This is a genomic window from Colwellia psychrerythraea, assembly GCF_000764185.1.
GTDB lineage: Bacteria > Pseudomonadota > Gammaproteobacteria > Enterobacterales > Alteromonadaceae > Colwellia > Colwellia psychrerythraea_B.
On sequence record NZ_JQEC01000004.1, the window covers coordinates 230,687 to 321,986 of the forward strand.

Here is a 91,300-nt window from a genome sequence, read left to right on the forward strand (position 1 = left end):
AGTGATGAAATGAGTGAAGATGAATTTGAACGACTACTTGACGAATTACATGGCTCTGGTAGCGTTTCTTCATCTACTAATGTAAGTGAGAAATCAGTTCCTACACCTTCAACTCCAAGTATAGAGGGGTCTAGTGATGAAATTTCAGACGATGAGTTTGAATCATTATTAGATGAATTACATGGTCAAGGTGCTTTCTCTTCTGATCCCGGCGATACAACAACTAGTGCGGTGATTAGCTCAAGTGACGATATCGACGATTTGGAGTTTGAAAAGTTATTAGATGAACTACACGGCAAAGGTAATGCACCGAAAGCTTCAGAACCATCGACCACTAATGAAAGTATAAGTGTACCACCGGTAGTTCCTCATAAAGCAATACCTGTAAGCCCTCCCCAAGTTAAAGCTGCTCCCAAAAAATCAGAGCCTGTAAAAGTAAAAGAAGCACCAACAAAGAAAACGACTAAAAAGGCCGCTGCACCAGCAGCACAAGGCGAAACTACAGTTAGAGTGGATACAAAGCGACTTGATCAAATAATGAATATGGTTGGGGAATTGGTTTTAGTTAGGAATCGTTTAACAAGTTTAGGGTTGGTTTCAGACGACGAGGATTTGAACAAAGCAGTCACTAATTTAGATGCAGTAACCACTGATCTGCAAGGTGCTGTAATGAAAACTCGAATGCAGCCCATTAAGAAAGTTTTTGGCCGTTTTCCTCGTGTAGTACGTGATTTAGCGCGTAGTTTGAATAAAGATATCTCGTTAATCTTAGAAGGTGAAGAGACAGATTTAGATAAAAACTTGGTAGAGGCGCTTGCTGATCCTTTGGTCCATTTAGTCAGGAATTCAGTAGACCATGGTGTAGAAGCGCCAGATGTCAGAGAAGCTATGGGTAAGCCAAGAGAAGGCACCGTGGTATTGTCGGCCTCACAAGAAGGAGATCACATCCTCTTAACCATTAAAGATGATGGTGCGGGTATGGATGCAGAAAAATTAAAAGATATTGCCATTGAACGTGGCGTACTTGATGTAGACTCTGCAGCTCGTATGTCTGATAAAGAAGCATTCAGTCTTATATTTGCTCCTGGTTTTTCCACAAAAACTGAAATTTCAGAAGTATCTGGACGTGGTGTTGGCATGGATGTGGTTAAAACTAAAATCACTCAGCTAAATGGTACGGTAAGTATTGATTCTGAGCTCGGCGTGGGCACAGTACTTGAAATCAAAGTACCATTAACGTTGGCAATACTGCCAACGTTAATGGTTGTAGTAGGTAAACAAACATTTGCTCTACCCTTGGCATCAGTTAATGAGATTTTTCATCTCGATTTATCAAACACCAATAGTGTTGATGGACAATTGACCATTATTGTTAGAGAAAAAGCTATACCATTATTTTATTTAGACCAGTGGTTAGTTCGTAACTTTGTTGAACGTTCCCGTGATAAAGGTCATGTTGTTATTGTTCAATTAGGTAATCAACAAGTTGGCTTTGTCGTTGATAGCTTAATTGGTCAAGAAGAAGTGGTGATTAAACCACTCGATAGGTTACTTCATGGTACACCTGGAATGGCAGGTGCAACGATTACCAGTGATGGTGGTATTGCACTAATCCTAGATATAGCGAATATGCTAAAATTCTATGCAAAAAAATCACCTGTTAATAAAAAAATACGCAGTTAGTGATTCTAATAGATAATATACTTAGGTGTATTATCAGGTGTGATTATATAGCGTGCTATAAAGAGCGTTATCAGAGAGGTTAAATGACCTACAAGGTACTTGTTGTTGATGACTCAAGTTTTTTTAGACGCCGAGTTACTGACATCCTTAATAAAGATCCAAAATTAAACGTTATTGACGTGGCGGTAAATGGCCAAGAAGCGGTTGAAAAAGCGATTTCGCTTAAACCCGACGTTATCACTATGGATATTGAAATGCCTGTGCTTAATGGCATTGACGCTGTAAAGCAGATTATGGCGCAGTCTCCTACGGCAATATTGATGTTTTCTTCTTTAACACATCAAGGTGCTAAGGCTACGTTAGAGGCGCTTGATGCTGGAGCGTTGGACTTTTTACCTAAAAAATTTAGTGAAATTGCCAAAAATACTGATGAAGCTGGGAGCTTACTACGTCAACGTGTTATACAAATAGCAAGGAGACCAGGCTTAATTAAGCCGAGGGCGGCTATTCGTTCAAGGGTCTCAGCCCCAACATTACCAAGAGAGAGGCTAGCAAAAAACCTTACTAAGTCGTCGATATCTTCTCCTTCAATAGCGAAAGAACAAAGAAGCCTTAGTCGTAGTTCAGGAAAAGAATATAAACTCTTAGCTATTGGTACCTCTACCGGAGGCCCTGTCGCATTACAGAAAATTTTGGTTGAACTAGAAAGTAATTTCCCTTTACCCATTATTATAGTTCAGCATATGCCCGCTGCTTTTACAGCTGCATTTGCAAGCCGTTTGAACACTTTGTGCAAAATAACAGTTAAAGAAGCTGCTGATGGTGACCTACTAAAACCGGGGCATGCTTATTTAGCGCCGGGGGGCAGGCAGATGATATTAACGGGTAAGGAAAGCTCGGCTAAAATAAAAATATTAGATGATGACTCCCCAAAAATAACTTTTAAGCCAAGTGTTGATATTAGCTTTGGTTCGGCTGCAAAAACTTTTGCTGGCAAAGTACTCGGAGTAATATTAACGGGTATGGGATCTGATGGTAAAGAAGGTTCGAGATTGTTGAAAGCTAAAAGTTCGACAATTTGGTCGCAAGACGAGCAGTCATGTGTTGTTTATGGTATGCCACAAGCTATTGATAAAGCGGGTTTATCCCAGTTATCATTACCTCTGGATAATATAGCCTCGTCAATTGTTAAGGAAATTGGCCGTGGATAAATTGAGTGTTGCAGGGCTGCTTGTAGCTATTTTAGCTATTTATATCGGCTTTACGCTTGATGGTGGCAATCTATCTGCCTTATTTGAGCTACCTGCTTTTATAATTGTATTTGGCGGTACATTAGGAGCCGTTATGCTGCAATCTTCAATAGCGCAGTTTAGCCATGCCATATTACTACTTAAGTGGGTTTTTTATCCACCTAAATATGATGTGGAACGAGGGATCAATGAGATAGTAACATGGGCAGCAAAAGCAAGAGAATCGGGTTACCTAGCGCTAGAAGATACCGCATTAGAAATTGAAGACAGTTACACGCAAAAAGGTTTAAATTTATTAGTCGATGGCGTTGAATTAGATAATTTTCGAGTCTCTTTAGAGTTAGATTTAGATCTTTATCGAGAGCATAACTTACGCTCTGCCAATGTTTACGAAGCGATGGGTGGTTACAGCCCAACTATTGGTATATTAGGTGCGGTTCTAGGTTTAATTCATGCCATGAGTAACTTAACTGAGCCTGCATTATTAGGTCAGGGCATAGCAACGGCTTTTATTGCTACTATTTACGGTGTTGGTTTTGCAAATTTATTTTATTTACCTATAGCCAATAAAATTCGGGCTATCGTACATCAACAAACAATGTACCGTGAAATGATCTGTGAGGGTCTGGTATCCATTGCACATGGAGAAAACCCCCACGCGATTGAAAATAAATTATCTGCTTTTAGGTTAGATCAATGAATCGACTGCGCAAGAGAAGGCATATAATAGAACATGATAATGTTCACCGTTGGTTAGTCTCCTATGCAGATTATATGACTCTAATGTTTGCTCTTTTTGTTGTTTTATATGCTATGGCAATGGTAAACGAGAAACCATTCGAAAGTATTACAGAATCATTTGGTCGTATATTCCAAGCCTATGAAGATGAGAATAAAAATAGAGGCCATGGTGACAGTGTCTTGATGGTAAATACCACTAAGACAAATAAGAAACTTTACGGTAATGGGATTTTAGAGGTTGCTGGCCCTGAGTTACTTGATAATGAAAAACAACTATCGAATATATCTGATTCGCAAGTAGGTAATAATCTAAGCTCATTAGAAGAAGAGTTACATACGGCTTTATATGAACTGGTTGAATCAGGCTTTGCACAATTACAAATCGATGGTGATTGGTTAGAAATCGAGTTGAACAGCGGCTTGTTATTTCCCAGTGGTTCATCCTCTGCAACCTTATCTGCCGAGGCTATCTTATCGGCGATATATGACGTAATTGGTCAAGCGAGTAATTTCATACGTGTTAGAGGCTATACCGATAACCAATCGATTAATAATGAAATCTATTCTTCAAATTGGGAGTTATCTGTTTTTCGTGCTACAGCTATTTTAAGAGTTTTAGAAAGGTTAGGTTTAGACCCCGCACGTATGGCTATTGAAGGTTATGGTCAATATTATCCTACTTCAGACAATTTAACTGCACAGGGGCGAGCTAAAAATAGAAAAGTTGTTGTCGCTATTTCAAAATATGGTTTGGAAAAGAAAAACTTGATGGAAACACCAACTATTGATCTAACCAACGTAGAAAAAATTAGCCAAATCGATTCTAGTAATAGCCAAGGAATTGAAAATTTAAATAATATCAAAGTTATCCGATTAGATAACGGTGGTATTCGCATCACAACTCGAAATGAGCAAGGTGATAAGGTCAATTCTATTGAGCCTAATGCCTCAAAAGATAAAAAAACTAATGATGATATAGAATGAAATTATCACCATAGTGACAATAATATTGAATAATTGTAAGTGAGTAGTGCCCTTGATAGTGTGGACAGTAGCAAATCAAAAAGGTGGTGTTGGTAAAACCACAACAACTATTGCTCTAGCTGGAATTTTAGCTGAGCAAGGGCATCGTGTTTTATTAGTCGATACTGATCCTCATGCTTCACTAAGTTATTATTTTGGCATTGAGTCAGAAGATTTAGACCTAAGTGTCTATGAGTTATTTACTCAAGTATCATCAAGAGAACAGATTCTACAAACATTATGTCCAACCCTGTACCCTAATATAGATATTTTACCTGCAACTATGGGACTTGCGACATTAGATCGCTCTCTGGGAGCAAAAGGAGGGATGGGTTTAGTATTGAAAAAAGCAGTACAAAAAGTAGCTGATAGCTACGATTATGTTTTGATGGACTGCCCGCCTGTTCTTGGCGTACTTATGGTTAATGCTTTGGCAGCAGCAGATCGTATTGTTATTCCCGTGCAAACAGAATTTCTCGCGTTAAAAGGTCTCGATCGTATGATCAAGACTCTGGATATTATGCAAGGAGAACAGGATGCTCCCTTTAAATATACTATCGTGCCAACTATGTTTGATAAACGCACAAAAGCATCAATTTTAGCCTTTAAAAAGCTACAAGAGGACTATACTAATACAATATGGCCAGGAGTTATTCCAGTTGATACCAATTTGAGGAATGCTAGTATAGCCCAAAAAGTCCCCTCGGATTACGCTGCAAATTCCCGAGGTACATTAGCTTATAAAAGCCTATTGAACTATTTAGTCAAGCAAAACGTGAAAAATAATGAGGTTGAGCGCTAAATGAGTAATTCGTTAACCGCTAGTAAAAAGATAATGAAAAACTATCTGTCAGAATTACTAACGGAGCCTGAAGTGGTACAAGAATTATCACATCAGCGTATTGATAAACAAATAAATAGTAAACCATTAGCGCATAAAGAAACTAAATCGTTAGAGAATCTGTTAAAAACGGTTAGCGAAGAAAAAGAAAATATTGTTAATAAAGAAGTTAAAATAGTTGATTCATTAGGCGTTAATTTATTACCGCTATCTACAGATAAAAGCCGTGCTGAAGTTTTTGAACTAAAAGATAAAAACTACCGACAAGGCGACTTTCAAGCAATGTTTTTTGATGTTGCAGGTTTGACCATTGCTGTGCCTTTAATAGAATTAGGCGGCATACATAAAGTTGATAAAACCACTAGTTTAATGGGGAAACCCGATTGGTTTAAGGGCGTTATGCTCTATCGGAATGAAAAAATTAACGTTGTTGATACTGCATTATGGGTTATGCCTGAAAAGTGTGATGAAGCCTTGAAAAACTCGTTAAACTATCAATATATTATTATGCTAAATGATAGTCCATGGGGACTAATGGCGGAAAATTTAGTTGATACATTGGTGTTGCGTCAAGATGAAGTTAAGTGGTTAGATACAACTAATAAAAGGCCTTGGTTAGCAGGACTAGTAAAAGAAAAAATGTGTGCCTTACTTGATGTAAGTGCTTTGATTCAGTTGCTTGATAAGGGTAATGATATCTATCAAGAGCGGTAATTTATATCTGTCTAGCTAATAGACAGCTTAAAGGTCAGTAATTTTAGAGGCGAGTAATATGTCAGACGAAAGACGAAGTGCTAAAGATAAAGGCGAAGCTAATGATGAAGTGTTGCAGTGGGTAACCTTCAAATTAGAGAACGAAACTTATGGCATCAATGTAATGCAAGTACAAGAGGTTTTACGTTATAGTGAAATTGCTCCAGTACCTGGGGCACCACTTTATGTACTAGGCATCATAAATTTACGTGGTAATGTTGTTACAGTTATTGATACACGCTCACGATTTGGTTTAGAGCCTTGTGATATTACTGATAATACTCGTGTGGTAGTTATTGAATCAGAAAAACAAGTAATTGGTATATTAGTCGATAGTGTAGCTGAGGTTGTCTATTTAAAGTCTTCTGAAATTGACGTGGCGCCAAATGTTGGTAATGAAGAAAGTGCGCAATTTATTCAAGGGGTTTCTAACCGCGATGGCGAATTACTTATTTTAGTCGACTTAGATAAATTACTTTCAGATGATGAGTGGGACGAACTCAAACAATTCTAACTTTATCATTACAATACCCTTTAATTATTTTCTGAAGAAGCCTGTATATGCAGGCTTCTTTATTATTTAATTATGCGATTAGTTTTTACTTGAGGTAAAAGTCATTAATGTCATTATTAGCTGTCCCGATAATTGCTGTGTTAGCATTATTTCTTGTAGTACTCACTAGCACTATAATTTTTATATTTTTAACCAAGTTAAAAAACAAAATTTCAATGCTTAATTCGCAAGTGCAAAGCACATTTTTATTGGTTAATAATTTGCAAGCAATAAACGAAAAATTGCAACAAGAGTTTGATGTTCTAACAACTTGTAATGAACAAGTGGCCATTGAAAATTCCCAAGTATCAAAGCATTTAGAGCTTCGTATAAAAAATCTGCAACAACAAAGTGTTGAACAACAGCAACTATTAACTCAATGGCAAGAAAACCAAGGACAAGATAAATTTTATAATAGAGCTTTCAAATTAGCAGAAAAAGGTGCAGATATTGAAGAAATTATGGCTGAATGTGAATTACCTCGTGCAGAGGTTGAAATGTTACTTTCAGTCTATCAGCAACGTACCCGATCTCAGTAAAAAGTCGTTATCATCTTGCACATTTTAAACTAAATATAGTGAAGCTGTGCTAAAACGTTATTCACTCAATTATTCATTTCATGTTAAACTTCCGTCGTTTTTAATACCTCTTTATGTAACGGCAAGGAACTAGGCCCTGTGAGCTCAGCCATAACTCTATATTTTAGACTATTTATATTTACTTTATTTTTTTCTCTATCTGGTTGTTCAACAACGCCAGGAGATCGAGAGCAAGTTCAAGGAGAAACTCAAGAGTCAGATGATTTTAGTGATTCTAGAGACCCTTTTGAAGCGATTAATAGACCTTTTTGGACTTTTACTTGGGATTATGTTGATGCGTATATAGCTAAACCTGCATCAGAGGTCTACACCACGTATACACCACCATTTTTGCGTACAGGCCTGTATAATATAGCGTTAAATTTGAACGAGCCTGCAAGTATTATAAATAATGTTTTGCAGCTTAAGTTTGAAGCCGCAGCAAAAAACACCGGCAGGTTTGTTCTTAACTCTACCATAGGCCTCTTTGGATTTTATGATCCAGCCAGTGATTTTGATTGGTCAGGAGAACAGGAAGAGTTTGGTGAAGTCCTTGGTAGTTACGGGGTTGGCGATGGCCCCTATATTGTCATTCCGGGTTTAGGGCCAAGCTCAGTTAGAGAAGAAGTTGGCGATTACGTCGACAGCCTTTATTGGCCTATGGTTGTCATCGACTTTTGGCCGAATATTGCTCGCTTAGGCATATTAGCATTAGAAAAAAGAGCCGCCGTTCGAGATCAGGAACAGTTAGTGGTCGAATCAGAAGATCCCTATGAGTTTATTAAAAATGCCTATTTTCAAAATATGAATTATAAACTTTTCGACGGCAATCCGCCCATCATAATTAATGAAACCGAAGAAGATGAGTTAGATGCCTTACTCGATGAGTTTGATGATATGGATTAGTTAATACTACTTTAGATAATAAATAGATTAAATAGAATAAACGAGTACCTATGCTGAGAACAATTTGTTAGAATTGCGGCAATTTTTTAGACACATCATATTGGAATAATTAAATGAATATTATTGAAGGTTCGTTTGAAGCAAAGGGCAAGAAATTTGCTATTGTTGTATCACGCTTTAACCACTTTATTGTTGACAGTTTACTTGAAGGCGCGATTGATGCACTTAAACGCCATGGTAATGTAAATGATGATGATATTACGGTTGTTCGTGTGCCAGGCGCTTATGAATTACCTTTAGCGGCTAAAAAAATTGCTGCAAAAGGTGAGTCAGATGCAATTATTGCTATTGGCGCTGTAATTCGTGGTGGTACACCACATTTTGATTTTGTCGCCGGTGAATGTAATAAAGGTTTAGCACAAGTGTGTTTAGACAGTGGGGTTCCGGTTTCATTTGGTGTTATTACTACCGACTCAATCGAACAAGCTATTGAACGAGCAGGTACTAAAGCAGGTAATAAGGGCGCTGAAGCAGCTTTAGGCGCTTTAGAAATGGTTAATGTATTAGCTAAAATTTAATTTTCTGAACTTTACTCTTTATCTTAAGAAAAATGGAAACATATTGTGAAACCTTCACCTAGAAGAAAAGCCCGTGAGCTGGCCGTACAAGCTATCTATTCATGGCAAGTTAGTCAAAATGTAGTAAATGATATTGAAATCAACTTTATTGCTGATAATAGTAAACGTCGCTTTGATATTGAATATTTTCAATTATTATTGCGTGGTGTAACCTCTAATCTTAGTGATATCGATGCGGCCATATCTCCCTATGTAGATCGTCCTCTTGATGATATTGATCAAGTGGAAAAGGCGATTTTACGTGTGGCAGTGTTTGAATTAAGAGACTGTATTGATGTGCCTTATCGAGTCGTGATTAATGAAGCTATAGAATTAGCTAAATCATTTGCAGCTGATGATAGCCATAAGTTTGTTAACGGTGTTTTAGATAAAACTGTAAAGTTAATTCGCCCTCAAGATTAATCTGTTAGTTACAACTCATTAGTACCAACCTACTAGTAATTTAAGGCTTAGCATGAAAGAGTTCGAGTTAATTAAACATTTTTTCACCAAACAAAAAGTAAAACGTAAAGACGTTGTGCTTGGTATTGGCGATGATTGTGCAGTTTTAGCACCTATTGAGAATCAAAACATAGTGGTAACAACTGACACACTAGTTGCAGGGGTACACTTTCCTTTTGATACTAGCCCTAGGGCAATAGGTCATAAAGCGGTTGCAGTCAATTTATCTGATATTGCTGCAATGGGAGCTAAACCAAGTTGGTTATCTTTAGCGCTGACGCTACCTGACGTAGATGAAGCTTGGTTACTTGAGTTTTGTGAAGGTGTTTTTGAACTTTGTGAGTTTTATAACGTAGAACTCATTGGTGGAGATACGACACAAGGTCCATTAAGTATCACTATCACTGCGCAAGGCTTAACTCCTCAAGGTAGTTACTTATCAAGATCTGGTGCTAAATCAGGTGACTGGCTTTACGTTACCGGAGAACTTGGTGATGCAGCGTTAGCGCTCCAACAAATTACCGGTAAGGTAGATATTGAACCAAAGTTTATCGATGCTATAAAAAAGAAGTTAGATTATCCAAAGCCAAGAATATTAGCAGGGCAAACGCTGCGCGAGTATGCTTCGGCGGCAATAGATCTTTCCGATGGATTGATTGCGGACTTAGGACACATATGTCAAGCGTCTAATGTCGGTGCTAATGTTGTATTGGATGCCTTACCTCTCTCCACAATAATGAGAGATAGCTTACTTGCCGACGACGCAATCACTCTGGCACTATCTGGTGGAGATGATTACGAACTTTTATTTACTGTCTCTGAAGATAACAAGGTAGGTATGGAAACTGCTATGTCTCATGCAGGCACACCGGTTACTTGTATAGGACAGCTAAATGCTTCACAGACTATTACTACAACATTGAACAATAAGCCTATTCCAATTAATACTGCTGGATTCGAGCACTTTACTGAATAGTTTCCTTAGCAATTTCCAAATTAATTAAGCGTTTATAAATATGTCGGGTAAAAATACACAGGTCAACTTTAACTTAGCTAATCCAATTCAGTTTTTAGCGCTAGGTTTTGGCAGTGGTCTAGCACCTAAAGCGCCCGGAACTTTTGGTACACTTGCTGCTGTGCCTTTATTTTTATTGATGAGTGGTTTAACACCATTAATTTACGGACTACTTGTATTAGTTGTTTGTTTAGCGGGTATTTACATCTGTGGTAAAGCCGCTAGTGATGTTGGTGTACATGATCATGGCGCTATTGTCTGGGATGAATTCGCTGGGTTCTTTATAACTATGTTTATGGTACCCATAAGTTGGCAAAGTGTTACCGTTGGCTTTATTTTGTTTCGACTTTTTGACATCGCTAAACCTTGGCCGATATCAATAGCGGATAAAAAACTCACGGGTGGTTTTGGTATTATGTTTGATGATGTACTTGCCGGCTTATTTGCTCTAATTATTATGCATCTTATCTTTTAATTCCATACAATGTATTAGTGAGTTAAAAGTTTGCTCTTTGTTAATTTTTATTCTGCAATTCTTTACTTTAGATCAATAGTATTTTCTCAAGTTTTACGCTATTTTTAAAACGAGGTATGTAAGTGATGTTTAATTATAGGTAACAGTTAATTTATAAATATTTAACGCCTTTACTTGTTTTTAGTAGAACTTGCCCTCAGGTCTAATATTAAGTGACACATTGTTATTCACAAATAATCACTTAGGTAAATGAGTCTTTAAGTAATAGTAAAAAAGGAACACCTATGAAAATAAATCTTTCTGGTCATCACGTTGAAGTTAATGATTCAATAAAAGAGCATATCGAAGAAAAATTCTCTAAAATAGCTAGCCACTTCCCAACACTAATCGCCTTAGATGTAATTATTTCTAAAGAACACCATACACACCAAGTTGAGATAACCACAAATTATGAAGGCGGCCGAATCTCCGCTACGGGTACTAATGACGTAATGTATCCAGCTATTGCTAATGCAGCCAAAAAATTAGATGCTGCGCTTAAGCATAGAAAGGGCCAACTTAAAGCCAATTTACATACAAAACCTGATCCAACCACACCTGAAATAGCCCACGAGAAGGTGCAAGAGATGAACTTAGCTTAAAGTTAAAAATCTCAATCAAAAAAAGCTGATGAACCTTGTTCACGGCTTTTTTTTTGAAGTTTTTTTTACTTTCCCTCAATTTGTACAAATAATTACTGCATTGTAAACTCGCTGTGTAATAATCAAGGAAATTCATAATAAAGCATTAACCCCACAAGGAATACCTTAATGCTCAAGCGCCTATTTAAACCATCTAGTAACTCTCACCTAACGACAAGTAAAGTCATATTTTTTGGACTTTTATCTTTAACACTAACTGCTTGTGGTAAAGAAGCTGTAAAAGTTAAACCACCAGCGCCAGCGGTATCGATATACTCAATTAAAGCACAACCCATCGGCGGCTATCGCGAATTTGTCGCACGAACAGAAGCTTTCAAAGAAGCCGACTTACGCGCTCGTGTTGAAGGCGAGTTAATTGAACGCCATTTTAGAGAAGGCAGTAATGTTGAAAAGGGACAGGTATTATTAAAAATCGACCCCGCAGCGTACCATGCAGCATTATCAGCAGCTAAAGCTGACTTAAGCTCTAGAATCTCAGGCGAAGAAAATGCTAAGCGTAACTTAAAGCGTGCCAATGACCTTATTGATGATGGTTATATTTCTCAATCTGATTATGACCGTTTAACTACTGAAGAATCGCAAGCTAAATCAGCGGTTAAAGCTGCACAAGCGTCACTTGAAAAAGCAGAGCTTGATTTAAGCTATACCACAATCACTGCGCCTTTTTCTGGGCGTATAGGTAAAGTTAATTACAACGTCGGTAATATTGTCGGTCCAACAAGTAGCCCATTGGCAACTTTGACTATTAGCAACCCTATTTTTGTAAGTTTTCAGGTTGAAGAAAGTTTCTATATTTCTTACCTGCAAGAACATCAGGGTGCAAGAACGGCTAAAGAAGCTGAATTCGACCTTTCTTTACGATTACCAAATAATACAGAGTACCCAGAAAAGGGTCAGTTAAACTTTTCTGACACTAAAATTGCTCAAGGTATGGGTACCGTTGAACTTAGAACAGTTTTTCCTAACCCTCATAACATCATTTTACCAGGGCTATTCGTTACCTTGATTGTTGAAACGTTAGATAAAGAAGAAATGGCGTTAATACCACAAGCAGCAGTTCAAGAAAATCAACAAGGGAAATTTGTCTTAGTTGTTGGTAAAGATAACAAGGTAAAACAACGTCACGTAACCTTAGGCCGTAGAATTAATGCCATGTGGGTCGTTGAGCAAGGTGTTGCTATTGGTGAGCAAGTTATAGTCGAAGGTTTGCAAAAAGTGCGCGCTGGTGTTGAAGTAAATGGCGTTATTAAACATGTTGACCCGCTAACGGGCACCATATCAGATATTAATGATAAAGCGACAAATTCTGCAAAAGCTAATGATGCCAATATTAGCCCAAGCGCAGTAGTCGATAAGTAAAAAAGGACGATTTTATGATCAGTAAAACTTTTATCAATCGCCCTAAGTTTGCGTTTGTAATCTCTATTGTTATCACGCTTGCCGGCTTAATTGCCATGAGCGTGTTACCAGTAAATATGTATCCAGAAATAACACCACCTCAAGTTCAAATATCTGCTGTCTACCCGGGAGCAAGTGCTCAAATTGTAGAAGAGTCTGTAATCAGACCCATTGAAGAACAGGTCAATGGTGTAGAAGATATGATGTATATCGAGTCTTCCGCCTCTAATAATGGTAGTGCAGTTATTACGGTATTTTTTAAAGTCGGTACCGATGGTGATATTGCGCAAGTTAATGTGCAGAATAGAGTCGCCTTAGCAACCAGCTCATTACCTTCAGAGGTAACTCGTCAAGGGGTTGATGTTAAGAAAAAGTCTAGCTCTATGTTATTAGGTATTAACTTGTTTTCTGAGCAAGAAGGTATTGACCAACTCTTTTTAAGTAATTATGCCTCTAACTATTTAACTGAGCCGTTAGGTCGTATTAAAGGTGTTGCTTCAGCAGAAATCATGGGTGAAATGACCTACAGCATGCGTGCTTGGTTAAATCCTGAACGTATGGCATCTTTAAGTGTTACTGTTACCGAAGTACAACAAGCATTACAAGAGCAAAATATGATTGTTGCTGCCGGTAAATTCGGCGCTAGTCCATCGTTACCTAATCAGCAATTTGAGTACTCTATTCAAGCCAAAGGTCGTTTACAAACACCTGAAGAGTTTGGTCAAACAATCATTCGTGCTCAGCTTAATGGTAATTTTATTCGTTTAAATGATATTGCTCGTTTGGAGTTAGGTGCAGAAGATTACTCAACACAAGCAAGGTTAAATGGTAAGGAAACTGCATTCCTTGTTATTTACCAACTACCTGATGCCAATGCTACTGAGGTTGCCTCTTTAGTTAAGGCCGAAATGATAAAGCTTGCTGAACGTTTTCCTGATGGTTTAGAGTATGTTATCCCCTACGACACTACTAAATTTATAGATCGCTCCATTGAAGAAGTTATGGTTACCCTCTTTCAAGCGATAGCCTTAGTGGTTTTAGTGGTGTTTTTATTTCTGCAAAATTGGCGTGCTACCATCATTCCAACTTTAGCAATCCCAGTGTCTCTAGTGGGTACTTTTGCTTTTATGATTTTGATGGGTTATTCAATCAACACCATTACTTTATTTGGTTTAGTGCTTGCCATTGGTATTGTGGTCGATGATGCCATTATAGTTATAGAAAATGTTGAGCGAATTTTAAAAGAAGAGCAGTTGCCCATTAAAGAAGCGGTAACAAAGGCGATGGAACAAGTCTCAGGACCTATTATTGCTACAACCTTAGTATTACTTGCTGTTTTTGTTCCCGTGGCGTTTATGCCGGGGATTACCGGAGAATTATATAAACAATTCTCAGTGACTATTTCATTTGCCGTATTAATTTCTTCACTTAATGCCTTAACCTTAAGTCCTGCACTTTGTACCGTGTTATTAAGTGCTGAAAAAATGAAACCAATTTCATGGTTAATACCATTTGAACATCTTATTACTAAGGTAACTGGCAGCTATACCAAAGCTGTAGGTTTCTTGCTTAAGAGACTTGCTAGGGTTGGCCTTTTTGTTGGCTTAATGTTTATTGGCGCAGGTTGGTTGACAACTTCAGTACCAACAGCATTTTTGCCTGGTGAAGATCAAGGTTACCTCTTTGTCGACATACAACTACCTGATGCTGCGTCCAGTAATCGTACGCAAGCGGTAATGGATAAGATCACACCAATGATATTAAACGATGCTGCCGTTGATGATATTATTACCGTGTCAGGCTACTCACTACTCGGTGGCGCTGGTTCAAATAATGGCCTTGCCATAATTCTACTCAAGGATTGGGAAGATCGCACGGCACCTGAATTGGGTCTAAGGCAGTTAATCCCACGGTTAATGGGGCAATTATGGACTATGCCAGATGCGCAAATTATGGTCTTTAACCCGCCGCCTATCCCCGGCCTTGGTAATAGTTCAGGTTTTGAATTTAAATTGCAAGACAGTGAAGGTAGAGATCCAGCTGCGTTAGCGCAAGTGATGAACGGTCTCATCTATGAGGCCAATCAACGACCTGAGTTATCAAGGGTATTTAGTACTTTCCGTGCCAATGTACCGCAGTACTTCTTAGAAGTAGACCGTAATAAAGCCAAGGCACAAGGCGTGGCTTTATCTGATATTTTCTCGACCTTGCAAGCGCAATTAGGCTCTTTATATATTAACGACTTTAGCCAATTTGGACGAACCTATCGCGTCACTATACAAGCTGAAAGTCAGTATCGAAAAGACCCATCAGATTTACGTTATTACTTTGTTCGAAATAAAGACGATGAAATGGTGCCCCTAACGACCTTAGCAACTATTAAACCTATTTTAGGGCCAACAACCATTAGTCATTTTAATTTGTATCGTAGTGCGAGCATCACAGGTAATGCTGCGCCTGGTTATTCTTCAGGACAGTCTATTGATGTTATGGAAGAGCTAGCGAGTAAATTGCCGCAAGGTTATATCTACGAATGGTCTGGACAGTCTAAGCAAGAATTAGAAGCGGGTAACTTAGCGCCAATCTTATTTGGTTTAGCTATTATCTTCGTTTATCTTTTCTTGGTGGCACAATATGAAAGTTGGACTATTCCATTTTCAGTGTTAGCGGCTGTGCCATTAGCACTATTTGGCTCAATGTTAGCGCTGTATACTGTTGGCATGGCAAATAACATCTATGCTCAAGTCGGCTTAGTATTATTGATAGGACTGTCTACTAAAACCGCTATTTTGATTGTCGAGTTCGCCATGGAGCAAAGGGCGGCGGGAGAGACAATTATGAATGCAGCACTTAATGCGGCCAGAATGCGTTTTCGTGCGGTATTGATGACTGCTTTTTCTTTTATTCTCGGTGTATTACCGCTGGTATTTGCAACGGGCGCCGGTGCGGGTAGCCGGGTATCGCTCGGTATCACTGTACTTTCGGGGATGATCGCTGCGACGCTTTTTGGTACTTTACTGGTACCTTACTTCTATTTAGTGATTCAGCGTATGCGAGAAAAATTTAAAGGGCATTCAGATGTTACCTAACAGTTTACCTATTAGTTAACATTAAAAAAGGGCACATACTATATATAAATATTATGTGCCCTTTTTATTTTTTTGCTAAAAAGCTAAGTAACTAGCCAGCGTATTATTAACCACGAAGCTAGAGCTACTCTTTATTCTTGCGCTTGAACTGGCTCTGATGTAGTCTCTGCTTCATCAAGTTTAGCTCTATCCGCTTTTGATACATACTTCGGTTTATTACTAGTATGTAATTTTGAATTCATTTTTTTAACCTTCTTTTTCAAAATATTATTCATTTTCTTTTTTCTATTCATTGTCTTGTCTCAACATATAAACTTAAAATTATTTTGGTTTTTTACTACTACCTAGCTGTTTCTATTATTTTTCTATAATATTTTGCTAGTAATTGCTTAATATTAAAAAATCACTACCACAAGCATCAAAGGCAAATACGGGTATAGCACTGTTGGTTTAAATGAATTACTTACATACTCAAGTATCAGTGCTTTGGTATTAGGGCGGTTGTTTTGCCACTCTTTATACACTAAGTAAGGCGTAGTCGACTCATCTAGTCGTTCAGGCTCATTTAGTGCTAATTTATCTTCTATCGCTATTATCGCATTTGCCGTACGGCACTGAAAGGTTTTCCAAATGCCTTCTTGTAACCAGAGTATTGCCAATAATTGTATGGCAACAAAAGCCGCTAATGAAAAGGCAATGCTAAACAAGGCGATGGTGATGGAAACAAGCTTGATTATTAAGGAATACTGCTCATAATCTTCATGGCTATTATGTAATGTTTGCCATTGCTTTACTAAGAACTGCTTTGAAACTGTTGTCATAGGTTGAGTACCATTGTTTCTAATATACTGGGGTTGTACAAAAATTACTGTTATTATGCGCGCATTATCTATCTCATGAAAGTTTTCTTATCTTTGTATTGATAGCTTTCTTATTTTTTGGCTTAGTTTTTGACTAAGCCGCTTTAAACCAGAGGCGTTTATTTTGAGCACTAATACAACTACTTCATCGTTAGCTTTTACTTCGTTGAGCTTAAAACAGGATTTAGTTAAAAACTTATCGTCGCTTGGCTATGAGAAAATGACACCCATTCAAGCTAAAACCTTACCTGAATTACTTAAGGGAAAAGATGTTATTGGCGAAGCTAAAACAGGCTCAGGCAAAACGGCTGCCTTTGGTTTAGCATTACTTAACAAACTAGAAGTTAAAAAGTTTCGCATTCAATCTATGGTGATTTGTCCAACCCGCGAACTGGCTGACCAAGTTGCGAAAGAGTTAAGAAAACTAGCACGAGGTATTCATAATATTAAAATATTGACACTTTGTGGCGGAACACCATTTGGTCCACAAATTGGTTCGTTAGAGCATGGAGCACATGTTATTGTTGGTACCCCAGGTCGCCTTGAAGAGCATGTTATAAAAGGCACCTTACAATTAGATAACTTAAACTTATTAGTACTCGATGAAGCTGATCGTATGCTAGAAATGGGCTTTCAAGCAGCCCTTGATAATATTGTTGGACGAACACCACTTGATCGTCAAACCTTACTTTTCAGTGCAACTTTTCCAGAGCAAATAAAGTCCATTAGCGAAAGTATCATGACCGATCCAGTGATGGTCAAAATCGCTTCTAGTGAAGACCAATCAACTATCACTCAAAAGTTCTTTAAAGTAAGTGATGATGATAGTCGTCTAGATGCGTTACGTTTATTGTTACTAGAAAAACAAGTTGAATCGACCGCTATTTTTTGTAATACCAAAAAAGAAACCAAACAAGTTGCTGACGCCTTACATTTTGATGGTTTTAGCGTATTAGCCTTACACGGTGATTTAGAGCAACGTGATAGAGATCAAACGTTATTACGGTTTGCCAATAAAAGTGCTTCAATTCTTGTCGCTACAGACGTTGCTGCACGTGGCTTGGATATTGATAGCTTAGATTTAGTCATTAATTATCATATTGCCCGTGATAGCGAAGTACACGTACATAGAATTGGCCGAACCGGTCGAGCAGGCAGCACAGGTATTGCTTATTCATTATTTAGTGACAAAGAAAGTTATAAAGTTGGTTTACTTGAAGATTACCTTGAAGCCGTTATTACCCCTGAACCATTACCATCATTAGCAGTACTTGGTTATGAACGTCCACAAGCTAAAATGGCAACCATTCAAATTGATGGCGGTAAAAAACAAAAAGTTAGAGCTGGAGATATTTTAGGCGCACTTACTGGTGATAATGGTGTACAAGGCTCACAAGTTGGCAAAATATCGGTACTTGATAACAAGGCTTATGTTGCTGTTACAATAGGGGCCTTGAAGTTAGCTTTAAGAAAAATATCGAAAGGGAAAATGAAAGGGCGTACCTTCAATGCACGCCACTTAACTTTTTAATAAGCTAGCGTCTAAATTAAAAAACTCAATGAAACAAGCCTACCAAGAGCTGCTTGACAATAAGCAGCTCGAATTTGATCCTGCTCAAACTCAAGCAGTTGATGCCTTAGTCGTGTTATCTGAGCGATTAGTCGAACAGCAACAGTTGTCTAAGACACTCAAAACGTCTATTCCTGGTTTATATTTTCATGGCCGGGTAGGCCGTGGTAAAACTATGCTGATGGATCTATTCTTTCAGCAACTTGCCATAGAAAATAAAAAACGCATTCATTTCCATCACTTTATGGAAAGTGTACACCAGCAACTAGCCCAGCTAACTGGAAAGTCAGAGCCACTTAGGCATATCGCTAAAGCATGGGCACAAAATATTGATCTATTATGTTTTGATGAATTTTATGTCACAGATATTGGTGATGCTATGTTACTTAGTGGCTTGTTTTCCACACTTTTTTCCCAAGGCATAACACTTGTTGCTACTTCTAATTGCGAGCCAGAGCAGCTTTATCGTAATGGCTTACAAAGAGAGCGTTTTTTACCAACCATTGCTTTGATTAATCAATATTGTCAGGTTATCTCTATCAATGGTGACGTAGACCATAGGCGCAGCAAACTAGCTAAAAACGCGAATCATAATAATTATTTTTTATTAGCCAACCAAGGTAATAAAGAATTAATTGCTCGCTTTAAAAGTCAGACCAAACAAGAGTCTTTAGCTGCCGGTAATATCGAGATTAATCATCGAACGATGAACTATTTAGCTAAAAGTGATAATGTCATTTTCTTTGATTTTTTTGCGCTTTGTTCTGGCCCTCGCAGTCAACGAGATTACATGGCGCTTGCTAAAGAGTACACAGCGGTGTTTATTGCTAATGTACCAAAGTTTTCAGGTGAATTAATACCGGCCGTTTTTTCCGGTGTTGAAGATAGTTATCAGCGCAGTGGCGTTTTAATGGGAGATTTACAACAACTTGATGATGAAGCGAGAAGGTTCATCGCTTTAGTTGACGAGTTCTACGACCAGGGTATTAAATTAATTGTCAGTGCTCAAGTTGACATATTTGAGCTTTATCAAGGGCAACAACTCGCCTTTGAGTTTGAACGCTGTCAGTCTCGTTTAATTGAAATGCAAAATGCCTAACAATCTTTTTATAAACCTAACATCTGGTCATATTGACTAATTAGCTTACAATTTATTAACCCATTGATATTGATTTATCGCTATCTAGTTGATATCTATATATAAATAAACTTGGCACTATGTTTGTAACTATCTACAAGTAATAGTTTCAAACAGACTAGAATAACGGGTGTTTATCTCCGTTAATTTAAATTTTAAAAGGATATAAATATGACTTATTTTCAAGCCACCTTAATCGCTAGCGCTTTAACTGCTTCTCTTGCATCATCATCAGTCTATGCCCATCAATCATGTAATGTTGATTTATCGGCAGGGTTTACTATTAATGCTAGCACTACAGAGTTTTTACAAGAAGCTGGTGGAGATGATCAACAAAAACGTAGTCTATATAAAATTGTTGATGGCAAGCAGTTGTTTATCAATAGCATTAGTATTGAACTAACAGATACTCAACAAGTATTAGTACAAAAATATGATGACAAAATACGTAACTTAGTTCCGCAAGTTAAAAACGTTGCCATTGAAGGGGTTGATTTGGCTGTTGATGGAGTAAACCTAGCCTTTAACGGCTTATTAGGCGAAGGTAATACCGTAGCAAAAGACTTAACCAAAGAACTTACCTTGATTCGAACACAGATGCTAGATAACTTATCCATCGAAAATGGTATTTCTGTTGGTGTTGAGGGCCTAGAGAGTGAAGAGTTGCTGGGTAAAGATTTTGATCAACGCATTGAGTCAGCTGTTGAAAAAGCTGTATTAAATTCTATGGGCAGCATCTTAATTGCTATGGGACAACAGATGATCTCTTCAGATGGCGATGAGCAGAGCTTTGAAACGCGCATGGAAAAGTTTGGTGAAAAAATTGAACATGAGATGACAGCTAGATCAGCGGTTATAGAAAAAAAAGCACAAGCACTTTGTGTCAGCATTGCTGAAGTAGATGCGTTAGAAGAGCAACTTAAAGGGAAAATTAAGCCACTTGCTATTACCAATGTGTTTACTGTGACAGTTGTTCAGGATGAAGACGACAACCATGCTAGCGCAAAGTAACTGCTAAGTTTTACCAGCTCCATTAAGTTTTTCTCACTCAGAGTTTGTCAGCGTTTTGAGAACAAATAGAGTTTTTTGTATATAGTTACTCTACATTTAAGAAATTCTGTGCGGTTATCTAATTGCTGACAAATTCCGAAGGGCGAGTTTAAAAGGCTTACAGTGTGCGTTATTGATTTTGGCGAGGGAAAAAATATTTTCTTCCCTCAATGTCTTATCTCTCTTTTAAATCTCGCTGATTTGGAAGAAACATATTGGAATTGGTATTACTAAAGCAAATCATATGATTTGAAGATCTAGCACTGGTATAATTACTAGGTCTTTTTTTTCTTCAGATTTAGTGAAACATGCACGCTGTCCATAAATTACATCAATACCGTAAAAGCATCAGTACTACCACTTATAAAGCCAGAGGTCAGCGCGTAATTCGCTGCGAACTTTGTCAACTTGCCAAGCAGTTTTGTATTTGTGAACTAGCGCCGAGTAAAGAGCAAGTGGAGACAACCGCAGGGTTTTTACTATTATATTATGACACAGAGGTAATGAAACCGAGCAATACCGGTAAACTGATTGCCGATCTTATTCCTGATACCTTCGCTTTTTTATGGTCTAGAACCCAAGATAATCCAGAATTATTAACGGTGCTTAATGATGAGAAATGGTTCCCATTGGTGGTTTTTCCGCAAGAATATGCCGGTGATGAACGTGAAGTATTTACTAACAAAGTTACTTGTCCTGAAGGTAAGCGACCACTATTCATTATGCTTGATGGCAGTTGGCGTGAAGCTAAAAAGATGTTTAGAAAGAGTCCTTATTTAGATGGTTTCCCTATGGTTTCATTTGATGCTAAAACAGCGATTCAAGCGATCACAGGAAATTATCAAGGTGATAACAACAACCAGTTATCACCTGTGGGACAAGACTCCCGTTATACAGTAAGAAAAACCGAACTTGAACATCAGTTTTCAACTGCTGAAGTTGCAGCAAGGGTGCTCGACATGCATGGCGAAGTCAATAATGCTCACGTACTCGATTTATGGTTTGATGTTTTCAATTTTCAATATCAAAAAAGTGTTTGCCAGCGTAATAAGGGCAATGTTAATGCGATAGAAAATTATCAAAGCTTTCTTAGCCAAACATATCGCTAAACGTATTGGTTAATAATCTGCAATAGCTTTGTGGTGTAAGCCTGATTATCACGATGGTTCAAGCGGCTAAACGACCTTTTGGTTAACATAATGGCAGTTAACTTAATTCATATAAATTAATTAAAAATGTTACCAGTAAAAGCAAAAAGGGTCACTAAAATATAGTGACCCTTTTTATCATATTAACGCTTAGTTTATTATTTTTTATGCGGATCTCTTAATGAAGAAGCCTCGCACGAATGGTGCCATCAATTTGCTTTAACTCTTTTAGTGCTAATGCACTGTCTTGTGAGTCGATATCAATTACCACATAACCAACTTTGTCATCGGTTTGTAAGTATTGTGCTGCGATATTAATATTATGCTCCGCAAATGCTTGGTTAATTTTAGTTAAAACACCTGGTTGGTTATGGTGGATATGTAATAAACGGCTGGTGCCTGTTTGACCTGGAATAACATGTTCAGGTAGAGACACTTCTGGGAAGTTAACCGCTGATAAAGTCGAGCCATTATCTGAATATTTAGCGAGTTTTGTTGCTACTTCTAAACCAATATTTGCTTGCGCTTCTTTGGTGCTGCCACCAATATGTGGTGTTAAAATCACATTATCAAAGCCACGTAATGGCGAGATAAACTCATCGTTATTACTCTTAGGCTCTACAGGGAATACATCGATAGCAGCGCCTGCGATTTTTTTGCTATCTAAAGCTTGTGCCAAAGCATCAATGTCAACCACAGTACCACGGGAAGCATTAATGAAAATTGCGCCTTCTTTCATCGCTGAGAATTGTGCTTGAGCAATCATGTTATGCGTTTGTACTGTTTCTGGCACATGTAGACTGACGACATCAGCTTCACTAAGTAATATGTTTAATGACGGTGCTTGACTAGCATTACCTAAAGGTAGCTTAGTCTCAACGTCATAAAATCGTACTCGCATGCCTAATGTTTCAGCTAAAATCCCTAGTTGCATGCCAATATGACCGTAACCAATAATACCTAATACTTTGCCACGAGCCTCAACTGAGCCAACCGCCGATTTAAACCACTCTCCACGATGAGCTTTAGCGCTTTTTTCTGGGATACCACGAAGTAATAATAATGCTTCGCCAAGGACCAACTCCGCTACTGAACGGGTATTTGAGAAGGGTGCGTTAAAAACAGGAATACCGCGAGTTTGGGCTGCTTTTAAGTCAACTTGATTGGTGCCAATACAAAAACAACCAATAGCGGCTAATTTATTAGCGTGACTAAGTACTTTATCTGTTAATTGTGTACGTGAACGAATACCAATAAAGTGTACATCAGCAATTTTTTCTATTAACTCACTCTCTGATAGTGACGTTTTTAGTGATTCAATATTTGAATAACCTTTTAACTTTAATTCTTCAAGAGAGCTTGGGTGCAAGCCTTCAAGCAATAAAATTTTGATTTTGTCTTTTGCTAATGAGTTCTTGGTGGCAATAGTCATATATTGGCTTCGCTTATCCTAAGTTAAAAGGTAATACAATTTATTTAGATGGCTAGATATCTAAAATAGAAGTTTAACATATCATATAGTGCATAAACTCTAAAGGACTTTTAAGCATATTTAGGAATAAATATGCTTAAAAGTGAATATTCCACTTGGAAGAGGGGATAACTGAGTTATTGGACTACTTTGATACCGTCGCTACTGCCCAGAACTAAGATATCAGCAGCACGAAGGGCAAATAATCCATTGGTGACAACACCAACAATGGCATTAATTTGTGTTTCGAGATTTTTAGGATCAAGGATTTCGAGGTTATGAACATCAAGAATAACATTGCCGTTGTCTGTGATTACTCCTTGGCGATATTCTGGGTCGCCACCTAGCTTTACTAATTCACGTGCGACATAACTGCGCGCCATAGGAATAACTTCAACCGGTAAAGGGAAGCTTCCTAAAACTTTTACTTGTTTTGAATCGTCGGCAATGCATATAAACCTTTTGGCAACTGCAGCGACAATTTTTTCACGGGTTAATGCCGCACCACCACCTTTGATCATTGCCATGTGCTTAGTGATTTCATCAGCGCCATCTACGTATACATCTAATACATCAACACTGTTTAAATCAAATACTTCAATGCCGTGTGCTTTTAAGCGTTTACTTGACTCTTCTGAACTTGATACAGCACCGGCAATTTTATCTTTCATGGTAGCAAGAGCATCAATGAAAAAATTAACCGTTGAACCTGTACCTACGCCGACGATGGTATCATTTTCAATAAATTCTAATGCCTTGATGGCGGCTGCGTTTTTCATTTCATCTTGAGTCATTTTATATGCCTTATTAGCAAACAATTACGGTTATAGTAAGTTTTGAAAGCCTTCAGAGGGCCTTGGAATGGGCAATTATAACACTAAACAATCTCATAGTTATACCAAGACAACTGCTTTTAATAGTCATTGATTTTAACAATAGGAGGCATTTTAGTATTGCGATAAAGTTGACTTTATAAGGTAATGAAATACGGTTAATTAGTTGGGGCAGAGGCTCTTGCTACTTCACCTTCATGGCTATGGTTACAGGCTGCAAAAATTACTCGATGACTGATTCACTTTACGAGATGAAAGTTTTTTTACTAAGCTCTTAGTGATTATTACATTATGTAGCTAAGTCTATTTTGGCATTGCACTAATGGCTACAGCGTTGTGGTCCTGCTCAATAGTTTTGGCATAATGAGACGTTACGCGATTTGTGATCACCTTGTCAGATTTTTCACCCTTTATTCTGATGCCAGTGATAGTGCTATCAGGAAAGTAATTATCTTGACGTTTAGCAAAAGCCAACATCATTCGTTGATCTTCAGGAAGGGGTCTGTTGAGTAAAGAAATCATCAGTTGTTGATCAGAAGAAGCTGCTCTTTTTACCGAGCCATGATGATGTGCAGTAAACTCGGTGTGATTGAACTCTTTCTGGTAGTAGTGATTACTTTGATGGTTCAAGTTTAATTGCTCAGTATTACTACAAGCTGTAACAGCAACATAGAGAACAAGATAACAAAATATTTTAAATACTTTCATAACAAACCTAACGCTAACTAATAGTAATGATTGAGTTACTATCAGTAGGGCAAGTGTTATGCCAGAAAATTAAATTTTACAGTGGAGGTGTTTTTTAACGCTGTAATAGTATGAAACTATTAATTAATATGAGTATAAAATAATTCAATTAATCTTTTTATATGGATAAAAAAGAACTCTCAAACACATTATTATTTGTCATTACGTGATTGAGAGCTTAAATTGCTTTAAAAGTGTCAATTATTTAACGCTTTAGTAAATGTTAGTGATTACTTTTCTTCTGACACTGAGCGAAGTAGTTCGTTAATACCTACTTTTGCTAGTGTTTTAGCATCAACTTTTTTCACTATAATAGCAGCGTATAAACTGTAAGTACCACAAGCTGATGGTAAGTTACCTGGTACTACTACAGAGCCCGCAGGTACTCGACCATAATGTATCTCACCTGTTTCTCGGTCAAAAATACGTGTGCTTTGACCTATATATACCCCCATTGAAATTACCGCGCCTTCTTCAACGACTACGCCCTCAACAATTTCTGAACGTGCACCGATAAAACAGTTATCTTCAATAATCGTAGGTCCTGCTTGTAGTGGCTCTAATACACCACCGATGCCAACACCACCGGATAAATGCACGTTTTTACCTATTTGTGCACATGAGCCGACAGTAGCCCAAGCGTCAACCATACAGCCTTCATCGACAAAGGCACCGATATTTACAAAGCTTGGCATTACGACTACATTCTTACCGATAAAACTACCAGTACGTACACTTGCGCCAGGTACGATACGAACACCATCAGCTTCAAACATAGCTTGGGTGTAACAATCATACTTCATTGGTACTTTGTCAAAAAAAGTACTTTCTGCGCCATCAATAACTTGGTTATCCCAAATGCGAAAAGAAAGTAGCACTGCTTTTTTAAGCCATTGGTTAACTTGCCACTGGCCGTCTATTTTTTCGGCAACTCGGGCACTGCCGTTGTTTAATGCTGCTAATGCAGCAAGCACGGCGTTTTTAATTTCACTTGAAACGGTTGCTGGTGTAATGTTAGCTCTGTCTTCAAAAGCTTGTTCAATAACACCGGCTAATTGTTTTAAATCTGTCATTAGGCTTCCTATTTGAAATTTTAAATGTGTTGTAAAGGTAGTTGTTTAGTAATACCACACCAACTCAAAATGAGTCAGTGTGGTAATTAATCAATATCTTGAGTTAACCGTAAGGCTAATGCTTCTTTTTCTTGCAGGGTAAGCTCATTGTCTTTTACCGTAGAAATAGTGAATACATCATCAGCCTTCTCACCAAAAGTAGTGATTTTAGCGGAATGAATATTAATTCTTTCTTCTTGAAATACTTGCGCGATATTTGATAATAAACCCGGTCTATCTAAGGCTATTATCTCTATCATGGTACGGTTTTTTGCATGTATCTTAATAAAGTTAACACGTAGTGGCACTTTAAATTTTTTCATGTGCCTTGCTAGCTTAGGCTCAGGCAAATCACAGATAGTATCTTGACCTAACTTATCGACTAACGCTTGGCTTATTTCTTTGGTGTAGAAACGCTCTCGTAAAGGTTTATTACGACTATCAAGTACGACAAATGTATTAACGGTAAAGCCAGTTTTTGTGGTAATTATTTTAGCGTCATGTATCGAAAGCTTTTTCGTTACCAAAAATGCGACGGTATTAGCGAAGGTATTATTTTTCTCTTTGGTAAAAATAAATACTTCCGTGCCACCACGATAGGGCACAGGACTAATCAGTACGAGTGGATTTTCTCTATCATGTTCGACGATATTGTGACATTGTCTAGCAATTTGCTCAGGAGAATAACGTAAAAAATAATCGATTTTAAATTCCTGCCATAAAGCCTTAATTTTTTGCTCATCGACATTTTCTTTACTTAAAAGCATCAGTGCTTGCTGTTGGTTTTCACGAATTTTAGAGCGAACTTCTACCGGTTTTTCTAAACCATGACGAAAAGCACTTAAGGTATTGAAATAAAGCTCTTCCAATAGGTTTGCTTTCCAGTTATTCCAAAGGCTTTCGTTAGTGCCTCGCATATCTGCAACAGTTAGGCAATAAAGGTAGTTTAGGTGCGCTTCATCACGAACAATTTCACCAAAAGTACGAATGATATTTTCGTCACTGATATCACGGCGCTGCGCAGTAACTGACATTAATAAGTGAAATTCAACAAGCCATGCCACCATATTACTGTCGTGTTTACTCATTTGGTGTGATAAACAAAAGTTTAAGGCATCAACTGCGCCTAATTTAGCATGATCACCACCACGGCCTTTGCCTATGTCATGAAAAAAACCAGCAAGGTACAGCACTTCGGGTTTACGCACTTTTTGTACTATTTTACTGCATAGTGGGAATTTATGATTATGTTCTTTTTGGCTGAACTGGTGCAGATTTTTTACTACTCGAAAGCTATGTTCATCTACTGAATAGGCATGGAAAAGGTCAAATTGCATTTGCCCTGCTATGTTCCGCCATAAGGGTAGATAAGAGCTAAGAATACTATGTTTGTGCATTAAGGTTAACGCTAAACCTAAGCCTCTAGGATGACGGATAATCGCCATAAAAATACGACGACATTCTGCATAATCAATAAGTCCTGAAATTAAACGTCTTCTTGCATTACGCATTAACCTTAACGTGTGTGAATGTATGCCCTTAATGCCTGGCTCTTGTGCAATGATTAAAAACATTTCAATCAACTTTGCCGGTCGCATGAAGATACGATCGTTGCGCGTATTAATTAAGGTATCAACTATTTCAAAGTCTTTGTTGATAATAGTAATGTTGCAGAGCTCATTTTTTTTAATAATAGCGAGTTCAAAATGCTGCAATAACATGGTGTTTAACTCAGTCACCCGAGAGATAATGCGGAAGAAACGTTTCATCATACGTTCAACGGGGGCTTTACCTTCATCACCAAAACCCATCATTCTTGCCACGTCAGCTTGATAATCAAATAGAAGTCGGTTCTCGCTTCTACCAGCAACAAAGTGCAAAGCAAAGCGCATGCGCCATAAGTAATCTTGTGACTCTAATAGTTCAAAAAGCTCGTTAGGGTAAAGATAATTATGTTCGACAAGCTCTTCGAGGGAATCGGCTAAAAAGTGTCGCTTGGCAACCCAAGCGATGGTTTGGATATCCCTTAAACCACCAGGGTTTGCCTTTAAGTTGGGTTCAAGTGTGTAGGCAGTACCACGGTATTGCTGATGTCTTTTTGCTTGCTCTTTACATTTAGCAATAAAGAATTTCTCTGATGTCCAAAAAACATCTTCATTAAGCAAAGGCAATAATTGTTGTGTCAGCGTATCATTACCGGAAATTTGTCGCATTTCCATTAAGTTAGTGGCTACTGTGACGTCTTTTATAGCTTGTTTTAAGCACTCTTTAATAGAGCGCACACTATGGCCAATATCGAGCTTTATGTCCCATAGTTGAGTGATAAAGCTTGAAATTTTTTCTTCCAATTCCTGAGCGGTTTCTTCTTGGGTTAATATCAGGATATCAACATCAGATTGAGGGTGTAATTCACCTCGCCCATAACCACCTACAGCAACTAAGCTTATTTGAAACTCATCAAGATGATGCTGACACCATAATTTTTTTAATATGGCATCAACAAAAACAGCACGTGCGGATAATAAATCGCTTATATCGTTATCAATAAAGACATCTTGTGACCATTCTTTAAATGCTTGGCTCAATAAGCAAATATCGCGGGTTGATAAAAAATCAGCGCTGATGGCTAAGCTTTCAATAAAATGTGCTGGAACTATATGTACTGATATCGAATTATTGGTCAAGAGCTTACCTTTCTTATTGCGACGAACCTATTTCAATGAATCTATTATTGGCATATAAAGCTTAACTTTAAAGGCATATCCCATTAAGAATTAATTGTGTAATAGTCGAGGAATAGATTCTTCATTTCGTAAGGTTAAAATTTCACAACCTGTTGGAGTGACTACTATAGTGTGTTCCCATTGTGCTGATTTTTTACCATCGGTAGTGTAGACAGTCCAATTATCGGTTTTATCTAAAATAGTACTGGCTTTACCTAAGTTAATCATAGGCTCAATAGTGAAACACATGCCCACTTCCATCTTGGTTTTGTCATTATTTTTATAGTGCACAATTTGCGGCTCTTCATGAAATACTTTACCTATACCGTGCCCACAATACTCCTCAACGATAGAGTATTTTCCCAAATTGTTTTTAGACTTTTTAGTGAATTTTTGAATAGTTGTGCCGATTTCGCCAAAAGTTGCGCCAGGTTTTACTTTTTTAAGTGCTAAATAAAGTGACTCTTGAGTAATACGACACAGACGATTATCTTCAGGACTGCCTTCACCAATAATAAACATTTTACTGGTGTCGCCATGATAACCATCTTTTATTACGGTAATATCAATATTAATGATATCGCCATCACAAAGTACTGTATCGTTAGGAATACCGTGACAAACAACGTGGTTTACTGAAGTACAAATTGATTTAGGGAAATCATGGTAATTAAGCGGTGCTGATATAGCATCTTGTACTTTGTCAGTATATTCAGCACAAAGCGTATTAAGTTCATCAGTACTGATGCCGGCTTTTACATGCTCAGCTATCATTTCTAAAACGTCAGCAGCTAATTTTCCAGCTATACGCATTTTGGCTATTTCTTCTTGGCTTTTTATGGTGATGCCCATCTTGGAGTATCTCTTTAGGTTTACGCTAGTTGCAATGTTTAATGCTACTATGCTGTTAATTAATGGTATTTCATCATAAGTGATGAAATAGTTGCTAATAAGATAGCAAGTTAACTGTGTTTATTTAACTCTAATTTAACCGCATCAACGAATGCGTCAGGGTCTTGTAGGTATAAATTGTGACTAAGTAAAATTAACTCATCATTAACTGCCAGTAGTAAGGCGGGTATCGCTTGGGTGGCAATGATCTCTTGCAGTGCAATGATTTCATGCACTTGTGCTTCTGCATCATTGGTTAATTTAGCTTTGTTAAATACTTTTGCGGGTGCAGATAATTTAAATTCATCAACGATGTTACTTAAATCAGCTTGCTCAATTAAATCATTACCTTGGCTAAAATGCGCTGCTTGCAGCGCATTTAATATCGCAAGAGCTTGGTGCGTTGTTTTACTCGCGGCCCAAGTCATTAAGTTAGCGCATAAAGTAGAGTCTTTCCCTTGTGATAGTTTGTTCATGTAATCAGGCGAGAAGTTGACACTTGACAGCGCTTTAACTTGAGTTATTTGTTGCTTAGTAACGATATTTTCACCGTCAGCATCAGAGAAGTAGGCGCAGTGCCATAAGTTAAGGTTCACTTCGGGTAATGATTGATTTAACGCATTAACTAAAGGTGTTGTCGCATAACTCCACGGACAGTGACTGTCATAAATAAAAAATAATTCTGCTGACATTATATACTCTATAAAAAGGTTGATATGGGTGAAAATCTAATATAAAAGATTTTAACTCGCCTTGGCTTAATATCCCACCATAAATCACCCTTTGGTGGTAAATGATTTTTATCTCGCTAAAAACATTCCTTTGTGGTATAAAGTGCGGCGCTAAATTTTTAGTTAGGCTGATTTATCTTTGTTTAGGCAGGAATAGGGCTACTTAGCTTGGTTTAGTGACAATTTAAATCGACTATCGAATGTTTTTTTAAAATCTCTTCGGTAAGTCATTATTATAAACTCACATACATCTATTAAAGGTATACCGGGGTGCCCAGTTTTGGCGATAAAGTCAAAGCAAAGAGGTCGTGTATATTGGGTGTATGAACGCTTAACCCCATAAAGGAAAAGACAATGTCAAACGTTTCAATGCGCGATATGCTAAAAGCTGGTGTTCATTTCGGTCACAAAACTCGTTACTGGAATCCAAAAATGAAGCCATTCATTTTCGGTTCACGCGATAAAGTTCATATCATCAACCTTGAGCAAACTGTTCCTATGTTCAATGATGCACTTGCTTTTGTAAGCAATGTTTCATCGAAAAAAGGTAAAGTGTTATTTGTTGGTACTAAACGTGCTGCAAGTGATGCTATCAAAGACGCTGCGATCAAATCTGACCAATTCTTCGTTAACCATCGCTGGTTAGGTGGTATGTTGACTAACTGGAAAACAGTTCGTCAATCAATCAAACGTTTGAAAGATTTAGAATCTCAAACAACTGACGGTACTTTTGAAGCTTTAACTAAAAAAGAAGCGTTAATGCGTACTCGTGAAATGGAAAAACTTGATAAAAGTTTAGGTGGTATCAAAAACATGGGTGGTTTACCTGACGTTTTATTTATCATTGATGCTGATCACGAGCACATTGCTATTAAAGAAGCAAACAACCTTGGTATCAAAGTAATTTCTGTTGTTGATACTAACTCTAACCCAGATGGTATTGATTACATCGTACCGGGTAACGATGATGCTATTCGTGCAGTAAGCTTATACTGTAACGCTGTTGCCGACGCTGTAATCAGTGGTCGTGAGCAAAACATCGTTGTACAAGCTGAAAAAGACGGTTTTGTTGAAGCTGAATAATTTCAGTTATTAACACGTTTTATTTTGCTATTGCCACAAAAGCTTGCTTTTGTGGCAACTTATTTAATATTTATTCCCAAGGCTAGCATATTAATAGCACTGCTACGGGGATAACTGAAAATCGAGGAACTACCTATGACAGTTACAGCTGCTATGGTTAAAGAATTACGTCAACGCACAGCTGCGGGCATGATGGATTGTAAAAAAGCGTTACAAGAAGCTGAAGGTGATATGGAACTTGCGATTGAAAATATGCGTAAGAACGGTCAAGCAAAAGCCGCCAAAAAAGCAGGTAATATCGCTGCTGAAGGTGCAATTATCATTAAAGTTTCAGGAAACACAGCTGCAATAGTTGAAGTTAACTGTCAAACTGATTTCGTTGCAATGGATGATAACTTTTTAGGTTTTGCCAATGCTGTTGCTGATACTGCACTTGCTTCTAAAGTTGCTATCGAAGAGTTACAAGCACAATTTGAAGAGAAACGCATTGCGTTAGTGACTAAGATTGGTGAAAACATCAATGTACGTCGTGTTGAGTATGTAGAAGGTGTTAACTTAGCTTCTTATACTCACGGAGCTAAAATTGGTGTAGTTGTTGCGGGTGAAGGTGATACTGAAGCACTTAAGCATATTGCTATGCACGTTGCAGCAAGTAAGCCTGAGTTCTTAACTCCTGATGACGTTCCTGCTAATGTTGTTGCCAATGAAAAGCGCATTCAAATCGAAATGGCGATGAACGAAGGCAAGCCTGAAGAAATTGCTGAGAAGATGGTTACAGGCCGCATGAAGAAGTTTACTGGTGAAGTTTCTTTAACTGGTCAAGCTTTCATCATGGAACCTAAGAAAACTGTTGGTGCTATTCTTAAAGAGAAAGGTATCACTGTTTCTTCATTCGTTCGCTTAGAAGTTGGCGAAGGCATTGAGAAAAAATCAGAAGATTTTGCTGCCGAAGTAGAAGCACAACTAGCTGCTGCTAAAGGTTAATTCTATTTTTTTGTAACTTTAGTTTTATAATTAACTGTTGCAAATAGCTTGAATTACTAAAAACGTCTACCTTGGTAGGCGTTTTTTTATGGATGATTTTTAATATTTACATAAAAAGGAGAGTTTTTTCAGTTAAGACTTTCGTGTATGTGTTAAAAGTACTAAAATAGCCGCGGTCTTTTGACCTAGGCTTTTATTGGCTTAAATTTTTTTACTTTAACCGCACAGGAATTTCTCCCCATGACAACCAATCCAAAACCTGCTTATCGAAGAATTCTTTTAAAACTCAGTGGTGAAGCACTGATGGGTGATGAGGGTTTTGGTATTGATCCTAAAGTGCTTGACCGTATGGCTCAAGAAATAAAAGAGCTAGTTGAAATGGGCATCCAGGTGGGGCTTGTCATTGGTGGTGGCAATTTATTTCGTGGTGCTGGTTTAGCTGAAGCTGGTATGAACCGTGTTGTTGGCGACCAAATGGGCATGCTTGCTACCGTAATGAATGGTCTGGCAATGCGTGATGCATTACATCGCGCTTTTGTAAATACTCGTTTAATGTCTGCTATTGATTTAGCGGGTGTATGTGAGCGTTATAATTGGGCAAATGCTATAAGCTTATTAAAATCTGGCCGTGTAGTGATTTTCTCTGCGGGTACAGGGAATCCATTTTTTACTACTGATTCTGCTGCTTGTTTACGTGGTATAGAAATTGAAGCGGATGTGGTATTAAAGGCAACTAAAGTAGATGGCATTTATTCAGAAGACCCAGTTAAAAACCCTGAAGCAGAGCTTTATAGCGAGTTAAGCTATGATGAAGTACTTGATAAAGAATTAAAAGTGATGGACCTAGCTGCCTTTACTTTAGCGCGAGATCATAATATGCCGATTCGCGTATTTAACATGAATAAACCGGGTGCGTTGAAATCTGTCATTATGGGCGGTAGTGAAGGTACTGTGATTACAAACAAGTAACATTTTGATACTTAAGCCAAAGCTAATTACTATTTAGACAAGGTAAAATAAATTGCCGGTTTAAGTTAACTTGATAATATTAGGAATAATAATCGTGATAGATGAAATAATTGAAGATGCTCAAGAACGTATGGGCAAAAGTATTGAAGCACTAAAAAGCAGCTTGACTAAAATAAGAACTGGCCGCGCTCATGCCTCTTTACTTGATAACATTGTCGTTGAATATTATGGCATGGATACACCGTTAAATCAGGTTGGCAATATTTCGGTTCCTGATGCCCGTAACCTTTCGATTACTGTATTTGATAAAGGCATGATTAGTGCTGTTGAAAAAGCTATTATGAAGTCTGACTTAGGTTTAAACCCTCAATCAAATGGCACTTTAATTCGTATTCCATTACCACCACTTACTGAAGAACGTCGTAAAGACCTTGTGAAAGTTGTTCGTGGTGAAGCTGAAGGCGGAAAAGTTGCTATTCGTAATATTCGCCGAGATGCTAACTCTGACTTTAAAAGTTTGTTAAAAGAAAAGGAAATCAGTGAAGATGAACATCATCAAGCTGAAGACTCTGTTCAGAAAATTACGGATACTTACGTTAAACAAGTTGATGAAGTTCTGGAGAAAAAAGAAGCGGAGTTAATGGAAATATAGTTAATTTGTAAAAGAACGCCATGTTGCTGCTATTTAGCCAACTGGCGTTTTTTATTGATAACGATTTATAAGTTAATTTAAAATCTACTAGCTGATTTTAAATAATTAATGACTTAAATGATTCATGTAAAATTGTTAAGTGGGTAATTGTTAGTGGATAATGTCGATGTTTTAGCTGAACAAGCTGAATATAAAAATATTCCTCAACATGTTGCTATCATCATGGATGGTAATGGACGTTGGGCGCAGCTGCAGGGTAAAGGTCGTGTTAGTGGTCATAAAGCGGGTGTTGAATCAGTACGGGCTGTAGTAGCTACTGCTCGAAAATCTAATGTTAAAGCGCTAACACTTTTTGCATTTAGTAGTGAAAATTGGCAAAGACCAGCAAAAGAAGTTGGTGTGCTGATGGATTTATTTATGTACGTGCTCACCAAAGAAGTTAAACGCTTACATAAACATAATATACGCTTTCAAGTTATTGGCGATTTGAGTCGGTTTTCTGAAAAATTACAGAAAAACATTGCTAAATCAGAGCAACTAACCGCCGGCAATACTGGTTTAGTATTATCCATTGCGGCCAATTACGGCGGTCGTTGGGACATAGCTCAAGCGGCTAAAAAACTTGCTGGTGAAGTACAGCAAGGTAATATTAAGCTTGATGATATCAATGAACAGACACTTAATGCTCAAACTTGTTTAGCCGATCTGCCAACACTCGATCTACTTATCCGCACTGGCGGTGACTGTCGCATTAGTAATTTTTTATTATGGCAGGCTGCGTACGCTGAGCTGTATTTCACTGATATATTATGGCCAGATTTCAATGAAGCGCAATTTGAACAAGCGATAAACTGCTTTGACCAACGTGAACGCCGTTTTGGTAAGACCGGTGAGCAAGCTAGAAACGAACAAACATAATTAGTACTAATAAAATTAATAACGACAAGCCGAGCCAAATATCTCAGAGCTTGCTTGACTAGTAAATAGTCCACTAAAAAAAGGGTAGCCCTTGTTAAAACAAAGAATTATAACGGCCTTAATATTAGCACCAGCAGCAATATCAGCTATTTTCTATTTACCTATTAGCTATTTTGCCGTACTTTTAATGGCTATTATTGCTATAGGTGCGTGGGAATGGGCTCGCTTTATGGGACTGACCAAAGCAGTACACCGTTTAGCTTACGCTGCAGTTAGCTCTGTACTCGTCGCGTTGTTATGGTATTTATTGCCGGTAGACCAAACATGGTTAGTACTCAGCGGTATACAAGATGAAATAACCTCAATATTGTGGTTGAGTGTTGTCTGGTGGTTAATTGCGGCTTTATTAATGTGTTTTTTCCCTAAATCAAGTACCTTCTGGGCTAGAAATAAGCTTATTATTGCACTGTTTGGTTGGTTAACACTGGTACCAACTTGGTTAGCTTTTATGGTGTTACGCACAAATAACTATGCACTAGATGAATTTCAAGGTGCCCAGTTATTGATGTACTTATTTATGCTGGTATGGAGTGCTGATGTCGGCGCTTATTTTGTTGGGAAATCTGTAGGTAAACACAAACTTATGCCTAATGTGAGCCCTGGTAAAACGATAGAAGGCTTTCTCGGTGGCATTGTCTGTGCCATTATCTTAACTTTTGTGGTCGGCTTCTCATTGCAGTGGTCAGTTGATGACTTTTCCAAGGCAATGTTAGTGACCGTTTTAATCACCACTATTTCTGTTTTAGGTGATTTAACTGAGAGCATGTTTAAGCGTCAAGCTGGCGTGAAAGACAGTGGCACTATCTTGCCTGGTCATGGTGGTATTTTAGATAGAATTGATAGTTTAACGGCAACAGCGCCTATTTTTGCGCTTTGTTACGTATTGCTTGCTTAATAATTTAAAAAGAGTAAATGCTTTTAAATATTTTACATTTTGATTAATGAATTGAGGAAGGTACGTGTCTAAACGCCATCTGTGTATATTAGGTTCAACGGGGTCTATTGGTTGTAGTACTCTTGATGTAGTGCGGCTTCATCCTGATAAATTTAACGTTGTCAGCTTGGCTGCTAATGCTAGTGTTGATATTATTTTTAAACAATGCATTGAGTTTAAACCTCAGCAAGTAGTACTTGTATCAAGTGAACATGCCGAACAATTATCTCAAAAACTTAAGGCTGCTGAGGTAAGTAGTATCACTGTGTTATCAGGTAACCAAGCGTTAATTGCTATTGCCCAATGTCAATCGGTTGATACTGTCATGGCCGCTATTGTTGGTGCTTCAGGTTTATTGCCAACACTTGCGGCTGTCAATGCTGGCAAGCGCGTATTGCTGGCTAATAAAGAAGCCCTAGTGATGTCTGGTGCTATATTTATGGCCGCAGTAGAAGCCTCTGGCGCGCAATTATTGCCTATTGATAGTGAACACAATGCCATTTTCCAATGTTTACCCTCCCAACAACAAGATAAGATTGGTGAGTGCCAACTTATTGATAATGGCATTAGTAAAATACTATTAACAGGTTCTGGTGGGCCATTTAGAACAAGACCTATCGAAACATTAGCAGCGGTAACCCCCCTAGAAGCTTGTAATCATCCTAACTGGGATATGGGCCGAAAAATATCAGTAGATTCTGCTACTATGATGAACAAAGGTCTTGAATTTATTGAAGCCAAATGGCTTTTCAATGTTGAGGCTGAAGATATTCAAGTGGTATTACACCCACAAAGTACCATACACTCAATGGTACAATATAAAGATGGTTCAGTTATCGCGCAAATGGGTAATCCTGATATGCGTACACCCATTGCCCATGCGTTAAGTTTCCCCGAACGCATTGAGTCGGGAGTAGCTCCATTAGACTTTTTCAATACACCTTCTTTTGAATTTCAAGCTATTGATTTTGTTAGGTACCCTAACTTGAAATTGGCAATTGATGCTTGCAAGCAAGGTCAGGCTGCTTGTACTGCGCTCAATGCTGCAAATGAAATTGCAGTTGCTGCTTTTCTAGACGAAAAAATTAATTTTACTGATATTTTTAAAATAAATGAAACTTCTGTGAATAAATTTGTCTCACAACAGGTAGACAATATTAATGAGGTTATGACTCTTGATAAGCAAGTACGTGTATTTGCACAGGCACTGTTGGTAGAGTTTATGCCAATACAAGCTGTACAGCAAAAGGGTAATAACTAGTATGATTGATTTTTTCTGGAACCTAGCTTCCTTTGTTATTGCGCTGGGTATTTTAGTCACTGTCCATGAATATGGTCATTTCTGGGTAGCAAGAAAAAATGGTGTTAAGGTAGAACGCTTTTCGGTCGGCTTTGGACGAGCTATATGGCGTAAAAAAGCTAAAGATGGCACTGAATATGTTTTAGCTATGATACCACTTGGTGGTTATGTCAAAATGCTGGATGAGCGTGTTGACGAAGTTAAACCTGAAGATAAGGATAAAACGTTTAACTGTAAAACTGTTTATCAGCGCATAGCTATTGTTGGGGCTGGCCCGCTGGCTAATTTCATCTTTGCACTGTTCGCTTTATATCTAATGTTCTTAATTGGTGTGCCTAGTGTGAAGCCCGTTATTGGCGAAGTTGATCCGAGTTCAATCGCAGGAAAAGCTAAGCTTAGTTATGACAGTGAGATTATTAGTGTTGCCGGAGACGCTACTCGAAACTGGCAAGAAGTTAATCTGGCGCTTATTGGAAAAATAGGCCAAGAAGAAATAGAAATTAAAACTAAACATGCGGATAGCCAATATATTTCGACCTCGATCTTAGATACAAGTCAATGGCAGTTTTCACCTGATAAGGTTTCAGCATTAGCAAGTTTAGGTATTACGCCCTTTAGGCCCAAAGTTCATAATGAGCTAGCAGCTGTAGCGGAAGATAGTCCGGCAGCATTAGGTGGGTTATTAGTGGGGGATACACTTATTTCAGTAGCGGGTGTTAAGACAAGTGACTGGCTAAGCTTCGCTAAGGAAATAAAACAGTACCCAGGAAAAGAAATATTAATCACTATTAAGAGAAATGGTGAACTACGGACCCTACCAGTGACCCCAAACAGTATTGAGCAAGTTGGTAAAGTTGTTGGTTATATAGGTGTGGGCCCTAAAGTAGATGCATGGCCAGAATCACTATTAATTGAATTAAAGTATGGCCCAATTGAGGCTATAAAGGAAAGTGCACAACGAACTTGGAATTTAACCACCTTAACATTTGGTATGATAGGTAAGTTAATCAGCGGTGATGTATCAGTAAAGAATTTAAGTGGGCCTATTGGTATTGCTCAGGGCGCTGGTGCTAGTGCAGGTCACGGATTTGTTTATTTTCTAGGCTTTTTAGCGTTAATTAGTATTAATTTGGGAATAATTAACCTTTTACCACTACCAGTACTTGATGGCGGACACTTACTCTATTATCTTATAGAGCTTTTCACAGGCAAAGAAGTGCCAGAGAGAGTTCAAGAAGCTGGTTTTAAGTTTGGCGCTTTGGCATTATTAATGTTAATGGCTATTGGCTTATTTAATGATTTTAGTCGAGTTCTTGGTTAATGATTTTACAAGGATATACTCTGCTAACATGATGCTTAGAGAGCCTTTATAGCCAATAGAGCCATGATAGAAGTACTGAAGAAAGTTCAAGATATTTGATTTAAGTTTGGTGTATATGGAAGAGTATGCAAAATAATAGTTTATTTACGATTTTAGTTGAGAGTTAGCGCAATAGTGATGTCTTAAGTGTGTAGCTAATAGTTTTTATAAAAAGAAGTAACGAAGTTTATAATTTATGATCATGAAAAAAATTGCCTTAAGCCTATTACTAGGCGCACTAGGAACATCTGCACAATTTGCTCAAGCTGAAAAAGGCTTTCAAGTTAAAGATGCTGACGTTAAAGGTCTTCAAAGTGCAGCCTTAGGAACAACAGTAAATATTGCTCAATCGGCACAAAGCTTTCAAGTTGAAGATATTGAAGTAAGAGGTTTGCAGCGTGTTGCCCTAGGAGCCGCGCTTACTCACATACCTTTTAATGTTGGCGATAACCTAAATGAATTTCGCATATCGCAATCAATCAAGTCACTTTATCAATCGGGTCACTTTAATGACATTCGAGTTTACCGTGACGGTAATCGTTTGGTTTATCGTGTTAGAGAACGTGAAACAATTAGCGAAATCCTTTTTGATGGTAATAGCGACCTTAAAGATGAACAATTAACCGAAAGTCTTGATGGTAGTAATATTCGAGTAGGTGAAACCCTTGACCGTACGGTAATTTCTGGTATTGAGATGGGTTTAGAGAACTTTTATCACAGTGTTGGTAAATACAATGCCAAAGTTACCGCTAAAATCTCCCATTTACCGCGAAACAGAGTTAATTTAGAGTTTACTTTTGTTGAGGGTGATTCGGCCTCTATAAAACAAATTAATATTGTTGGTAATGACATTTTCACTGATGCGCAATTATTAGAGAAAATTGAACTAACTTACGACTCGCCTTGGTGGAACTTTATGGCGCAGGATAGGTATCAAAAGCAAGCATTACAAGGTGATATGGAAACAATTAATAGCTATTACCTTAATCGTGGCTATTTACGTTTTAAAGTTGACTCAACTCAAGTTTCAATGACTCCTGATAAAGAAGCGGTTTATATTGCACTTAATGTGACCGAAGGCGAAACTTATACCATTAGCGAGGTCGATTTTGTTGGTGATATGGCCGGCTTTGAAAATACTATTCGTGCTATAAACCCATTACAAGCAGATGAGTTATATAATGGTGCTGAAGTGACATATACCGAAGAGGTTATTAGTAAATTTCTAGGTCGTTATGGTTATGCATATCCTAAAGTGATAACCAGACCAGAAATCAATGATGAAAATAACACAGTAAAACTGTCAATTTCTGTTGACCCCGGTAAACGGGTATATGTTAATCGCATCAACTTTACTGGTAATCATGTTACCGCGGATCATGTTTTACGTCGTGAAATGCGCCAGATGGAAGGGGCGTGGTTATCTAATGGTGTGGTCGAGTCTTCAAAGTCTTGGTTAATGCGTCTACCGTATATGGAAACTGTTGAATTTGAAACTAAACAAATTGAGGGTGAAGACGATTTAGTTGATATTGATTTTACTGTCAAAGAGCAACCGTCTGGTTCGTTTAATGCGGGCATCGGGTATGGCTCAGAAACAAAATTAAGTTTAAATGCGGGTATTCAGCAAAATAACTTCTTGGGTACAGGTAACCAGTTAGGCTTTAATGTAGCTAAAAATTATTATCAAAAGAGTGCCACCGTTTCTTTTACCGACCCTTATTTTACAGTAGATGCGGTATCACTTGGTGGTCAAGTTTATTACAGTGAATACGATGCCGGTAATGCCAACATGGTTGAGTATAATAATAAAACCTTTGGTCTAGGGCTAAACTGGGGTTTTCCTGTTAATGAATATTTACGTCTAAATTTTGGTGTCGGTTGGAAGTATAACCAAATATCACAATTACAAGCGTATGATCAAATTCAAGATTTCTACGATATTTATGCAGATCCTAACGACCCTGATGGTCAGCTAGCATTTAAAACGCTAGATCTAAATGCAGGCTTATCTAGAAGCACGTTAAACCGTGGTACCTTCCCAACAGCAGGCTCATCGCAAAGGTTAAATGCAAAAATGACTTCGCCAAAGTCTGATTTACAGTATTTTAAACTGAACTACGACGCTAAGTTTTATTTTCCATTAACTCGTAGTCAAAAATGGTCAGTGTTAACACGACTACAACTGGGTTATGCTAACGGTTACGGTACTATTGACGGTAATGATCAACTGCTACCTTTCTGGGAAAACTTTAGCGCTGGTGGTGCTGATACCTTGCGTGGTTTTGAAAATAATACCGTTGGTCCTCGGGCAATATATCGAACGCCACAAACAATACCTGGTGGCTGTTGTTTAGGGCCAGATAATGATTCTATTTATGTAAGCCCAAGCTCAGTTGGTGGTAATGCTATGGCAATTGCTGGCATAGAGTTAATTGTACCAACACCATTTTTAGAAGAAAGTTTTGCTAATAGTGTTCGAACGAGTATTTTTTGGGATGCTGGTAATGTTTGGGACACAGAGTTTAGTTTAGAGAGTTATGCAAATTTAGATCCTGTTGAGTATGCAAAAATTGAGGATTTTTCAGATCCATCACGTTTTCGTAGTTCAGCAGGTATTTCTATCCAATGGCTATCGCCGATGGGGCCAATGATTTTTAGCTTCGCTAAGTCAATTAGAGAAGAAGAAGGTGATGATTCGTCATTCTTCAGCTTCAATATTGGTCAAACGTTCTAAGACGCAGGTTTTTGCTGCGTAAATTGAATTAATCTTGCTATATTAACCAGCAGAAATAATTATCAGTGTTAGTAGCAATAAATAATAAATAATAAATTAGGGGAACAACGTTGAATAAAGTTATAAAAACTATGGTTATGGGCGTAGCTGCATCAGGTATGTTATTAGCGAGTTCAGTAATGGCTGCAGATCAAAAAATAGCCCTGGTAAATTTTCAAGAAGTAATGGGTAAAATCCCACAAACAGCGGCGTTAATGCAAAGCTTAGAGTTAGAGTTTAAAGACGAAAAAGCAGTGCTTACCCAACTTGAAAAAGATATTAAGTATTATCAAGAAAAGCTGAAGCGTGATGGTTCTTTAATGAGTGCTAAAGAGAAAGAAGAGTTAGACGTTAAAGTTAAGACTTTATTCCAAGAGTACCAAGTAAAAGGTAAAGCATTACAACAAAAAGCATCGCAACGTCAAAACCAAGAAACCAATAAAATTATCGCTTTAGTTCGCCAAGCTGTAGACAATATTGCTGCTAAGCAAGATTATGATTTAGTGTTAAATCAACAAGCAGTAGTTTATTCTAAACCTGATGCTGACATCACTAATATTGTAGTAGAACATGTAAGTAAGCTTAAGTAAGCCACTGCTTTATTTAAACCATAGATATGAATAATATTCATATCTATAAGAGGCTTTAACATGACTTACACGCTAGCAGATATTGCTATTAAACTTGATGCTGAATTGATAGTGCCATCAGCACTTGAACAGTCAAAAGTATCACAGACTCAAATAAGCGGGTTAGCAACGCTAACAAATGCGAAATCGGGGCAGGTGGCCTTTTTAGCTAATAGCAAGTATCAACAGCAGCTTAATTCAACCAATGCCAGTGCGGTTATTGTTACCTCCGAAGCCGTCGAAGCTTGTCCTGTTAGTGCTTTGGTAATGGACAATCCCTATATGGGGTATGCCATATTAGCTAATTTACTTGATAGTACACCAAGGGTTGCTAGTGGTATTCATCGAAGTGCGGTGATAGCTGATGATGTATCACTTGGCGATAATGTCAGTATTGGTGCTAATACAGTTATCGAATCAGGTGTTCGATTAGCTGATAATGTTAGTATCGGTGCAGGCTGTTTTATCGGTCATGGGGTCAGTATTGGTACAGCAAGTACGCTTTGGGCAAACATTACCATCTACCATCAAGTTGAAATTGGTCATCATTGTTTAATTCAAGCAAATACTGTTATTGGCTCAGACGGTTTTGGTTATGCGCCGGTAAAAGGTCAGTATAAGTGGCATAAAATACCACAGCTTGGCAGTGTTATTATTGGCAATCATGTTGAGATTGGCGCTAGCACAACGATTGACCGTGGTGCTCTAGATAATACCGAAATACGAGATGGTGTAATCTTAGATAACCAAATACAGATTGCCCATAACGTTATCATTGGTGAAAACACCGCTATGGCAGCTTGTAGTGTTATTGCGGGTAGTACAGTGATAGGTAAAAACTGTACGATTGCTGGCTTGGTCGGAATAAATGGTCATATCAATATTACTGATAATTGTATATTTACCGGCATGGCTATGGTGACTAAAGATATCAATGAAGCCGGGGTGTATTCATCTGGTATGCCAGCTGCACCAAATAAAGAATGGAATAAAACTAACGCGAGAGTTAGGCGACTTGATAGCTTAACGAAACGAGTAAAAGAGTTAGAAAAATTACTTGCGAATAACTAGCTATTAACCCCTCCAATGCGTAAAATACGCGAAAGTCTCTTCCATCACTCGAGATGATGCGGACGAAAATATAGTATGCGATTAGTTTCAGCCCACTAATCGCGCTAGCCAACAAGGAATATTCATTTGGACACTGTAAAAAAACCAATCGATCTTAACGAAATTAAAACATTGATTCCACACAGATACCCAATGTTATTAGTTGATAAAGTTGTTGATCACGAACCAGGGAAAAGCTTACATGCTATTAAAAATGTGACGATAAACGAGCCTGTTTTTACAGGTCATTTTCCTGAGTTAGCAATATTTCCTGGTGTATTAATTTTAGAAGCATTGGCACAAGCTACCGGTATACTAGGCTTTAAGAGTACTGAAGGTCGTGAGGATAACGAAATGTATTTATTTGCCTCTATCGATAAAGCTAAATTTAAAAAACCGGTACTGCCAGGTGATACCATGCATTTACATGTTGAGTTTATTAAAGAGCGTCGTGGTATGTGGAAATTTTATGGTGAAGCAAGAGTTGATGGTAAGGTAGTCTGCTCTGCAGATCTTATGTGTGCCCGCCGTGCTTTATAGCCTACATTAATATATAAAACGCTCACTTATCAACTAGAAGACTTAACATATGATTCATCCTCAAGCTATTATTGAACCAGGTGCTGTTATTGGCGAAAATGTGTCTATTGGTCCTTGGACTTATATTGCCAGTAATGTTGTTATTGGCGATGATTGTGAAATTAGTTCGCATGTTGTTATCAATGGCCCAACGCGTATAGGAAAGGCTAACCGAATTTTTCAATTTGCCAGTATTGGTGAAGACTGCCAAGATCTTAAGTATGCTGGTGAGCCAACTGAATTAATTATTGGTGACAATAATACCTTTCGAGAATCGTGTACTGTTCACCGTGGTACCATTCAAGATAATAGCCTTACCCAAATAGGTAGTAATAACTTATTTATGGCTTATACCCATGTTGCACACGATTGTATAGTTGGCAGCAATTGTATCTTTGCTAATAATGCCTCTATTGCTGGTCATGTCCATGTTGGTGATTACGCCATCATTGGTGGCATGGTAGGAGTACATCAATTCTGCCATATTGGAGCACATAGTTTTATTGCCGGTAATGCATTAATACTAAAAGATGTTCCAGCTTATGTGATGGCATCAGGGCAACCCGCGAAACCTTTTGGTTTAAATAGTGAAGGTTTAAAACGTCGTGGTTTTGATAAAGAGACTATTTTAACGATTAAACGCGCTTATAAAGTAGTCTATCGCCAGGGCTTATCCGTTGATGAAGCTTTAACTGCTATCAGTGAAATGCCAGCACAATCTCCAGAGTTACAATTATTTTGTGATTCAATCAAAGAATCAAATCGCGGCATCATTCGTTAAACTTAATGCGTTAAACATGTGCCGCTAATACCCGTACCTTAATAGTCGCGCCGCTGAGATAGGTGTTATTAGTTTAGGTACCATTAACTTTAAGTACCTTTAACACCTATGACTGCTCAAAATAAAAACGAACAACAACAAACTGTATTTGCGATGGTTGTTGGTGAACATTCAGGTGACACCCTAGGTGCCGGCCTTATAAAGACATTACTCAAAACACACCCGAATGCCAAATTTATCGGTATTGGTGGTCCCCAAATGCAAGTACTTGGTTTTGAAAGTTTATTTGCTATGGATGAGTTGTCTGTGATGGGTTTGGTTGAAGTGCTTGGTCGTATTCGCCGCTTATTATATGTCCGTAAAACGTTAGTTAATTTCTTTACCAGCAATAAGCCTGATGTGTTTATTGGTATCGATGCGCCTGACTTTAACATCGGCCTCGAGTTAAAACTTAAAAAGGCAGAAATCAAAACTGTGCATTATGTCAGCCCGTCTGTATGGGCTTGGCGTGAAAAACGTATATTCAAAATAGCCAAGGCCACTGATATGGTGCTGGCTTTATTACCTTTTGAAAAAGCCTTTTATGATAAACATAATGTACCTTGTACGTTTGTTGGTCACCCGCTTGCCGATGATATTCCTATGCAAAGTGACAAATCACTGGCCAGAGCTCAGCTAGGCTTAGCGCCAGATAAAAAAATATTAGCGCTTATGCCTGGCAGCCGTGGTGGTGAATTATCACGATTGTTGGCAGACTTCTTCGAAAGTGCTAAGCAATTAAAAGCTCAAGATAGGGAATTACTTTTTGTCGCGCCTATGATTAGTGAGCAACGGGTTGAGCAATTTAATGCCCTTAAAGCCGAATTTGCACCTGATTTGCCAGTAACGGTCGTGCTTAATCAAACTCAACAAGTTATGGCCGCTAGTGATTGTTTATTAACAGCTTCAGGTACTGTTACCTTAGAAGCCGCTTTGATAAAGAGGCCTATGGTGATTTGTTATAAGTTTAGCCCAGTAACCTTTTTATTAGGTCGTTGGTTGGTTAAGTTGAAGTGGTTCTCCTTGCCTAATTTATTGGCCAATAAATCCCTAGTACCTGAATTATTGCAAAAACAAGTTTGCCCTGACAATATAGTGCCTCTAATTAAAGAACGTTTATATCAAGATCAAAGCCAACTAAATAACAGTTATACTGATATTCACCAACAGTTAAAGTGTGATGCAAGTGCACAAGCCGCTTCTGCTGTGCTTAATGTCCTAGCAACTTCCTCTTAGCGCTAATCTGTAATCATAATAAACCAATAAGTAATATAAGATTAAATTTATGGCGAGCAAGCAAACATTTCCAGAATTTGAATACCCTATCGCATTTTGTATTGCCGGTGTTGATGAAGTCGGTCGTGGTCCTTTGGTTGGCGACGTTGTTACCGCCGCTGTTATTTTAGACCCTGATAATCCAATTGAGGGGCTAATGGACTCAAAAAAATTGTCAGAAAAAAAGCGTGCACTGCTATCGGTTGAGATTAAAGAGAAAGCCGTTGCTTGGTCAATAGGGCGCGCAAGCCCACAAGAAATAGATACCTTAAATATTTTACACGCTACCATGCTGGCTATGCAACGCGCTGTAGCATGCCTTAAAGTAGAGCCTGATTTTGTCCTTGTTGATGGTAATCGTTGTCCCACGTTTTTATGCGCTAGCAGCGATACGGTTAAGGAAAGCGGCAAGATCGCCAGTCAAGCAGTGGTTAAAGGTGATGCGAGAGTTGCTGAAATAAGTGCAGCTTCGATTATTGCAAAAGTTGCCCGTGATGATGAAATGATTGCCTTAGATAAACTCCACCCCGAATATGGTTTTGCCAAACATAAAGGTTATCCTACTAAATTGCATTTAGAAAAGATTATTGAACATGGTGTGCTTGATTGCTACAGACAAAGCTTCAAACCTGTCGCTAGGGTTTTAGGGACGTACCATGAGTAAAACGTGGTTGAAGGTATGAGTAATAGCATGACTGAGATCCTAGTCGAAGAACAATCAACAGTATATGTTCCGCCTAAATTTATCCATTTACGTGTACATAGTGATTTCTCTATGTGTGATGGTTTAAAGAAGGTTAAACCTATAATAGCGAAAGCGGCTGAACTCAATATGCCAGCTATAGCCCTTACCGACCAAACTAACTTATGTGGCCTAGTGAAATATTACCATGCTGCTCAGGGCGCGGGTCTTAAGCCTATTATTGGCTGTGATTTTTGGGTGAAAAGTGATGAGTTGGAAGATGAACTGTCACGCATAGTGGTGCTTACCACCAACAACGTTGGTTATAAAAATATAACCGAACTTATCTCTAAAGCCTACCTTCGCGGACATATAGAAAACAAAGCCGTTATTGATAAATTCTGGCTGGTTGAGTTTAAAGAAGGCTTGATTATACTTTCTGGTGGCCGTGAAGGTGATATTGGTAAAGCCTTGTTAAAGGGCAATACCGAACTTGTTGATGAGATGGTTAATTTCTATCAGCAACATTTTGATCGTTGCTTTTTTCTCGAGTTAATTAGAACGGGTCGAGAAAATGAAGAAAACTATATTCATCTTGCCGTTGAACTAGCAGAACAAAAAAACTTACCAGTAGTTGCTACTAATGAGGTGATGTTCCTTGAACCTGAAAACTTTGATGCCCATGAAATTCGTGTTGCCATTCATGATGGTTTCACCCTAGATGATAAGAGACGCCCTAAGCGTTACAGTACAGAGCAATACTTACGCAGCGAAGCTGAAATGTGTGAACTGTTCAGCGATATCCCAGAAGCTTTAGCCAACAGTGTCGAAATTGCCAAACGCTGTAATGTTACGGTAACTTTAGGTGAATATGTATTACCGGACTTCCCAACTGAAGGTTTGGAAATAAACGATTATTTTATCAAAGTTTCCGAAATTGGTTTAGAAAAGCGTTTGAAGCAGCTTTTTGACACAAGCGCTGATAACTTTGCGGAAATTAGAGCGCCCTATGACGAGCGTTTAAAAATAGAGCTCGAAGTTGTGAATAACATGGGTTTCCCTGGTTATTTCCTGATTGTTATGGAGTTTATTCAGTGGAGTAAAGATAACAATATTCCCGTTGGCCCAGGCCGTGGTTCAGGTGCTGGCTCTTTGGTTGCTTACGCCCTTGATATTACCGACCTTGATCCCCTTGAATATGATTTACTCTTCGAACGTTTCTTAAACCCGGAACGTGTCTCTATGCCAGATTTTGATATCGATTTCTGTATGGACAGGCGTGATGAGGTTATTGATCACGTGGCCGAGCTTTATGGTCGTGATGCTGTTTCGCAAATTATTACCTTCGGTACTATGGCGGCGAAAGCTGTTATCCGTGATGTTGGCCGTGTATTGGGTCATCCCTATGGTTTTGTCGATAGAATTTCAAAACTAATTCCGCCTACACCAGGCATGACCTTAGCTAAAGCTTTTGAAGAAGAGCCCAAATTACCCGAGGTTTACGCTCAAGATACCGAAGTCAAAGATCTTATTGATATGTGTCGTATTCTTGAAGGTACAACCCGTAATGCAGGTAAACATGCCGGTGGTGTGGTTATTTCACCGACCACTATTACTGATTTTGCGCCACTTTATTGCGACGATGAAGGTAAAAATCCGGTTACCCAGTTTGATAAAAATGATGTTGAAGATGCCGGTTTAGTTAAATTTGATTTCTTAGGTTTAAGAACACTGACCATTTTACAATGGGCCATTGAAATGGCTGATGTAAAGTTGCTTAAAGCCGGCAAAGAACCTATTGACATAACCAAAATAGATCTCGAAGATAAAGCGAGTTTTAAGGTATTGCTTGCCTCGAAAACTACGGCAGTATTCCAGCTTGAATCTAGCGGCATGAAGTCGTTAATTGATAAGTTAAAGCCTGATTGTTTTGAAGATATTATAGCTCTGGTAGCTTTATTTCGCCCCGGGCCATTGCAATCAGGCATGGTTGATAACTTTATTGAACGTAAACATGGCCGTGAAGAAGTCAGTTATCCCGATGAAACCTGGCAACATATCGATTTAAAACCCGTCCTTGAACCTACTTATGGCATTATCTTGTATCAAGAACAAGTTATGCAAATTGCGCAAGTATTGGCGGGTTATTCTCTGGGTGGTGCAGATATGCTGCGCCGTGCTATGGGTAAGAAAAAACCCGAAGAAATGGCCAAGCAGCGTGCGGGATTTGAACAAGGCGCCATAGATCGAGGCGTTGATGGCGAACTTGCGATGAAAATCTTCGATTTAGTGGAGAAATTTGCCGGTTATGGTTTTAACAAATCTCACTCTGCAGCTTATGCCTTAGTTTCATATCAAACATTGTGGATGAAAACCCATTTTCCGGCACCTTTTTTAGCGGCGGTAATGTCGGCGGATATGGATAATACCGAGAAAATTGTTATCTTGGTTGATGAATGTAGCAACATGGACATTGATTTATTGCCGCCGGATGTTAATGCTGGTCAATACAAATTTACTGTCAATGACGATAATCAAATCGTTTATGGTATTGGCGCTGTTAAAGGCGTCGGTGAAGGACCGATAGAAGCCATTATCGCCGCACGCCAAGAAGGTGGTCCGTTTACAGATTTATTTGATTTTTGTGCGCGCCTTGATCTTAAAAAGACCAATAAACGGGTATTACAGAAATTAATTAAATCAGGCGCCATGGACACATTAGGGCCTAAGTATCAAAAAGGTTCAACGAAAGAGCAGGGCGCTAATCGTGCGGCACTTTTCGAAACTTTGCCTGAAGCGATAAAAGCTGCTGAACAACATGCTAAAGCAGAGTCATTAGGACAAAATGATCTCTTTGGTTTAATTAACGATGAACAAACAGATTCAAGACAAAACTTTAAAGAAGCAAAAGCTTGGGCAGAAGAAGTATGGTTAGACGGTGAAAAGGAAACTTTAGGGCTGTATTTAACCGGACATCCAATAAATCGCTATTTAAGTGAAATAAAAAAATATTCTTCTAGCCGTCTTGTTGGCATGCAACCAACAGGTCGAGATAGACAAGCGGTGGCCGTTGGTTTAGTGATTGGCGTTCGGGTGTTAGTCAATAAACGCGGGCGTCGCTGGGCATTAGTGACCTTGGATGATAAGAGTGCCAGAATGGATATTCGCCTCTTTCCTGATGACTATGATCGCTTCGCAGAGTTGCTAGTAAACGATGCTATTTTAGTTTGTAGCGGACAGGTCAGCTTTGATGATTATTCTGGTGGTAATACAATGACCGCTCGGGATATAATGACAGTCACTGATGCGCGACAAAATTATCTTAGTTCTATCGATGTTCAAGTCGATAGTAGCTTAATAGCAGGTGATTTTATTGAACAGTTTGCTCAGGTATTAACACCTTTTAAAGAAGGTACCTGTCCAGTACGGGTTTTTTATCAGCGCGAAGAAGCTCAAGCAATGCTTGAGCTAGGTGTGCAATGGCGAGTAACGCCAGCCGATATGTTACTATACGAATTAAAAATATTGCTTGGTGAAGACCGTGTCGCCATGGAATTTAAATAATAACTACTTGGTATTAAAATTTGTGCAAGACACTCTTGTGCAGATAAGTTGCTGATGTAGTGAGAAACGATTTTAAAAAATTAACTAGATTTATTAGGTACAAATAAACATGTCATTAAACTTTTTAGATTTCGAGCAGCCTATTGCTGAGCTTGATGCAAAAATAGAAGAGTTACAGTTAGTCAATAACGGCCAAGAGCTTGACCTTGATATAGAAGAGCAAATCAGCCAATTGCGCGAAAAAAATAAAGAGCAAACTCAGAAAATCTTTGCTAATTTAGACCCATGGCAAACAGCGCGTGTGGCACGTCATCCACAGCGCCCTTATAGCTTAGATTATATTCCACGTATCTTTACTGAGTTTGATGAATTAGCCGGTGACCGTGCTTATGCAAATGATAATGCAATTGTTGGTGGCACAGCGCGTTTAGACGGCAAACCAGTGATGATTATTGGCCACCAAAAAGGTCGTTCAACGGCTGAGAAAGTTAAACGTAACTTTGGCATGCCTCGTCCTGAAGGTTACCGTAAAGCGTTACGTTTAATGGAAATGGCAGAACGTTTTAATATGCCAATTATTACTTTTATCGACACCCCTGGTGCTTATCCTGGTGTAGGTGCGGAAGAGCGTGGACAAAGTGAAGCGATTGCTCGTAACTTAAAAGTAATGGCACGATTAAGTGTTCCTATCATATGTACCGTTATTGGTGAAGGTGGCTCTGGTGGCGCTTTAGCCATTGGCGTAGGTGACCGAGTTAACATGCTGCAATATGCTACTTACTCAGTAATTTCTCCTGAAGGCTGTGCTTCTATTTTATGGAAAACAGCTGAGAAAGCGCCAAGCGCTGCTGCAGCTATGGGCATTACAGCCACGCGTATTAAAGAACTAGATTTAATTAATAGTATCGTTGAAGAGCCTTTAGGTGGTGCGCATCGAGATATGGATCTTATGGCGGCACATCTTAAACAAGCGCTTAAAAAAGACTTAGCCGATTTAGAAAGTTTAGGTAAGGATGAACTTATTGAGCAACGTTACAATCGATTAATGTCATTTGGTTATTGCTAAATAGCTCAACCGGTAGCAATTAGTTGCCGGTTTTTTACTATGCATAATATAATAGCAACCCTTCATAACACCCTCAAAACCCTTGTCAATATACATGGAAATATTGAGTTGCTTATTGCCTATAGTGGCGGTATTGACTCTCAGGTTCTATTACACGCCTTAGTTAAATTAAAGCAAGAAAGACTTATCGATAATGAAATTACAGTATGTCATGTTAATCATGGTTTAAGTGATAATGCCCTGCATTGGCAAGAATTTGCTCAGCAAGAATGCGCGAAACTATCGGTTAACCTTGTTGTTAAAAGTGTCCATGTACAAGCGCAAGCACAACACTCACTTGAAGCTCTGGCTCGTGATGCCAGATACGATGCTTTGAAAACATTAAGGCATCAGAAGTCTTTAGTGTTAACTGGACATCATAGCGATGATCAAAGCGAGACTTTTTTATTAGCACTTAAACGTGGTGCTGGTTTGAAAGGTCTAGCTGCTATGTCGGGGCAAAGTCAACTTGCTCAGCATTTATTAGTTCGGCCACTACTTAACGTTTCTCGTCAAGAGATAGAAGCTTATGCTAAAGATCATCAACTGTGTTGGGTGGAAGATGAGTCAAATCTTGATACTTGTTTTGACCGTAACTTTATTCGTCAGCAGGTCATGCCACTTTTACGTGCGCGCTGGCCCAGCATTAGTAATACCATTAATCGAAGTGCGAGCAATTGTTTAGCGGGACAAGAGTTATTGGATGAACTTGCCGAGCAAGATTTAATGGAATGCAAAGCCAGTGCTTTGAGCTTAGATGTTGATAAATTAGCGTCTTTATCAACAGCGCGTTTTAATAATCTGATTCGTTTTTTTATGGCACAGCATAACTGTTTAATGCCCAGTACTGAGCAGCTAAAACAAGTGAGACTGCAACTTAAAGCAGGTGATGATAAGAATCCTCAAATTAAAGTTGGTCTGCATTTTTTCAGACGCTTTAAGGGCACATTGTTTTTAACGCCGAAATACAGTGATATAAGTAATTGGAAAATGGCAATCGACTTATCAAATAATAATATTGAAATAACTTTACCGGATAATTTAGGACAGCTGCAAATTAAGCAAGATATTGTGGTAGATAATGCTCTAACAAGTATTTGTTTACCTATGCCAGGGCAGGAAGTGAGTGTTCGTTTCAGTCATGATAACCCTAAGTGTTTACCTGACTTTAGGCAGCGGTCACGTAGCCTTAAAAAGGTTTTGCAAGAATTAAATATTGCCCCATGGCAACGTAAGCGCATCGCTTTTTTATATTATGATAATGAACTGGTGTCGGTGATAGGGCAATTTGTCTGTCAGCCTTTTATTGCCCCGGCTGATCAAAAAGGCATGATTGTTAGCATTATGTAGTCATAGCTAAATATGAAAAACCTAAGCTTTGTTTTCTTCAGTCATATACGAAAAGCCACATGGTAAATATATACTATGGAGCTTTTGCTTATAGTCAGGTTTTGTTCATTCAGGTTTTGGTTATATGATGTGATGCGGCAGCTGAAAAAACCACATCGGTTGAACTATTTAACGCTGTCTCCGCCGAGTCTTGCACAACGCCAATAATAAAACCAATAGCGACAACTTGCATAGCAACATCGTTATTGATACCAAATAAGCTACAGGCTAATGGAATAAGTAATAGTGAGCCACCAGCGACACCAGAGGCACCACATGCTGAAATAGAGGCTACCACTGACAGTAATATTGCTGTTGCAAAGCTTACTTCAATACCTAAACTATTTGCTGCCGCCAAAGTTAGTACGGTAATAGTAATAGCGGCACCTGCCATGTTGATAGTGGCACCTAAGGGGATTGATACCGAATAGGTGTCTTCATGTAAGTCTAACTTCTTACACAAGGCCATATTCACCGGAATATTTGCCGCTGAGCTGCGGGTAAAAAAGGCAGTTATGCCAGACTCTCTGAGGCAAGTGAAAACTAACGGGTATGGATTTTTCTTAGTGATTATAAAAACAATGATTGGGTTTACTACCAAGGCAATAATTAACATTGCACCTAGAAGCACGGCTACTAAGTGACTGTATTCACCTAAAGCGCTAAAACCTGTAGTGGCGACGGTATTAGCTACTAGGCCAAAAATCCCCAATGGCGCTAAACGTATTACCAAACGTACAACACTAGAAATTGCTTCACTTAAATCATGTACCATGGCTTTACTTGACTCATTAGCATGTTTTAATGAAAAACCTAAACCTAAACCCCAAGCAAGTACTGCAATAAAGTTACCCGTGGCAACAGCTGTAATAGGGTTATCAACAACTTTGAAAGCCAAAGTGGCTAAAACTTCAGTTAATTTTTGTGGTGGGTTAGCGCTGGCGCCTGCTAAATCAAGAGTAAGTTCAGTCGGAAATGCAAAACTTAGTAGTACGGCAATAAAAGCCGCACTTAAGGTTCCAATAAGGTATAGGCTGACAATAGGTTTTAATTCCGCGCTGCTATCAAGCTTTTGATTGGCAATTGCTGAGGTTACCAATACTAAAACTAAAATTGGCGCTACCGCTTTTAATGCACTAACAAATAAGCTACCTAGCATGCCAAATGCTTTAGCTGACTCTGGTGATATTGTCGCTAGTAAGCTAGCTAAAATAATAGCGGCAATTATTTGGCTGACTAAACTAGTCGACTTGATTTTTTTTAAAAAGGATATACTAGGTGTCGTTTCGCTGGTCATTGTTTAGCCTATTACTCGGTTGCTTTTAATTATGAGGGAGTTTTATCATTGAAGAATAGTCATTGTCTAGGGCTATTCGCTAAACATGGAGAATAAACAGTTAAAGCGAGATTTGTGATAGAAATATAAGGCGATGCGGGTATAATTAACTTATTAAAATAACGAATGTCTTTGGAAAAACTATGCCTGCAGAACAAGCATTAAAAACACGTAGTAATAATAGCTGTGAACTTTGTACAAGTACCGATACTTTGGCAGTTTATCCTGTGCCACCAACAAGTGATCTAAGTGCTCAACAGTCTATTTATGTCTGTCATAATTGTTTATCGCAAATCGAAGGTCAAAGTGAGTTAGATCTAAATCACTGGCGTTGTTTAAATGACAGTATGTGGAACCAAGAGCCAGCAGTGCAGGTTATGTCTTATCGAATGTTGCACAAACTCTCTACCGAAAGTTGGGCACAAGATTCTTTAGAGATGATTTATTTGGAAGATGAAGTTAAAACCTGGGCTGAGCAGGGGATTGCTGCAGCGCGTAGTAATGGGCCAACTCGTGACAGTAATGGTGCAGAGCTACAAGATGGTGATAATGTTACTTTGATCAAAGATTTAAAAGTTAAAGGAGCAAACTTTACCGCTAAGCAAGGTACTATGGTACGTGGCATTACGTTAACGGAAAACCCTGAGCATATTGAAGGTAAAGTTAACGGTACTCGTATTGTCTTGGTATCAGCTTATTTGAAGAAAGCTTAAGCAAAATAAAACAAGTTTCACATTGTAACGCCTGATCTGGAGTGAATAAAGTTAAGACAATAAAAAACGCTGTGATAGTGATATCACAGCGTTTTTTGTTTAGATAATTAGTTAATAAAAGTTACCTAAAGTTGTAATGTTTTTTATTGATGTTTTTTTCTGTAAGACTCACAAGCCTCTTGATCTTCACATTCACCGTATAGGTATAAGCTATGGTTGGTTAGCTTGATCTTGTTAGCTACGGCAATATCTTTTTGTCTTTCTTCAATAACATTGTCTTCAAACTCGACAACTTTACCACACTTTAAGCAAACCAAATGATCATGATGCGCTTTATGAGCTAATTCAAATACTGACTTGCCGCCTTCAAAATGGTGACGGGTAACGATACCTGCATCATCAAATTGGTTTAATACTCGGTATACTGTAGCTAAGCCAATTTCTTCATTTTGCTCTAGCAATATTTTATACACATCTTCAGCGCTTATATGCTGATTATTTGGCTGTTGAAGAATACTTAGTATTTTAATTCTAGGCAGGGTGATTTTTAATCCAGCTCTTTTAAGTTCTTCGTTTTGTTCAGCCATATTAAGTCTCTAAAGTGATAAGTTATTTAATAGCAAAATTATAGGGGGTTATCGGGAAAGAGAAAAGCTTTAGTTTTATTCTTTGATGAAATTGTTCGCTTTGGCAAGAAAAGCTAAAAAAAAAGCCCAATAATTGGGCTCTTTAGGATATATCCTTGAAAAACGTAAGGTTACTAAGCGAATTCAGCCAAACACATTTCATCATTCAACTGAACTATCCACTTATCAACACGCTCTTCAGTTAATTCACTTTGTCTGTCTTCATCAATACATAAGCCGATAAAAGTATTTTCATCAACAAGGGCTTTTGAAGCTTCAAATTCATAGCCATCCGTTGACCAGTTACCAACAACGATGGCGCCTTTACTCTCAACGATATCGCGTAATGGCTCCATAGCATCACAGAAGTATTCAGCGTAGTCTTCTTGATCGCCTAAGCCGTAGATAGCCACTAATTTGTCAGTAAAATCTATTTCTTCTAAATCAGGCAAAAAATCATCCCAATCACATTGGTTTTCACCGTAATACCAGGTAGGTATGCCTAAAATTAGTAAATCGAATTCAGCGATTTCTTCTTTAGTGCTTTTGGCTATATCTTTGACGTCAACCATTTGCTTGCCCAGTTTTTTCTGGATCATTTTTCCAATTGCTTCAGTGTTACCTGTATCACTGCCGAAGAATAAACCTACGATTGCCATGAGATGTTACCTTATTGTGCTTTCTTAAAAATTACTTTACGTGTGCGGCCAATGATTCGATCAGCAGCGCTTCTATTAATTCACTTCGGCTCATATCTTGAGCTTTAGCTAACTCTTCTAATTGTTCAAATAAACTGTGATGAACTTTAAACTCTACACGTTTCAAACCGTTGTTTTTATCACGTTTAACTTGATTACGTTTGTTGATTTTGATCTGTACGCTGCGCGAGTTAGGATTTGTTTTCGGACGTCCAGGACGTCTTTCATCACTAAACAAGTCAATAGTCGTTAAATCAGATATTTCTTTAGCCATGAGTTAACCCACCCCCTGACTTTCCCAGATAAACTGGATTAAGCCTTTAGCAATAAAACCCGCGCAGCCAGTAAATAAAACTAAGTATACGACCACTTTACCCATTTTTGGCACATCGTTTTTATTCATCACATCATGAATAGATAAGCCGATAAAACCGAAGATAAAAAGGAAAAATAAATTAAGGCCAATAGCCTCAATAAGCTCAAAATGTTCTGCTAGCATAGTGGTTGATTGTTTCTTATACACTAAGGCCAAAAACATTAAGGCCAAAAAATTGGCGGGATTATAGCATATCATCGACACCAAACCATTAGCATTTCTGACTTATGGCAAAATTAAGTTCAACAAAGAACAACAATTACGCTTAATGGCACTGAGTATTTTGATCTTCATCAATAAGTGTAGTGCGATTGATCAATTTACTCTGTTAAATAGTTTTGCCAATAACTAATTTTTAATAAAACCGAGCACTATTTTATTAAAGGCAAGGGTTTTTTCTGCATGAAGCCAATGACCAGCGCCTTGAATTATTTTTATTTTACTGCTGGGTAATAACTTTACAATAGTTTCTCTATTTTCAGGCACAATATAATCTGAATTACCGCCCTTGATAAACAATGTTGGTCCGTTGTAAGGCGCTGTATTGGCAGTTAACTCGTTGGCTTTCATTATTTGAGGGTAACATAAGCTAATGTCGATAAGGCTGCATTTAAAGACGAATTCACCTGACGACTTAAGTGCTAAATTACGTAATAAAAACTGTCTGACACCAATATTATCTACATAGGGCGCTAGTTGCTCATCTGCATCTTTTCGTTTTTTTATTTTGGATAAATCTATGGCTTGCAGCCCTTTAATTATATCTAGGTGATGAGGCGGATAATTTACTGGAGCAATATCAGCGACTAGTAATTTTTTAATACGTTCAGGCTGCTGCAAAGCGACTTGTATGGCAATTTTACCACCCATAGAATGGCCGAGCAATAAACAGGAATTAATATTTAAATGGTCTAATAAATTGATGATATCTTGTGCTAATACAGGATATTCCATGGCGCCAGCATGGAATGAGTCGCCATGATTCCTCACATCTACACTGGTAACACAATAAGAGTTACTTAGTGGCTTTGCCACCATATTAAGGTTTTCTAAACTGCCAAATAATCCATGTATAAGAACAATGTGTTCGCCAGTGCCGGTCTGTCTATAATTGAGGATCGGTGATTGTGCTGTCATTATTCGCTTGGCTTTTATTTGTTTGATATTATCGATATTGTCATGTTTTTAACACGTATTTGCAAATAAATAAGTTCAACCCTTTGTCATTTCCCTATATAATATTGCCGCGAATTATTTAAGTTAGGGGTAACAATGAAAAACATCGAAATAGATGAAGAGCTTTATCAATACATTGCCACGAATACACAATATATTGGTGAAAGTGCTTCTGCCATTTTACGTCGTTTACTAAATCTCGGTCTAGATACTAATGGTTTAAAAGCTGATGTTAAGACTGTTATCGTTAATGAAACTGTCACCGTTAACGATACAGCGCCTATTAAAGAAAGTACTAAATCAAAGGTGGAGCAGCCAATATCGAATGATGATGTAGCTATGACAAATGAGCCTGAGATTATCGAACCAGCAAAAATTGAAAGCGTTATTCCTAAGCAAGTTAGCCTTGAAACTGTTTTTAATTTTATTAACAAAGAAGAGTTAGCCATGCAACGTGGTGCTGTCGGACGATTTTTACTCATCCTTGCTGCATTATACCGAGCTCATCCTGAGCAGTTTGCTGTGGTTACTGAAATCAGTGGTCGCGATCGCTTATATTTTGCTAACAGTGAAAATAAATTAGCAGAAAGTGGTAGCAGTACTAAACCTCGCCAAATACCGGAAAGTCCTTTTTGGGTTATTACTAACTCTAACACCACACGTAAAAAAATGATGTTAACTAAAGCTTCTATTTCATTAGGTTATAGTGATGTTGATGTTGAAAAAATTCGTGAGCTACTCTAACTAAACTGTTGTAGAAACTCTAACTAATTGCCATTAATCATTAAGAACAAAATATGAGTGTTCATGCTTTTGCCGGCAAACCAGTTCGTCCTCAAGATAGAATTAATATTGGTCAGTTAGTTAGTGACTACTTTGCCCAGACTCAAGATGTTAGCTTAGCAAGTAAGTTTTGGTACCTCAGGTCATCGTGGTAGTGCCAGGAAGCGTACTTTCAATGAATAGCATATTATTGCTATTTGTCAGGCTATCGCTGAGTATCGCTAATATAATGGCATTAATGGTCCGCCCTTTTTAGGTAAATATACCCATGCGTTATCTGAGCCGGCCTTTGCCAGGGCTATCTCTGTACTTATTGCCAATGGTGTTAATATTGTTATACAAAGTGACACATTATCAGGCAGGGGTTTTACGCCAACGCCGGTATTTCTCGCTTATTATTTGCCATAATAAATCAGACGCTAAAAATATTGCCGATGGTCTGGTGATAACTCCTTCTCATAATCCACCCAGTGATGGCGGCATTAAATATAACTCTCCTCATGGCGATCCAGCTGAAGGCGACATCACTAAACAAATTGAGCAGCGTGCTAATGAATTAATTGCCGCTAACCCAGTGGCTATAAAACAGCTGTCTTACCAACAAGCATTACAATCACCTTTACTCATTAAAGAAGACTTTATTAGTCATTATGTTGATCAACTTGACCAAGTGATTGATATGCAGGCTATAGCTAAAGCTGGTGTATCCATTGGTGTTGACCCGCTTGGCGGCTCAGGTATTGATTATTGGCCGGTGATTGCTCAGCATATGACCTTAAGATAAAGGTTGTTAATGATGTTGTCGATGCTAGCTTTGCTTTTATGCCATTGGATAAAGACGGCAAGATTCGTATGGACTGTTCTTCAAAATACGCTATGGCTGACTGAATCGCCATGAAAGATGGTTTTGATATCAGTGTTGGTAATGTCCCGACTTTGACAGACATGGCATCGTTACCCCAAGTGGCGGTTTAATGAACCCTAATCATTATCTCGCTGTCGCCATTCATTACTTAATGACCCATAGAAATTGGCCTAAAAGTTGTAAAATAAACAAGACGTTAGTGTCCAGCTCACTTATTGATGGTTTAGCTGATGCAAGTTACGCCTTTGGCGGAGAATAAAGTGCAGGTGCTTCTTTCTTAGCGCGTGATGGTAGTACTTGGACCACAGATAAAGATGGTTTTATCTTGGCTTTATTAGCAGCAAAGATTCTTGCCGATGATAAAATTATACAAGTACTTTCTCATCGACCTGGCAATGGTGCTGCCATAGGAGGCATAAAAGTAGTGACTGATAACGGTTGGTTTGCAGCGCGACCTTCAGGCACTGAAGAAATTTATAAAATCTATGCAGAAAGTTTTATTAATGAAAACCATCTACAAAGGATTATTAGTGAGGCACAAGCCATAGTGAGTGCTGCATTTAAAACAGCCGATCTATAAGTCATTACTATTAATAGCTATTCCTGTCCTTAGTTATAGCTATTTCTTTTTAGAATGCGCCTCCTTTTTTTGTTTTAAACCTACTGTAAAGAATATTGCTCACTTCTTGTGACTGGCATGGCAATTCATTGTCTTCGATTATTGAATGTCAGTTGACGTAAAGGTAAAGTAAAATGAGGTTATTACTTCATACTTTACCTAGGTATAAATTAGCTATAATAAAAAAAATAATTAAACCTAGCTAAAATCGAGTTATTTAAATTTACTACACGTAAACGTAATTTAATCAACTTGTATCAACTTTCGCAGACTTTAATCGCAATATCTTGTGGGTTAGGGTAAAAAGAAGAGAACATTATGAGCACAGAAATTTATAATGATGGACCGGTAGTGCATCAGCCTACTTTTATCGATGGCCACAGTGTTGAAATTCCTGAATTGAGAATTTTACATCAAGACGGCACCACCTACCCTGGTGCTGATTTACCTGATATTGACCAAACATTAGCGACAAAAATTTATCATACTCTTGCCTTCCATCGTGTATTAGATGAACGCATGGTAGCATCGCAGCGGCAAGGGCGTTTAAGCTTTTACATGACCGCATTAGGTGAAGAAGCTGCCAGCGTAGGTGGTGCTGCGGGGTTAGAACCGCAAGATATGATCATGATGCAATATCGTGAACAGGGTGCCTTAATGTATCGTGGCTTTAGCCTTGAAAACTTTATGAACCAACTGTTTAGTAATGCTGAAGACTTAGGTAAAGGCCGTCAAATGCCAATACACTATGGCTCTAAAGCGCTAAATTGTATGACGGTATCATCGACCCTTGCTACACAAATACCGCAAGCAACAGGTTATGCTTATGGGCAAAAATTACAAGGACTTGATGCTGTTACCATTTGCTACTTTGGCGAAGGGGCTGCGTCAGAAGGCGACTTCCATGCCGGTTTAAATATGGCAGCAGTACAAGAGGCGCCAGTGATCTTTTTCTGTCGAAACAATGGTTATGCCATTTCGACTCCTGCTGAAGAGCAGTTTAGAGGTAATGGCATTGCTTCACGTGGTGTGGGTTATGGTATTAAAACCATTCGAATTGATGGCAACGATATTCTAGCGGTACTAAAAGCAACACAAATTGCCCGGGCTTATGTAGTAAAAGAAAGTAAACCGGTATTAATTGAAGCTATGTCCTATCGTCTTGGTGCACATTCTACCTCAGATGACCCATCAGGTTATCGAACAAAAGAAGAAGAAGCTAAATGGCAAAGTAATGACCCTATTTTGCGTATGAAAAACTGGATGTTGAAGCAAAACTGGTGGGATGAAGCACAAGAAACAGCTTTGTTTGAGCAGTATAGAGAACAAGTGTTAGCGGCAGTAAAAGTGGCAGAGAAAATAGATAAGCCGAACATAGATACCATGATCACCGATGTTTATGATATGCCATCAGCACAACTTCAAGCACAGTTAGATGATGTGAAAGCTCACATCAAAAAATATCCAGAAGCTTATCCATTTACCGCGGGGAAATTCTAGTCATGGCGCAAATTAATTTATTACATGCTATCAATAGCGCACTTGATATTGCCATGGAGGACAATGACCGCACTGTATGTTTTGGTGAAGATGTTGGTCATTTTGGCGGTGTCTTTCGTGCCACTAGTGGCTTACAAGAAAAATATGGTAAAGCACGTTGTTTCAATACCCCGTTAGTAGAGCAAGGCATTATTGGTTTTGCCAATGGTTTAGCTGCTCAAGGCAGTGTTGCGATTGCTGAAATTCAATTTGCTGATTATATCTTTCCAGCCTTTGATCAAATCGTCAATGAAGCGGCTAAATTTCGTTACCGTACCGGCAATGAATTTAATGTTGGTAAACTGACTATTCGTACTCCATACGGTGGTGGTATTGCCGGTGGTTTGTACCATAGCCAATCGCCAGAGGCGTATTTTGCACATACTCCTGGTTTGAAAGTCGTTATTCCACGTAACCCATACCAAGCTAAAGGTTTATTACTTGCCTCGATTCGTGACGATAATCCGGTAATATTTTTTGAGCCGAAACGTTTATATCGTGCATCGGTAGGTGAAGTACCAGAAGAAGACTACCAATTACCCTTAGGCAAAGCGGAAGTGGTACAAACAGGTACGGACATCACCTTACTCGCTTGGGGGGCACAAATGGAGATCATTGAAAAAGCCGCACAATTGGCAAGTAACGATGGTATTTCTTGTGAGGTGGTAGATTTACGTACTATTTTACCATGGGACATTGAAACCATTAGTAACTCAGTGATGAAAACAGGGCGTTTACTTGTCAGTCAAGAAGCACCGTTAACTGCAGGTTTTGCTAGTGAAATAGCGGCGACTATTCAAAGTGAATGTTTCTTACATCTTGAGTCGCCTATTGCTCGAGTGTGTGGCCTAGATACACCATACCCATTAGCGTTAGAAAAAGAATATGTTAGCGATCACTTAAAAGTGTATGAAGCAATTAAAAAGAGCGTTAACTTTTAACGATAACTCCCTTTAAACAGGAAACAGAACATGAGTATTGATTTTATATTACCTGATATTGGTGAAGGTATCGTTGAGTGTGAACTCGTCGAGTGGTTAGTTAAAGAGGGTGAAGTTATTGTTGAAGATCAGCCTATTGCTGATGTGATGACAGATAAAGCTTTAGTGCAAATCCCTGCTATGCATTCGGGTGTAGTGGATAAGCTTTATTACAAACAAGGTGAAATAGCCAAAGTGCATTCACCACTTTTTGCTATGATCCCAGAAGGCGACTCTAGCACTAATGATGCGGCGCCAGTTGCTACCCCGGCAGAAGTTGCAAGCAAAGACGTTAAAACAGAAGCTGTTATAGAAAAAGCGCCAATCGCTGCAAAAACAGTTACTGGTGATAGCGCTGTTAATAGCACTAATAAAACTGTCAATGGTAAAGCACTAGCAAGCCCTGCAGTTAGGCGTGTAGCACGTGAACTTGATATTAATATCCATCAAGTTGCAGGCTCAGGTAAAAAAGGTCGAGTTTATAAAGATGATGTTGTTGCTTATAGTCAAAATGGTCAGGATGGAGTAGCGGCCCTTATCTCTGGCGGCAGTGTTATTGGCGGTACAATAGTTGAGCCTATTCGCGGTATTAAAAAGATAATGGCAACAGCGATGCAAAATAGTGTTAGTACTATTCCGCACTTTACTTATTGTGAAGAAATTGACCTAACAGAACTTATCGCTTTACGTACAGAGCTAAAAGAAGTGTATGCTAAGCAAGATATTAAATTAACCATGATGCCGTTCTTTATGAAAGCTATGTCATTAGCGATTAAAGAGTATCCTTTGGTTAATACAAAGGTAAATGAAGACTGCACAGAGCTTACCTACTTTGATGATCACAATATTGGTATGGCAGTTGATTCTAAAGTAGGTCTACTTGTACCTAATATTAAACAGGTACAAACTAAGTCAATATTAGACCTAGCTAACGATATTATGCGCTTAACCAGTGATGCCCGTAGTGGACGTGTTGCTAGTGAAGACCTAAAAGGTGGAACTATTACTATTTCTAATATTGGCGCAATAGGCGGCACTGTAGCGACACCTATTATTAATAAACCGGAAGTGGCCATTGTTGCTTTGGGTAAATTACAAAAACTACCACGCTTTAATGAGCAAGGTGAGGTTGAAGCGCGCAGTATTATGCAAGTGAGCTGGTCTGGCGATCACAGAGTTATTGATGGCGGCACCATTGCCCGTTTTTGTAACCTGTGGAAATCATTCCTTGAAAAGCCAGCTCATATGTTAGTACATATGAGCTAGCATTTTATAGAATGATTACCTAATAAAAGGCTAAAAGATTATATGCGGCCTTTATTTCGGTATAGTTTATTTTGGTAATGAGTAGCCATTACCTTCAATCAATGCCTTGCCTCTAAGCCTTTTAATTCTCGCTAAGTGGTCTGTAAGTAAAAAAGTTAGTGCAACCAAGGAAACATATAAAAAAGCCCCGTTATCATTAGATAACGGGGCTTTTTAGTACTTAATGTCTAGATTATTTTTTAGATAAAGCTGCTTTAGATTAACCTTGTTTAAGTGCACAAGGTTAATCAGTAGCCATTGTCTAACAATTAATTACTTAATGTTTAAGCATTAGAAACCACATTGTTTACCTTGGTTTTTGTTTTTCAACCAAACATGTAACGGCGCAAAGTAATCTAAAATAGCACGGGCATCCATTTGTTCACTACCGGTAACAACTTTATAAGCTTGTTGCCATGGTTGGCTTGAGCCCATTTCTAGCATGGTATTAAGTGCAGCACCTGCTTCTTTTGAGTTATAAATTGAACAACGGTGAATAGGATCAGTGTTACCTGATATTTCACACAAAGCACGATGGAATTCAAATTGTTGAATGTGTGCTAAGAAGTAACGGCTATAAGGAACGCCGCCTGGTACATGGTATTTAGCACCAGGATCGAATGCATTGATATCGCGATCGACAGGAGCGGCTACACCCTGATATTTCTCACGTAATTCCCACCATGAAGTATTGTAGTTTTCTGGGGTGATTTCACCTGAATACACTTTCCAACGCCATTGATCAACCATCAAACCAAATGGAATGAAAGCGATTTTATCAAGGGCTTGTTTCATTAATAAGCCAATATCTTTTGACTCATCAGGAATGGTATCAATTAAGCCGATTTCTTTTAAGTATTTAGGCGTAACTGATAAAGCAATAGTATCACCAATAGCCTCATGGAAGCCGTCATTGGCACTGTTTTGGAAGTATACCGGTTGGTCTTTATAAGCACGTTGATAGAAGTTATGTCCTAATTCATGATGAATTACGTTAAACTCTTCGCCGGTCTTTTGGATACACATTTTAATGCGAATATCATCTTTAGCATCTAGATCCCATGCGCTGGCATGACAAGTTACGTCTCTATCGGCAGGTTTAGTGAATAATGAACGGCTATAAAACGTTTCTGGTAAGGCGTCAAAACCCAGCGAAGTAAAGAATTTTTCAGCGCCTCTAACCATGTCTACTTCATCATAATTATGAATGGCTAATTGTTTAGTAACATCATAACCAGGATCGGCATCTTCAGGTGCAACTAAATCATATATGTTGCCCCAAGATTGGGCCCACATATTACCTAATAAATGAGCAGGAATAGGTTTGTCTTGCGCTACTTTATCAGTTCCGTAAGTTTCTCCTAACTCAGTTCTTACATAACAATGTAAGTCATCATATAAAGGTTTAACTTGGCCCCATAAACGGTCAAGCTCTTTAGCAAACTCATCGGCAGGCATATCATAATTTGAACGCCACATTGCACCTAAGTCTTTATAACCAAGGCCTTTCGCACCTTCATTAGCAAGCTCGGCTTGGCGGGTATAAAGTGGTTTCATTTCTGGGCTAATTTCACGCCAGCCTGACCACATCTCTAGTAATTCATCATAATCACGTGAATTGGCCATTTTAGCTGTCATATCACCTAAGCTGAGTTTCTCACCGGCTTTGGTGGTATAACTGCCTTTACCGTAAATACTACCAAGTTTAGCGCCTATAGTGGCAAGTTCAGCAGATTTTGCTGAGTCTTGCGGAGCAGGCATTACCAGACTCTGTTTTAAAATATTCAATTGACGACGTTGTGTCGGGTTTACATCTACGTTATCAAAAGTTGCTGCTTGCATGGCGTATCTAACACCTGCATCGGTAGATTTTTGATCGGCATCAGCGGCTAATGCTGCTGTGTCTTCAGTGATAAAGTTGGCGTATATCCACGCAGCACGTGAACCTTCTAAGTTTAAAGTTACCATTTCTTTAGCAACCTCATCTAAGAATATTTTTGCGTCTGCGGAGGTTAATGTTTTTTGTGCACTGACTTTTGTTATTTTTTCTACTGGGGCTTGTGGGCTTGATTCTTGACTGCAGGCTGTTAAAGAAGCGGCAATAACTAAAGCAAGACCGGTAAACTTAAATGTTTTCTTAATCTGTTTCATTTTTATAATCGTTATTAGAAAAGTTGTTAGGTGGCGCTAGTATATAAAATTGTTTGCTTGATACAAACTTTATCAGGGAAATCTTAGCTTAAGGCAGTAAAGCTTATATTACAGAGGGTGTTTTACAGGCAAAAAAAATGCTCATTCAAACGAATGAGCAAACTACAACATGAAACAGGGTTGAGATATAAAACAATAATAAACAAAACAATGAATATAAGGGAGTCAATATGGGCAGAGTTATTAAAACCACTGCTTGCTTGAAACTGTGTTGATGATAAATGCTCTGCTTGTATTTTACTGTATTGATAAGGTAATGATTTGTAATGGAGTGCTTATTTATAAATGACGGCGTTTTATAGGCAAAAAAATGCTCATTCAAATGAATGAGCAAACTACAACATGAAACAGGTTGAGATATAAAAACAATAATAAACAAAACAATGTATAAGGGAGTCAATAAAGGCAGAGGGTGATTAAAACTGCTGCTTGCTTGAAACTGAGTTAAGGATAAATGCTCTGCTTGTATTTTACTGTATTGATAAGGTAATTATTTGTAATGGAGTGCTTATTTATAAATGTCGGCGTTTTATAGGCAAAAAAAATGCTCATTCAAACGAATGAGCAAACTACAACATGAAACAGGTTGAGATATAAAAACAATAATAAACAAAACAATGTATAAGGGAGTCAATAAAGGCAGAAAGTGATTAAAACCGTTGCTTGCTTGAAACTGAGTTAATGATAAATGCTCTGCTTGTGTTTTACTGTATTAATAGGGTTACGATTTGTAATAGAGTGTTTTAATCGCTTACATATTAAATGATTCTATCCTTGACGTTTTTAAAAGCTTGACCTGTTTACAAAGAATACGCTATTTTAAACATGTGTTTAAACTAGCTGTTTATATTATAAGCCTATTGGTAATAAATCAGCTAAACAGCAAGCAGTAGAAGTTGAAATATGAGTACTAAAAATAAAATATTAGATGCCGCCGATGTACTTTTTGCCGATAAAGGCTTTAATGGTACTTCTCTAAGAGAAATCACTAGTCAAGCCAATGTCAATTTAGCGGCGGTAAACTATCATTTCGGCTCTAAAAAAGAGTTGATTAAAGCGGTAATGTCTCGTTATATGGATGAACTATCACCGCAATTAGAGTCAGCACTGTCATTAATCTGCCATGCGGAGACAAAGCCTAATTTACATGAAGTGTTTTCTGCTTTTATAGAGCCACTTTTAAACCTTAATGAGTTTAAAGAAAATGGTACTAGTACTTTTTTACAGTTATTAGGGCGAGGTTACACCGACAGTCAAGGCTTTCTACGTTGGTTTTTAACAACCCAATACCCAAATGTTTTCACCAACTTTACTAAGGCTGTAAAGATAGCCTACCCAGAGCTAAGTACTGAAGAGATGTTTTGGCGATTACATTTCACTATGGGCACTATCGTTTTTACTATGTCATCAAGTGAAGCTTTAATTGATATTGCTCAAAATGATTTTGATAATAAGCTTGATATTGCGGGGGTTATTGAAAGAGTCATTCCTTATGTTGCCGCTGGGGTTGCTGCACCTATTAGTAAAATACATAATCAGGTAATGAGCAGTTAACTGACTAGTGCATACAAGCCGTTATGATTTTACTTGGGGACAAAATGATTATTCATTACAGAGCAAGTAGTACTTGTTCTGTTGGTCATTATCAACCACAAGAGTTTATAGCAGGTGATAGCTGTTTTTTTCAACGAATGCAAAACTGCCATAACTTGTTAAAACCATTACCAGCGCACAACTAGGTATTTCGTTCTTATGCCGCGAAGCCTTGCTGACCTATTTAAAAAATAAATAAATCTTAACGTAATTAATCAAGACTAGTTCTGCTTTTAACAACAATTTGTATTATAATCCTGCCCAATTATGCTATTTCAGTTTTTTACGCGTTTATTTTAGGGTTTAGGTGACATATGAGTGTTGATGCAATTGGCTTATCAGCGGATTTATTGAAAGCGGTTAAGGCCTGTGGTTATAAGAATTTAACTCCGATTCAACAAGAAGCAATTCCAGTTATTCGTCGAGGTACTGACCTTTTAGCAAGCGCACAAACAGGCACAGGAAAAACAGCTGCTTTTAGTTTACCTATTTTAGATGCCATTGCTAAAGCCAACCATGCTGCTCACAGTGCTAATTCCTCTGGTAATGAAAAAAGTGCCTCTGGACAAGCTATTCGAGCATTAATATTAACGCCTACGCGTGAGCTTGCAAAACAAGTCGCTGAGAATATTAAGCAGTTTAGTCAATACCTACCGATAAAAACGGGTGTGGTTTATGGTGGCGGTAAAATGGCCTCACAGACCAATATGTTAAAGCAAGGTCTTGATGTGTTAGTGGCAACGCCAGGCCGTTTATTAGAGCATTTAAATGTGCACAATGTTGATTTGTCACAAGTGAAGTTTCTAGTGCTTGATGAAGCTGATCGCATGTTAGATATGGGTTTTTTAACCGATATAGAAAAGTTACTTCTGGCAATTAAACATAAGCACCAAACGTTAATGTTTTCTGCCACTTTTTCCGAGCGGGTAAAAACATTAGCCAATCAATTGTTAAAGACGCCAAAGACTATTAGCGTTTCTAGAGAAAACACCACCTCAGGTAAAATAAAACAATCGGTATATTGGGTAAGTGAAGCGCGTAAACGTGAATTACTATCAGAGTTGATTGGCGTGAACAACTGGCAGCAGGTGCTGGTTTTTTCTGGTACCAAAGAAAGTGCTAACCTGTTAGCAAAAGAGCTTAAATTGGACGGTATTAAAGCCGCGTTATGTCACGGGGATAAAACCCAAGGTGCAAGAAATAAAGCTTTAGAGCAGTTTACTGAAGGTAAAGTACGAGTATTAGTGGCAACCGATGTAGCCGCTCGCGGCTTAGATATAGAAAACCTTGCTTACGTTGTGAACTTTCATTTACCATTTCTTGCTGAAGATTATGTGCACCGCGTTGGTCGTACTGGAAGAGCAGGTAAGTCTGGTACGGCAATTTCTTTGGTAAGCCCGAAAGATGAGCGTTTTTTAGGCGACATTGAAGAGCTTATTGGTCGCCGATTTGAACGTATCGTGGTACCGGGTTATGAATTTAATCGTCAAGAGAGCGAAGCTTATCAAGAAGCAACGGTAAAGCGCGAGAGTAAAAATAGATACCGAGCTACTCAAGAAAAGAACCAAAACTTAGCTAAAAAAGATGTAAAAGGTAAAATAAAGAGTAAAAACAAAACAGCGAGAACAAGTAGTAAATACAATAGTAAGATTCAGAAGAAGCGCTAAAACTTGCCAAACCATATTACAAAATCAGCTACAAGATCTGTTGCTATAACAGAAACGCCTTTTGATAAAAGGCACTGTTGCTGGTTTTGTGGTGAGCCTAATAATGGCGCTTTTGTCTTCCCGTCTAATGACTTTAAAACAAGCAATTATGAGAACAAATACGTAATACTTAGTTGTCCTCATCCTATAATATCTATTCCTAGTTGTGGTGAATGTCAAAAAATTGCTAACAAAGCACAAGTAGATAATATTTGGGCAGTCAATGCTTATGTCAAAAAGCAGCTGCTAAAGTCTTATTCAAAAGATCTTGCCATCGGTATTAATTGGACTCAAGAAGAGCTGGCGACAAGTGAATTTGACCAAGGTAATTTTGCTGGATTTGCTAGAAGTGCATGGTTTATGTACGAGGTGGCAAAAGCTAGGATAAATTACTTGGCTTGGCCGTTAGTGGTAAATGGCATTGAACTTGAGGTGATTGATTATGAAGCAGTACAAGTAGCAGGCTTTAGTTTTGACGGTGTTCAATACCCATCATTACCTGATGCGATCAAGCACTATGCAAGGGTATTCTTATTAGATGAGCCTTATGTTTTTGCAGTTCTACAACACTTAAGTGGTAGTGACATAACCCAAAAGTCATTTGCTCAAGCTGTTCGCTTTTGTCGGTTACTCGTTAATGCCACCCCTAGTGAGCGTAAAATGGCATTTAAAGCATTAGTTACTAAAAGCTAATGCTTTCACTTTGTATTGTTTATAGCCGTTTAGACTATTGTTAAGTGTGCAACGGCTTGAAGTTTACTACGGTATAACATTTCATCAGCCCGTTCGAAAAAGCTTATTTCATTATCAGCCCGATTCATAAAAGTTGAACCTATACTGCAACCTAGCTGGTATTTATTTAGCAAAGCATTGCTGCTTAATGCTAGGTTCACTCTATTTTCAATTATGCTTAACGCGCTTTCATTAGCATTCTCAACAATAATAGCAAACTCATCACCGCCAAATCTAAAGACGCTATCGGAATCACGAACACACTGACGCATGACTTTAGAAAACTCTTTTAATACTAAATCCCCAGTAACATGACCATAATGATCATTAATCGCTTTAAATTTATCTAAATCTCCCAATACTAAACCAACCAAGCTATGATGGCGGTTAGCATTATTCATAGCTCGTTTTAATTGCTCGTCAAAATAACGTCGATTACCAAGCCCCGTTAAGGCATCTTGCATGGCAAGTTGCATTGCAGCATGATAAGCAAGGGCGTTTTTCAATGGGTGTAATAAACATAGGTGCAGTTGTTGCAATACTTTATAATTAGTTAAGCTGATTGGGGCATTGATACCATAACTTAGTGTACCGATAAAATCGTCAGCAACTCTTAAATCAAAGCGGCGTTCTTTTTTCGCTTTTCTACTACCAAGTAAAGCCTTGTTCAAATCATTGCTTTTAAAATAAAGCCCAGCAAAATCAACATATCGTGTTGCTTCTATAGCAAAAATGTTTAATAGCTCATCGATATCTAGTGTGGTTTGTAATTTCGTCATAAAAGCTAAAATCTGACGTTTATCAAAAACTGAACTGGTAAAATCTTCAGCAACAAGCGCATCCGTGCTTAATGTACTATAGGTATTGAATGGTGAGAATCTATTATCAAGTACGTTTAGTGTTTGCATGCGAGAACCTCATTAACTTTGTTTTCTAACGTCATTTATAAAATAACTACTTAAAGAGTATATTTTGACGCTAATTTTCACTACTGAAATTAAAGCAAAAAGTGTACCATTTTTTATTGTTGGCTTACTTTGAGGTTTTTTGACAGCTTAAGTAGCTATTAAATTACTTTAGCTAATTGAAATGTGTTTTTTTTTGTTGTTAATATACTTTAAGGCTAGGTAAACTATAAATAAAGTGAGTCTTTATTTATATTGAGCTTGTACTTTAGCGGCAACCTTTTGCCGCTTGGCAATAACTTAGCTTTTCAAAGTAGTAGTAAAAGTTAATTCTTAACAAAGTAAAAGGAAGTTGTGTGAGCGGTTATTTTGAAATTCTTGCGATATTAACTTGTGCTGTCTTTGTGGTATGGATGTTTCGACGTTTAAAGTTACCAGCGATTTTAGCTTATTTAGTCGCAGGTATGATTGTTGGTCAACATGGTTTAGATATTGCCAACGAGCAAGTTGATTATGATCACTTTGCCGAGTTAGGTATTGTCTTTTTACTTTTTACCTTAGGTTTAGAATTCTCATTACCCCGACTAATGGCCATGCGGCATCTAGTGGTGTCAGTAGGAAGTTTGCAAGTTGGTATTTCACTGCTTGTCTTTCTGGTCGCAGGACTCTTTTTTGGTTTAAGCTTTTCCGCTGCTTTTGTTGTCGGTAGCATACTCGCGCTATCCTCTACTGCAATTGTTATTAGACAGCTTAGTGAAAGTGGTGCCATGAAGCGAAAGTCAGGACAGCTTTCTGTTGCTATATTACTGTTTCAAGACGTTGCTGTTGTGCCGCTATTAATCATTATTCCTATGTTGGCTATGGATAGTCAGATCTCTTTGCTGTGGGCACTAATGCTGGCGATGGTTAAAGGTGTTGTGGTAGTCGCATTGTTATTGTTAATTGGTAAATGGTTATTACCAAAAGTATTTAACATTATTGCGCAAGTGCGTACAGATGAACTCTTTGTTTTAACAACTTTATTAGTAACTTTATTAGCTGCAGCTTTCACCCAATGGTTTGGTTTATCTATGGCGTTAGGCGCATTTCTCGCGGGGATGATGTTAGGTGAAAGTGAATATAAACATCAATTAGAAGCTGACATTAGACCCTATAGAGATATTTTATTAGGACTATTTTTCATTACCGTTGGTATGAAACTCGATGTTAGTTTATTAGTATCGAAACCTTTTAGTCTTTTAAGCTTGATGATTTGTTTTATGCTCGTCAAGGTTATGGTGATAAAAACCCTTGCAGTCAAAGCTGGTGAGGCAAGTAAAGATGCCTGGGCATCAGGGTTCATGCTGGCGCAAATGGGGGAGTTTGGCTTTGTGCTTATTGCTTTAGCAAGTCAGACTCAGGTCTTACCACTTGATGTCGCATCAATGTTACTTGGCGCTGGTGTTATCAGTATGGCTATCACACCATTTATGATCAATAACGCACGCTCCTGGGCACTATTTTTGAGCCGAGAGAAGTCGGCAGATTCTTTGGATCTATCGCAATTACCAGAAAATAAAGTATTGGAAAACCATGTAATTATTTGTGGCTTCGGTCGAGTAGGGCAAACGGTTAGTCGATTTTTAAAACAAGACGAAATTGATTTTGTTGCCATAGATGTTGACCCTCTGCGTACTCAAAAAGCCCGTGAAGCAGGGGAGAAAGTTCTTTTTGGCTCATCTCGTCAAACAGAGCTACTCAATGCAGCTTACCTTTCCAAAGCTAAATTGGTTGTTATTGCCTTTGGCAATGATAAACAATCGATTGAGGTGATACAAAAAGTGAGAAGTATGAATACTGAGGTACCTATTTTAGTCAGAACAAGAAATGATGATCAACTCAATGCTTTACAAGAAGCTGGCGCCAATGAAGTTGTGCCGGAAAGCTTAGAAGGCAGTTTAATGTTGGTATCACAAGTTTTATCGTTATCTGGCGTGCCTTTTTCTCGGATTATGCGCCGAGTGCAAAAAGAGCGAAAAAATCACTATAACCATTTGCATGGTTTTTTTCAGGGCGAGCAAACCGACATGAGCCCAGAGTCCATTGACCGGATAGAATTTGCTCATGCCATACTTATCAATAATAATTCTTACGCCAGAGGGAAAACTCTTCAATCATTAGCGCTTGAGCAACGCCGTGTTTACATTGTCGCCTTACACAGAGACGATGTAGAAACAGAGTCACCTTCTTTAGATACTATTTTACAAAATCAAGATACCCTAGTTGTTAGGGGAAAGCCGCGCAGAGTCGAGCGAGTCGAACGTTATTTACAGGAAGGCGGATAACTTTAAAGCAGTCATTTACCTGCTATGTTGCAGTGGAGCTTATTGGCTAAAGTGTCTATTTCTTCGATAACGCTTATTCGCTACAAGTCAAATATTAACAGTAGATTAATTATATGTCGAGAAAGGTCCTAATGGCTTGTTCTTGCTCCATTGCATCAGCAAAACCTAATCTTATTAATTCGCTACAAAAATTCCTTTCAAACAATAAGTAGCTGATAATACTTGATTCAGAGTCATTACTCACTCCAGCGCTACGTAACAGTAAGCGAATGGGTAGTGGCAAATCATAGTAATATTGTGTGGCAATAGCATTAAAATCATGACTGGGGTTAATGACAAAGCTTTCTATATGTTGTAAGCCTTCGTTTGCTTTTCTATTTTGTGCCGAGATTAACTTTAACGTTTCATTAATACGCGCCATGCGTTCGAGATCGCTATGCATGGTATCTGCGAAAATAGAGTCCAGTAAATGCCCGGCAATGGTTGCCGAGCTTGGCGGGTGTGGATTATTCTCCATTGAGTGCAAAGGCTCTTTGGGTTGATCAACACCAATGACGAATATTTTCTTTGCCCCCAAATGAATTGCGGGGCTTAATGGCGATAGTTGATGTACTGAGCCATCACCAAAATGTTGGTTTTTAATTCTTACTGAAGGAAAAACCATAGGGATTGCTGCGGAAGCCATTAAGTGTTCAGTATTTAACTGGCACACTTCTCCTCGCCTTTTAACACGTGACCATGGTTGTACTTGACCATCAGACTGGTAAAAGCTAATCGAGTCACCATTACTATAACTTGATGCGGTAATGGATACTGCTGATAAATAACCACGGGCGATATTATTATCGATACGGTTAAAATCCAGAATTTGGTTTAATAAGGTTCTAAGGGGAGCATTATCGAGTAAACTGCGCGGATTTTTATTGGCATAGTCGGCTTGAAAGCTTGCTAACATACCCTGGCTTATATGGCTAAAGACATTAATCGAATCGCTATGATAAATGCTCGATATATTGAAATTTTTCCAAGCCCATTCTAATTTTTTAACGCCTAAATGAAAGCATGAAGCATAACAAGCAAGTGATGTAGTATTGATAGCACCAGCAGAAGTACCTGAAAGAATAGGGAAAGGAATACCATGATTTCTAGGAATAAATTTTGCTATGGCTGATAAAACACCCACTTGATAAGCTGCTCGAGCACCGCCACCGGTTAGTACCAGCGCATTTTTACTATTAAGGTAATTTCGTTTTAGTGTCATAGAAATGAATAATTATTTTTATAGTTTTTAATGGCTTAATTTGCATCAATTTATTAATCAGCTTCAATGGTTTAAGTGTAATTGCTTTTTATTTACTTCGCTAGGGAAATGCCGAATTAATAGTGGAATGGAAATTTTAGGACAAAAAAAAGCCAGCATAGCTGGCTCTTTAAAATGACATAGAATTATTAAATAGTATTGCTTTTACTCATCCATTTTTATTGCTAAAAGGTATTAACGTCTACTTTTAAAATATTCTTAACTACTAACGCGAGCGTTGGCAGCATCTATCAATGGTTGCGATCCAGTTTGTAGTTGTGCTAGGTTAGCTGAAACAACTTTCTTTGGTAATTTAGAAATCATCAAAGAGCCTGTTTTTACTGAGCCTTTCACCGCTGCAAACTCTAATAAGTTCTTGCCGTTACACTGAATACCGCTGAAGATACGACGAATTTTTAATTTATTCGTCTTTAAAAATGAACGCATGCGTTTCTTGTCATCGGATGCCACGTACTGACATATACTTGTCGCAATGTCAGCAGCTTGTGCCTTTGGTGTCGTTACAGCAGACGCTAATGTTAAAACAGTGATGGTTGAAACTATTAATAATTTTTTCATTTTATAAACCTTATAATTGAGTTAATAAAAGAAAAAACCACGGGATGTACCTGTTAACTAGGTTACTCCGCTGTCATAGATTAAGCTAAACTAAATTAACTAAACCCTTAGACCGGTGGTTTTGCGTCACACGTTTTCGCGTGTTTTGCCTTTTCTTTGTCAAGAATAAGTATCACGCAATTGTTACCAAAGTGCAAGTTAATTGGTCTAAGTGCCTGCTGTCAACGACAAAATCCATTTTTTCATGTGAAATTTTAGAGTGTAAAAAAAAAGGCAACAGATTGATTACTGTTACCTTTATTGATATTTATACGGATGTTTTTTAATCGTTTTTTTTAATATTCAAAGGAGAAGTATTTAGTTACAAAATAGTACAGGATTATAGTTTCATTTCTGGTATATCACCAGTTACAACAAGTTCACCTTCTGTTAACTGAATTATATCCTTTACTGAAACGCCAGGAGCCCGTTCAAGTAAATGAAACTTACCTTCTTTAATTTCAATAAATGCTAAGTCAGTTAATACTTTTTTAATACAACCTTTACCGGTTAATGGTAAAGAGCAGCTTTTAAGCAACTTTGAGACGCCATGCTTAGAGGCATGTGTCATAGTCACAATAATGTTATCTGCGCCAGCAACTAAATCCATGGCACCACCCATGCCTTTGATTAACTTACCTGGGATCATATAAGAAGCTATATTACCATTTACATCTACTTCAAAAGCCCCTAACACGGTTAAGTCAACATGGCCGCCACGTATCATGGCAAAAGACTCTGCGGAGTCGAATACAGACGCGCCTTTCGCCATAGTAACGGTTTGTTTACCGGCATTAATTAAATCGGCATCTATTTCATCTACCGTGGGGAATTGCCCCATGCCTAGTAAACCATTTTCTGACTGTAACATTACTTCAATATCTTCAGGCACGTAATTAGCTACCAACGTCGGGATGCCTATGCCTAGATTAACGTAATAACCATCTTTTAGTTCTTGGGCAACGCGTTGGGCAATTTGTTCTCTTGATAAGGCCATGGTTATTCTCCCTTTCCTTCAGCTTCGTCTGCTGGGCGTGTCGTACGCTGTTCAATACGTTTTTCGAAAGATCCTTGAATAACTCGGTTAACATAGATGCCTGGTGTATGAATTTGGTCAGGATCTAATTCACCCACTTCAACAAGCTCCTCAACTTCAACTACCGTTATTTTACCAGCCGTTGCGGCTAAAGGGTTAAAGTTGCGCGCCGTTTTTCTAAACACTAAGTTACCGTATCTATCAGCTTTCCATGCTTTTACGATGGCGAAATCGCCAACAATGGCTTCCTCTAAAATATAATCTCGGCCATTAAAACTACGTTCTTCTTTACCTTCTGCGACTGGTGTACCTACACCTGTTGCTGTGAAAAACGCAGGAATACCCGCACCACCAGCACGCATTTTTTCAGCAAGCGTGCCTTGTGGTGTCAATTCTACCGCTAATTCTCCAGCCATCATTTGACGTTCAAATTCAGCGTTTTCGCCAACATATGAAGCTACAATTTTTTTTATTTGTCTGTTGGGCAACAATACACCTAGGCCAAAATCATCAACGCCACAGTTATTGGAAACTAAGGTTAAACTTTTAGTACCTTTGCGCTTTATTTCGCTTATTAAATTTTCGGGAATTCCACATAAACCAAAACCACCGGCAATAATTGTCATGTTGTCGGTTAGTCCGTCCATGGCTTCTTCATAGCTTGATACTACTTTGTCAAATCCTGCCATTTTCATCTCCTGCTTTATTTTCTTTATCGTAAAATTTTATCGATTATCACTGCGGTGCTAAGCTTTCTGTTGTGCAAAGTAAGCTGTAGATACTTTAGAAATTGGCTGCTTGCCCAACTTCTTACTAATAAACCAACCGGCTTGTAGCAATTTATCAAAATCTATATCTGTTGTTATACCTAAACCATTAAGTAGGTAAACTACATCTTCTGTGGCAACGTTACCTGAAGCACCCTTAGCATAAGGACAGCCGCCTAAGCCTGCAATAGCACTATCGATAACCGCAACGCCACATTGTAGCGCTGCGTAAATGTTAGTTAACGCCTGCCCGTAGGTATCATGAAAGTGAACGGCTAGCTGAGTCGTTGGTACGCGGGCACTTACGGCCTGTAACATCTTAGTTACGCTGGCAGGTGTGCCAACACCAATAGTGTCACCGAGCGATATTTCATAACAGCCCATTGCCAGTAATTTTTCTGCAACTGTAGCAACTGCCTCGGGGTTGATATCACCTTCATAAGGGCAACCTACGACACAAGAGACATAACCACGTACTTTGATATTACGCTTTTTAGCATCAGCTATAATTGGTGCAAACCGTTCAATACTTTCTTCGATGGAGCAATTAATATTTTTCTGGCTGAAGCTTTCTGAGGCTGCGGAAAAGATGGCAACTTCATCAGCATTAACGGCGATAGCGGCTTCATAACCTTTCATATTTGGTGTTAAAGCAGCATAAGTTACTTTTTTATCGCGTTTTATTTTTTCAAACACTTCAGCAGAAGTTGCCATTTGTGGCACCCATTTAGGTGAAACAAAGCTACCGCTCTCAATATAACTAACGCCAGCATCACTTAACAATTCGATTAATGCTACTTTATCGGCAGCACTGATAGCCTTTCCATTAATGAGAGCTTCATTTTGCAAACCATCTCTTGGGCCTACTTCGACAATTTTTACTTTATTTGGCAGGTTTATTGGCAGAGGATTAGACATTATTTAACCTCGGTATTTTCTGTTTGGGCAAGTGATGATGAAAAAGCTAATAACTCAGTACCGCCATCAACCATATCACCAGTACTGAAGTAGATTTCATCCACTACACCGTCACTGGGTGCTTTAATGGTATGCTCCATTTTCATTGCTTCCATGATAACGAGAGGCTGATCTTTAGTAACTTGTTCTCCAGGAGTTACTAACACACTAACCATAGTGCCATTCATCGGTGCGGTTAAACCACCATGATTATCGTCATCTTGATTTTGACCATGATCAGGTAGTATCTGGCTAAAGCTAAATACGCCATGCTCTTGATAAAGGCTTATGTTGTTATTGTTATGTGAAATTATGCTTTGGCTACGATGACCATCAATAGTTACTGTGACTTTCTCACCATTTATTTCACCCTGACAGTCAACCGTGTGTGTGCTGATACCCTCGCCAGTAATAGTTATCTGATAATAACTGGCGCTGGCTTGACGTTTTTGCTCAATGATAATGGCGTATTCAATGTCATTATAAGCAAGTATTAGTGAGTGACTATGAGGTTCATTTAACCGCCAAGCGTTAGTTATATGCCAAGGCGAGTGAGGGTCATTACTTAATGCCGCTTGTTCTTTGGTTTTATTCGCCAGAGATAACACTAAGTATAATGCCGCTATAGGTAACTGCTTAGTGAATAATTCATTACCTTGTTTGTCATTTGCTTGATGAAAAATCGCATTATGATTCTTTTCAATAAAGCCGGTATCTATATCGGCATTTTTAAAAGCATCAGTAGTGGCTAAATTATATAAAAACTCTATATTGGTGGTGACGCCGTTGATGCGGTATTCACGTAAGGCTTTTGCTAAGCGTTGTAAGGCTTTTTCTCTGTTTTCATCCCAAACAATGAGTTTTGCGATCATAGGATCGTAAAATACACTCACTTCATCACCTTGACGAACACCTGTATCGATACGTACATGTTTGCTTTCTATTGGCGTTTTTAATAGGTTCAATTGCCCAGTAGCTGGTAAAAAGTCATTACTTGGGTCTTCAGCATATATTCTTGCTTCAAACGCATGACCATTTATCGTTAACTCCAGCTGAGTTTTTGGGAGTGTTTCGCCAGCAGCAACACGTAATTGCCATTCAACTAAGTCTTGTCCGGAAATCATCTCGGTTACTGGATGCTCCACTTGTAAGCGGGTATTCATTTCCATAAAGTAAAATGAACCATCAACGTCAAGTAAAAATTCTACTGTGCCGGCACCTTGATAACCAATGGCTTGCGCTGACTTGATAGCAGACTCACCCATTTTAGTGCGCAGAAACTCACTCATACTAAACGCTGGCGCTTCTTCAATTACTTTTTGGTGACGTCGCTGTACTGAGCAATCACGTTCAAATAAATACACCGCATTTTGATGGTTGTCGCAAAATACTTGAATCTCAACATGACGAGGTTGTGTTAAATACTTTTCAACCAGCATGGTATCGTCACCAAATGAAGACATAGCTTCACGTTTGGCCGCGGCAAAACCCTCTGAGAATTCTTGCTCACTCCATACTTGGCGCATACCTTTACCGCCACCACCTGCTGTGGCTTTAAGTAATACAGGATAACCCATAGCATCTGCAGCTTGCTTTAAAGTATGCTCATTTTGATCATCACCATGATAGCCAGGCACTAAAGGTACATTTGCTTTTTCCATGATATTTTTGGCGGCAGATTTTGAACCCATAGCTTCTATAGCTTCAACAGGAGGGCCGATAAAAGTAATGTTTTCTTGTTCACAGGCGCGGCAAAAAGCTGCATTTTCTGAAAGGAAGCCATAACCAGGGTGAATCGCTTGTGCGCCGGTTTTTTTGGCTGCAGCAATAACTTTTGTCGCCACTAGGTAACTTTCACGAGAGGGGGACGCGCCAAGGTAAACGGCTTCGTCCGCCATATGAACATGCAAGGCATCTTTATCGGCATCAGAATATACGGCGACCGTTAATATGCCCATCTTTTTGGCTGTTTTTATTATGCGGCAAGCAATTTCACCACGGTTAGCAATTAATATTTTACTAAACATATTTTTTATCCTTCGCTGTCGTTACATTGGCTGCTAGCTAGGTGGTTGCTAGTTAGGTTGGCGCTTTGTTGCCAAGCAGGGCTACGTTTGTCAAAAAAAGCACTTAGACCTTCTTGACCTTCACTTGAAACTCGAATACTGGCGATACGTGCACTAGTATCGCTAAGTAATTGTTCATTGATATCTTGATAAGCAACATCAAAAGCAAGCTGCTTAGCTTGCCTCATTGCTGTGGGGCTATTGTTAAGTAAAGTGGTTATCATTTTTTCGACGGCTGGCGTTAAATCGGCAGCGTCAACCACTTCATCAACTAAACCAATTTGCATAGCTTTATCGGCAAAGAATCGCTCTGCCGTTTGAAAATAGCGTCGTGATGCTTTTAAACCAATGGCATTAACAACATAAGGGCTGATGGTTGCAGGAATAAGCCCTAACTTAACTTCGCTTAAACAGAAACTGGCTTTATTGCTGGCAATGACTATGTCACAACAGCTGGCTAGCCCAACGGCTCCGCCAAAAGCAGCGCCTTGAATTTTTGCAATAGTTGCCTGTGGCATAAAATTTAATGCTTTGAGCATTTGAGCTAAAGCGTTGGCGTCTTTAAGGTTATCTTCATAAGAATAACTTGCCATCCGTTTCATCCAACCTAAATCGGCGCCAGCACTAAAGCTCTTGCCGTTAGCAGCTAACACCATAACCTTTACATCGTCACGCTTAGCAATATCACTGAAAATATCAGTTAGCGTTTTGATGATAGTGTCGTCAAAGGCATTATGCTTTTCAGCATTATTAAGAGTAACAGTAGCTACGCCATTATCGCTTATTGTATATAGTACCTTGCTTGAGTTACTTAAATTGTTTGACTTATTTAAGTCAGGTGTATCAATCGACATAACTTTTCCTTTACGCTTATTTCTGGGAGAGTACACGGGTAAAAAGTATCGGTATTATCCACCAATACAATTAACATGTGAGGGCAGACTACATTCTGAAAATACCAAATTTAGTATCTTCAATACTTTTATTTAAGGATGCTGAAATGGCTAAGCCTAAAACTTGGCGGGTATCAGCGGGGTCAATAATGCCGTCATCCCATAAACGGGCAGAGGCATAATAAGGATGTCCCTGATGTTCATAGTCTTCAATAATGGGCTGCTTGAATGTTTGCTCTTCTGCTTCGCTCCAGCTTTCACCTAATTTTGCTTTTTTATCACGAGTGACTTGCGCCATTACGCCAGCAGCTTGCTCGCCGCCCATTACCGATATTCTGGCGTTTGGCCACATAAATAAGAAACGTGGATCGTAAGCTCTGCCACACATACCGTAATTGCCAGCGCCGAAGCTACCACCAATTAATATTGTAAACTTAGGTACTTGCGCGGTTGCTACCGCAGTTACCATTTTTGCGCCATGTTTAGCTATGCCGCCTGACTCATATTGTTTACCGACCATGAATCCGGTAATGTTTTGTAAAAATACCAGTGGAATTTTACGCTGTGCACACAGTTGAATAAAATGGGCGCCTTTTTCTGCAGACTCACCAAATAACACCCCGTTATTCGCGACGATACCAACAGGGTAACCAAATATGCTGGCAAAACCACATACTAGGGTATTACCGTAGAGTGCTTTAAACTCGTCAAAATTACTGCCATCAACGATACGGGCAATAACTTCGCGTACGTCATAAGGTTGGCGAGTATCTTTAGGAATAATGCCATAGATTTCATCGGCTTGATAAGTTGGCTCAGCTACCTTAGCTAATGAATGAACATTAAGGTTTACCGGTTTTACTCTATTTAAGTTTTTGACCGCTGCACGGGCAATATCTAATGCATGGTGATCGTTTTGTGCATAATGATCTGTTACGCCAGAGGTACGACAATGTACATCTGCGCCACCTAAGTCTTCAGCGCTTACCACTTCGCCTGTCGCGGCCTTTACCAGCGGTGGGCCGGCTAAAAATATAGTACCTTGTTCTTTTACAATAATTGATTCATCTGCCATAGCAGGCACATAAGCACCACCTGCAGTACAAGAGCCCATAACCACTGCTATTTGTGGGATATTATTGGCTGACATATTGGCTTGGTTGAAGAAAATACGACCAAAATGTTCTTTATCAGGAAAAACATCATCTTGGTTAGGTAAATTAGCACCGCCTGAATCGACTAAATAAATGCAAGGTAAGTTGTTTTCTTGCGCAATAGCCTGTGCTCTAAGGTGCTTTTTCACCGTTAGTGGGTAATAGGTACCGCCTTTAACTGTTGCATCATTAGCTACAATGACACACTCTTGCCCGGAAACTCGACCAATACCGGTGATAATACCGGCAGAAGGTACGTTGTCATCATAAACTTTATAAGCAGCTAATTGCGATAGTTCAAGAAAAGCAGAGCCAGCATCGAGCAGCGCGTTAACTCTATCACGTGGCAATAACTTACCTCGGTCTAAATGGCGCTGGCGACTTCTTTCACCGCCACCAAGTTTTACTTCACAAAGCTTGTCGCGCAAATCGTCAATTTGAACTTGCATATGGGCAGCATTATTGTGGAAGTCTTCGCTGCGGATGTTAATCTTACTTACTATTTTTGCCACGGGATAGCCTTATTAATTAGTTAGTAAAGTTTGTTTTTTTGCTATTGAGTTCTAATATGGCGTTGAAAAATGCTCATTGACTAACGTCAACTCCGCTTTTTTGCCTTGTACTAGAACTCACTTGCTGCAAACCTACTTGTTACTGGTGATCAAATGAATGCTTTGTTCAACATTCAATGAAATTAATTACTACTTAGACTCGTTGAACAATTCACGACCAATCAACATACGGCGAATTTCAGAGGTGCCGGCGCCAATTTCATATAATTTAGCATCACGCAATAAACGACCTGCTGGGAATTCATTGATATAACCGTTACCGCCAAGTAATTGAATGGTATCAAGTGCCATTTTTGTTGCCAGCTCTGCTGCATATAAAATAACTGCTGCTGAATCTTTACGAGTAGTTTCACCACGGTCACATGCAGCCGCTACCGTATAAGCATATGACTTAGCCGCATTCATTTGGGTATACATATCGGCAACTTTACCTTGCACCAATTGGAACTCACCAATAGATTGACCAAACTGCTTTCTGTCATGAATATAAGGTACAACTAAATCCATACAGGCATCCATGATGCCTAAAGAGCCGCCGGATAAAACCACACGTTCGTAGTCTAGTCCTGACATTAATACACGAACACCTTTACCTTCGGTGCCTAAAATATTTTCTGCAGGCACTTCACAATCTTGAAAAACGAGCTCACAAGTATTTGAGCCACGCATACCTAACTTGTCTAACTTTTGATGGCGAGAAAAACCAGGATAATCACGCTCTACAATAAATGCAGTAATACCCTTTGAGCCAGCACTGGTATCTGTTTTGGCATAAATGACATAAACATCAGCTTCTGGGCCGTTGGTTATCCACATTTTATTACCGTTAAGAATGTACTTGTCACCTTTTTTATCAGCACGAAGTTTCATGCTTACTACATCTGAGCCTGCATTAGGTTCACTCATCGCAAGAGCGCCAACATGTTCACCAGTACAAAGCTTTGGTAAGTACTTAAGTTTTTGCTCATGAGAGCCATTTTTACGTAATTGATTTAAGCATAAGTTTGACATAGCGCCATAACTCAAACCGACAGAGGCTGAAGCTCTACTGATTTCTTGCATGGCAATAATATGTTCTAAATAACCTAGACCTGAGCCACCATATTGCTCTTCAACGGTCATGCCTAATAAACCCATATCACCAAATTTACGCCATAAATCTTTAGGAAACTCATTATCAATATCTATTTGTTCTGCGCGTGGCGCTATTTCGTCACGAGCAAAAGCATTCACCTGATCGCGAATCATATTGACGGTTTCGCCTAAATTAAAGTTAAGTGAAGTGTATTGTGAAATCATGAGTTGTCCTTTTTTGTTAAATTAAACCCTGCTTAGCGAGGTAAAGTAACGGTTTAATGGGCTTGTTTATGTTTGTATGTTTTTACTTATATATTCATAACTAATTTTACTGTGTTATTACGGTCAATTGTTAACTGCTCTCAAGTGACTCTAAGATTATTTTACAGTTATCCTCTAAGTCATCGAGTTCAATTAAAACCGCATTGATATCTTCAAGCTGCTGCTTTAAATCATTTTTTTTGTCGGTAATCAATGTCATTATAATAGTTAACTGGGTAGCACTGGTTTTATCAACATCGTAGAGCTCAAACAAACGACCGGTTTCAGCTAAAGAAAATCCTAGTCGTTTACCACGTAGAATCAACTTTAGTCGCACTTTATCTCTTTGATTATAAATTCGAGTCTGACCCTTTCTTGCAGGAGCAAGTAATCCTTGGTCTTCATAAAAACGTATGCTCCGGGTAGTGATATCAAACTCTTTTGATAAATCACTTATTGAATACTTTATCGAAGTCAGTTTTTGGGTCATGCAATATTGCTCAAAATTTTATTTATGGATTTATATTATATCAAGTTGACGTTAACGTAAAGGTTGTTCCGTTATAGGTTATTGCTAAATCGTTATTTGAACTTTTAAAACGCTAAGCCTTAGCTAGCACAATTATTATCGCTATGTAATGTAGTGAGATAAGTAACGGTTTAGTGTAATTAACTGCTTACACTTTAACGTCTGACTGAAAATCCAGCCTTTAAGTTAACGTTGGCGTAAAGCTGTTATTAAGTTAGTCTTGAGGAATTACTAATTATTTTATCTGATTAAATTTGTTGGAGAACCGAATGTCATCATCTGATCCTATTGTTATTGTTTCCGCGCTAAGAACCCCTATGGGCGGCTTTGGCGGCTGTTTTGCAAGCGTTACTGCACCTGATTTAGGTGCTAATGCGATTAAAGCAGCAGTAGCTCAAGCTAACTTAGCTGCTGACCAAATTGACGAAGTTATTATGGGTTGTGTTTTACCTGCTGGCGTAAAACAAGCCCCAGCACGACAAGCTGCTATTGCCGCAGATTTATCTTTATCTACAGTGTGTACCACAATTAATAAAGTATGTGGCTCTGGCATGAAAGCGGCTATGCAAGCGCATGATGCATTACTTGCAGGCTCTATCGATGTTGCTGTTGCTGGTGGAATGGAAAGCATGAGTAATGCACCTTACATCTTACCAAAAGTAAGAACAGGTTTGCGTATGGGACATGGTCAAGTTATTGATCATATGATGCAAGACGGCTTAGAAAATGCTTATGACGGAATTTCAATGGGTTGTTTCGCCCAAGATACTGCCGATGAAGCAAGTTTCACCCGTGAAGCTATGGATGAATTTGCTATACGCTCACTAAGTCGGGCTAACGCGGCAATTGAATCCGGTGCTTTTAAAAATGAAATAAGCGCTATTACGGTGAAGAGTCGCCGTAGTGAAGTAGTTATCGATACCGACGAACAACCTGGAAATGCTCGCCCGGATAAAATTCCATCATTGCGCGCAGCATTTAAAAAAGACGGCACCATCACAGCGGCTAACTCAAGCTCAATTTCAGACGGCGCAGCTGCCCTTGTTATGATGAAGTTATCAGAAGCTGAAAAACGTGGTTTAACACCACTTTGTAAAGTTGTTGCCCATGCAACACATGCACAAGCTCCTGCTGAGTTTACCGTAGCACCTGTTGGTGCAATGACCAAAGTATTAGCTAAAGCTAACTGGCAGATAGCAGATGTTGACCTGTTTGAAATCAATGAAGCTTTTGCCATGGTTACTATGTTAGCGGTTAAAAATATGTCACTAGACATAAATAAAGTGAATATCCACGGCGGTGCTTGTGCATTAGGACACCCGTTGGGCGCAAGTGGTGCACGTATTATGGTGACCTTAATTCACGCGTTGAAAAATAAAGGTTTATCTAAAGGTGTCGCTTCACTTTGCATTGGCGGCGGAGAAGCAACGGCTATTGCCTTAGAGATACTGTAATTACCTTGCTATAAAAGCTAGTTAAATCAAAGGAACTGGCAAAAGTACTGATAAATTTTCAATACATTACTTGAACATAAAATATTGGTGGCCAAGTCGTAATAATGTATTGAATAGCGATTGTTATCGCCTCAATACCTTTGCCTTTTTACAAGAGTCAAAGTATTTAACGCTGAACATATACAAATTAATAATAAAGAGAAGCTTTCTCAAGATAGGAATGACTGATGAATTTTGATTTAACACAAGACCAGCAAATGTTTGCTGAAACGGCCAAGCAATTTAGCGATAGTGAGTTATTACCTCATGCCGCTAAGTGGGACTTAGAGCATACTTTTCCTAAAGAGGTAATAGCAAAAGCAGGTGAGTTAGGCTTTTGTGGTTTATATGCTCCAGAAGATGCCGGCGGTCTAGGACTCAGTCGATTAGACTCATCAATAATTTTTGAACAGCTTTCTATGGGCTGTACTACCACAACGGCCATGATGACCATTCATAATATGGCCACCTGGATGGTCGCTACTTGGGGCACTCAAGTTGTTAAAGATACCTGGTGTCCTGGGTTAGTATCTGGGCAGCAGTTAGCATCATATTGTTTAACAGAACCAGGCTCTGGCTCTGATGCCGCATCATTAAGTACCAGCGCAAAAATTGACGGTGACCACTATATTGTTAATGGCTCAAAAGTGTTCATCTCTGGTGCTGGTGAAACAGATGTCTTAGTTGTTATGGTGCGTACCGGTGAAGCTGGAGCAAAAGGCATTTCTGCAGTGGTTATTCCTGCCGATGCTGAGGGCGTTATCTATGGTAAAGCTGAAGAGAAGCTGGGCTGGAACGCTCAACCCACTAAACAAATCACTTTTGACAATGTCAAAGTTCCGGTTGAAAACTTACTTGCCGGTGAAGGTGAAGGTTTTACTTTAGCAATGAAGGGATTAGATGGTGGCCGCATTAATATTGCCACATGCTCTATTGGAACTGCACAGCAAGCGTTAAATACCGCCATGACTTATATGCAAGAGCGTGAACAGTTTGGGAAACCTATTGCTGCCTTTCAAGGTTTACAATTTAAATTGGCCGATATGGCAACAGAGTTAGTTGCTGCAAGACAACTTGTGCGCTTAGCCGCGTATAAATTAGATCAAAACGATGCTGAGAAAACTGCCTACTGCGCCATGGCAAAACGCTTTGCTACAGATATTGGTTTTCAAGTGTGTGATGCCGCGCTGCAAATCCATGGTGGTTATGGATATATTAAAGAATTCCCATTAGAGCGTCACTTTAGAGATGTACGTGTCCATCAAATACTTGAAGGTACTAATGAAATCATGCGGGTGATTATTGCCAGAAGGTTATTAACTGAAGGGGCAGGGCAATTACTTTAAGAAAAAGTCCTGTATTAGCTTAGATATATATTCAAATACGAAGTTAAATCCAACTTAGATTGAAGCTTAAATTAAGCTCAAATCAACAAGTACTAATTGAAAGGCGCTATATGCAAAGTGCTAACATAGGAAAGAAAATGTCTGATTATTCATCACAGTTTTTACAAGTAGAAGTTATCGCTCATACCGCGGTTGTTACCTTTAATAACCCTCCTGCGCACACTTGGACAGCGCAAAGCCTGTCAGACCTACAAGATTTGGTTTTGTCTCTTAACGAAGATAGAAATATTTACGCACTGGTTCTAACTGGTGGAGGCGCTAAATTTTTCTCAGCAGGAGCAGACCTTAATATTTTCGCCGATGGTGATAAACAAGTAGCAATAGATATGAGTAATATTTTTGGTCAAGCATTTGAAACGCTTTCTGCTTTTCGCGGCGTTTCAATTTCAGCGATCAATGGTTACGCCATGGGGGGAGGTTTAGAAGTTGCTTTAGCTTGTGATATTCGTATCGCTGAAGATCATGCTGTAATGGCTTTACCTGAAGCAAGTGTAGGTTTATTGCCTTGTGCGGGTGGCACACAAAACCTTGCTTTATTAGTTGGTGAAGGTTGGACCAAACGTATGATTTTATGCGGTGAGCGTATTAGCGCTGAACAAGCCCTATCGATTAACTTAGTTGAAGAAGTGGTTGCTCAAGGTGAGGGGAAAAATGCAGCTATTGCCCTAGCGACAAAAGTAGCTAAACAAAGTCCAGTTGCAGTGACAGCTTGTAAAAAATTAATCCAAAAGAATCGTGTTATGCCAATTGAGCAAGCATTACCACAAGAACGTCAGGCTTTTGTTGAGTTGTTTGATTCTCTTGATCAAAAAGAAGGTGTGCAAGCATTTTTAGATAAACGTAAGCCTACTTGGCTAAATAAGTAATAAATCTACTTTAAAAAATTAAGCAGTATTAAGCAGTATATAGATAGGAAAAATTATGACGGACGTAGTTCTTTTTAATGAAGTTGATTGTGATAATGGTAAGAAAATTGGTGTGATCACCCTTAATTCACCTAAATCACTTAACGCATTAAGTGGCGAGATGATCAGCCTGCTTTACCCAAAGTTGATAACATGGCAGCAACAACAAGACCTTGTCGCGGTATTTTTGCAAGCTGAAGGTGAAAAAGCATTTTGTGCCGGCGGTGACATTGTGCACCTTTACAATGCAATGAAAAGTAAAGTTATCACAGAGAGTTCAGTCAAAGAATTAATTGCAGAAACTAACTTTGCCCCAGAAATTGAAGACTACTTTACCCAGGAATACCAATTAGATTATTTAATCCACACATTTAACAAACCTTTTATTGTTTGGGGTAGTGGTATTGTTATGGGGGGCGGTTTGGGAATGCTTGTTGGAGCAAGTCATCGAGTAGTAACTGAAAGTTCTCGCATTGCTATGCCTGAAATCAGTATTGGTTTATTCCCTGATGTCGGCGGCAGTTATTTTTTAAATAAAATGCCAGTTGGTTGTGGCTTGTTCCTTGCCTTAACTGGGGCTTCTATTAATGCAGCAGATGCCAAGTATTGCCAGTTAGCGGATTATTTTGTTGAGCAACAATACAAAGATAACCTTATTAATCAATTAAAAGTGATTAATTGGGCAGAAACAAGCTCATTAAATCACGATAAAACTTCAGAGCTATTGCAAGAGTTTGAACAAAGCTCATTAAGTCAATTACCAACGTCGCCACTAAGAGAGCATCAAACTTTAATAACTCAGTTGATTGATCAGCACGACCTAACAGAAATTATCAATGCTATCTTAAATATAGAAAATGAAGATAAGTGGTTTAGTCGAGCACAAAAAGCGTTGAAAAGAGGCAGTGCTTTAAGTGCTCAATTAGCCTATTCACAATTGCAACGTGGTAAAGGTATGTCATTGGCTGATTGCTTTCGCATGGAATTAAACTTAGCAGTTAAATGTGGTCAGTTTGGCGAGTTTCATGAAGGTGTTAGAGCCTTATTAATAGATAAAGATAATAGCCCACAGTGGCGTTACTCATCTGTAAAGGAAATCGATAGAGAGATACTTGATTGGTTTTTCGAGTCTAGATGGTCAACCTCAAAGCACCCGCTGACAATGATGCGCTAAGAGCTAGCTAACAGCGAATTAATATTGAAATAACATTTGGTTATCCAATAAGACATACAACATTGATAACAACTATAACAAATTAAAAGGAATAATCATGGCGAATATCGCATTTATTGGTTTAGGTAATATGGGCGGTCCTATGGCTATTAATTTAGCTAAAGCGGGTCACAACGTTTGTGTTTTTGATCTTTCAGCTGATGCTGTCGCTCATGTAGTCGAAGCTGGAGCCACCACTAAAGCTAATGCTATTGAATGTGTACAAGGTGCACAATTTGTTATCTCAATGCTACCAGCAGGTAAACATGTCGATGCAGTATACTTGACAGAAAAGTCTGGCTTAATTAACTATATTGAACCAGGTTGCTTAGTTATTGATTCATCAACAATTGATGCTGCTACATCATGTAAAGTAGCAAAAGCACTAACAGAAAAAGGTATATGTTTTGTTGATGCACCGGTATCCGGTGGTGTTGGTGGCGCTGTGGCAGGTACTTTAAGTTTCATGGTTGGCGGTAGCGCTAAAGAGTTTGAACAAGCTAAACCTATTCTTGATGCTATGGGTAAGAACATCTTCCATGCTGGTGAGCATGGCGCAGGACAAATTGCTAAAGTGTGTAATAACATGCTGCTGTCTGTATTAATGGTGGGTACCAGTGAAGCATTACAACTAGGCCTTGCTAATGGTTTAGATCCAAAGGTGTTATCGAATATAATGAGTAATAGTTCGGGCAGTAACTGGACACTTGATGTATATAACCCTTGCCCAGAAGTAATGGAAAATGTACCTTCATCAAATGATTACCAAGGTGGTTTTATGGTAGATTTGATGGCTAAAGATTTAGGTTTAGCTACAGAGACGGCATTAGCCAGTCAATCATCTACACCGATGGGCACATTAGCGAGGAGTTTATACGCTATGCATGCTGCATCTGGAAATGGTAATAAAGATTTCTCTAGTATCTTTAATATGTTTAATAAAAAGTAAGTTGGAAGTGATGAAACTACAAGATAAAACAATTGTGATAACAGGCGGCGGTCAAGGCCTTGGTTTAACTATGGCGCTTAGTTTTGCAAAAGATGGCGCAAATATAGCGCTTATTGATTTAAATGAAGAACTACTAAAAGAAAGTGTGAAGAAAGTTGCCGCTGCTGGTAATGAAAATATTCAAGTTAATTATTATTTAGCTAATGTCAGTAAAGAAAATGAAGTAGAAGAAACCTTTCAGCAAATTAATAAAGACTTCGGCGGCATTGATGGTTTAGTGAATAATGCCGGTATCTTACGTGATGGCATGTTTGTTAAAGCTAAAGATGGTGTTGTTAGTAAAAAAATGTCTTTAGAAAACTTCCAATCAGTAATTGATGTAAACCTTACCGGTGTATTTTTATGTGGTCGTGAAGCGGCTGTTCATATGATCGAAGGGAAAAAGGAAGGGGTTATTATCAATATGTCTTCTATTGCCCGTGGTGGAAATATGGGACAAACAAACTACGCAGCCGCAAAAGCGGGCGTAGTCGCGATGACCACAACTTGGGCAAGAGAGCTTGGCCGTCATGGTATTCGAGTGGGAGCTATAGCTCCAGGGGTTATACGCACTGCTATGACTGATTCAATGAAACCTGAGATGCGAGACCGTTTAGAGAAAATGAAACCCGTTGGTCGCTTAGGTGAAGCTGAGGAAATAGCGCATACGGCAAAATACATCTTTGAAAATGAGTTTTTCACCGGTCGTGTGGTAGAAATTGATGGCGGCCTTTGCATGTAACTTGTTTTTTTAGTTATTATTGACTACTTTTAGCTCGGTGTTTACATCAGCTTAATACTGGTTTGTACGATATTTGTTCGAACAAACCAGTAATTAAAGAAATCTTGAAATAAGGCTTGATCAAAAGTAAAAACTCTCTACAATGCGCTCCAGTTCCAAGGGGTTCAGGTGAAAACCTTAGCCAAGTGGATGTTTTGATAAGTTATCTACTTGCTTTTAAGCTAAACCAGTTAACTTAACGTCTCGTTTTAAGGTGTTTTAAAATACTTTACTTTAAATAGAAAAAAA

At 38.6% G+C, this 91,300-nt stretch carries 80 protein-coding genes, 1 pseudogene and 1 riboswitch (1 of these 82 only partly in view); of the genes and pseudogenes, 54 read left to right on the top strand and 27 right to left on the bottom strand.

Annotated elements, in window-relative coordinates; genetic code table 11:
- The 16 genes from GAB14E_RS19220 to GAB14E_RS19145 form a co-directional block, all read left to right on the top strand.
- Window positions 1-1,683, top strand: the 3' portion of a protein-coding gene (locus tag GAB14E_RS19220) for a chemotaxis protein CheA (protein ID WP_033080797.1). The gene continues 477 nt to the left of window position 1, outside the view; 1,683 of the gene's 2,160 nt are visible here — the last part of the coding sequence; its start codon lies off the left edge, out of view; the stop codon is at window positions 1,681-1,683.
- A gap of 83 nt (window positions 1,684-1,766) precedes the next feature.
- Window positions 1,767-2,894, top strand: a complete 1,128-nt coding sequence (locus GAB14E_RS19215) for a protein-glutamate methylesterase/protein-glutamine glutaminase (RefSeq protein WP_033080798.1) — start codon at window positions 1,767-1,769, stop codon at window positions 2,892-2,894.
- On the top strand, window positions 2,887-3,633 hold the full coding sequence (locus tag GAB14E_RS19210) for a flagellar motor protein (RefSeq protein WP_033080799.1): 747 nt from the start codon (window positions 2,887-2,889) through the stop codon (window positions 3,631-3,633). The genes GAB14E_RS19215 and GAB14E_RS19210 overlap by 8 nt, the downstream gene beginning before the upstream one ends.
- Window positions 3,630-4,658: a flagellar motor protein MotB gene (locus GAB14E_RS19205; RefSeq protein ID WP_052093441.1), complete on the top strand. Its 1,029-nt coding sequence runs from the start codon at window positions 3,630-3,632 to the stop codon at window positions 4,656-4,658. Before GAB14E_RS19210 ends, GAB14E_RS19205 begins: the two co-directional genes overlap by 4 nt.
- 52 nt (window positions 4,659-4,710) lie before the next feature.
- Window positions 4,711-5,499 (top strand): ParA family protein, encoded by a 789-nt coding sequence (locus GAB14E_RS19200; protein ID WP_033080895.1) that lies wholly within the window; start codon window positions 4,711-4,713, stop codon window positions 5,497-5,499.
- Window positions 5,500-6,252, top strand: coding sequence for a chemotaxis protein CheW (locus GAB14E_RS19195; protein WP_033080800.1), 753 nt, complete (start codon window positions 5,500-5,502; stop codon window positions 6,250-6,252).
- Window positions 6,253-6,310: 58 nt separating this feature from the next.
- Window positions 6,311-6,805: a chemotaxis protein CheW gene (locus tag GAB14E_RS19190; protein WP_033080801.1), complete on the top strand. Its 495-nt coding sequence runs from the start codon at window positions 6,311-6,313 to the stop codon at window positions 6,803-6,805.
- Window positions 6,806-6,912: 107 nt separating this feature from the next.
- A complete protein-coding gene (locus GAB14E_RS19185; RefSeq protein ID WP_033080802.1) occupies window positions 6,913-7,383 on the top strand; it encodes a DUF2802 domain-containing protein in 471 nt (156 codons plus the stop codon).
- A gap of 138 nt (window positions 7,384-7,521) precedes the next feature.
- Window positions 7,522-8,328 carry an MlaA family lipoprotein gene (locus GAB14E_RS19180; RefSeq protein WP_052093443.1) on the top strand — a complete coding sequence of 269 codons (807 nt, stop codon included), beginning with the start codon at window positions 7,522-7,524 and terminating at the stop codon, window positions 8,326-8,328.
- Window positions 8,329-8,441: 113 nt separating this feature from the next.
- Window positions 8,442-8,906 (top strand): 6,7-dimethyl-8-ribityllumazine synthase, encoded by a 465-nt coding sequence (gene ribH / locus GAB14E_RS19175; RefSeq protein ID WP_033080803.1) that lies wholly within the window; start codon window positions 8,442-8,444, stop codon window positions 8,904-8,906.
- A 45-nt stretch (window positions 8,907-8,951) separates the two neighbouring features.
- Window positions 8,952-9,368 carry a transcription antitermination factor NusB gene (gene nusB / locus GAB14E_RS19170; RefSeq protein WP_033080804.1) on the top strand — a complete coding sequence of 139 codons (417 nt, stop codon included), beginning with the start codon at window positions 8,952-8,954 and terminating at the stop codon, window positions 9,366-9,368.
- A gap of 52 nt (window positions 9,369-9,420) precedes the next feature.
- Window positions 9,421-10,383, top strand: coding sequence for a thiamine-phosphate kinase (gene thiL, locus GAB14E_RS19165; protein WP_033080805.1), 963 nt, complete (start codon window positions 9,421-9,423; stop codon window positions 10,381-10,383).
- A 40-nt stretch (window positions 10,384-10,423) separates the two neighbouring features.
- Window positions 10,424-10,897 carry a phosphatidylglycerophosphatase A family protein gene (locus GAB14E_RS19160; protein ID WP_197061148.1) on the top strand — a complete coding sequence of 158 codons (474 nt, stop codon included), beginning with the start codon at window positions 10,424-10,426 and terminating at the stop codon, window positions 10,895-10,897.
- A gap of 284 nt (window positions 10,898-11,181) precedes the next feature.
- Window positions 11,182-11,538, top strand: a complete 357-nt coding sequence (gene hpf, locus GAB14E_RS19155; RefSeq protein ID WP_033080807.1) for a ribosome hibernation-promoting factor, HPF/YfiA family — start codon at window positions 11,182-11,184, stop codon at window positions 11,536-11,538.
- A 168-nt stretch (window positions 11,539-11,706) separates the two neighbouring features.
- Window positions 11,707-12,957, top strand: a complete 1,251-nt coding sequence (locus GAB14E_RS19150) for an efflux RND transporter periplasmic adaptor subunit (RefSeq protein WP_033080808.1) — start codon at window positions 11,707-11,709, stop codon at window positions 12,955-12,957.
- A 14-nt stretch (window positions 12,958-12,971) separates the two neighbouring features.
- A complete protein-coding gene (locus GAB14E_RS19145) occupies window positions 12,972-16,085 on the top strand; it encodes an efflux RND transporter permease subunit (protein ID WP_033080809.1) in 3,114 nt (1,037 codons plus the stop codon).
- Window positions 16,086-16,216: 131 nt separating this feature from the next.
- Here GAB14E_RS19145 and GAB14E_RS24405 read toward each other — a convergent pair whose 3' ends face one another.
- Both GAB14E_RS24405 and GAB14E_RS19140 read right to left on the bottom strand, forming a co-directional pair.
- Complete coding sequence (locus tag GAB14E_RS24405) at window positions 16,217-16,378, bottom strand: DUF2986 domain-containing protein (protein ID WP_081967695.1); 162 nt, start codon at window positions 16,376-16,378, stop codon at window positions 16,217-16,219.
- Window positions 16,379-16,480: 102 nt separating this feature from the next.
- Entirely contained in the window at window positions 16,481-16,906 is a 426-nt protein-coding gene (locus tag GAB14E_RS19140) for a hypothetical protein (RefSeq protein WP_033080810.1), read from the bottom strand.
- A gap of 163 nt (window positions 16,907-17,069) precedes the next feature.
- Between GAB14E_RS19140 and dbpA the strand changes: the two genes are divergently transcribed.
- The 4 genes from dbpA to GAB14E_RS19120 all read left to right on the top strand — a co-directional run bounded on the left by dbpA (window position 17,070) and on the right by GAB14E_RS19120 (window position 21,812).
- Window positions 17,070-18,476 (top strand): ATP-dependent RNA helicase DbpA, encoded by a 1,407-nt coding sequence (dbpA, locus tag GAB14E_RS19135; protein ID WP_033080811.1) that lies wholly within the window; start codon window positions 17,070-17,072, stop codon window positions 18,474-18,476.
- Window positions 18,477-18,504: 28 nt separating this feature from the next.
- Entirely contained in the window at window positions 18,505-19,614 is a 1,110-nt protein-coding gene (gene zapE / locus GAB14E_RS19130) for a cell division protein ZapE (protein WP_033080812.1), read from the top strand.
- A gap of 210 nt (window positions 19,615-19,824) precedes the next feature.
- Window positions 19,825-20,664, top strand: coding sequence for a DUF2884 family protein (locus GAB14E_RS19125; RefSeq protein ID WP_033080813.1), 840 nt, complete (start codon window positions 19,825-19,827; stop codon window positions 20,662-20,664).
- A 347-nt stretch (window positions 20,665-21,011) separates the two neighbouring features.
- A complete protein-coding gene (locus tag GAB14E_RS19120; RefSeq protein WP_033080814.1) occupies window positions 21,012-21,812 on the top strand; it encodes a tRNA-uridine aminocarboxypropyltransferase in 801 nt (266 codons plus the stop codon).
- A 217-nt stretch (window positions 21,813-22,029) separates the two neighbouring features.
- On the opposite strand, the gene serA is transcribed toward GAB14E_RS19120, so the two are convergent.
- The 7 genes from serA to GAB14E_RS19085 all read right to left on the bottom strand — a co-directional run bounded on the left by serA (window position 22,030) and on the right by GAB14E_RS19085 (window position 30,320).
- A complete protein-coding gene (serA, locus tag GAB14E_RS19115) occupies window positions 22,030-23,283 on the bottom strand; it encodes a phosphoglycerate dehydrogenase (RefSeq protein WP_033080815.1) in 1,254 nt (417 codons plus the stop codon).
- Between the two features lie 176 nt (window positions 23,284-23,459).
- Window positions 23,460-24,116, bottom strand: coding sequence for a ribose-5-phosphate isomerase RpiA (gene rpiA, locus GAB14E_RS19110; RefSeq protein WP_033080816.1), 657 nt, complete (start codon window positions 24,114-24,116; stop codon window positions 23,460-23,462).
- A 342-nt stretch (window positions 24,117-24,458) separates the two neighbouring features.
- Complete coding sequence (locus GAB14E_RS19105) at window positions 24,459-24,863, bottom strand: hypothetical protein (RefSeq protein WP_033080817.1); 405 nt, start codon at window positions 24,861-24,863, stop codon at window positions 24,459-24,461.
- Window positions 24,864-25,132: 269 nt separating this feature from the next.
- The gene (gene dapD, locus GAB14E_RS19100; protein WP_033080818.1) at window positions 25,133-25,975 is read right to left on the bottom strand and encodes a 2,3,4,5-tetrahydropyridine-2,6-dicarboxylate N-succinyltransferase; all 843 of its coding nucleotides are present in this window, start codon (window positions 25,973-25,975) and stop codon (window positions 25,133-25,135) included.
- Window positions 25,976-26,061: 86 nt separating this feature from the next.
- The gene (glnD, locus tag GAB14E_RS19095; RefSeq protein ID WP_052093445.1) at window positions 26,062-28,698 is read right to left on the bottom strand and encodes a [protein-PII] uridylyltransferase; all 2,637 of its coding nucleotides are present in this window, start codon (window positions 28,696-28,698) and stop codon (window positions 26,062-26,064) included.
- Window positions 28,699-28,788: 90 nt separating this feature from the next.
- The gene (gene map, locus GAB14E_RS19090; protein ID WP_033080819.1) at window positions 28,789-29,589 is read right to left on the bottom strand and encodes a type I methionyl aminopeptidase; all 801 of its coding nucleotides are present in this window, start codon (window positions 29,587-29,589) and stop codon (window positions 28,789-28,791) included.
- Window positions 29,590-29,699: 110 nt separating this feature from the next.
- Window positions 29,700-30,320: a DsbA family protein gene (locus GAB14E_RS19085; RefSeq protein WP_033080820.1), complete on the bottom strand. Its 621-nt coding sequence runs from the start codon at window positions 30,318-30,320 to the stop codon at window positions 29,700-29,702.
- A gap of 393 nt (window positions 30,321-30,713) precedes the next feature.
- Between GAB14E_RS19085 and rpsB the strand changes: the two genes are divergently transcribed.
- The 18 genes from rpsB (at window position 30,714) to tilS (ending at window position 52,509) form a co-directional block, all read left to right on the top strand.
- Entirely contained in the window at window positions 30,714-31,442 is a 729-nt protein-coding gene (rpsB, locus tag GAB14E_RS19080) for a 30S ribosomal protein S2 (protein ID WP_033080821.1), read from the top strand.
- A 135-nt stretch (window positions 31,443-31,577) separates the two neighbouring features.
- Window positions 31,578-32,426 (top strand): translation elongation factor Ts, encoded by an 849-nt coding sequence (tsf, locus tag GAB14E_RS19075; protein WP_033080822.1) that lies wholly within the window; start codon window positions 31,578-31,580, stop codon window positions 32,424-32,426.
- Between the two features lie 240 nt (window positions 32,427-32,666).
- Entirely contained in the window at window positions 32,667-33,395 is a 729-nt protein-coding gene (gene pyrH, locus GAB14E_RS19070; RefSeq protein WP_033080823.1) for a UMP kinase, read from the top strand.
- 94 nt (window positions 33,396-33,489) lie between these two features.
- On the top strand, window positions 33,490-34,047 hold the full coding sequence (frr, locus tag GAB14E_RS19065; RefSeq protein ID WP_033080824.1) for a ribosome recycling factor: 558 nt from the start codon (window positions 33,490-33,492) through the stop codon (window positions 34,045-34,047).
- A 153-nt stretch (window positions 34,048-34,200) separates the two neighbouring features.
- Complete coding sequence (gene uppS / locus GAB14E_RS19060) at window positions 34,201-34,965, top strand: polyprenyl diphosphate synthase (protein ID WP_033080825.1); 765 nt, start codon at window positions 34,201-34,203, stop codon at window positions 34,963-34,965.
- A gap of 91 nt (window positions 34,966-35,056) precedes the next feature.
- Window positions 35,057-35,920, top strand: a complete 864-nt coding sequence (locus GAB14E_RS19055; RefSeq protein ID WP_033080826.1) for a phosphatidate cytidylyltransferase — start codon at window positions 35,057-35,059, stop codon at window positions 35,918-35,920.
- Window positions 35,921-35,984: 64 nt separating this feature from the next.
- Window positions 35,985-37,220 (top strand): 1-deoxy-D-xylulose-5-phosphate reductoisomerase, encoded by a 1,236-nt coding sequence (gene ispC / locus GAB14E_RS19050; RefSeq protein ID WP_033080827.1) that lies wholly within the window; start codon window positions 35,985-35,987, stop codon window positions 37,218-37,220.
- Between the two features lies 1 nt (window position 37,221).
- The gene (rseP, locus tag GAB14E_RS19045; protein WP_033080828.1) at window positions 37,222-38,580 is read left to right on the top strand and encodes a sigma E protease regulator RseP; all 1,359 of its coding nucleotides are present in this window, start codon (window positions 37,222-37,224) and stop codon (window positions 38,578-38,580) included.
- A 235-nt stretch (window positions 38,581-38,815) separates the two neighbouring features.
- Entirely contained in the window at window positions 38,816-41,356 is a 2,541-nt protein-coding gene (bamA, locus tag GAB14E_RS19040; RefSeq protein WP_033080829.1) for an outer membrane protein assembly factor BamA, read from the top strand.
- A 110-nt stretch (window positions 41,357-41,466) separates the two neighbouring features.
- A complete protein-coding gene (locus tag GAB14E_RS19035) occupies window positions 41,467-41,985 on the top strand; it encodes an OmpH/Skp family outer membrane protein (RefSeq protein WP_033080830.1) in 519 nt (172 codons plus the stop codon).
- Window positions 41,986-42,045: 60 nt separating this feature from the next.
- Window positions 42,046-43,095, top strand: coding sequence for a UDP-3-O-(3-hydroxymyristoyl)glucosamine N-acyltransferase (lpxD, locus tag GAB14E_RS19030; protein WP_033080831.1), 1,050 nt, complete (start codon window positions 42,046-42,048; stop codon window positions 43,093-43,095).
- Window positions 43,096-43,221: 126 nt separating this feature from the next.
- Entirely contained in the window at window positions 43,222-43,674 is a 453-nt protein-coding gene (gene fabZ, locus GAB14E_RS19025) for a 3-hydroxyacyl-ACP dehydratase FabZ (RefSeq protein ID WP_033080832.1), read from the top strand.
- A 49-nt stretch (window positions 43,675-43,723) separates the two neighbouring features.
- Window positions 43,724-44,494: an acyl-ACP--UDP-N-acetylglucosamine O-acyltransferase gene (lpxA, locus tag GAB14E_RS19020; protein ID WP_033080833.1), complete on the top strand. Its 771-nt coding sequence runs from the start codon at window positions 43,724-43,726 to the stop codon at window positions 44,492-44,494.
- Window positions 44,495-44,602: 108 nt separating this feature from the next.
- Window positions 44,603-45,769 carry a lipid-A-disaccharide synthase gene (lpxB, locus tag GAB14E_RS19015; RefSeq protein WP_033080834.1) on the top strand — a complete coding sequence of 389 codons (1,167 nt, stop codon included), beginning with the start codon at window positions 44,603-44,605 and terminating at the stop codon, window positions 45,767-45,769.
- Between the two features lie 49 nt (window positions 45,770-45,818).
- Window positions 45,819-46,472 (top strand): ribonuclease HII, encoded by a 654-nt coding sequence (rnhB, locus tag GAB14E_RS19010; protein ID WP_033080835.1) that lies wholly within the window; start codon window positions 45,819-45,821, stop codon window positions 46,470-46,472.
- 15 nt (window positions 46,473-46,487) lie between these two features.
- On the top strand, window positions 46,488-50,054 hold the full coding sequence (gene dnaE, locus GAB14E_RS19005) for a DNA polymerase III subunit alpha (protein ID WP_197061149.1): 3,567 nt from the start codon (window positions 46,488-46,490) through the stop codon (window positions 50,052-50,054).
- 109 nt (window positions 50,055-50,163) lie between these two features.
- Entirely contained in the window at window positions 50,164-51,120 is a 957-nt protein-coding gene (accA, locus tag GAB14E_RS19000) for an acetyl-CoA carboxylase carboxyl transferase subunit alpha (protein WP_033080836.1), read from the top strand.
- Between the two features lie 39 nt (window positions 51,121-51,159).
- Entirely contained in the window at window positions 51,160-52,509 is a 1,350-nt protein-coding gene (tilS, locus tag GAB14E_RS18995; protein ID WP_033080837.1) for a tRNA lysidine(34) synthetase TilS, read from the top strand.
- A gap of 109 nt (window positions 52,510-52,618) precedes the next feature.
- On the opposite strand, the gene sstT is transcribed toward tilS, so the two are convergent.
- Window positions 52,619-53,845 (bottom strand): serine/threonine transporter SstT, encoded by a 1,227-nt coding sequence (sstT, locus tag GAB14E_RS18990; protein ID WP_033080838.1) that lies wholly within the window; start codon window positions 53,843-53,845, stop codon window positions 52,619-52,621.
- A 182-nt stretch (window positions 53,846-54,027) separates the two neighbouring features.
- Between sstT and GAB14E_RS18985 the strand changes: the two genes are divergently transcribed.
- Window positions 54,028-54,597 (top strand): PhnA domain-containing protein, encoded by a 570-nt coding sequence (locus tag GAB14E_RS18985; RefSeq protein WP_033080839.1) that lies wholly within the window; start codon window positions 54,028-54,030, stop codon window positions 54,595-54,597.
- A 143-nt stretch (window positions 54,598-54,740) separates the two neighbouring features.
- On the opposite strand, the gene fur is transcribed toward GAB14E_RS18985, so the two are convergent.
- From fur to GAB14E_RS18965, 5 genes are all read right to left on the bottom strand, one after another.
- Complete coding sequence (gene fur / locus GAB14E_RS18980) at window positions 54,741-55,184, bottom strand: ferric iron uptake transcriptional regulator (protein WP_033080840.1); 444 nt, start codon at window positions 55,182-55,184, stop codon at window positions 54,741-54,743.
- Window positions 55,185-55,357: 173 nt separating this feature from the next.
- Complete coding sequence (gene fldA / locus GAB14E_RS18975) at window positions 55,358-55,882, bottom strand: flavodoxin FldA (RefSeq protein ID WP_033080841.1); 525 nt, start codon at window positions 55,880-55,882, stop codon at window positions 55,358-55,360.
- A 31-nt stretch (window positions 55,883-55,913) separates the two neighbouring features.
- Window positions 55,914-56,195 (bottom strand): LexA regulated protein, encoded by a 282-nt coding sequence (gene ybfE, locus GAB14E_RS18970; RefSeq protein WP_033080842.1) that lies wholly within the window; start codon window positions 56,193-56,195, stop codon window positions 55,914-55,916.
- A 3-nt stretch (window positions 56,196-56,198) separates the two neighbouring features.
- Window positions 56,199-56,420: a DUF2788 domain-containing protein gene (locus tag GAB14E_RS0122520; RefSeq protein ID WP_033080899.1), complete on the bottom strand. Its 222-nt coding sequence runs from the start codon at window positions 56,418-56,420 to the stop codon at window positions 56,199-56,201.
- A gap of 225 nt (window positions 56,421-56,645) precedes the next feature.
- On the bottom strand, window positions 56,646-57,434 hold the full coding sequence (locus GAB14E_RS18965) for an alpha/beta fold hydrolase (protein WP_033080843.1): 789 nt from the start codon (window positions 57,432-57,434) through the stop codon (window positions 56,646-56,648).
- Between the two features lie 135 nt (window positions 57,435-57,569).
- On the opposite strand from GAB14E_RS18965, the gene seqA reads away from it, so the two are divergent.
- From seqA to GAB14E_RS18945, 5 genes and pseudogenes are all read left to right on the top strand, one after another.
- The gene (gene seqA / locus GAB14E_RS18960) at window positions 57,570-58,217 is read left to right on the top strand and encodes a replication initiation negative regulator SeqA (RefSeq protein ID WP_033080844.1); all 648 of its coding nucleotides are present in this window, start codon (window positions 57,570-57,572) and stop codon (window positions 58,215-58,217) included.
- 53 nt (window positions 58,218-58,270) lie between these two features.
- Window positions 58,271-59,701 (top strand): annotated as a pseudogene (locus GAB14E_RS23675) (phosphohexomutase domain-containing protein).
- 357 nt (window positions 59,702-60,058) lie between these two features.
- Entirely contained in the window at window positions 60,059-61,240 is a 1,182-nt protein-coding gene (locus GAB14E_RS18955) for a thiamine pyrophosphate-dependent dehydrogenase E1 component subunit alpha (protein ID WP_033080845.1), read from the top strand.
- A gap of 2 nt (window positions 61,241-61,242) precedes the next feature.
- The gene (locus GAB14E_RS18950; protein ID WP_033080846.1) at window positions 61,243-62,220 is read left to right on the top strand and encodes an alpha-ketoacid dehydrogenase subunit beta; all 978 of its coding nucleotides are present in this window, start codon (window positions 61,243-61,245) and stop codon (window positions 62,218-62,220) included.
- Between the two features lie 30 nt (window positions 62,221-62,250).
- Entirely contained in the window at window positions 62,251-63,525 is a 1,275-nt protein-coding gene (locus GAB14E_RS18945; RefSeq protein ID WP_033080847.1) for a dihydrolipoyllysine-residue acetyltransferase, read from the top strand.
- Between the two features lie 330 nt (window positions 63,526-63,855).
- Here GAB14E_RS18945 and GAB14E_RS18940 read toward each other — a convergent pair whose 3' ends face one another.
- A complete protein-coding gene (locus GAB14E_RS18940; RefSeq protein ID WP_197061150.1) occupies window positions 63,856-65,715 on the bottom strand; it encodes a M2 family metallopeptidase in 1,860 nt (619 codons plus the stop codon).
- 963 nt (window positions 65,716-66,678) lie between these two features.
- On the opposite strand from GAB14E_RS18940, the gene psrA reads away from it, so the two are divergent.
- From psrA to GAB14E_RS18925, 3 genes are all read left to right on the top strand, one after another.
- Window positions 66,679-67,329, top strand: a complete 651-nt coding sequence (gene psrA / locus GAB14E_RS18935) for a TetR family transcriptional repressor PsrA (RefSeq protein WP_033080848.1) — start codon at window positions 66,679-66,681, stop codon at window positions 67,327-67,329.
- 353 nt (window positions 67,330-67,682) lie between these two features.
- Window positions 67,683-69,035: a DEAD/DEAH box helicase gene (locus tag GAB14E_RS18930; RefSeq protein WP_033080849.1), complete on the top strand. Its 1,353-nt coding sequence runs from the start codon at window positions 67,683-67,685 to the stop codon at window positions 69,033-69,035.
- 3 nt (window positions 69,036-69,038) lie between these two features.
- Complete coding sequence (locus GAB14E_RS18925) at window positions 69,039-69,767, top strand: hypothetical protein (protein WP_231561974.1); 729 nt, start codon at window positions 69,039-69,041, stop codon at window positions 69,765-69,767.
- A gap of 29 nt (window positions 69,768-69,796) precedes the next feature.
- Here the strand turns inward: GAB14E_RS18925 and GAB14E_RS18920 are convergent, their stop codons facing one another.
- On the bottom strand, window positions 69,797-70,714 hold the full coding sequence (locus GAB14E_RS18920) for a GGDEF domain-containing protein (protein WP_033080850.1): 918 nt from the start codon (window positions 70,712-70,714) through the stop codon (window positions 69,797-69,799).
- A 353-nt stretch (window positions 70,715-71,067) separates the two neighbouring features.
- Between GAB14E_RS18920 and GAB14E_RS18915 the strand changes: the two genes are divergently transcribed.
- Entirely contained in the window at window positions 71,068-73,035 is a 1,968-nt protein-coding gene (locus GAB14E_RS18915) for a monovalent cation:proton antiporter family protein (RefSeq protein WP_033080851.1), read from the top strand.
- 109 nt (window positions 73,036-73,144) lie between these two features.
- On the opposite strand, the gene GAB14E_RS18910 is transcribed toward GAB14E_RS18915, so the two are convergent.
- From GAB14E_RS18910 to GAB14E_RS18865, 10 genes are all read right to left on the bottom strand, one after another.
- On the bottom strand, window positions 73,145-74,296 hold the full coding sequence (locus GAB14E_RS18910) for a patatin-like phospholipase family protein (protein ID WP_033080852.1): 1,152 nt from the start codon (window positions 74,294-74,296) through the stop codon (window positions 73,145-73,147).
- Window positions 74,297-74,554: 258 nt separating this feature from the next.
- Complete coding sequence (locus GAB14E_RS18905) at window positions 74,555-74,914, bottom strand: DUF3718 domain-containing protein (RefSeq protein ID WP_033080853.1); 360 nt, start codon at window positions 74,912-74,914, stop codon at window positions 74,555-74,557.
- Between the two features lie 57 nt (window positions 74,915-74,971).
- A riboswitch (cyclic di-GMP riboswitch) is annotated at window positions 74,972-75,074 on the bottom strand.
- Between the two features lie 219 nt (window positions 75,075-75,293).
- Window positions 75,294-75,950: a 3-oxoacid CoA-transferase subunit B gene (locus GAB14E_RS18900; protein ID WP_033080854.1), complete on the bottom strand. Its 657-nt coding sequence runs from the start codon at window positions 75,948-75,950 to the stop codon at window positions 75,294-75,296.
- Window positions 75,951-75,952: 2 nt separating this feature from the next.
- Window positions 75,953-76,678, bottom strand: a complete 726-nt coding sequence (locus tag GAB14E_RS18895; protein WP_033080855.1) for a CoA transferase subunit A — start codon at window positions 76,676-76,678, stop codon at window positions 75,953-75,955.
- Between the two features lie 57 nt (window positions 76,679-76,735).
- Complete coding sequence (locus GAB14E_RS18890; RefSeq protein ID WP_081967696.1) at window positions 76,736-77,674, bottom strand: hydroxymethylglutaryl-CoA lyase; 939 nt, start codon at window positions 77,672-77,674, stop codon at window positions 76,736-76,738.
- Window positions 77,674-79,740, bottom strand: a complete 2,067-nt coding sequence (locus GAB14E_RS18885) for an acetyl/propionyl/methylcrotonyl-CoA carboxylase subunit alpha (RefSeq protein WP_033080856.1) — start codon at window positions 79,738-79,740, stop codon at window positions 77,674-77,676. Before GAB14E_RS18885 ends, GAB14E_RS18890 begins: the two co-directional genes overlap by 1 nt.
- Before the next feature lie 5 nt (window positions 79,741-79,745).
- On the bottom strand, window positions 79,746-80,633 hold the full coding sequence (locus GAB14E_RS18880; RefSeq protein WP_052093449.1) for an enoyl-CoA hydratase/isomerase family protein: 888 nt from the start codon (window positions 80,631-80,633) through the stop codon (window positions 79,746-79,748).
- A gap of 88 nt (window positions 80,634-80,721) precedes the next feature.
- The gene (locus GAB14E_RS18875; protein ID WP_033080857.1) at window positions 80,722-82,338 is read right to left on the bottom strand and encodes a carboxyl transferase domain-containing protein; all 1,617 of its coding nucleotides are present in this window, start codon (window positions 82,336-82,338) and stop codon (window positions 80,722-80,724) included.
- A 189-nt stretch (window positions 82,339-82,527) separates the two neighbouring features.
- Entirely contained in the window at window positions 82,528-83,697 is a 1,170-nt protein-coding gene (locus GAB14E_RS18870) for an isovaleryl-CoA dehydrogenase (RefSeq protein WP_033080858.1), read from the bottom strand.
- A gap of 130 nt (window positions 83,698-83,827) precedes the next feature.
- The gene (locus GAB14E_RS18865; protein WP_033080859.1) at window positions 83,828-84,226 is read right to left on the bottom strand and encodes a MerR family transcriptional regulator; all 399 of its coding nucleotides are present in this window, start codon (window positions 84,224-84,226) and stop codon (window positions 83,828-83,830) included.
- Between the two features lie 308 nt (window positions 84,227-84,534).
- Between GAB14E_RS18865 and GAB14E_RS18860 the strand changes: the two genes are divergently transcribed.
- The 6 genes from GAB14E_RS18860 (at window position 84,535) to GAB14E_RS18835 (ending at window position 91,012) form a co-directional block, all read left to right on the top strand.
- Entirely contained in the window at window positions 84,535-85,719 is a 1,185-nt protein-coding gene (locus GAB14E_RS18860) for an acetyl-CoA C-acyltransferase (RefSeq protein WP_033080860.1), read from the top strand.
- 227 nt (window positions 85,720-85,946) lie between these two features.
- Window positions 85,947-87,104 carry an acyl-CoA dehydrogenase family protein gene (locus tag GAB14E_RS18855; protein ID WP_033080861.1) on the top strand — a complete coding sequence of 386 codons (1,158 nt, stop codon included), beginning with the start codon at window positions 85,947-85,949 and terminating at the stop codon, window positions 87,102-87,104.
- A gap of 137 nt (window positions 87,105-87,241) precedes the next feature.
- Window positions 87,242-88,030 carry an enoyl-CoA hydratase gene (locus GAB14E_RS18850; protein ID WP_033080862.1) on the top strand — a complete coding sequence of 263 codons (789 nt, stop codon included), beginning with the start codon at window positions 87,242-87,244 and terminating at the stop codon, window positions 88,028-88,030.
- Between the two features lie 55 nt (window positions 88,031-88,085).
- Window positions 88,086-89,243 (top strand): enoyl-CoA hydratase/isomerase family protein, encoded by a 1,158-nt coding sequence (locus GAB14E_RS18845; protein WP_033080863.1) that lies wholly within the window; start codon window positions 88,086-88,088, stop codon window positions 89,241-89,243.
- A 97-nt stretch (window positions 89,244-89,340) separates the two neighbouring features.
- Window positions 89,341-90,231: a 3-hydroxyisobutyrate dehydrogenase gene (gene mmsB / locus GAB14E_RS18840; protein WP_033080864.1), complete on the top strand. Its 891-nt coding sequence runs from the start codon at window positions 89,341-89,343 to the stop codon at window positions 90,229-90,231.
- A 10-nt stretch (window positions 90,232-90,241) separates the two neighbouring features.
- Entirely contained in the window at window positions 90,242-91,012 is a 771-nt protein-coding gene (locus tag GAB14E_RS18835) for an SDR family oxidoreductase (protein WP_033080904.1), read from the top strand.
- Window positions 91,013-91,300 lie beyond the last annotated feature (288 nt).

Coding starts and splice junctions, on each gene's coding strand:
- GAB14E_RS19215 (WP_033080798.1), top strand. CDS start 1,767: ATGACCTACAAGGTACTTGTTGTTGATGACTCAAGTTTTTTTAGACGC.
- GAB14E_RS19205 (WP_052093441.1), top strand. CDS start 3,630: ATGAATCGACTGCGCAAGAGAAGGCATATAATAGAACATGATAATGTT.
- GAB14E_RS19195 (WP_033080800.1), top strand. CDS start 5,500: ATGAGTAATTCGTTAACCGCTAGTAAAAAGATAATGAAAAACTATCTG.
- GAB14E_RS19190 (WP_033080801.1), top strand. CDS start 6,311: ATGTCAGACGAAAGACGAAGTGCTAAAGATAAAGGCGAAGCTAATGAT.
- GAB14E_RS19185 (WP_033080802.1), top strand. CDS start 6,913: ATGTCATTATTAGCTGTCCCGATAATTGCTGTGTTAGCATTATTTCTT.
- ribH (WP_033080803.1), top strand. CDS start 8,442: ATGAATATTATTGAAGGTTCGTTTGAAGCAAAGGGCAAGAAATTTGCT.
- thiL (WP_033080805.1), top strand. CDS start 9,421: ATGAAAGAGTTCGAGTTAATTAAACATTTTTTCACCAAACAAAAAGTA.
- GAB14E_RS19160 (WP_197061148.1), top strand. CDS start 10,424: ATGTCGGGTAAAAATACACAGGTCAACTTTAACTTAGCTAATCCAATT.
- hpf (WP_033080807.1), top strand. CDS start 11,182: ATGAAAATAAATCTTTCTGGTCATCACGTTGAAGTTAATGATTCAATA.
- GAB14E_RS19150 (WP_033080808.1), top strand. CDS start 11,707: ATGCTCAAGCGCCTATTTAAACCATCTAGTAACTCTCACCTAACGACA.
- GAB14E_RS19145 (WP_033080809.1), top strand. CDS start 12,972: ATGATCAGTAAAACTTTTATCAATCGCCCTAAGTTTGCGTTTGTAATC.
- GAB14E_RS24405 (WP_081967695.1), bottom strand. CDS start 16,378: ATGAATAGAAAAAAGAAAATGAATAATATTTTGAAAAAGAAGGTTAAA.
- GAB14E_RS19140 (WP_033080810.1), bottom strand. CDS start 16,906: ATGACAACAGTTTCAAAGCAGTTCTTAGTAAAGCAATGGCAAACATTA.
- zapE (WP_033080812.1), top strand. CDS start 18,505: ATGAAACAAGCCTACCAAGAGCTGCTTGACAATAAGCAGCTCGAATTT.
- GAB14E_RS19125 (WP_033080813.1), top strand. CDS start 19,825: ATGACTTATTTTCAAGCCACCTTAATCGCTAGCGCTTTAACTGCTTCT.
- GAB14E_RS19120 (WP_033080814.1), top strand. CDS start 21,012: ATGCACGCTGTCCATAAATTACATCAATACCGTAAAAGCATCAGTACT.
- serA (WP_033080815.1), bottom strand. CDS start 23,283: ATGACTATTGCCACCAAGAACTCATTAGCAAAAGACAAAATCAAAATT.
- rpiA (WP_033080816.1), bottom strand. CDS start 24,116: ATGACTCAAGATGAAATGAAAAACGCAGCCGCCATCAAGGCATTAGAA.
- GAB14E_RS19105 (WP_033080817.1), bottom strand. CDS start 24,863: ATGAAAGTATTTAAAATATTTTGTTATCTTGTTCTCTATGTTGCTGTT.
- dapD (WP_033080818.1), bottom strand. CDS start 25,975: ATGACAGATTTAAAACAATTAGCCGGTGTTATTGAACAAGCTTTTGAA.
- map (WP_033080819.1), bottom strand. CDS start 29,589: ATGGGCATCACCATAAAAAGCCAAGAAGAAATAGCCAAAATGCGTATA.
- GAB14E_RS19085 (WP_033080820.1), bottom strand. CDS start 30,320: ATGTCAGCAGAATTATTTTTTATTTATGACAGTCACTGTCCGTGGAGT.
- rpsB (WP_033080821.1), top strand. CDS start 30,714: ATGTCAAACGTTTCAATGCGCGATATGCTAAAAGCTGGTGTTCATTTC.
- tsf (WP_033080822.1), top strand. CDS start 31,578: ATGACAGTTACAGCTGCTATGGTTAAAGAATTACGTCAACGCACAGCT.
- pyrH (WP_033080823.1), top strand. CDS start 32,667: ATGACAACCAATCCAAAACCTGCTTATCGAAGAATTCTTTTAAAACTC.
- rseP (WP_033080828.1), top strand. CDS start 37,222: ATGATTGATTTTTTCTGGAACCTAGCTTCCTTTGTTATTGCGCTGGGT.
- bamA (WP_033080829.1), top strand. CDS start 38,816: ATGATCATGAAAAAAATTGCCTTAAGCCTATTACTAGGCGCACTAGGA.
- lpxD (WP_033080831.1), top strand. CDS start 42,046: ATGACTTACACGCTAGCAGATATTGCTATTAAACTTGATGCTGAATTG.
- lpxA (WP_033080833.1), top strand. CDS start 43,724: ATGATTCATCCTCAAGCTATTATTGAACCAGGTGCTGTTATTGGCGAA.
- lpxB (WP_033080834.1), top strand. CDS start 44,603: ATGACTGCTCAAAATAAAAACGAACAACAACAAACTGTATTTGCGATG.
- rnhB (WP_033080835.1), top strand. CDS start 45,819: ATGGCGAGCAAGCAAACATTTCCAGAATTTGAATACCCTATCGCATTT.
- dnaE (WP_197061149.1), top strand. CDS start 46,488: ATGAGTAATAGCATGACTGAGATCCTAGTCGAAGAACAATCAACAGTA.
- accA (WP_033080836.1), top strand. CDS start 50,164: ATGTCATTAAACTTTTTAGATTTCGAGCAGCCTATTGCTGAGCTTGAT.
- tilS (WP_033080837.1), top strand. CDS start 51,160: ATGCATAATATAATAGCAACCCTTCATAACACCCTCAAAACCCTTGTC.
- sstT (WP_033080838.1), bottom strand. CDS start 53,845: ATGACCAGCGAAACGACACCTAGTATATCCTTTTTAAAAAAAATCAAG.
- GAB14E_RS18985 (WP_033080839.1), top strand. CDS start 54,028: ATGCCTGCAGAACAAGCATTAAAAACACGTAGTAATAATAGCTGTGAA.
- fur (WP_033080840.1), bottom strand. CDS start 55,184: ATGGCTGAACAAAACGAAGAACTTAAAAGAGCTGGATTAAAAATCACC.
- fldA (WP_033080841.1), bottom strand. CDS start 55,882: ATGGCAATCGTAGGTTTATTCTTCGGCAGTGATACAGGTAACACTGAA.
- ybfE (WP_033080842.1), bottom strand. CDS start 56,195: ATGGCTAAAGAAATATCTGATTTAACGACTATTGACTTGTTTAGTGAT.
- GAB14E_RS0122520 (WP_033080899.1), bottom strand. CDS start 56,420: ATGCTAGCAGAACATTTTGAGCTTATTGAGGCTATTGGCCTTAATTTA.
- GAB14E_RS18965 (WP_033080843.1), bottom strand. CDS start 57,434: ATGACAGCACAATCACCGATCCTCAATTATAGACAGACCGGCACTGGC.
- seqA (WP_033080844.1), top strand. CDS start 57,570: ATGAAAAACATCGAAATAGATGAAGAGCTTTATCAATACATTGCCACG.
- GAB14E_RS18955 (WP_033080845.1), top strand. CDS start 60,059: ATGAGCACAGAAATTTATAATGATGGACCGGTAGTGCATCAGCCTACT.
- GAB14E_RS18950 (WP_033080846.1), top strand. CDS start 61,243: ATGGCGCAAATTAATTTATTACATGCTATCAATAGCGCACTTGATATT.
- GAB14E_RS18945 (WP_033080847.1), top strand. CDS start 62,251: ATGAGTATTGATTTTATATTACCTGATATTGGTGAAGGTATCGTTGAG.
- GAB14E_RS18940 (WP_197061150.1), bottom strand. CDS start 65,715: ATGAAACAGATTAAGAAAACATTTAAGTTTACCGGTCTTGCTTTAGTT.
- psrA (WP_033080848.1), top strand. CDS start 66,679: ATGAGTACTAAAAATAAAATATTAGATGCCGCCGATGTACTTTTTGCC.
- GAB14E_RS18930 (WP_033080849.1), top strand. CDS start 67,683: ATGAGTGTTGATGCAATTGGCTTATCAGCGGATTTATTGAAAGCGGTT.
- GAB14E_RS18920 (WP_033080850.1), bottom strand. CDS start 70,714: ATGCAAACACTAAACGTACTTGATAATAGATTCTCACCATTCAATACC.
- GAB14E_RS18910 (WP_033080852.1), bottom strand. CDS start 74,296: ATGACACTAAAACGAAATTACCTTAATAGTAAAAATGCGCTGGTACTA.
- GAB14E_RS18905 (WP_033080853.1), bottom strand. CDS start 74,914: ATGAAAAAATTATTAATAGTTTCAACCATCACTGTTTTAACATTAGCG.
- GAB14E_RS18900 (WP_033080854.1), bottom strand. CDS start 75,950: ATGGCCTTATCAAGAGAACAAATTGCCCAACGCGTTGCCCAAGAACTA.
- GAB14E_RS18895 (WP_033080855.1), bottom strand. CDS start 76,678: ATGGCAGGATTTGACAAAGTAGTATCAAGCTATGAAGAAGCCATGGAC.
- GAB14E_RS18890 (WP_081967696.1), bottom strand. CDS start 77,674: ATGTCTAATCCTCTGCCAATAAACCTGCCAAATAAAGTAAAAATTGTC.
- GAB14E_RS18885 (WP_033080856.1), bottom strand. CDS start 79,740: ATGTTTAGTAAAATATTAATTGCTAACCGTGGTGAAATTGCTTGCCGC.
- GAB14E_RS18880 (WP_052093449.1), bottom strand. CDS start 80,633: ATGTCGATTGATACACCTGACTTAAATAAGTCAAACAATTTAAGTAAC.
- GAB14E_RS18870 (WP_033080858.1), bottom strand. CDS start 83,697: ATGATTTCACAATACACTTCACTTAACTTTAATTTAGGCGAAACCGTC.
- GAB14E_RS18865 (WP_033080859.1), bottom strand. CDS start 84,226: ATGACCCAAAAACTGACTTCGATAAAGTATTCAATAAGTGATTTATCA.
- GAB14E_RS18860 (WP_033080860.1), top strand. CDS start 84,535: ATGTCATCATCTGATCCTATTGTTATTGTTTCCGCGCTAAGAACCCCT.
- GAB14E_RS18855 (WP_033080861.1), top strand. CDS start 85,947: ATGAATTTTGATTTAACACAAGACCAGCAAATGTTTGCTGAAACGGCC.
- GAB14E_RS18850 (WP_033080862.1), top strand. CDS start 87,242: ATGTCTGATTATTCATCACAGTTTTTACAAGTAGAAGTTATCGCTCAT.
- GAB14E_RS18845 (WP_033080863.1), top strand. CDS start 88,086: ATGACGGACGTAGTTCTTTTTAATGAAGTTGATTGTGATAATGGTAAG.
- mmsB (WP_033080864.1), top strand. CDS start 89,341: ATGGCGAATATCGCATTTATTGGTTTAGGTAATATGGGCGGTCCTATG.
- GAB14E_RS18835 (WP_033080904.1), top strand. CDS start 90,242: ATGAAACTACAAGATAAAACAATTGTGATAACAGGCGGCGGTCAAGGC.